At 46.9% G+C, this 102883-nt stretch carries 85 protein-coding genes, 1 tRNA gene, 3 rRNA genes and 2 pseudogenes (2 of these 91 cut by a window edge); 57 read left to right on the top strand and 34 right to left on the bottom strand.

Annotation, left to right across the window (positions count from 1 at the left end):
* The 6 genes from ACOCLE_RS16285 to ACOCLE_RS16260 form a co-directional block, all read left to right on the top strand.
* A 23S ribosomal RNA gene (locus ACOCLE_RS16285) occupies positions 1-1175 on the top strand; it begins 1716 nt to the left of the window's first position.
* A gap of 185 nt (positions 1176-1360) precedes the next feature.
* Positions 1361-1476: ribosomal RNA gene (gene rrf, locus ACOCLE_RS16280) — 5S ribosomal RNA — on the top strand.
* Positions 1477-1524: 48 nt separating this feature from the next.
* Positions 1525-1640, top strand: a 5S ribosomal RNA gene (gene rrf / locus ACOCLE_RS16275).
* A gap of 159 nt (positions 1641-1799) precedes the next feature.
* The gene (locus tag ACOCLE_RS16270; protein WP_419533363.1) at positions 1800-3200 is read left to right on the top strand and encodes a M20/M25/M40 family metallo-hydrolase; all 1401 of its coding nucleotides are present in this window, start codon (positions 1800-1802) and stop codon (positions 3198-3200) included.
* 555 nt (positions 3201-3755) lie between these two features.
* The gene (locus tag ACOCLE_RS16265; protein ID WP_419533362.1) at positions 3756-5093 is read left to right on the top strand and encodes an SLC13 family permease; all 1338 of its coding nucleotides are present in this window, start codon (positions 3756-3758) and stop codon (positions 5091-5093) included.
* 15 nt (positions 5094-5108) lie between these two features.
* Positions 5109-5417 carry an antibiotic biosynthesis monooxygenase family protein gene (locus tag ACOCLE_RS16260; protein ID WP_419533361.1) on the top strand — a complete coding sequence of 103 codons (309 nt, stop codon included), beginning with the start codon at positions 5109-5111 and terminating at the stop codon, positions 5415-5417.
* A gap of 29 nt (positions 5418-5446) precedes the next feature.
* Here ACOCLE_RS16260 and ACOCLE_RS16255 read toward each other — a convergent pair whose 3' ends face one another.
* The 4 genes from ACOCLE_RS16255 to ACOCLE_RS16240 form a co-directional block, all read right to left on the bottom strand.
* Positions 5447-6862 (bottom strand): SLC13 family permease, encoded by a 1416-nt coding sequence (locus tag ACOCLE_RS16255; RefSeq protein WP_419533360.1) that lies wholly within the window; start codon positions 6860-6862, stop codon positions 5447-5449.
* 117 nt (positions 6863-6979) lie between these two features.
* The gene (tnpC, locus tag ACOCLE_RS16250) at positions 6980-8485 is read right to left on the bottom strand and encodes an IS66 family transposase (RefSeq protein WP_419532963.1); all 1506 of its coding nucleotides are present in this window, start codon (positions 8483-8485) and stop codon (positions 6980-6982) included.
* 154 nt (positions 8486-8639) lie between these two features.
* The gene (locus ACOCLE_RS16245; RefSeq protein WP_419533359.1) at positions 8640-9875 is read right to left on the bottom strand and encodes an EAL domain-containing protein; all 1236 of its coding nucleotides are present in this window, start codon (positions 9873-9875) and stop codon (positions 8640-8642) included.
* Between the two features lie 144 nt (positions 9876-10019).
* Positions 10020-11114 (bottom strand): polyamine ABC transporter substrate-binding protein, encoded by a 1095-nt coding sequence (locus tag ACOCLE_RS16240; RefSeq protein ID WP_419533358.1) that lies wholly within the window; start codon positions 11112-11114, stop codon positions 10020-10022.
* 185 nt (positions 11115-11299) lie between these two features.
* On the opposite strand from ACOCLE_RS16240, the gene ACOCLE_RS16235 reads away from it, so the two are divergent.
* Positions 11300-12259 carry a universal stress protein gene (locus ACOCLE_RS16235; RefSeq protein ID WP_419533357.1) on the top strand — a complete coding sequence of 320 codons (960 nt, stop codon included), beginning with the start codon at positions 11300-11302 and terminating at the stop codon, positions 12257-12259.
* 22 nt (positions 12260-12281) lie between these two features.
* Here ACOCLE_RS16235 and ACOCLE_RS16230 read toward each other — a convergent pair whose 3' ends face one another.
* Positions 12282-12716, bottom strand: a complete 435-nt coding sequence (locus tag ACOCLE_RS16230) for a c-type cytochrome (protein ID WP_419533356.1) — start codon at positions 12714-12716, stop codon at positions 12282-12284.
* A 435-nt stretch (positions 12717-13151) separates the two neighbouring features.
* Here ACOCLE_RS16230 and ACOCLE_RS16225 point away from each other — a divergent pair.
* The 8 genes from ACOCLE_RS16225 to ACOCLE_RS16190 all read left to right on the top strand — a co-directional run bounded on the left by ACOCLE_RS16225 (position 13152) and on the right by ACOCLE_RS16190 (position 25193).
* A tRNA-Arg gene (locus ACOCLE_RS16225) sits at positions 13152-13228 on the top strand.
* A gap of 438 nt (positions 13229-13666) precedes the next feature.
* Positions 13667-15172 (top strand): IS66 family transposase, encoded by a 1506-nt coding sequence (gene tnpC, locus ACOCLE_RS16220; protein WP_419532963.1) that lies wholly within the window; start codon positions 13667-13669, stop codon positions 15170-15172.
* Positions 15173-15331: 159 nt separating this feature from the next.
* Complete coding sequence (locus tag ACOCLE_RS16215) at positions 15332-17575, top strand: type I restriction-modification system subunit M (RefSeq protein WP_419533355.1); 2244 nt, start codon at positions 15332-15334, stop codon at positions 17573-17575.
* The gene (locus ACOCLE_RS16210) at positions 17575-18975 is read left to right on the top strand and encodes a hypothetical protein (RefSeq protein WP_419533354.1); all 1401 of its coding nucleotides are present in this window, start codon (positions 17575-17577) and stop codon (positions 18973-18975) included. The genes ACOCLE_RS16215 and ACOCLE_RS16210 overlap by 1 nt, the downstream gene beginning before the upstream one ends.
* Positions 18972-22223 (top strand): type I restriction endonuclease subunit R, encoded by a 3252-nt coding sequence (locus ACOCLE_RS16205; protein ID WP_419533353.1) that lies wholly within the window; start codon positions 18972-18974, stop codon positions 22221-22223. Before ACOCLE_RS16210 ends, ACOCLE_RS16205 begins: the two co-directional genes overlap by 4 nt.
* Before the next feature lie 86 nt (positions 22224-22309).
* The gene (locus ACOCLE_RS16200; RefSeq protein WP_419533352.1) at positions 22310-22786 is read left to right on the top strand and encodes an excalibur calcium-binding domain-containing protein; all 477 of its coding nucleotides are present in this window, start codon (positions 22310-22312) and stop codon (positions 22784-22786) included.
* Between the two features lie 129 nt (positions 22787-22915).
* Entirely contained in the window at positions 22916-23830 is a 915-nt protein-coding gene (locus ACOCLE_RS16195; RefSeq protein WP_419533351.1) for a hypothetical protein, read from the top strand.
* A gap of 82 nt (positions 23831-23912) precedes the next feature.
* A complete protein-coding gene (locus ACOCLE_RS16190) occupies positions 23913-25193 on the top strand; it encodes an ISKra4 family transposase (protein WP_419532972.1) in 1281 nt (426 codons plus the stop codon).
* Positions 25194-25450: 257 nt separating this feature from the next.
* On the opposite strand, the gene ACOCLE_RS16185 is transcribed toward ACOCLE_RS16190, so the two are convergent.
* Positions 25451-25903, bottom strand: coding sequence for a terminase small subunit (locus ACOCLE_RS16185; protein WP_419533350.1), 453 nt, complete (start codon positions 25901-25903; stop codon positions 25451-25453).
* 248 nt (positions 25904-26151) lie between these two features.
* On the opposite strand from ACOCLE_RS16185, the gene ACOCLE_RS16180 reads away from it, so the two are divergent.
* Positions 26152-26709 carry a recombinase family protein gene (locus ACOCLE_RS16180; RefSeq protein WP_419533349.1) on the top strand — a complete coding sequence of 186 codons (558 nt, stop codon included), beginning with the start codon at positions 26152-26154 and terminating at the stop codon, positions 26707-26709.
* Between the two features lie 170 nt (positions 26710-26879).
* On the opposite strand, the pseudogene ACOCLE_RS16175 reads toward ACOCLE_RS16180, so the two are convergent.
* From ACOCLE_RS16175 to rpiA, 3 genes and pseudogenes are all read right to left on the bottom strand, one after another.
* Positions 26880-26993, bottom strand: a pseudogene (locus tag ACOCLE_RS16175) (branched-chain amino acid ABC transporter permease LivH); the annotation flags it as partial.
* A gap of 172 nt (positions 26994-27165) precedes the next feature.
* Positions 27166-28266 (bottom strand): branched-chain amino acid ABC transporter substrate-binding protein, encoded by a 1101-nt coding sequence (locus ACOCLE_RS16170; protein WP_419533348.1) that lies wholly within the window; start codon positions 28264-28266, stop codon positions 27166-27168.
* Positions 28267-28771: 505 nt separating this feature from the next.
* Positions 28772-29446 carry a ribose-5-phosphate isomerase RpiA gene (gene rpiA, locus ACOCLE_RS16165; RefSeq protein ID WP_419533347.1) on the bottom strand — a complete coding sequence of 225 codons (675 nt, stop codon included), beginning with the start codon at positions 29444-29446 and terminating at the stop codon, positions 28772-28774.
* 214 nt (positions 29447-29660) lie between these two features.
* Between rpiA and ilvA the strand changes: the two genes are divergently transcribed.
* Entirely contained in the window at positions 29661-31178 is a 1518-nt protein-coding gene (ilvA, locus tag ACOCLE_RS16160; RefSeq protein ID WP_419533346.1) for a threonine ammonia-lyase, biosynthetic, read from the top strand.
* Positions 31179-31262: 84 nt separating this feature from the next.
* On the opposite strand, the gene ACOCLE_RS16155 is transcribed toward ilvA, so the two are convergent.
* Positions 31263-31679 carry a LysE family translocator gene (locus ACOCLE_RS16155; protein WP_419537221.1) on the bottom strand — a complete coding sequence of 139 codons (417 nt, stop codon included), beginning with the start codon at positions 31677-31679 and terminating at the stop codon, positions 31263-31265.
* 120 nt (positions 31680-31799) lie between these two features.
* On the opposite strand from ACOCLE_RS16155, the gene tnpC (ACOCLE_RS16150) reads away from it, so the two are divergent.
* The 3 genes from tnpC (ACOCLE_RS16150) to ACOCLE_RS16140 all read left to right on the top strand — a co-directional run bounded on the left by tnpC (ACOCLE_RS16150) (position 31800) and on the right by ACOCLE_RS16140 (position 35592).
* Positions 31800-33305, top strand: coding sequence for an IS66 family transposase (gene tnpC / locus ACOCLE_RS16150; RefSeq protein ID WP_419532963.1), 1506 nt, complete (start codon positions 31800-31802; stop codon positions 33303-33305).
* 335 nt (positions 33306-33640) lie between these two features.
* Complete coding sequence (locus ACOCLE_RS16145) at positions 33641-35056, top strand: PLP-dependent aminotransferase family protein (RefSeq protein WP_419533345.1); 1416 nt, start codon at positions 33641-33643, stop codon at positions 35054-35056.
* Positions 35057-35058: 2 nt separating this feature from the next.
* A complete protein-coding gene (locus tag ACOCLE_RS16140) occupies positions 35059-35592 on the top strand; it encodes a DUF2878 domain-containing protein (protein ID WP_419533344.1) in 534 nt (177 codons plus the stop codon).
* 269 nt (positions 35593-35861) lie between these two features.
* Here ACOCLE_RS16140 and ACOCLE_RS16135 read toward each other — a convergent pair whose 3' ends face one another.
* Positions 35862-36038: a hypothetical protein gene (locus ACOCLE_RS16135; protein WP_419533343.1), complete on the bottom strand. Its 177-nt coding sequence runs from the start codon at positions 36036-36038 to the stop codon at positions 35862-35864.
* 100 nt (positions 36039-36138) lie between these two features.
* On the opposite strand from ACOCLE_RS16135, the gene tnpC (ACOCLE_RS16130) reads away from it, so the two are divergent.
* From tnpC (ACOCLE_RS16130) to ACOCLE_RS16115, 4 genes are all read left to right on the top strand, one after another.
* Complete coding sequence (gene tnpC / locus ACOCLE_RS16130) at positions 36139-37644, top strand: IS66 family transposase (RefSeq protein ID WP_419532963.1); 1506 nt, start codon at positions 36139-36141, stop codon at positions 37642-37644.
* A gap of 78 nt (positions 37645-37722) precedes the next feature.
* The gene (locus ACOCLE_RS16125; protein WP_419533342.1) at positions 37723-38679 is read left to right on the top strand and encodes a DUF6387 family protein; all 957 of its coding nucleotides are present in this window, start codon (positions 37723-37725) and stop codon (positions 38677-38679) included.
* A 228-nt stretch (positions 38680-38907) separates the two neighbouring features.
* Complete coding sequence (locus ACOCLE_RS16120; RefSeq protein WP_419533341.1) at positions 38908-39372, top strand: hypothetical protein; 465 nt, start codon at positions 38908-38910, stop codon at positions 39370-39372.
* A 51-nt stretch (positions 39373-39423) separates the two neighbouring features.
* Positions 39424-39747 carry a Bro-N domain-containing protein gene (locus ACOCLE_RS16115; RefSeq protein WP_419533340.1) on the top strand — a complete coding sequence of 108 codons (324 nt, stop codon included), beginning with the start codon at positions 39424-39426 and terminating at the stop codon, positions 39745-39747.
* A gap of 8 nt (positions 39748-39755) precedes the next feature.
* On the opposite strand, the gene ACOCLE_RS16110 is transcribed toward ACOCLE_RS16115, so the two are convergent.
* Positions 39756-41036 carry an ISKra4 family transposase gene (locus ACOCLE_RS16110; RefSeq protein ID WP_419533339.1) on the bottom strand — a complete coding sequence of 427 codons (1281 nt, stop codon included), beginning with the start codon at positions 41034-41036 and terminating at the stop codon, positions 39756-39758.
* A 374-nt stretch (positions 41037-41410) separates the two neighbouring features.
* Here ACOCLE_RS16110 and ACOCLE_RS16105 point away from each other — a divergent pair, with 374 nt between their 5' ends.
* Positions 41411-41665, top strand: coding sequence for a pyocin activator PrtN family protein (locus ACOCLE_RS16105; protein WP_419533338.1), 255 nt, complete (start codon positions 41411-41413; stop codon positions 41663-41665).
* Here ACOCLE_RS16105 and ACOCLE_RS16100 read toward each other — a convergent pair whose 3' ends face one another.
* On the bottom strand, positions 41666-42814 hold the full coding sequence (locus tag ACOCLE_RS16100; RefSeq protein WP_419533337.1) for a tyrosine-type recombinase/integrase: 1149 nt from the start codon (positions 42812-42814) through the stop codon (positions 41666-41668).
* A 217-nt stretch (positions 42815-43031) separates the two neighbouring features.
* Between ACOCLE_RS16100 and livH the strand changes: the two genes are divergently transcribed.
* The 6 genes and pseudogenes from livH (at position 43032) to ACOCLE_RS16070 (ending at position 47356) form a co-directional block, all read left to right on the top strand.
* Positions 43032-43958 (top strand): high-affinity branched-chain amino acid ABC transporter permease LivH, encoded by a 927-nt coding sequence (gene livH / locus ACOCLE_RS16095; RefSeq protein WP_419533336.1) that lies wholly within the window; start codon positions 43032-43034, stop codon positions 43956-43958.
* Positions 43955-45292, top strand: a complete 1338-nt coding sequence (locus ACOCLE_RS16090; RefSeq protein ID WP_419533335.1) for a high-affinity branched-chain amino acid ABC transporter permease LivM — start codon at positions 43955-43957, stop codon at positions 45290-45292. The genes livH and ACOCLE_RS16090 overlap by 4 nt, the downstream gene beginning before the upstream one ends.
* Positions 45293-45310: 18 nt before the next feature.
* A pseudogene (gene livG / locus ACOCLE_RS16085) lies at positions 45311-46012 on the top strand (high-affinity branched-chain amino acid ABC transporter ATP-binding protein LivG); the annotation flags it as partial.
* Positions 46013-46030: 18 nt separating this feature from the next.
* Positions 46031-46078, top strand: a complete 48-nt coding sequence (locus tag ACOCLE_RS16080) for a hypothetical protein (RefSeq protein WP_419537220.1) — start codon at positions 46031-46033, stop codon at positions 46076-46078.
* Positions 46079-46104: 26 nt separating this feature from the next.
* Positions 46105-46620 carry a GNAT family N-acetyltransferase gene (locus ACOCLE_RS16075; protein WP_419533334.1) on the top strand — a complete coding sequence of 172 codons (516 nt, stop codon included), beginning with the start codon at positions 46105-46107 and terminating at the stop codon, positions 46618-46620.
* A 34-nt stretch (positions 46621-46654) separates the two neighbouring features.
* The gene (locus ACOCLE_RS16070; protein WP_419537219.1) at positions 46655-47356 is read left to right on the top strand and encodes an ABC transporter ATP-binding protein; all 702 of its coding nucleotides are present in this window, start codon (positions 46655-46657) and stop codon (positions 47354-47356) included.
* A gap of 395 nt (positions 47357-47751) precedes the next feature.
* Here ACOCLE_RS16070 and ACOCLE_RS16065 read toward each other — a convergent pair whose 3' ends face one another.
* Positions 47752-48210: a DUF2165 family protein gene (locus ACOCLE_RS16065; protein ID WP_419533333.1), complete on the bottom strand. Its 459-nt coding sequence runs from the start codon at positions 48208-48210 to the stop codon at positions 47752-47754.
* Positions 48211-48402: 192 nt separating this feature from the next.
* Here ACOCLE_RS16065 and ACOCLE_RS16060 point away from each other — a divergent pair, with 192 nt between their 5' ends.
* The 4 genes from ACOCLE_RS16060 (at position 48403) to ACOCLE_RS16045 (ending at position 55423) form a co-directional block, all read left to right on the top strand.
* Positions 48403-52590 (top strand): response regulator, encoded by a 4188-nt coding sequence (locus tag ACOCLE_RS16060; RefSeq protein WP_419533332.1) that lies wholly within the window; start codon positions 48403-48405, stop codon positions 52588-52590.
* Positions 52587-53426 carry a CheR family methyltransferase gene (locus tag ACOCLE_RS16055; protein ID WP_419533331.1) on the top strand — a complete coding sequence of 280 codons (840 nt, stop codon included), beginning with the start codon at positions 52587-52589 and terminating at the stop codon, positions 53424-53426. Before ACOCLE_RS16060 ends, ACOCLE_RS16055 begins: the two co-directional genes overlap by 4 nt.
* Positions 53423-54010, top strand: a complete 588-nt coding sequence (locus ACOCLE_RS16050) for a chemotaxis protein CheB (RefSeq protein WP_419533330.1) — start codon at positions 53423-53425, stop codon at positions 54008-54010. The genes ACOCLE_RS16055 and ACOCLE_RS16050 overlap by 4 nt, the downstream gene beginning before the upstream one ends.
* A gap of 78 nt (positions 54011-54088) precedes the next feature.
* Positions 54089-55423 (top strand): diguanylate cyclase domain-containing protein, encoded by a 1335-nt coding sequence (locus ACOCLE_RS16045; protein ID WP_419533329.1) that lies wholly within the window; start codon positions 54089-54091, stop codon positions 55421-55423.
* Position 55424: 1 nt separating this feature from the next.
* Here the strand turns inward: ACOCLE_RS16045 and ACOCLE_RS16040 are convergent, their stop codons facing one another.
* A complete protein-coding gene (locus ACOCLE_RS16040) occupies positions 55425-56690 on the bottom strand; it encodes a 6-phosphofructokinase (protein WP_419533328.1) in 1266 nt (421 codons plus the stop codon).
* A gap of 261 nt (positions 56691-56951) precedes the next feature.
* Here ACOCLE_RS16040 and mpl point away from each other — a divergent pair, with 261 nt between their 5' ends.
* A complete protein-coding gene (gene mpl / locus ACOCLE_RS16035) occupies positions 56952-58334 on the top strand; it encodes a UDP-N-acetylmuramate:L-alanyl-gamma-D-glutamyl-meso-diaminopimelate ligase (protein ID WP_419533327.1) in 1383 nt (460 codons plus the stop codon).
* A 39-nt stretch (positions 58335-58373) separates the two neighbouring features.
* Complete coding sequence (locus tag ACOCLE_RS16030) at positions 58374-58997, top strand: flavin prenyltransferase UbiX (protein ID WP_419533326.1); 624 nt, start codon at positions 58374-58376, stop codon at positions 58995-58997.
* On the opposite strand, the gene ACOCLE_RS16025 is transcribed toward ACOCLE_RS16030, so the two are convergent.
* From ACOCLE_RS16025 to trmH, 7 genes are all read right to left on the bottom strand, one after another.
* On the bottom strand, positions 58965-59906 hold the full coding sequence (locus tag ACOCLE_RS16025; RefSeq protein WP_419533325.1) for a hypothetical protein: 942 nt from the start codon (positions 59904-59906) through the stop codon (positions 58965-58967). The genes ACOCLE_RS16030 and ACOCLE_RS16025 overlap by 33 nt on opposite strands.
* A 73-nt stretch (positions 59907-59979) precedes the next feature.
* A complete protein-coding gene (locus ACOCLE_RS16020) occupies positions 59980-60288 on the bottom strand; it encodes a hypothetical protein (RefSeq protein ID WP_419533324.1) in 309 nt (102 codons plus the stop codon).
* 203 nt (positions 60289-60491) lie between these two features.
* A complete protein-coding gene (locus tag ACOCLE_RS16015; protein ID WP_419533323.1) occupies positions 60492-61028 on the bottom strand; it encodes a hypothetical protein in 537 nt (178 codons plus the stop codon).
* Between the two features lie 319 nt (positions 61029-61347).
* Positions 61348-61701 carry a c-type cytochrome gene (locus ACOCLE_RS16010; RefSeq protein WP_419533322.1) on the bottom strand — a complete coding sequence of 118 codons (354 nt, stop codon included), beginning with the start codon at positions 61699-61701 and terminating at the stop codon, positions 61348-61350.
* A 112-nt stretch (positions 61702-61813) separates the two neighbouring features.
* Positions 61814-62818, bottom strand: a complete 1005-nt coding sequence (locus tag ACOCLE_RS16005) for a polysaccharide deacetylase family protein (RefSeq protein WP_419533321.1) — start codon at positions 62816-62818, stop codon at positions 61814-61816.
* Positions 62819-63200: 382 nt separating this feature from the next.
* Positions 63201-64076: an acyl-CoA thioesterase II gene (gene tesB / locus ACOCLE_RS16000; RefSeq protein WP_419533320.1), complete on the bottom strand. Its 876-nt coding sequence runs from the start codon at positions 64074-64076 to the stop codon at positions 63201-63203.
* 117 nt (positions 64077-64193) lie between these two features.
* Positions 64194-64880 carry a tRNA (guanosine(18)-2'-O)-methyltransferase TrmH gene (gene trmH, locus ACOCLE_RS15995; protein ID WP_419533319.1) on the bottom strand — a complete coding sequence of 229 codons (687 nt, stop codon included), beginning with the start codon at positions 64878-64880 and terminating at the stop codon, positions 64194-64196.
* A gap of 235 nt (positions 64881-65115) precedes the next feature.
* On the opposite strand from trmH, the gene ACOCLE_RS15990 reads away from it, so the two are divergent.
* The gene (locus tag ACOCLE_RS15990; RefSeq protein WP_419533318.1) at positions 65116-66192 is read left to right on the top strand and encodes a bifunctional DedA family/phosphatase PAP2 family protein; all 1077 of its coding nucleotides are present in this window, start codon (positions 65116-65118) and stop codon (positions 66190-66192) included.
* Positions 66193-66201: 9 nt separating this feature from the next.
* Here the strand turns inward: ACOCLE_RS15990 and ACOCLE_RS15985 are convergent, their stop codons facing one another.
* On the bottom strand, positions 66202-66939 hold the full coding sequence (locus tag ACOCLE_RS15985) for an FAD-binding oxidoreductase (protein WP_419533317.1): 738 nt from the start codon (positions 66937-66939) through the stop codon (positions 66202-66204).
* Between the two features lie 212 nt (positions 66940-67151).
* Between ACOCLE_RS15985 and ACOCLE_RS15980 the strand changes: the two genes are divergently transcribed.
* Complete coding sequence (locus ACOCLE_RS15980) at positions 67152-68147, top strand: hypothetical protein (protein ID WP_419533316.1); 996 nt, start codon at positions 67152-67154, stop codon at positions 68145-68147.
* Between the two features lie 84 nt (positions 68148-68231).
* Here the strand turns inward: ACOCLE_RS15980 and ACOCLE_RS15975 are convergent, their stop codons facing one another.
* A complete protein-coding gene (locus ACOCLE_RS15975; protein WP_419537218.1) occupies positions 68232-69110 on the bottom strand; it encodes an SDR family oxidoreductase in 879 nt (292 codons plus the stop codon).
* Between the two features lie 670 nt (positions 69111-69780).
* On the opposite strand from ACOCLE_RS15975, the gene ACOCLE_RS15970 reads away from it, so the two are divergent.
* The 8 genes from ACOCLE_RS15970 to ACOCLE_RS15935 all read left to right on the top strand — a co-directional run bounded on the left by ACOCLE_RS15970 (position 69781) and on the right by ACOCLE_RS15935 (position 79191).
* Complete coding sequence (locus tag ACOCLE_RS15970) at positions 69781-71346, top strand: response regulator (protein ID WP_419533315.1); 1566 nt, start codon at positions 69781-69783, stop codon at positions 71344-71346.
* 101 nt (positions 71347-71447) lie between these two features.
* Complete coding sequence (locus tag ACOCLE_RS15965; RefSeq protein ID WP_419537217.1) at positions 71448-72686, top strand: glutamate-5-semialdehyde dehydrogenase; 1239 nt, start codon at positions 71448-71450, stop codon at positions 72684-72686.
* 300 nt (positions 72687-72986) lie between these two features.
* Entirely contained in the window at positions 72987-73334 is a 348-nt protein-coding gene (rsfS, locus tag ACOCLE_RS15960; protein WP_419533314.1) for a ribosome silencing factor, read from the top strand.
* Positions 73334-73801, top strand: a complete 468-nt coding sequence (gene rlmH / locus ACOCLE_RS15955; protein WP_419533313.1) for a 23S rRNA (pseudouridine(1915)-N(3))-methyltransferase RlmH — start codon at positions 73334-73336, stop codon at positions 73799-73801. The genes rsfS and rlmH overlap by 1 nt, the downstream gene beginning before the upstream one ends.
* Positions 73802-74005: 204 nt before the next feature.
* On the top strand, positions 74006-75871 hold the full coding sequence (mrdA, locus tag ACOCLE_RS15950; protein WP_419533312.1) for a penicillin-binding protein 2: 1866 nt from the start codon (positions 74006-74008) through the stop codon (positions 75869-75871).
* Entirely contained in the window at positions 75871-77016 is a 1146-nt protein-coding gene (gene rodA / locus ACOCLE_RS15945) for a rod shape-determining protein RodA (protein ID WP_419533311.1), read from the top strand. The genes mrdA and rodA overlap by 1 nt, the downstream gene beginning before the upstream one ends.
* A gap of 133 nt (positions 77017-77149) precedes the next feature.
* Positions 77150-78220, top strand: a complete 1071-nt coding sequence (gene mltB / locus ACOCLE_RS15940; RefSeq protein WP_419533310.1) for a lytic murein transglycosylase B — start codon at positions 77150-77152, stop codon at positions 78218-78220.
* A gap of 125 nt (positions 78221-78345) precedes the next feature.
* Positions 78346-79191: a septal ring lytic transglycosylase RlpA family protein gene (locus tag ACOCLE_RS15935; protein WP_419533309.1), complete on the top strand. Its 846-nt coding sequence runs from the start codon at positions 78346-78348 to the stop codon at positions 79189-79191.
* A 55-nt stretch (positions 79192-79246) separates the two neighbouring features.
* On the opposite strand, the gene ACOCLE_RS15930 is transcribed toward ACOCLE_RS15935, so the two are convergent.
* On the bottom strand, positions 79247-79654 hold the full coding sequence (locus ACOCLE_RS15930; RefSeq protein WP_419533308.1) for a hypothetical protein: 408 nt from the start codon (positions 79652-79654) through the stop codon (positions 79247-79249).
* A 302-nt stretch (positions 79655-79956) separates the two neighbouring features.
* On the opposite strand from ACOCLE_RS15930, the gene ACOCLE_RS15925 reads away from it, so the two are divergent.
* The 7 genes from ACOCLE_RS15925 (at position 79957) to ilvD (ending at position 87336) form a co-directional block, all read left to right on the top strand.
* Positions 79957-80409: a GNAT family N-acetyltransferase gene (locus tag ACOCLE_RS15925; protein WP_419533307.1), complete on the top strand. Its 453-nt coding sequence runs from the start codon at positions 79957-79959 to the stop codon at positions 80407-80409.
* A gap of 202 nt (positions 80410-80611) precedes the next feature.
* The gene (locus ACOCLE_RS15920) at positions 80612-81757 is read left to right on the top strand and encodes a D-alanyl-D-alanine carboxypeptidase family protein (protein WP_419533306.1); all 1146 of its coding nucleotides are present in this window, start codon (positions 80612-80614) and stop codon (positions 81755-81757) included.
* Between the two features lie 111 nt (positions 81758-81868).
* Complete coding sequence (locus ACOCLE_RS15915) at positions 81869-82141, top strand: YbeD family protein (protein WP_419533305.1); 273 nt, start codon at positions 81869-81871, stop codon at positions 82139-82141.
* Positions 82142-82155: 14 nt separating this feature from the next.
* The gene (lipB, locus tag ACOCLE_RS15910) at positions 82156-82869 is read left to right on the top strand and encodes a lipoyl(octanoyl) transferase LipB (RefSeq protein WP_419533304.1); all 714 of its coding nucleotides are present in this window, start codon (positions 82156-82158) and stop codon (positions 82867-82869) included.
* 126 nt (positions 82870-82995) lie between these two features.
* Positions 82996-84006, top strand: a complete 1011-nt coding sequence (lipA, locus tag ACOCLE_RS15905) for a lipoyl synthase (RefSeq protein WP_419537216.1) — start codon at positions 82996-82998, stop codon at positions 84004-84006.
* A gap of 507 nt (positions 84007-84513) precedes the next feature.
* Positions 84514-85224 (top strand): DUF3581 family protein, encoded by a 711-nt coding sequence (locus ACOCLE_RS15900; RefSeq protein ID WP_419533303.1) that lies wholly within the window; start codon positions 84514-84516, stop codon positions 85222-85224.
* A gap of 270 nt (positions 85225-85494) precedes the next feature.
* Complete coding sequence (gene ilvD, locus ACOCLE_RS15895; protein WP_419533302.1) at positions 85495-87336, top strand: dihydroxy-acid dehydratase; 1842 nt, start codon at positions 85495-85497, stop codon at positions 87334-87336.
* Positions 87337-87383: 47 nt separating this feature from the next.
* Here ilvD and ACOCLE_RS15890 read toward each other — a convergent pair whose 3' ends face one another.
* The 6 genes from ACOCLE_RS15890 to ACOCLE_RS15865 form a co-directional block, all read right to left on the bottom strand.
* Complete coding sequence (locus ACOCLE_RS15890; protein ID WP_419533301.1) at positions 87384-87905, bottom strand: LysE family translocator; 522 nt, start codon at positions 87903-87905, stop codon at positions 87384-87386.
* 182 nt (positions 87906-88087) lie between these two features.
* Positions 88088-88909 carry a hypothetical protein gene (locus ACOCLE_RS15885; protein WP_419533300.1) on the bottom strand — a complete coding sequence of 274 codons (822 nt, stop codon included), beginning with the start codon at positions 88907-88909 and terminating at the stop codon, positions 88088-88090.
* A gap of 210 nt (positions 88910-89119) precedes the next feature.
* Positions 89120-90169: a DNA polymerase III subunit delta gene (holA, locus tag ACOCLE_RS15880; RefSeq protein ID WP_419533299.1), complete on the bottom strand. Its 1050-nt coding sequence runs from the start codon at positions 90167-90169 to the stop codon at positions 89120-89122.
* Entirely contained in the window at positions 90166-90744 is a 579-nt protein-coding gene (locus ACOCLE_RS15875; protein ID WP_419533298.1) for a hypothetical protein, read from the bottom strand. The genes holA and ACOCLE_RS15875 overlap by 4 nt, the downstream gene beginning before the upstream one ends.
* 240 nt (positions 90745-90984) lie before the next feature.
* Entirely contained in the window at positions 90985-93150 is a 2166-nt protein-coding gene (gene katG / locus ACOCLE_RS15870) for a catalase/peroxidase HPI (RefSeq protein WP_419533297.1), read from the bottom strand.
* Positions 93151-93439: 289 nt separating this feature from the next.
* Positions 93440-94327 (bottom strand): aspartoacylase, encoded by an 888-nt coding sequence (locus ACOCLE_RS15865; protein WP_419533296.1) that lies wholly within the window; start codon positions 94325-94327, stop codon positions 93440-93442.
* Between the two features lie 379 nt (positions 94328-94706).
* Between ACOCLE_RS15865 and ACOCLE_RS15860 the strand changes: the two genes are divergently transcribed.
* Complete coding sequence (locus ACOCLE_RS15860; protein ID WP_419532972.1) at positions 94707-95987, top strand: ISKra4 family transposase; 1281 nt, start codon at positions 94707-94709, stop codon at positions 95985-95987.
* A gap of 205 nt (positions 95988-96192) precedes the next feature.
* Here the strand turns inward: ACOCLE_RS15860 and ACOCLE_RS15855 are convergent, their stop codons facing one another.
* Both ACOCLE_RS15855 and trxC read right to left on the bottom strand, forming a co-directional pair.
* Positions 96193-97581: a hypothetical protein gene (locus ACOCLE_RS15855; protein ID WP_419533295.1), complete on the bottom strand. Its 1389-nt coding sequence runs from the start codon at positions 97579-97581 to the stop codon at positions 96193-96195.
* A gap of 88 nt (positions 97582-97669) precedes the next feature.
* The gene (gene trxC / locus ACOCLE_RS15850; RefSeq protein ID WP_419533294.1) at positions 97670-98107 is read right to left on the bottom strand and encodes a thioredoxin TrxC; all 438 of its coding nucleotides are present in this window, start codon (positions 98105-98107) and stop codon (positions 97670-97672) included.
* A 189-nt stretch (positions 98108-98296) separates the two neighbouring features.
* Here trxC and ACOCLE_RS15845 point away from each other — a divergent pair, with 189 nt between their 5' ends.
* Positions 98297-99532 (top strand): hypothetical protein, encoded by a 1236-nt coding sequence (locus ACOCLE_RS15845; protein WP_419533293.1) that lies wholly within the window; start codon positions 98297-98299, stop codon positions 99530-99532.
* A gap of 164 nt (positions 99533-99696) precedes the next feature.
* Here ACOCLE_RS15845 and leuS read toward each other — a convergent pair whose 3' ends face one another.
* Positions 99697-102294 carry a leucine--tRNA ligase gene (gene leuS, locus ACOCLE_RS15840; protein ID WP_419533292.1) on the bottom strand — a complete coding sequence of 866 codons (2598 nt, stop codon included), beginning with the start codon at positions 102292-102294 and terminating at the stop codon, positions 99697-99699.
* A gap of 276 nt (positions 102295-102570) precedes the next feature.
* Here leuS and ACOCLE_RS15835 point away from each other — a divergent pair, with 276 nt between their 5' ends.
* On the top strand, positions 102571-102883 hold the beginning of the coding sequence (locus ACOCLE_RS15835) for a putative transporter (protein WP_419533291.1). The gene runs 1349 nt beyond the window's last position; only the first 313 of its 1662 coding nucleotides appear in the window; it begins with the start codon at positions 102571-102573; the stop codon falls past the right edge of the window.

Here is a 102883-nt window from a genome sequence, read left to right as displayed (position 1 = left end):
TGCTCCGTAAGCTGAGGCTGGTCGAAGATACCAGGTGGCTGCGACTGTTTATTAAAAACACAGCACTGTGCAAACACGAAAGTGGACGTATACGGTGTGACGCCTGCCCGGTGCCGGAAGGTTAATTGATGGGGTTATCTTCGGAGAAGCTCTTGATCGAAGCCCCGGTAAACGGCGGCCGTAACTATAACGGTCCTAAGGTAGCGAAATTCCTTGTCGGGTAAGTTCCGACCTGCACGAATGGCGTAACGATGGCCACGCTGTCTCCACCCGAGACTCAGTGAAATTGAAATCGCTGTTAAGATGCAGCGTATCCGCGGCTAGACGGAAAGACCCCGTGAACCTTTACTACAGCTTCACAGTGGATCTTGATGTTGCTTGTGTAGGATAGGTGGGAGGCTTTGAAGCGTGAACGCCAGTTTGCGTGGAGCCATCCTTGAAATACCACCCTGGCAATATTGAGGTTCTAACCCAGGTCCTGAAACGGGATCGGGGACATTGTGTGGTGGGTAGTTTGACTGGGGCGGTCTCCTCCCAAAGAGTAACGGAGGAGCACGAAGGTTGGCTAAGTACGGTCGGACATCGTACGGTTAGTGTAATGGCACAAGCCAGCTTGACTGCGAGAGGTACATCTCGAGCAGGTACGAAAGTAGGTCATAGTGATCCGGTGGTTCTGAATGGAAGGGCCATCGCTCAACGGATAAAAGGTACTCCGGGGATAACAGGCTGATACCGCCCAAGAGTTCACATCGACGGCGGTGTTTGGCACCTCGATGTCGGCTCATCACATCCTGGGGCTGAAGCCGGTCCCAAGGGTATGGCTGTTCGCCATTTAAAGTGGTACGCGAGCTGGGTTTAGAACGTCGTGAGACAGTTCGGTCCCTATCTGCCGTGGACGTTGGAAGTTTGAGAAGAGCTGCTCCTAGTACGAGAGGACCGGAGTGGACGGACCACTGGTGTTCGGGTTGTGTCGCCAGACGCATTGCCCGGTAGCTATGTTCGGACGGGATAACCGCTGAAAGCATCTAAGCGGGAAGCCCCCTTCAAGATGAGACTTCCCTGGGTACTAGATACCCCTGAAGAGCCGTTAAAGACTATGACGTTGATAGGTTGGGTGTGTAAGCGCTGTGAGGCGTTGAGCTAACCAATACTAATGACTCGTGCGGCTTGACCATATAACGCCAAAGCGATCTGCAGACATGCAGAGCCATACGCAAGAGTGTGAAGCAAGAAACAGCTTATACTAAAAACGTTCCGAACTGTCGGACCACAGACGTTTTTGAGTACTTCCTCCATCCATGGAGGTCGAAACCGGATTCCAGAACTGAGAGCCTGAAGGCTTTGAGTTCAACCAGTTAAGCCTGGCGACCATAGAAGGTTAGAACCACCTGATCCCATCCCGAACTCAGCAGTGAAATGACCGATCGCCGATGGTAGTGTGGGGCATCCCCATGTGAGAGTAGGTCATCGCCAGGCACCAAATTCTATGATCTCTGAGCTTAAGGCTCGAAGATAACAGTTTCGTCTGAAGACCATAGAGCAATAGAACCACCTGATCCCATCCCGAACTCAGTAGTGAAATGGTGCATCGCCGATGGTAGTGTGGGGCTTCCCCATGTGAGAGTAGGTCATCTTCAGGCATAAAATACAAAACCCCGATAGCTATGCTGTCGGGGTTTTTTGTTTTTTAATCGTTCGTTCTGGAGAGAAAGGGTCAGCTCTGATCCCAATGCATTGAGCTCCTATTTCCACTGGCATATTATTCGTCGCACAATAATTAAATAAAAAAGGAATGCTCGATGTATTATCGTCGCATCTTATCCGGCCTGATACTGCTCATTTCACTGCAGGCCAGCAGTGAGTCCCGCATCGTAGATAATCTCTCCAAAGCCATTCGATATCAGACCATCAGCCACCAGAAGCTCAATGCTATTGATTATGGTGCCTTTCTCAACTTTCATCAGTTTCTGGAAACCACCTATCCACGAGTTCACAGTCAGCTGAAGAAAGAAGTAATAGCTGACTACAGTCTTGTATATATCTGGCAGGGCAATAACTCAGCCTTCTCACCCGTTCTGTTTGATTCCCATTATGATGTCGTTCCAATTGAGCCAGGAACTGAAGATGACTGGGAGTATGCACCGTTTGCTGGAATGGTAGCCGATGGATATTTATGGGGGCGTGGTGCACTGGATGACAAGGCTTCAGTGATCTCAACGCTTGAGGCGATGGAAGCTCTGTTGGCTGAAGGTTATACCCCTGAGCGAACCATGGTGTTTTCCTTTGGTCATGATGAAGAGATTGGCGGTAGTGATGGAGCTGCCAATATCGCTGCTTACCTCAAGAGTCAGGGTTTTAATTTTGAATATGTTGTTGGCGAAGGTGGTCTGGTTGTCCATGGTCATCCCATGTTGCCCGAAAGCCCATTGGCAATGATTGCTCTGGCTGAAAAAAATTATGTCACGCTGACGCTTAAAGCCTCTGGGGATGGAGGACACTCTTCCATGCCCGTGAAAAACAACGCCATTGTTAATTTAAGCAGGGCGCTGACAACGCTCCATGAAAACCCATTCAAGGCAGAGCTGGTTCAGCCAGTGGCAGATATGTTGCAAGTCATGGGAGAACATATTGGTGGCATTCAGGGCTTCATGATGAGAAACCAGTGGCTGAGCAAGCCTGTTCTCTTATCAGTCATGTCTGGAGATAAGACAAGCCAGTCGATGGTTCGAACGACGACAGCAGTTACCATGATCAATGCAGGGATCAAAGAAAATGTGATTTCGCAGAAAGCCGAGGCAAAGGTCAACTTTCGCCTATTACCCGGTACGTCGGTTGAGCAGTTGATTAACGATGTAAAAACGATGATTGACGACTCATCCATTGTCATTTCCGCAGAGGATTGGAAAACCAGTCCTCCCATTGCAGACATGAATGCTCCTGGCTATGGACAGGTTAAATCGGCCATCAATGCCGTTCTTCCGGAAACGGTCGTTGTGCCTGGCATGCTCACAGCAACCACCGACAGTCCTCATTACGCACCAGTTTCAGAGAATATTTACCGGTTTCACCCGTTCAGTGTGGATATGGAGCTCACGGGCTCCATTCATGGAACAAACGAGCGCATTTCCATAGAAAGTATCAATACAGCATTGGAACTCTCCAAGTCTCTTATCAAGACATCAGGTAGCCCTGAGAGTTGATAATAGACTGTGCTTGTCATCAGTTTCTGCTGACTGAGGCTGATGACAAAAACACAAACAACCTAATTATTGGATAATAGGTGATTGGCTAAACGTGTTTAAAATTGATATTTATAAAAATGAATATCGTATCTATTTAAAAAATAACACTGCTTTTCAAAATAACTAATTAACGTTCATGAATGTTGAATCGAAGAATCAATTCAATTGGGTTGTAAAGTAATATTTCTAGTGAGTCAGAGAAAAGTAAGCGGCTTTATGACTTGGCTCAGGGCAGTAAACAATAACATTGTGCAAGATTATTCAGTAACAACGGTGTGTTCTGGCTTCAGGCAGTGATAACCGGCATTTTGCCCTGAATAATTCAACCGTCTCATCCAGCCAGCTATTAAAAGAACGACAATGTCTGCTTTCTACTGATCAGCTTCAGCGTTCCAGCTATTTGAGTGCACCGCCCAGTTTTATTTGCTCATGTACGGTATGTTTTAAATGACTCCGCTTAAAAAGATTGTCCCTATAGCAATCATCTTTCTGGGACTGTTCTGTTTTCCAGAAATGGTATTTCCCGAAGGTGTCTTTTCCATTTTACAGCAGCGGGTGATGGCCATTTTTGTTCTGGCAACTCTGTTGTGGGTCAGTGATGCCGTACCCGCATTTGCGACCTCCCTTCTGATTATCATGCTGCTGATCTTGACCGCTTCAAACAGCGCACCTTTTCCGCTCAGGGAAGGTCTTGGTGAAGACATGCTGAGCTATGTGACAATTTTCAATAGTCTGGCATCCCCCGTCATTGTTCTTTTTCTGGGTGGATTCTTTATTGCCCTGGCATGCGCCAAGTACAAAGTTGATATCAACCTGGCCCGAGTTTTATTAAAGCCTTTTGGTCAGAAGTACGAAATTGTGATGCTTGGCGTGATGATCATCACGGCGATCTTCTCCATGTTCATGAGTAACACAGCGACCAGCGTCATGATGCTGACCATCATGACGCCACTGGTGGCTCGAATGGACAGCCAGGATCCAGGATGTCGTGCAATGGTATTGAGTATCCCTATCGCTGCAAACCTGGGAGGGATGGGAACACCGATTGGAACACCGCCCAATGCTATTGCTTTTCGATACTTCGTTGGTGAGCATGCGTTGTCGTTTGGTGGCTGGATGCTGTTCGCAGTACCGATTACCGTCATTATGATCGCTTTCAGTTGGTGGTTGCTGCAGAAGATGTACCCTTCTAATGGTGGTGATCTGGATGTTCAGATTGATGGTCGTTTTGAAAAGGGTCTGAAGCCGTACATTGTTTATATCACCATGGCATTGACCATCCTGTTGTGGATGTTCTCCAGTGTCCACGGCATTAATGCTTATGCAGTTGCCATTATCCCGGTAGCCGTATTCAGCCTGTTTGGCATTGTCGATAAGCATGACCTGAAACACATCAGCTGGGATGTGCTGTGGCTGCTTGCGGGCGGTATTGCCATCGGTACTGCACTGGCTTCTTCTGGCCTTGCAGAGTTGATTGTCGGTATGGTGCCATTTGAACAGTTTGGTGCGGTTGCCATCATTCTGGGAATCAGTGTGCTGTGTATGATTATGGCGACATTCATGTCTCATACGGCCACTGCTAACCTGCTCATGCCTATTGCCATCTCCATGTCCACTTCTGTAGCCAGTATTGAAGAGATGGGAGGACTGGTTGTGATTGGTACAGCCGTTGCCCTGGCGTCTTCTCTGGGTATGGGCCTGCCAATCAGTACTCCGCCCAATGCTCTGGCTCATGCGACAGGACTGGTTGATACCAGGGACTTTATCAAAACCGCCCAGATTCTGAGTCCATTAGGGGTTCTATTGATCTTTGCGGTATTGATGTTGATGACTTGGTTGGGCTTCTTTTAAGGGGTAATGTCATTCATGTATGCAGTGATCTTTGAAGTTGAAATAAAGCCCGGCCTTCAGGATAGCTACCTGGCACTGGGTGCAAAGATGCGTGAACAGCTTGCTGACTACCCGGGTTTTATATCGGCGGAACGTTTTGGCAGCCTGACTAAGGAAGGAAAAGTTTGCGGTCTTTCCTTCTGGGAGAGTGAGGAAGCGATATGTCATTGGAAACAGGACATGAGCCACATGCTTTGTCAGCAGAATGGCAGAGACCACTTATTCAGTGATTACCGGATTCGTGTTGCCAGGGTTGAAAGGGACTACAGAATGACAACCCCGTGATCGGGGTTGTCAAAAATAGCGGAGTTGGATTAGAAGTAACCCATTATTCCCAACAGGGTAATCACTGAAAAGATCAGGACCACACCAATGGTACTGATGAATTTGCCGGTTTTGATAAAGTCTTTGCTGGCAACCATGCCGGTGGCATGCGCCAAAGCGTTTGGTGGCGTACTGATTGGTAATGACATTCCCATTGATGCTGAGAGCGCGACGCAGATCACCATAAGGCTGATGCCACCATAATTTTCCAGCCCACTCAAAACAGTAGCCACTGAAACCGCAATTGGCATTAGCAGGTTTGCTGTGGCGGTGTTTGACATAAATGTTGCCATCACCATCGAGACGACGGCCATCAGGAACAGCACAACAAAGGTTCCCATGGTGTCGAAGGGAATGGTTTGAACAATAGCGCGCGCCAGGCCACTTTTTTCTAGGGCATAGCCCAGTGCAATACCACCGGCAATCAGCCAGAGTACATCCCAGTTAATCTTCTTGATATCGTTCGTATCGATAATCCCGGAAAGGGAGAAAACGATAACGGGTAACAAGGCGACAGTGTATGAGTTTACACCATGAATGCTGGAGGTGGTCCATAGAAGAACCGTTGCGGCGGTTGTTGCATAAACGAGATAAGCTTTTGGTGATCTTTCAAAGGAGCATTCGATTTTAACGGAAAGTTCTTTGATGTTTCCGGGGTATAGCTTACGCAACAGTACCCAGGCAATCATGATTAATCCCACGGCCATGGGAATGGCAAACAGCATCCATTCACCAAACGTAATGGCATGCTCGCCGGTTAAATAGCGAAAAGCAATGGCGTTGGGTGGTGTGCCAATGGGGGTGCCAATACCACCAATATTGGCGGCAATGGGCACAGCAAGAATGACCCCCTTCACGCCATTATCGGTGGTATCAACGTTTGCCAGCAATGGCGTCAGCAAGGTCAGCATCATCGCTGTTGTTGCGGTATTGCTCATAAACATGGAGAAGAAGGCGGTAATTCCCATCAGGCCGAGCATAACGTTCTTGTAATCGCTGCCAATGGGTTTTAACAAAACCCTGGCCAGGTTGATGTCCAGTTTGTACTTTGTGGCTGCAATCGCAATAAAAAAACCACCAAGAAAAAGCACGACAACCGGGGCCGCCAGGCTGCTGAGGATCTCTTTGTAGTTGAGCATATCCTCCGGGTTCAATGCTTCCCTCAGGAAGTATGGGCTGGTATTTGAAACCGTTATGGAAAGCAGGCCGAGAATAAGCAGTGACGTTGCATAGGCAGGTACTGCCTCAGAGACCCAGAGCAGTGTCGCCATCAGGAAGATAGCCAGAACCCGTTGTTGTTCGATAGTGATGTTGGCAATGGGAATGAGTTCAGCAGGAAGAAATAACAGAAAGAAAAAAGAGGCTGCAATCAGTGACAGCTTGAGAATACGCGACATAGACGTCATTGAACCTCAGAGATGCAAAGTCAGTTTAAAATTCTTAGTGGTGTTTATGATGCATCAACGGTGCTGCAAACATACTGAAGCAGGTCAATGAAAAATCATTTTCAAAAAATGAAGTAACTATTCAGCACCCAGCAAAGGCGTATTGTTGTAATTTCGAACCGCTTTAAGAAGCGCCTGAAATATGTTCAACCCCTGCTTTTTAGCAGATGATAAATAGCTTCGGATTCGGGTAAACATGGTACCTCCGTCTTCGCTTCTGAAGCAGCCTGAGATCTTCTGCTTAAGTTTGGCCATCCTGGCATCACGTTCACTGCCATTGTTATCGAAGGGAATTGAAAAGTCCGACATGAAGCGCAACGTTTCAACCTTAAACTCAATAAGCCTTTTGAACAGGTTGTAGGCCTTGGTATTCCTGACCTTCTTACGTCCAAGCACCTGTCGTTGTTTTTCCATATAAGCGGTTTCCTTCGTGAGAGCCCTTTGAAGGATTTGGTCGTATATCGTCTCAATGCGAAGCTGTATTGCACCAGGCATTTGAGTCAGACCGGCTGCTTTGTATTTCTTGCAGAAGTGCCAGGAGAGCGTAAGCAATTTCATCAGCCGCAGAGCCAGCTTATTCGCATCCCTATCGACAACTCCCTGAAGCTCTCTCAGATGATGGGCATTACAAAGCACATGCACTGCCGCATAGGCAAAGTAGGACTTCCAATGATCGTGAACCAGAATGCCTGCAAAAGTCAGCAGGATGCCCATTGCATCCATTGCTTCACAACCTCGCCTTTCTGAGAGGTAGTAAAGCGTCCATTGGTCATCTCGCATAATGTGTAACCACCACAGTGAACCGTCAACCCGCATGCCAGTTTCATCCGCTCCTGCAACCGGACTTTCTTGTAAAGCATCGCGGATACTCTGCTCAGTAGAGGCCAGGTTCTCATGGGTATAGGCAACAAAATTGGCAACAGAGCCTGCGCTGACACTCATGCAATAAATAGTATTGAAATACTCAGACACCCGGTGATATGGGATGAAGTGATACTGGTTTAAATGAACAGCCATTGCCTGAGTCACTTCTCCGTATTGAGCAGCGGCTTTCACTCCTTGGGGAAACTCAGCGGTGTTCCGTTTACCACAAGGACATACTTTAACGTCTGCCCAGTACGCGGTAACTTCAAATTCTCCGGGTCTACCTGGATCAAAAACCTGTCGCTCAATGTATTTGGTGGGTTTAATATCGATAAGCGAAGACTGGCAACAGCAACATTTTTCAACCTTCAGATGCCTGACATAATCGGGTAAGGCGACACGTCTCAAACAAGAGCCTTGATGACCTTTCTGGCCACCTGGTTTATTGCCTGAAGATGGTCTAAGGCTTTTGGGGTTCGGTGTTTCCTGTGAGGAGCAGGGGGCTTCTTTGGAAGATGTATCACCTTTATCACTCCCTTTTTTACTGGGCTTTTGATAACCATCTGACGATGGTGGCTTACTACTGTTTTGACTGTTTTTATTAACCCTTTCTTCCAGTTCGCTGCAACGTTCCCGTAAAAGCGCATTCTCGGTCCGAAGCTCTTCATTCTCTTTAAGGAGAGCTTCGGTAAACGGAGTAGCTGGGAAGTCTGGTTCCATACTGGAGATTTGTTAGAAAAATTGAGTATAAGATGATGGTCGAAAAATCAGAAAATTCCAGATTTATATGAAGGGTGCTGAATAGTTACAAAATGAATGTAAATTGAGCAGTAAGGTGGTGATGGGCAATAAAGAATTATGGGGTTAGAGTCGTTTAAAGGCTGGGTTTTGGTGGGGTAATCGGTTGTCTTGTCAGCCATTCCTGCTCCCATTGAGAGATATCATCAGCAGGCATGGGTTTGGCAATGAAATAGCCCTGCGCCAGGTCACAGTTCAGCTCATGAAGTAACTGCCAGTCTTCAATGTTCTCTACACCCTCGGCAACGGTTTTCATGTTCAGGTTGTGAGCCAGGCTGATGTTGGCTTCAACAATGGCCTTATGCGTTTTGTCATGGCAGGCATTGGAAACAAACGAGCGATCAATCTTCAGCTCACTGAACGGTATCCGGTTTAACTGCTGCATACTGGAATAGCCGGTACCAAAGTCGTCAATGGAGAGCGAAAAACCGTGCAGTTTAAATCGTGCCAGTGTTTCCAGAGAGAGAGCTGCATTTTGGATCAGGCTGCTTTCGGTTATTTCCAGAGTTAACAGTTCTGGTGGGATGTTCAGGTCCCGCGTTTTTTTAATCAGCATATCGGGCAGGTCGGTATTGCTCAGGATGGCGGCAGAGAGATTGACCCCTACAGCAATATTCCTTCCCTGCTCACGCCAGAGCCGGACCTGATCCAGTGCCAGATCGATCATTTTTGTTGTCATGGGAGCAATCAGGCCAGAGCTTTCCATCAAGGGAATAAAGTGGACTGGCTTGATAATGCCAGCCTCTGGATGATGCCAGCGAGCAAGGGCCTCGACAGAGACCATGCGACCACTTTTCAATAAAACTTTAGGCTGGTAGTAAAGAACGAACTGATTATCGTGGATGGCTTTTTCAAGCTCATCCTCATCAAATATCAGCTCTTTGGTTGCAGCAGGGTGGGCCTGATTCTCAGCCTGCTCTACAAAATAGAACTCCAGAAGCTCTCTAAGTCGAGTACGGGACATGGGTTTGGACATATGCCCCAAAACCATCAGCCCATGAGCCTGTGCCATGTCTTCAACAGTGCGGATAAGCGCCGCATCCATAGCACTGAGAACAATGACACCCTGGGCCAGTTTTTGTTCAGCCAGATGGCGTATAAACTGAATACCGTCCATACCTGGCATATCCAGGTCACAGATAACAATGTCTACTGCACCTCTATCTTTCAGGAACTTAAGCGCCTGCTCACTGCCTTCTGCCGTCAGCAATCTGCCCACATTCAGGCCAGACACGGTTTGTTCAGCCACCATGCGCTGAAAAGGGTGATCTTCCAAAATCAGGATACTGAGAGAGGTTATTCTGCTGTCCATGTCCCGGCCGAGTGAAAATAATTCCTATCTAGTAAAGTATGGCGTATTGGACAGTACGAAGTGACTTTTTTTGTGGTTATTGGATGAACGGAACTTCAGAGCAGTACCAGAAGGGCGTGCCTTCTGGTAACTGTTTGAAAAATATCAGTTTCCTGATTTGATTCTAGACCACTCACGGGTGATGTAGCGCTTCAGCTTGTTAGGCAGCTCCTTGAATACAAACAGCTTATCCATGGTTTCCTTGGAAGGGAAAACACCCGGGTCATTGGCGATTTCAGGCTCCACAAAGGCTTTTGATGCTGGATTAGGGTTGGTATAGGTGACGTAGTTGGTCACTTCAGCAATGACTTCCGGCTCCATCAGGTAGTTCAGCATCTTGTGCGCGGCGTCTTTATGCTTTGAGTCCTTGGGTATAGCCAGCATATCAAACCACATGGCAGCACCTTCCTTGGGAACAACATAGCGGATATCCAGACCATTTCCTGACTCTTTGGCACGATCACGGGCGATCATCATGTCGCCGGACCAGCCCAGGGCAACACAGATATCACCATTGGCCAGGTCAGAAAGCGAGCGGGATGAGTGATAGTAGCTGACATAAGGAGCTACGGTTTTGATCTTCTCTACCGCTTTTTTGTAATCCTGCATCTGCAGACTGTTGCCGGGGATGCCCAGGTAGGCCATAACTGAAGGCAGTACTTCACTTGGTGCATCCAGGAAGGCGACACCGCACTTCTGCAGCTTCTTCATGTTTTCGGGCTCAAAAATCAGTGCCCAGCTGTCCACAGGGGCATCTTTACCCAGTACCTTCTCTACCGCTGCCTTGTTATAGCCAATACCTGTGGTTCCCCAGAGGTAAGGGATACCGTAGGTATTGCCTTCATCAAAGTTGTCCGAGATCGCCTTCATAATGATGGGATCGAGGTTCTTCAAATTAGGCAACTTGGACTTATCCAGCGGCTCATAAACGCCAGCACGAATCTGCGTCTTGTAGAAATCGTGAGAAGGAGAGACCAGATCGAAGCCACTGCGACCGGAGAGCAGTTTACCTTCAAGCACCTCATTACTGTCATAAACGTCATAAACCACGTTGATGCCGGTTTTGCCGGTAAAGTTCTTGATGGTGTCTTCAGCGATGTAATCGCTCCAGTTGTAGAAATACAGTTTCTCAGCCTTGTTATCTGAGGCCTGGAGCTGGGCAGCACAGAGCAGTGCGGCGACGATGAACAACTTTTTCATAAGCGTGCCGTGAACCTTATACAAGGGAAATAATTGGGAGCGCGATTATATAGCAGTAACATTGTTCTACAAGTCTGTTCCTATGGGTTTCGTGGCAGAAAGTTGGGGTTAATAACAGAATATCGGGCAGGGTGACCAATTCCTGCGATACTGACTAGGGTTGTTATCGGTTTGAGACTAAGTTGATGCATGCTTTTCGTTCGATTCTTCTGGCAGTTACCCGGCAACACACCTCGGATATGGAGCTACAGCAGGCCTTTCGACTGGCTCTGGATAACCGGGCCACATTATTGATTGCTCTGTTTGATCAGAGCCTGGAAACTCTGAACCACCTGCAATTCATCCCGTTGGAAAAAAAGCTGGAAGAGCACCTCAGGCAGCAACTTGAAGATGAACTCGAACGACTGAAGGCCATGGCCTGGGAGCAGGGTATTGAAGCGGAGACATTGGTGGTTCCTGGCCGGCCCAGGCAGGCGATTCATAAGGTGATCAAGGATCATCATATTGACCTGGTCATCAAACTGGCGGATGCCAGTGGAGCCTTGACTCGTAAACAGCTGACCGGCAATGACCTGGCCCTGCTCAGAAAGTGCCCGGTTCCCATTTTGATGATGGCAGACCGGGATCAGCTCCCGGACTTCAGTGGCAAAATCATGGTGGCCATGGATGCTGGTGACCCGGATTCGGATGCCCACGATTTGAACCGAACGTTATTGCAATATGGTGTCTATCTGGCAAGCCAGGAAAGAGCCGCTCTGCATCTGGTCAGTGTCTGGAATGTTCCCCTGGGAAGGCGTTCCCTGAAAACATTGTCTGATGAAGAACTCTACGAATTGCAGGAAATCACCCAGCGGCGTTATCACAACAAGTTGCAGGAAGTAATGCAGGAAGTGGGTGTGACAGAAAATGATGAACAGCAGCCAGTAGCCATTCATCTACTCAGGGGCAACCCTGCAACTGAGATCCAGCAATTGGCCAACGAGCTGAACGTTGATGTGATTGTGATGGGAACGCTTGGGCGTCATAAGGAAGGTGTTCTGGTGGGGAATACGGCTGAAAACATCATGAACAGCATCTACTGCTCAATACTGGCGGTGAAGCCAGAAGGGTTTATCAGCCCGCTGGCAGAGGCTGCCAGCGGTTGATCATCAAAACTGAAGGAAGAGGTCAGGGCTTGAGGCCGCTCATGTATTCAATAGCAATACTGATCTCTTCATCAGAACAGTCCATACAGGTTCCTTTGGCAGGCATGCTGCGAATACCGTTGATGGCATTGGACAGCAGGCTGCTGAATCCGCCAGCGGTCTTCTCCGCAGCTTGCCATGCAGCGGCATCATCTTTTTTAGGTGCACCTAACAGACCAGAACCGTGGCAGGCCACACAAAACTGGTTGTAAATCGCATCACCACTTCTCGGACCACTGCTGGAGCTGGCGGCTATTCCGGCAGCACTGGCACACTCTTCACCGGCAAGACACACGGAGCCCACAGGAGCAAGACGCTCGCTTATCTCACCACGAGTAGTTGGATCAAGGTCTGCAGCCGGCTTGGCAAAGACCAGCGACGCGAATAGTCCCCCGACTAACAGAATCAAAGCACGCATATGAGTTCCCCGTGACACTCGCTTGTCCTCTTAAGGCGATTAATGGCTATCTTGTTGTAGGCGTTGCATGAGCTGATACTGCCAGAGCTAGTAAAAAAGTAGCTTAAGACTCGCTTATAAGCTTTCGCCTGTGTAGCCGAATTATTTTAGGCAATGGGATTATAGATCAATTGGCATTCCTAAAACAGCGGTTTATACGGTGCGAGTTTCGGTAATTCTTGTGATTTGTCTGTGTGAACTGCTCTGCCCATGGCATGAGGAGCCTTTATGCTGGCTCATATATTCTTCAACCCAGAGTGAGGGAAGTGGGTCATTAAAGGGAGGTTGGGATGGTTTTGTAATTGGTACCTGGCAGCGGTAAAAAATCATGGACAGCCCAAGGGTGGATCAGTATTATTGTCAACCGCTGGAGCCGCTGTCTGCTGCTCTGGAAGTGCACCCGTAGCTCAGCTGGATAGAGCGCTGCCCTCCGGAGGCAGAGGTCAGAGGTTCGAATCCTCTCGGGTGCGCCAATAGAATCAAACACTTACCTCTCTTTTCTCCCCCGTCAAAACTCGATTTTCTGATTTTAGCTACACCCTTGCTACACCCGTTTTCGCCCGATTCAATAGTCCGGGGACCCTAGGTTTATTTGGCGTATGCGGGGGTTATAGGGCGCGCTGTTTCGCTAGTGATAGCGCCGAAAACTGGGTTAACTTTTTGCTACTAAATCGTTTCATACAGGGAAAATATGAGGGCCGGAGAGCACATGTTTACTTGCTTTTAATTGCACGAAAGTGCCTATTTTTTCAGGGGCAATCGTGTTTTTTACGGTAGCCGGGAGACATCCGAAAAGACTGACAACCAGTCATTAAAATCAAGGTAACTATTCAGCACCCTTCATATAAATCTGGAATTTTCTGATTTTTCGACCATCATCTTATACTCAATTTTTCTAACAAATCTCCAGTATGGAACCAGACTTCCCAGCTACTCCGTTTACCGAAGCTCTCCTTAAAGAGAATGAAGAGCTTCGGACCGAGAATGCGCTTTTACGGGAACGTTGCAGCGAACTGGAAGAAAGGGTTAATAAAAACAGTCAAAACAGTAGTAAGCCACCATCGTCAGATGGTTATCAAAAGCCCAGTAAAAAAGGGAGTGATAAAGGTGATACATCTTCCAAAGAAGCCCCCTGCTCCTCACAGGAAACACCGAACCCCAAAAGCCTTAGACCATCTTCAGGCAATAAACCAGGTGGCCAGAAAGGTCATCAAGGCTCTTGTTTGAGACGTGTCGCCTTACCCGATTATGTCAGGCATCTGAAGGTTGAAAAATGTTGCTGTTGCCAGTCTTCGCTTATCGATATTAAACCCACCAAATACATTGAGCGACAGGTTTTTGATCCAGGTAGACCCGGAGAATTTGAAGTTACCGCGTACTGGGCAGACGTTAAAGTATGTCCTTGTGGTAAACGGAACACCGCTGAGTTTCCCCAAGGAGTGAAAGCCGCTGCTCAATACGGAGAAGTGACTCAGGCAATGGCTGTTCATTTAAACCAGTATCACTTCATCCCATATCACCGGGTGTCTGAGTATTTCAATACTATTTATTGCATGAGTGTCAGCGCAGGCTCTGTTGCCAATTTTGTTGCCTATACCCATGAGAACCTGGCCTCTACTGAGCAGAGTATCCGCGATGCTTTACAAGAAAGTCCGGTTGCAGGAGCGGATGAAACTGGCATGCGGGTTGACGGTTCACTGTGGTGGTTACACATTATGCGAGATGACCAATGGACGCTTTACTACCTCTCAGAAAGGCGAGGTTGTGAAGCAATGGATGCAATGGGCATCCTGCTGACTTTTGCAGGCATTCTGGTTCACGATCATTGGAAGTCCTACTTTGCCTATGCGGCAGTGCATGTGCTTTGTAATGCCCATCATCTGAGAGAGCTTCAGGGAGTTGTCGATAGGGATGCGAATAAGCTGGCTCTGCGGCTGATGAAATTGCTTACGCTCTCCTGGCACTTCTGCAAGAAATACAAAGCAGCCGGTCTGACTCAAATGCCTGGTGCAATACAGCTTCGCATTGAGACGATATACGACCAAATCCTTCAAAGGGCTCTCACGAAGGAAACCGCTTATATGGAAAAACAACGACAGGTGCTTGGACGTAAGAAGGTCAGGAATACCAAGGCCTACAACCTGTTCAAAAGGCTTATTGAGTTTAAGGTTGAAACGTTGCGCTTCATGTCGGACTTTTCAATTCCCTTCGATAACAATGGCAGTGAACGTGATGCCAGGATGGCCAAACTTAAGCAGAAGATCTCAGGCTGCTTCAGAAGCGAAGACGGAGGTACCATGTTTACCCGAATCCGAAGCTATTTATCATCTGCTAAAAAGCAGGGGTTGAACATATTTCAGGCGCTTCTTAAAGCGGTTCGAAATTACAACAATACGCCTTTGCTGGGTGCTGAATAGTTACATTAAAACTAAAGTGTTTATAATTCAGACTATCCCTCTATGATGAACAACCCAGTATTCATAAGGGTATAGCTTTGCTGTACCCTACCCGCATCAAAAACTTGGCTCTGGTAACCCCCACTCAAAGACTTGCCAAGCCCTGACCGGTTTCTTTCTATGTCAAACACCCATAACAACCTTGCTGCCTTCATCTGGTCCGTTGCAGACCTTCTGCGGGGTGACTTCAAACAATCCCAGTATGGTCGGATCATCTTGCCTTTTACCCTGCTGCGTCGTCTTGAGTGCGTGCTGGAGTCCAGCAAGAATGATGTGCTGGCCCAGTATGAAAAGGTCAAGGTGATGAACCTGCCGGAAGACGGTATGGAGAAAATGTTACTGCGGGCTACGGGTGGTTTATCGTTTTACAACACGTCCCCAATGAACCTGTCCAAGCTCGGCCAGGGTGAGATCAAAAATAACCTGGAACGTTACGTTCAGTGTTTTTCCAAAGATGCCCGTGAAATCTTCGAGCATTTCAAATTTGATGAATTTGTCGGTGCACTGAATGAGGCCAACCTGCTTTACAAAGTAGTACAGAAGTTTGCCACTACCGACCTGAGCCCGGACACCATCTCAAACCATGATATGGGTCTGGTGTTTGAAGAACTGATTCGTCGGTTTGCTGAGAGTTCCAACGAAACCGCCGGTGAACACTTTACCCCGAGAGATATCGTTCGCCTGACCACCTCACTGGTGTTTATGGAAGACGATGATGCCCTGACCAAGGAAGGGATTATCCGCACCATCTACGACCCGACGGCGGGTACCGGTGGCTTCCTGTCATCCGGCATGGAATACGTCTATGACCTAAACTCAAAGGCCGTGATGCGAGCCTTTGGTCAGGAGCTGAACCCGGAGTCCTACGCCATCTGTAAGGCAGATATGCTGATCAAGGGGCAGGATGTCAGCCGGATCAAACTGGGCAATACCCTGTCCAACGACCAACTGGCCACCGACAAGTTTGATTACATGCTGTCCAATCCCCCGTTCGGTGTGGACTGGAAGAAAATCGAAGGTGAGATCAAAGATGAGCACACCATCAAAGGCTTTGATGGTCGTTTTGGTCCCGGCCTGCCCAGGGTGTCTGACGGCTCTCTGCTATTCCTGATGCACCTGATCAGCAAATTCCGCTCAGACTCAGATAGTGGCAGTCGTATCGGTATTATCCTGAACGGCTCCCCTCTGTTTACCGGTGGTGCGGGCAGTGGTGAAAGCGAGATCCGCCGGTATATTCTGGAAGCCGATCTGCTGGAAGCCATCGTGGCCCTGCCGACCGATATGTTCTACAACACTGGCATTGCTACCTATGTCTGGGTGCTATCCAACAAAAAGGCGACTGACCGCAAGGGTAAAGTACAGCTTATCAATGGAGCTAAACTCTGCGGCAAAATGCGTAAGTCCCTTGGCTCCAAACGGAACCTGATGAGTGATGAACATATCAAGACCATCACCCGCTGCTTTGGTGAGTTCATTGCAACACAAGGTGACCAGTTCTCATCAAAGATTTTCGATACCCATGAATTCGGCTACCGTCGCATCACTGTTGAGCGCCCCCTGAGGCTTTCTGCACAGATTACCGATGAAGCCGTTGCCAGCCTGCGCTTTGCTCCTAAACCGTTTAACAGCGTGATGCAGTGGATTCATAGCGAGTATGGTGATGACTGCCACCTGCTGCTGAAGGAAAAGGAAGAGGCTATTCGCAGTAAAATCAAAAAAGACTTCACTGAACTGAAAGAGAAACAGATTAAGGAAGTACTCAGTGACAAGCTCTGGCTATTCCAACGGTCACTGACGGAGAAAGCTGAAACACTGCAGAAAAAGATCGGCAACGAACAAAGCAATGACTTCAACCAGTTTGAAAAAATGCTGAAGGGAGCCTTGAGCACCACCGGTATCAAACTGGATGCCAAAGAGAAAAAGCAGCTTCTGGATGCTATGACCTGGAAAAATCCTGAGGCTGAACCAGTAGTGAAAAAGGTGCTGAAAGAAGAGCTGCAGCCACTTTATGGTGCATGTGCCTACAGCGGCCCTTGTGAAGAGTACAAAGGCAAAGTTGTTGAATTCCAGACTGATGGAGACCTTCGTGATAATGAAAACGTGGCTCTCAATCCATCGGTGAGTACTACCCGCCTGATTGAAGACTATTTCAACCAGGAAGTAGAACCCCATGTACCCGATGCTTGGATCAATGCTGACAAATGTGATGAGAAAGATGGTGAGGTCGGCATTGTCAGTTACGAGATTCCCTTTAACCGCCATTTCTATCAGTACCAACCACCTCGGTCACTGGAAGCCATTGATGCGGATCTGGATACCGTCAGTAAGCGGATTATGGGGCTGCTAGCCGAGGTGCATTCCTGATGAGCAGCAAGTATAAGGCTTATCCAGAATATAAAAAATCTGGATCTGATCTAATTGTAGAGATTCCTGAATCATGGAAAATGCTACGAGGAAAGTATGTTTTCTCAGAATTTAATGAAAGGTCTGTTACAGGTACCGAGAAGCTACTGTCAGTCTCTGAGTATTACGGCGTAAAACCTCGGGAAGAAGTTGTTGGTGATGGAGACTTTCTTTCTCGTGCAGAGTCTTTGGAAGGATACAAAAAGTGTGAAAAAAATGATCTAGTCATGAATATCATGCTTGCATGGAAAAGAGGATTAGGTGTAACCCGCTTTGATGGAATAGTAAGTCCTGCATACTCGGTGTTTCGATTTAATGAAAATGCCAAGCCGAACTACATGCATTACCTCTTAAGAACTGACACCTATACAAACTATTTCAAAACAAGATCCACCGGTGTTATTGACTCTCGACTACGACTATACCCAGAAAATTTTGGTAACGTACCTTTTATTCTGCCGCCAATAGCGCAGCAAGAACATATTGTGAGTTTTCTTGACTACGAAACCGCCAAAATCGATACCCTGATCGAAGAGCAGCAAACCCTTATCCGGCTGCTGAAAGAAAAACGACAGGCTGTGATCAGTCATGCTGTCACCAAAGGCTTAAATCCTGATGCACCGATGAAGGACTCCGGTGTAGAGTGGCTGGGGGAAGTGCCGGAGAAGTGGGAGTCAATGCAACTTCGACGGGTCATCAAAACCATGGAGCAAGGAAAAAGTCCGGAGTGTGAAAATAGAGAAGCAGAGGTCGGTGAGTGGGGGGTATTGAAAACTAGTTGTGTTAACCGCGGTGTGTTTGATTTCAAAGCGAATAAAGCCCTCCCCCCGAAAATTTCCCCATTTACACAATATGAAGTGAAACCCGGTGACATCATGATGTCTCGAGCAAGTGGCTCTATAGATTTGATTGGCTCAGTTGCTCATGTGGTGGAGACACAACCACGCATATTATTGTCCGACAAAATTTTCCGATTGCATTTGAATCCATTGATTGAAAGTGCTTACTTTGCATTTCTTATGCAATCCTCATTCATGAGAAAGCAAGTAGAGCAAGCTATCAGTGGTGCAGAGGGTATGGCAAATAACATCACAAAGGGGGCCGTCATGGGATTTGTATTTGCCTTACCTCCACTGAATGAACAAGCTAAAATTATTAATTATCTAAATGGGCAACTGACTCTCATTGATAAATTGATAGAAGAAGCTAATACATTTGTAAAAATGTTGATTGAACGCCGCGCAGCCCTGATCTCCGACGCTGTTACCGGCAAAATAGACGTCCGTAGCTGGAAGCCTTCCGATACCTCTCAACTCACAACCCTCAACACAAAACACAAACACTCCGAGGTCACCCCATGAGCAAGGATGCCTCACTGGAAACGGTTTTCCAGAATGAGATGATCACTCAGATGCAGGTCAGTGGCTGGCTGCAGGGCTCCGGTAACCAGTACGACCGGGAAACCGCTCTGTATACCAGCGATGTACTGGCCTTTGTGCAGGAGACCCAGGCGAAGGAGTGGGAAAAGTTCTGCAAGGTATTCCCGACCGACTCAGAGCAGCACTTTATCAATCACCTGGTTACCCAGCTTAAAAAAGCTGACCCGAATGCCATTGATAAGGACCTGCGAAGCTATGGAACCCTTGGGGTACTGCGCCATGGTTTGAAAATTCGCAATGCCCGTTTCAGCCTCTGCCAGTTTATGCCAGAGCATAATCTGAACCCGGAAACGCTGACCCGTTACCAGCAGAACCGCTGTCGCCTGGTACCAGAACTGGTCTATTCGCCTTATGCCACCACAGAGCATCTGGCTGAAACCGGCAAGAAAGCCAAAGCCTGGCGCATTGACCTGGTGCTGTTTGTGAATGGCCTGCCGGTGGCCACACTGGAATTGAAATCTGAGTTTAAGCAGTCTGTTGAGAGGGCGATCACTCAGTACAAAACCACCCGCCTGCCGAAAGACCCGGAAACCAAAAAGCCGGAACCGCTGCTGACCTTTAAACGGGGTGCACTGGTTCATTTTGCGGTCAGTCAGTATGAAGTCTATATGGCGACCAAACTGGCCGGGGCTGATACGTTCTTCCTGCCCTTCAACAGAGGAACTCATGAAGGTGGTGCAGGTAATGATGTACCGGAAGACATTCATCGTTATGCCACTGAATACCTGTGGAATGAAGCTCTGCTACCAGACAATCTGCTGAATATTATTGGCCGGTTTGTCCACCTGGAAATTAAGGAAGACGAAGACTGGGAAGGCCGAAAGACTAAAAAGGAATCCCTGATCTTCCCCCGTTACCATCAGTGGGATGTGGTCCGTAAGCTGATCGCTGCGGCTCAAGTGGAAGGCACCGGTAATAAATACCTGATTCAGCACAGCGCCCGTTCGGGCAAGTCCAACTCCATTGCCTGGACGGCACACCAGCTTTCCACACTATACGATAGTGAAGGGAATAAGCAGTTCCATTCTGTGATCGTGGTAACGGATCGAACGGTACTGGATGACCAGCTACAGGACACCATCTATCAGTTTGAACATGCGGATGGCGTAGTAGGTCGGATCAACCGGAAGGAAGGCGATGGATCAAAATCCGAGAAGCTGGCCACTGCCCTGGAAAATGCCCAGCCTATTATCATTGTCACTATCCAGACCTTCCCTCATGTTCTGGCTGCCATTGAAAACAGCACCAGCCTGAAGCAACGACGCTATGCGGTCATTGCTGATGAGGCCCACTCTTCTCAAACCGGCTCGACTGCCCGGCAGTTGAAAGAAGTGTTAATGATTGATGCCTCTGAAGCTGAGAGTGAGGATGATCCTGTCTCATCGGAAGATATTCTGGATGCCACCATTGCTGCCAGGAGGGGAAGCAGTAACCTGAACTACTACGCCTTTACAGCGACTCCCAAGGCAAAGACCATGGAGCTGTTTGGGCGCTTGCCTGACCCGGCTCAGCCTGCCTCAAAGAAGAATCTGCCCGAAGCCTTTCATGTTTACTCAATGCGTCAGGCCATTGAGGAAGGCTTTATCCTTGATGTGCTGAAAAACTACACCAACTACCAGGTGGCGTATAAGCTGGCTCAGAAAATTGAGGCGGCTGATGAAGCCGTGGACAGCAAGAAGGCCAAAGTGAAGTTAGGCCGGTGGGTGAGGCTCCATGAGTACAACATTGCCCAGAAAGTGAAGGTCATTGTTGAGCATTACAAAACCCATGTGATGCACCTGCTGGGTGGTCAGGCCAAAGCGATGGTGGTCACCAGTTCCCGCAAAGAAGCTGTCCGTTACAAGCTGGCATTTGATAAGTACCTGGCAGAACAAAAGAGTAGTGTCTCTGTGATGGTGGCCTTTTCAGGTGAAGTAGAGTTCAACCAGAACGATCCGGATAGCACGGCACTACTGAATAACAAATACACCGAACGCTCAATGAACCCGGCCCTGAAAGGCCGTGATATGCGTAAGGCATTTGATACCGATGACTACCAGATCATGCTGGTGGCCAATAAGTTTCAGACTGGCTTTGACCAGCCAAAGCTGTGTGCCATGTATGTGGATAAGCCTCTGGGTGGTGTTGAATGCGTGCAGACCCTGTCACGCCTGAACCGTACCTACCCAGGCAAGGCTGAGAGCGGCACCTTTGTTCTGGACTTTGTGAATGAGCCAGAGGAGATTCTCGCGGCCTTCCAGCCCTATTACCAGGTGGCTGAACTTGAGGACGTTTCTGACCCTGACCGAATCTTTGAGCTTTATGAAAAGCTGCGTACTACCGGTATTTTCACCTGGAATGAGGTGGAACAGTTCTGTGATGCCTTCCTGACTCAAAGCAAAAGCAATGCAGCTATCAGCAATATCTGCAAACCTGCCGTTGAGCGCTGGCAAAAACGGTACAGCTCAGCCATCGAGGCCTATACCCTGGCCAAAGAGATGTTTGAACGCACCAAGAAAACCGGTGATGCGGTATTGATGGCCAATGCTGAGAATAGCTTCAAGGACTGCAAGCAGGAAAAAGACCGGCTCGAAATCTTCAAGAAAGACCTGGGCAGCTTTACCCGGTTCTATGAGTTTATGTCTCAGATTGTGGATTACGATGACAAGGACTTGGAAAAACTCAGCCTGTTTGCCCGATACCTGCGACCATTGCTGAGGGAAACGGTGGTTCAGGACGATGAGATTGATCTGTCTAATGTGGTAATGAGCCACTATCGTCTATCTAAAATCCGGGAACAGAATATCAAGCTGCAGGAAGAGTCTGGTGATTACAAACTCCACCCCAGCAGTGATGTGGGCAGCGCCAAACCCAAGGATAAAAAAGAAGAGTTTATTTCCCAGATTCTGACCCGCCTGAATGAGCTGTTCATCACTGACAACCTGTCGGATGGTGACCTGATCAATTACGCCTATGCCGTCAGGGATAAGCTGGCTGAAAATGACACGGTCATGAAGCAGATTGAAAATAACACGGCTGAACAGGCTTTGCTGGGGGACTTCCCAAAGGCCATTGATGATGCGGTAATGGACAGCAGTGCTGCTCAGCAGGAAATGATGATGCAGTACCTTTCCAACCCTGAACTGGCCAGAGGCTTTGCCAGAGTAGTGTTTGATATGTTGAAGGGGTAATTTGCCCCTTCACTCTTTAATCGCAAACCTGAGGGCTTTATAGCCTTTCAGGACGAATAAAATTTGGGGGAAGTGGTTAGCAGGCCATGAAGAAATTTATCGCTATGATCGTTCTTGCAGCCATAGGGTGGTACGGGTATCAGCATTACCAGCAGAGTGGTTTACCTTTTCTGGAAAATGCATCAGTCAGTAGTTCAGACAACAGCACCACTAGTGGCATAACCAAATGTATAACCAAAGAAGGTGAGGTCATTTACGGTATGGTGCCCGCAGGCACTGTATGTGAAATGGTTGAGCCTGTTAAAGGTTCTCTGACCATTGTTTCCAGTGATTATTTTGGTTCGACATCAGAACCCGAACCTGACCAGGGTTTGAGCCTGACAGAGACCACCAGAAGTGCAATCAGCACCTTATCATCCGGTTATAGCTGCACTGGGAAGCAATACTGTTCTCAAATGCGGTCATGTGAAGAAGCCCTTTTCTACCTGAACAACTGCCCAAATACCAAAATGGACAGTGATGGTGATGGGGTTCCTTGTGAACGGCAGTTTTGTGGTGGGTGAGCCCACCCCCCCCCCCTTAGCAATTTCAAACGCACTTTATGATCAGCTACATACCCAGCAATGAGGCTAACAGAGGCTTTATTTGGTTTGTTTTTTTACATGTTGAAGGGAGTATAGGGAGAAACCAACATGCCAATATATGACATTACACGAGACTCTCTGACTCCCATTCAGCCTACGTCATTTGCTCAGGAAAACCTGAGAGAACGTCAAGATATCCAGCGGTTACTGAAAGCGAATATCAAAGCCCTTAGCCCTGATATCGATATTCTGATCATTGCAGAGGAGTATGGGCATTTTGTTGACTCGAATCGCCGTATTGACCTGCTGGGCATAGATACAAATGCCAACCTGGTTGTCATTGAACTGAAACGAGACGACATTGGTGGACACATGGAGCTTCAAGCCATACGGTATGCTTCAATGGTAGCCAATTTGACTTGGGAACAAGCTGTCAGTGCCTATAAGCAATTCCTCAGTGAAAACGATCAGGGTATTGATGCTGAAAGCTCAATGCTCAGTTTTCTGGGCTGGGATTCCCCGTCTGATGATGATTTTGCACAAGAGACACGAATCATCCTTGCTGCTCAAAATTTTTCGAAGGAAATCACTACAGCCGTATTGTGGCTTAATGACCGTGATCTCGATATTACCTGCGTGAGAATTAACCCACTGAGGTTTGAGGATCATCTGCTTTTAAGTGTTGAGCAAATCATTCCTCTACCCGAAGCTGTCGATTATCAAATAGAAGTCAGACAAAAAAAGCGGGAAGAAAGAGCTTCACGTTCCAGCAACAAAGATCGCTCTCTCCTAAGCTTGTATGTTAATGGCGATATCTATGAGGAAAGGTTCAAAAAATCCGACATAGGTTTCTTTACAGTCAAAGCCTTGGAAAACGCCGAACTAATTGATGACGAGGCTTTTGGTTTCTTGAGGGGAAACACCTCATGCGCTTTCCGTCTGCTGAAAAGAAAGGACGAAATAACCCTTAATGAAGAAAAGTATCGGCGTTATAGAACCAGACAGAAAGCAGAGCTGTTTTAGGGTGCTCTCTCTGAATTATTGAAACAATAGTGCTCTATTTTCACAGCTACTATGGGAACACCACTCATAATAGTTAACTGTCATGCCCGCTTCTGTTATTTCCAGCTCTACCAAAAGCATCGTTTTGCAAATTGAAGTTTCTATAGATTCAGGCAACATGCTGAATCTTGAAGATAGTTTACAGCGTGCACTCAATGAAGCCGGGCAGCTTGGAACAAAAGAGTTATTGGGGCTATTTGAATCACCCAATAAAGAACCTATCGTCGTTAATCAGCAGAAGTGGAACTACAAAGGAAAGGTTCTTAAGCACTATGAAACCTTATACGGTCGTATACCTTTGGAGCGCTCCGTATATCAGGGTGTCAGAGGTGGCAGTACTCTGGCAGCACTTGATCTTCGTGCCGGTATTATTGGTTCAGCTACCCCCAAATTTGCCAAGTCTATCGCCTGGAAATACAGCCAGATGCCAGCGCCTGCGGTAAAAGAAGATTTTGAGACCAACCATCAAAGGACGCTTTCAAATTCTTATATCAAGCATTTATCGGACAGAGTAGGTGCATTAATTGAAGACCAGCAAGACACTCACTACCACCTTCCTCCACTAAAAGAGCCTGTTGAAACAATAGCCATTGGTCTGGATGGAACCTGCATGCTGCTTTGTGAAGAAGGCTGGAGGGAAGCCATGTGTGGGACATTGAGCCTATATTCTGCAGATGGAGACAGGCTCCACACGATATATACAGCCAGTTCGCCAGAGTATGGTAAACAAAGCTTTATGAGCAAGCTCGACGAGGAGATTGCAGATCTAAAACGACTCTACCCAAATGCCACATACATCGGGGTAGCTGACGGGGCTAGAGAAAACTGGAGTTATTTGAAACAACATACCTCTGGGCAGATACTCGATTTTTATCATGCATCTGAATATTTAGCTGGAGCAGCGGAAGCACTGTTTCCAACCAGTAAGGCGAAGCGACACCAGTGGCTTGAAGACAGGCTACATAGTTTGAAAAACAAGCGTGGAGCAGCCAAAAAAATCCTTCAGGAAATTGAATCAGCCGAGCTCCCGAAAAAGACAATCGCACTGACAGAGAAGCGCTACAAAGCTGTGAGCTATTTTACAAACAATCACCAGTTAATGAATTATCATCAGGCGCTTAAACGCCATTGGCCAATAGGTTCAGGAGTTACTGAAGCGGCTTGTAAGACTCTGGTAAAGCAACGATTATGTGGTTCTGGAATGAGGTGGAAAGCAACAGGAGCGGAAGTGCTTTTGACAACAAGAGCACTGATCCAGAGTAAGGGGCGCTGGGAACAACTTTGGTCTGAGTTCATGACTGGAAAGGTTGAAGCTAACCTATGAGTCAGTTATCAAATTGAGAGAGCACCCCTGTTTTATCAGGGTCAAGAATACTACGTTGCTCGTAACTGGGGGCTGAATAACATAACCAACTTTATCAAATTAATCGAAGCTCGCTTTCCAGAATTAAAAATCGTTTTTGTTTAATCCTACCCATCTGTTGTTCTGCCTCAGGACCGAGAGTGATCAACACCTACGACTGAAAAAACGGCAGGGGGAGTCCCAAGTCCAGCTATGGGGGTACTCCCCCCCCCTCACCTTTAATACTCGCTGTTCAGCCAATGACTTTCTTGAACTGCAGGTTTCTCGCCATCAGGTAAGTCATCAGAACCAAAGATTTGAATGAAGTTTACCTTGGTTTCATCAACCGGCTTCTGCAAGTAGTCACCGTCCATTTTGTTCAGTTCAGCAATAGCCGCAATCGCAGACCTTGGATTACGAACGAAGAACTCACCATTAACGCCCTCCACCAACTCACCACACCACTGTGCAAGCTGCCAAAGCTTTGCCCGCTTGTCCTGAGCAGTGATTTTTAGCTCATGACTGAGCTGGTGCTGACGAGCCTGAATTTCTTTTGAGATGTCAGCATTTGTCAACAGGCGACTTCCCTGACTCCTGGCGGTTTTAGGACTATAGCCAGCAGCTATAGCGGCTCGGGTAGCATTCTGGTCGATCAGGTATTCATCGATAAACCGTCTCTGTTTATCATTCATAGCTATCAATCCTTGATAATCAATAGCACCAATATATCACTAGTTATCTGGCGTCACTAACTCAGGCCTTCACCTCAAATTAGTCACCATTTTGCCCTGTAAAAGTAGGTGTACTTGTTAGACAGTGAACAACCAACTCTTAATCAATTGATCTTTAGTGTCCAAAAAACTCAATCATCAATTTTTGGACGCCATGTCAAACTGGGTCTAGGCTTTCCTTTCCACAATAAGAAGTAACGGAAAGATGCATGAAAGGTCAGGATGTTGGGTACACCAGAGTGAGCAGTGTTGACCAGAACACAGATCGCCAACTGGATGGTATTGAGCTTGATCTTACCTTTGAAGATCATTGCAGTGGTAAAGATGCCAACAGGCCGCAATTAAAGGCCTGTATGAGGCATTTACGTAAAGGTGACAGACTTCACGTCCATTCAATAGATCGGCTTGCAAGGAGCCTGAAAGACCTACAAATGCTGGTTGATGATTTTACTGGCCGAGGTATTACTGTCAGGTTCCATAAGGAAAACCTGACTTTCTCAGGTGACAGCAACCCAATACACAAATTGATGCTGCAAATGATGGGTGCTTTTGCTGAGTTCGAAAGAAGTATGATCAGGGAGCGCCAGCGAGAGGGAATTATTGCGGCTCGAAAGAAAGGTAAACAAATAGGCGCAAAGCCAAAGCTTAATAACCAGCAGGTGTCTGAAATAAAGAAAAGAATAGATTCTGGTGAACAGAAAAAAGCACTAGCATTCGAATATGGTATTAGTCGACAGACGCTGTATAACTCTTTGACTAAGACATAGGGTCAGTAGTCCAAGAAACGAATCATTCACATGGCTGGGTCAGATTAAGCAAAAGGGACGTTTTTCTTACCTTTTCCAGCCTTTTCTAACCATTTACAAAAACTACGATGCTTTACATGACCTACGAGACAATAAAAGCATTACAAACAATTGTTTTAAAAGGATTTTTTTAAGCCTGAAATTCCATACACCATTGTGTAGCCAATGGCGATGAGAGCGTAAGTACTCCCAACCGTAAGGCCGTTCAGCAATTGCTGGATAAAATAATAGGCTGACTCAGGCATGATCGAATCCATAAAAAAGGCCTGCATGTTGCAATAACGCTCTTGGCGTTCTGCGCTCCCTGCAGGCCTTCTACTGCTTTATTATTCTTAAACCTGCGTCAGGTAGTGGTTCTACAACACAGGTTCTTCCATTATTTGTACTCCACCCAATCCTGGTGGAGCATTCTTCCAATCACTTGGTCAAGGCAGTTTTATTACCATCAGCATGCCATTCATAAACAACGAAACTGAAGTCCTTCAGATCACCTTTGTTATCAAAACCCAGCTCTCCAGTTGGAGTCTTGAAGTTATTGGAACGTAAAGTACTGGCTACTTTTTCAGGGTCTTCACTGGACGCCAGTTTCATACCATCTGCCATAACCTGAACAGCAGAATAAGCCGGGAATACGAATGGGCCGGAAGGATCTTCACTCTTTGCCTGAAACGCTTCAACCAACTTGGCGTTTGCTGGATCCTGATCAAAACTCTTGGGCAGAGTTACCAGCAGGCCTTCTGATGCTTTGCCAGCAATGGCTGAAATGTCTTTATTACCCACGCCTTCTGGTCCCATAAACTTTACATCAAGTCCTTTTTCAGCACTTTGACGCAGGATCAAACCCAGCTCAGGGTGGTAACCACCGTAGTAAACAAAGTCGACATCTTCTTTCTTAAGCTTGGCGATCAGTGCCGAGAAGTCTTTATCACCAGCCGTCACACCTTCATACAGAGCAACTTTAATGCCGGCTTTCTGTACTTCATCACGCACACTGGAAGCCAAACCTTCGCCATATTGTTGTTTATCATGAATCACGGCCATGTTCTTTGGCTTGACCGTATTAATAATATATTTCGCTGCCGTAGGTCCCTGCATACTATCAAGACCAATGGTTCTGAAAATCAGTTGGTAACCACGGGTAGTAATATCTGGGCTGGTTGAGGCGGCAGTGATCATCAACACACCTTCATCTTCATAAATATCAGACGCTGGCTGGGTTGAAGAGGAACAGAGATGACCGACGACAAAACGAATATCATCGTTCACAATTTTGTTGGCAACGGCTACAGCTTGTTTCGGGTCACAGGCATCATCATAAACAACCGCTTCCAGCTCTTTGCCGTTAACACCACCGGCCTTATTAATCTGCTCAATCGCCATTTTGGCGCCAACAAACTGCATATCACCGTATTGGGCAACCGGTCCTGTTACCGGGCCGGCCAGTGCAATTTTGATGGTATCTGCTGCGGAAGCTACCGATGCACTGCCGAGAGCCACTGCGGCAGTTAAGACAGCCATTTTTTTATTAAATGATTTCAGCATGTCAGTCACTCTTTATTGTTGTTTTTCAATCCTGAGTTCACAGAACGTTCGCCTTGAAGGAGAAGTTCTCCCCCGAAACTCAAGCCTGAGCCACAGATTTCGCTCAGCGAAAGCACCAAGCTTTTTATTATTAGCAATGGCTATATTAAGGATTTTTTCTATTCAATCCAGTCCAATATTACGCTTTTTTTATGAAAATCACGGAATACACCTACCAACGTCTAAGGGCTGCTTATGGCTTTAACAGCTAGCTTTAACCTGTTGGAGATAAAAATCAGGCTGGATTAATGTGTGAGGCCGCTATGAAAAGGGAACATGATGACAAGGAAAGTACACTCACACTATCAGAACTGATCTTTCTTATTGCCCCATTGGGCCTGGTTCTGGTAGCCCTGCATTTTCTGTTGGGACACGCTTTATGAATAATTTGATGGAGACAAAAAAGCTGGGCAAACCCAGCTTTTTTCGTGCCGGATTTTGATTATTTGGCGGTGATGGTTTTTACGCCATCCTCTGTACCCAGCAGTAACACATCTGCTGGTCGACAGGCGAACAGGCCATTGGTCACAACACCAACAATACCATTGATCTTTTGCTCCAGTTCAACCGGATCCAGAATCTTCATATTCCAGACATCCAGAATGACGTTACCATTATCGGTCACAACACCTTCGCGGTAGGCCGGATCTCCTCCGAGCTTCACCAGCTCTCGGCCAACATGACTACGGGCCATGGGAATGACTTCCACTGGCAATGGAAATTCACCCAACACACCAACCGCCTTGCTTTCATCAGCGATGCAGATGAACTCTCTGGCTACCGCCGCAATGATCTTTTCCCGGGTCAGTGCTGCACCACCACCTTTAATCAGATGAAGGTGCTCATTGGTTTCATCAGCTCCATCAATGTAAAAGCGCAGGTCGGACACCGTATTCAGATCATATACAGGAATACCATGAGCCTTCAGCTGCTCGGTGGATGCCTCAGAGCTGGATACACAGCCATCAAAATCATCCTTATACTCAGCCAATGCATCAATAAAAAAGCGTGCAGTCGAGCCAGTGCCAATGCCAATCACCATATCTTTTTCAAGATGAGGCAGGATGTATTGCAGTGCGGCTTCAGCAGTGGCCTTCTTGAGCTGATCCTGATTCATGGGGTTTACCTGTGAATACTGTGTATTTAATTAGGGCTGGATATTTCAAAGCCACTTAATTCATGATGAGCCATTGGCCTGAAAACGCGCAGTATATTACACCATTTTCATCCAAATTGGATGAGTGCCATCCTGAAGCTTATTCCTATAGAATGGGGGCTTCGCAGCACTGCCTGAACTCAATAAAGCTAACCGTACACACCAGCAGGACAGCATGCCACACCGTTATATACGAAAAATACTGGAAGCCAGGGTCTATGATGTCGCCATAGAAACCCCGATTGATGAGGCTCGCTTCCTTAGCCAGCGCCTGGATAACCGGGTTCTCCTGAAGCGGGAAGACTTACAACCGGTATTCTCCTTCAAAATTCGAGGGGCTTATAACAAGCTGGCCCAGCTCACGACTGAAGAGAAAGAACGTGGCGTTATTGCTGCTTCTGCAGGAAACCATGCCCAGGGAGTTGCCCTGGCCTCCCGGGAGATGGGTATCAAGGCTACCATCGTCATGCCGGTCACTACTCCCGAGATCAAAGTGAAGTCTGTAAGAGCTTATGGAGCCAAGGTCGTATTGCATGGTGACGCTTTTGATCAGGCACTGGCTCACTCTTTTGAGCTGGTTCAAGAGCATGGCTACACCTTTATTCACCCTTATGATGATATTGATACGATCGCCGGTCAGGGCACTATTGGCATGGAAATCCTACGCCAGCATACCGGCGCCCTGGATGCGGTCTTCATTCCTGTCGGTGGTGGTGGTCTGGCTGCAGGTATCAGCGCCTACATCAAGTACCTGCGGCCCGACGTCAAAGTCATCGGTGTTGAGTTTGAAGAGTCTGCCTGTCTTAAGGCGGCTCTTGAAGCGGGTGAGCGGGTTATCCTGCCTCATGTTGGTATTTTTGCCGATGGTGTCGCTGTAGCACAGATTGGTGAAGAGACATTCAGGATCTGCCAGGAGTGCATTGACGAGGTCATCACCGTCACCGCTGACGAAATCTGTGCCGCGATCAAGGACATCTTTGATGATACCCGCTCCGTCTGTGAGCCTGCTGGCGCCCTCGGTATTGCAGGTATGAAAAAGTACGTGAGCCGGGAAAAGATTCAGGGCCAAACCCTGCTGGCAGTAGACAGCGGTGCTAACATCAACTTTGACCGTTTGCGCTACGTCTCAGAACGAACAGAACTGGGTGAAAAGCGTGAAGCGATTATAGCCGTTACGATTCCGGAAAAGCCCGGAAGCTTTAAACAGTTCTGCGAACTGCTGGGCCGAAGAAGCATTACTGAGTTTAACTACCGCTACCACAACCCGGACAAAGCAAGAATTTTTGTCGGTGTTCAGGTTCATCCAGATCAGATGCCCATCGACCGGCTGGTTAATGAACTCCAGCAGCATGGTTACCCCGTAGTTGACCTGACCGATAATGAAATGGCCAAACTCCACGTTCGACATATGGTGGGCGGGCACAGTGAAGCGGTTAGAAATGAGCAGGTTTACCGTTTTGAGTTTCCGGAGCGCCCGGGAGCCTTATTAAACTTCCTGAGCAAACTGGGCCAGCGCTGGAATATCACGATGTTCCACTATCGAAATCACGGCGCTGCCTATGGACGGGTTGCCGTAGGCCTGGATGTTCCTGAAGAGGAATATCAGCATATTCCGGAATACCTTGACGCCATTGGCTATCGCTACTGGTCTGAAAATGACAATGAAGCTTATAAAGCGTTTCTGGGGGACTAAGTAAAATAAAGCGGTTTGATCTGCCTGTAGCTGATGAATCAGCTTATCAGGCAGATCAACACCTTTTAGTTTTATGGTGACTGATTAAATATAAAACAACACAACCGATGCAGCAGTTAATGACGCCAGGGACCAGTTGAACGCCTTTAGACTCTGCTCATTTCTCAAAAAACGTTTCAGTCCAGAACCAAAGGCAACCCACACCGACACACAAGGCAGATTCACCAGCGTAAAGACAACACCAACCAGGAGAGCTGACATGATGTAATGCTCACCAGGCAGAGTAAATACTACTGCGCTGCTGATTGCCATCATCAAGGCCTTCACATTCACAAACTGGAAACTGGCTGCTTGAAAAAAAGTCATTGGCCTACTGCTGACTGATTGTTCTGTTGCCGCACTGGCTGTCGCAATTTTCCAGGCAAGCCATAACAGATAAACAGACCCAATATACTTCAAGGCCATTTGAAGCTGCGGATACCTTTCAAAAACATTCCCCAGCCCAAATGCAACGGCAAGAAATAAAATAAAGGTAACTATTCAGCACCCTTCATATAAATCTGGAATTTTCTGATTTTTCGACCATCATCTTATACTCAATTTTTCTAACAAATCTCCAGTATGGAACCAGACTTCCCAGCTACTCCGTTTACCGAAGCTCTCCTTAAAGAGAATGAAGAGCTTCGGACCGAGAATGCGCTTTTACGGGAACGTTGCAGCGAACTGGAAGAAAGGGTTAATAAAAACAGTCAAAACAGTAGTAAGCCACCATCGTCAGATGGTTATCAAAAGCCCAGTAAAAAAGGGAGTGATAAAGGTGATACATCTTCCAAAGAAGCCCCCTGCTCCTCACAGGAAACACCGAACCCCAAAAGCCTTAGACCATCTTCAGGCAATAAACCAGGTGGCCAGAAAGGTCATCAAGGCTCTTGTTTGAGACGTGTCGCCTTACCCGATTATGTCAGGCATCTGAAGGTTGAAAAATGTTGCTGTTGCCAGTCTTCGCTTATCGATATTAAACCCACCAAATACATTGAGCGACAGGTTTTTGATCCAGGTAGACCCGGAGAATTTGAAGTTACCGCGTACTGGGCAGACGTTAAAGTATGTCCTTGTGGTAAACGGAACACCGCTGAGTTTCCCCAAGGAGTGAAAGCCGCTGCTCAATACGGAGAAGTGACTCAGGCAATGGCTGTTCATTTAAACCAGTATCACTTCATCCCATATCACCGGGTGTCTGAGTATTTCAATACTATTTATTGCATGAGTGTCAGCGCAGGCTCTGTTGCCAATTTTGTTGCCTATACCCATGAGAACCTGGCCTCTACTGAGCAGAGTATCCGCGATGCTTTACAAGAAAGTCCGGTTGCAGGAGCGGATGAAACTGGCATGCGGGTTGACGGTTCACTGTGGTGGTTACACATTATGCGAGATGACCAATGGACGCTTTACTACCTCTCAGAAAGGCGAGGTTGTGAAGCAATGGATGCAATGGGCATCCTGCTGACTTTTGCAGGCATTCTGGTTCACGATCATTGGAAGTCCTACTTTGCCTATGCGGCAGTGCATGTGCTTTGTAATGCCCATCATCTGAGAGAGCTTCAGGGAGTTGTCGATAGGGATGCGAATAAGCTGGCTCTGCGGCTGATGAAATTGCTTACGCTCTCCTGGCACTTCTGCAAGAAATACAAAGCAGCCGGTCTGACTCAAATGCCTGGTGCAATACAGCTTCGCATTGAGACGATATACGACCAAATCCTTCAAAGGGCTCTCACGAAGGAAACCGCTTATATGGAAAAACAACGACAGGTGCTTGGACGTAAGAAGGTCAGGAATACCAAGGCCTACAACCTGTTCAAAAGGCTTATTGAGTTTAAGGTTGAAACGTTGCGCTTCATGTCGGACTTTTCAATTCCCTTCGATAACAATGGCAGTGAACGTGATGCCAGGATGGCCAAACTTAAGCAGAAGATCTCAGGCTGCTTCAGAAGCGAAGACGGAGGTACCATGTTTACCCGAATCCGAAGCTATTTATCATCTGCTAAAAAGCAGGGGTTGAACATATTTCAGGCGCTTCTTAAAGCGGTTCGAAATTACAACAATACGCCTTTGCTGGGTGCTGAATAGTTACAAATAAAGAACCCAATAGAAACACCCAGCATATGAGGGATACTTCTGGAGAACCCATAATTAACCCCACTGGCTGCCAGCATAATATTATTGGGTCCTGGTGTAATACTGGAACTTAAGGCAAAGGTTACCAATGGTAACCAGAGTATCTCCATCTCATTCATTCTTTTTTCTCAGTGATATTTTGAATATTTGCCCTTAACAATTGAACCCATACAATTAAACGAATAGGGAAATAAAGGCTCAAAAAAAGTATGATGCATGGACATAAAAGAGTTCAATTAATAAATTGTCACCATGACAAAGCATCATTTCGAAAAAACAGTAAGACAATGGATAAAAAAATAAGCCTTCCAGGTTGGCTGGAAAACTTTCCCTCCGGTTCCGGCCCCAAATATATGGCTATCGCCGACGCCATTGAGCAGGCTATTAAAAATGGATCATTAAATTCGGGAGATAAACTTCCTACTCATCGCTGGCTGGCCGATGTGCTTAACGTAACCATTGGTACAATCACCCGGGGCTATGCTGAAGCAGAAAGACGTCGCTTGATTACCGCCAGAGTAGGCAGTGGAACCTTCGTTACCGGCAAGATCTGGCAGCAGGCTCAATTCAATGTGCCTCAAGAGCCAGAGTCAGCGGTTATTGATATGAGCCTGACACTTCAGGTTCCTGCTCCAAGAGAAGACATACTGGCTGAGACGCTGCAAACGATTGCATCGGATTCTCAGCGTATGGCCTCCCTGCTGGATTACCTGCCTGAAATTGGGCTGGAAAGGCATCGCAACATCATTGCCCAGTGGCTTACCACACTGTCGATTGATGTAAGCCCAGACAACATCCTGATCACCAATGGTGGTCAGCATGGCAATATGATGGCACTTCAGGCTGCTACCCGACCTGGAGACACCATCGTTTCCGAGTCCCTGACCTACCCTGGGTTCATTAATGCCGCACGGCAATGGCAAACTCACCATATAGGCCTGCCAATGGATGAGCAGGGTCTGATTCCAGAAGCTCTGGAACAGTGCTGTCAGCAATACCGGCCAAAACTGCTGTATCTAATGCCATCTCTGCAAAACCCGACAGCAATCATTATGCCGCTTGAACGGCGAGAGCGAATCATTGAAATAGCTCGCAGGCATAAACTGTTGATCCTGGAAGATGATGTACAATTCGTCGATTCTAATAAACGACTGGCTTCGCTCTACAGCCTTGCTCCTGACCTGGTGATTTACAGCAGCAGCTTCTCAAAAACACTGTCGGGCGGACTGAGGATCGGTTACCTCTGCTACCCTTCTCACCTGAGAGAACGGCTGGTCATGGCAATGAGAAGTGACTGCTGGGTTCCACCACCATTGATGGCTGAAGTGGCCAGTGAGTGGATTGAGTCTGGTGTAGCTGAGCAGCTTATTCGCTGGCAGACCGAAGCCATTGCCAGACGTCAGGAGCTCATGAAACACTACCTGAAAGGTATGGATATACAGGCACAAACTTATAGTTTTCATGGCTGGCTTAAACTGCCTGAACCATGGCGGGCAGAGACCTTTGTACGACAGCTACAAAATAAGGGAGTGAAAGTGCTCCAGTCAGAACTGTTCGCAGTTGGCAGCTCTGCAGTACCACAAGCTGTCCGACTCTGTATCAGTAGCCCTGACAGTGATAATAAAGTTCAGTTCGCTTTGGAAACCATTCGGGACATGCTGGCCGTAGAACTGGAACCCATCTATCGACCACTGGTCTTCTAATAATGATGACAACCGACAAAATAAAACTGATTACTAATTATCTGCTATTCCAGATTGGCTGGTTTGCCTGTGTTCTTGGGGGCAATCACGTTGCTCTGATTGCAACCGTGATAATCCTGTTTATCCACCTGCTTTGGGTAGGTAGCTGGCATAAGGAAAAGCAGGTTCTGGCTATTACCTTTCTCTTGGGATGTGCTATCGATAGCTTCCTTGGGAATCTGGAAATCCTGAAGTTTCACTCTCAACTGGATGACGATGGACGTATTTTACCACTCTGGCTAGCCTGCCTCTGGCTGATATTCGGCACAACTCTACGACACAGCCTTGACTGGTCCCGAACCCACAAACTCTATGGGGCCATTCTCGGCTTCTTTGGGGGACCATTAAGCTATTTGGCAGGGTCAAAAATGAGTGATGTAACGCTTGCCCAGCCCCTATGGCAAACTCTGTTGGTCCTGGCTATTATCTGGGCACTTGTTATCCCAATGCTCCAGTCTTTTTCGCAGGCATGGCTCAATAAGCAGTTGACCAAATGAAATCATATTTTCTGAGTAAGTGGACAGCCACTCCCGGCAAATGCTCCATGCGTTGCTCTAACTCCTGCATCCATGCAGTTGTGCAGCGTTACAACTCTGGTCACATAGCTATGGCTATGCTCTCGCCGTTATGCCTTGCATAGTAACTATCCACTCACCCAGAAATATTCGATTCCATTTACACAACTACTTAAAGCCAAAAGCCTTTAACGCTGCATGTTACTTTGCAGCTTTTTGGTCATTCAAAAAGCTGCAGCTACGCCAAGAAATCAATCAATCTCTGCTTCGAACTCCTTATAAGCAAAAATTCGATTGATGTGATGACTCTTAGCCAGTTTCATAAACCAGTATGTACACCACTGTTCAGGCGTAATTGAGTCTGCTGAAGCGGGAATGCTCACTTCAAAATAATCAATCAGAACACTCTGGTCTTCATCATCCAGCACATTAAACAATAGTAACTATTCAGCACCCTTCATATAAATCTGGAATTTTCTGATTTTTCGACCATCATCTTATACTCAATTTTTCTAACAAATCTCCAGTATGGAACCAGACTTCCCAGCTACTCCGTTTACCGAAGCTCTCCTTAAAGAGAATGAAGAGCTTCGGACCGAGAATGCGCTTTTACGGGAACGTTGCAGCGAACTGGAAGAAAGGGTTAATAAAAACAGTCAAAACAGTAGTAAGCCACCATCGTCAGATGGTTATCAAAAGCCCAGTAAAAAAGGGAGTGATAAAGGTGATACATCTTCCAAAGAAGCCCCCTGCTCCTCACAGGAAACACCGAACCCCAAAAGCCTTAGACCATCTTCAGGCAATAAACCAGGTGGCCAGAAAGGTCATCAAGGCTCTTGTTTGAGACGTGTCGCCTTACCCGATTATGTCAGGCATCTGAAGGTTGAAAAATGTTGCTGTTGCCAGTCTTCGCTTATCGATATTAAACCCACCAAATACATTGAGCGACAGGTTTTTGATCCAGGTAGACCCGGAGAATTTGAAGTTACCGCGTACTGGGCAGACGTTAAAGTATGTCCTTGTGGTAAACGGAACACCGCTGAGTTTCCCCAAGGAGTGAAAGCCGCTGCTCAATACGGAGAAGTGACTCAGGCAATGGCTGTTCATTTAAACCAGTATCACTTCATCCCATATCACCGGGTGTCTGAGTATTTCAATACTATTTATTGCATGAGTGTCAGCGCAGGCTCTGTTGCCAATTTTGTTGCCTATACCCATGAGAACCTGGCCTCTACTGAGCAGAGTATCCGCGATGCTTTACAAGAAAGTCCGGTTGCAGGAGCGGATGAAACTGGCATGCGGGTTGACGGTTCACTGTGGTGGTTACACATTATGCGAGATGACCAATGGACGCTTTACTACCTCTCAGAAAGGCGAGGTTGTGAAGCAATGGATGCAATGGGCATCCTGCTGACTTTTGCAGGCATTCTGGTTCACGATCATTGGAAGTCCTACTTTGCCTATGCGGCAGTGCATGTGCTTTGTAATGCCCATCATCTGAGAGAGCTTCAGGGAGTTGTCGATAGGGATGCGAATAAGCTGGCTCTGCGGCTGATGAAATTGCTTACGCTCTCCTGGCACTTCTGCAAGAAATACAAAGCAGCCGGTCTGACTCAAATGCCTGGTGCAATACAGCTTCGCATTGAGACGATATACGACCAAATCCTTCAAAGGGCTCTCACGAAGGAAACCGCTTATATGGAAAAACAACGACAGGTGCTTGGACGTAAGAAGGTCAGGAATACCAAGGCCTACAACCTGTTCAAAAGGCTTATTGAGTTTAAGGTTGAAACGTTGCGCTTCATGTCGGACTTTTCAATTCCCTTCGATAACAATGGCAGTGAACGTGATGCCAGGATGGCCAAACTTAAGCAGAAGATCTCAGGCTGCTTCAGAAGCGAAGACGGAGGTACCATGTTTACCCGAATCCGAAGCTATTTATCATCTGCTAAAAAGCAGGGGTTGAACATATTTCAGGCGCTTCTTAAAGCGGTTCGAAATTACAACAATACGCCTTTGCTGGGTGCTGAATAGTTACGTTTTAATAAATGATTGTGGTTTTTTGATAGCCGTTTCATAGTGGAATCGTCGTTTGTAAATGGAGTTTGATCGATGACAAGAAAGATAAAAAGTGTCGATGACTTACCGGGTTGGTTTCACCTTAATAAATATATGGGCATACGAGACATGAGTAATGCCCAGCTTGCCGCAGAGCTTGACTACCGTTTGGAAATGTCTAGGATGGATGCTTCATTACGGCGGGCAGAATTTAGAAGGCTTGCTATTCTGAGCTTTCTGGTTACCAAACCTGGGGATCGGGCACGGGCTTATTCGGATGAGTTGGAGATCCCCGGACCAGAAGCTGGGTTAAAAAAGAGGCTGGGTAAGAATAGCTATGGGCTTTATGACTACGACTGTCAGAAAGTTGTTTGTGCTGAGAAGATGGCCAAGGTGGAGGCACAGGAAATAGGCTGTGATTCTACCTTGAAAGACTATCATAGCCTGATCGCTGAGCCTGCCCGATTTCATCATATCAAAGAGAAATTTGAAAAGAGTGGGGTTGAGGCTGAGTTCAGCTTGGATTACGGAATGAGTAAGCTTTGTATCGATGACCTGTTGAACGATGATGCTGATGATAACTATGGGGTGATAAAAATAAACTTTAGCTCGTCCGAGGGTGAAATATTAGACGCTATCAAGGAGTTAATTCCAGTTTATCGAGATCACTATCAGGTGACGTCTCCATCAATAAAATTTACTGATAAAAGTATTGCCAGAATTAAGTCTATGAAGGTGATTCCTTACCTGGATTTGTCTTTATGGGCTGAAATGGAAGGTGTCGAAATTGTCGGAAGAGTTTATGCCGATATTCTTTATCCGAATCTTGAAGATTGGGATAAAAAAAAGGTATATGGAACGCTAAAGCCTATGGCTGCTCGAGTAATGGAAAGGCAGTTTATAGATACCCTTTGGAATGTCGGTATGAAGGAAAGTGAAAAAGCAACGAGAGAGAAAATTCGGCGTATTCAACGGAAAATTTCCGACACTCAAGCAAGGGACCAATCTTAGGTCCCTTATTGCGCCCATATCAAAGTTTTTTTGAGACCGAAAAAAGTCTAATTTTTTTTCAAAAAAATTGGGATATATATAAACAAGCCCCCCTGTTTATGATGAATCCTGCGTGTTTGAAAACAATAAGGAGACATCATACATGCCTGAAGAAAATTATTACCGGTTTATCAATTTAGCCAGGAGGGCTCAATATGTGGCCTGTGATGGTGATCGTTGGAGGTCGGTATGGCAATGAATCGGGAAAAGGCTAAGGGACGCAAGGAAGGAGGACACTTTGTCGCCATTCCTCATGCCATTATCAATAGCTCTAATTTTCGAAAGATGGGGGGATATGCAGTTAAGCTACTGACTCAAATGATAGAGCAGCTAAGGTATGTGAAAGGAGGAGGAACAAAGAATAACGGTGATTTATGTGTCAGTTGGTCCTTGATGAAAGGTAAAGGCTGGAGGTCAAAAGGAACCTTGCAAAGAGCAAGAGATGAGCTTCTGCATTATGGCTTTATTCAGTTGACTCGACAGGGGATGGCTACGGTAAAAGGGAAGCCAAACCTTTATGCATTAACCTTTCTTGCTATTGACGAGTGTGATGGAAAGCTGGATGTTTCACCTACTCGGAGTCCTTCCGGGCTGTGGAAAAATGAAGCATCATTATTTAAAACTGAGAGAAAAAAAAACGCCTGTATCAGCTAATAAACCAGTCCCCACTGGATCAAACTAACTAATAACAGACGGATCTATATTATGGATGATTTGTTGACCTTTGAACATCCTGCCTTCGGGTTAATTTCCGGAGTGGCAGTAACCCATTTTAAAAAAGAACCATACTTTTTTGCTGAACAGGTTGCCTGTGCACTTGGCTTTCTTAATCCTCAAAAAGAGGTTTTTAAGCGCTGTACTGATAAAAAAATCTATTCTGGGTATCGGAATTTGTCGCCGGTGATACCGGTGGATGATGTTACCCGGCTAATTAACCAATCTCCGAGTGTTGAGGCTGAGCGTTTTCGTCGCTGGTTTCTGAGTGAAGTACTTCCTCAGGCTAATAAGATGGGTGCTCTCTCAATTTGATAACTGACTCATAGGTTAGCTTCAACCTTTCCAGTCATGAACTCAGACCAAAGTTGTTCCCAGCGCCCCTTACTCTGGATCAGTGCTCTTGTTGTCAAAAGCACTTCCGCTCCTGTTGCTTTCCACCTCATTCCAGAACCACATAATCGTTGCTTTACCAGAGTCTTACAAGCCGCTTCAGTAACTCCTGAACCTATTGGCCAATGGCGTTTAAGCGCCTGATGATAATTCATTAACTGGTGATTGTTTGTAAAATAGCTCACAGCTTTGTAGCGCTTCTCTGTCAGTGCGATTGTCTTTTTCGGGAGCTCGGCTGATTCAATTTCCTGAAGGATTTTTTTGGCTGCTCCACGCTTGTTTTTCAAACTATGTAGCCTGTCTTCAAGCCACTGGTGTCGCTTCGCCTTACTGGTTGGAAACAGTGCTTCCGCTGCTCCAGCTAAATATTCAGATGCATGATAAAAATCGAGTATCTGCCCAGAGGTATGTTGTTTCAAATAACTCCAGTTTTCTCTAGCCCCGTCAGCTACCCCGATGTATGTGGCATTTGGGTAGAGTCGTTTTAGATCTGCAATCTCCTCGTCGAGCTTGCTCATAAAGCTTTGTTTACCATACTCTGACGAACTGGCTGTATATATCGTGTGGAGCCTGTCTCCATCTGCAGAATATAGGCTCAATGTCCCACACATGGCTTCCCTCCAGCCTTCTTCACAAAGCAGCATGCAGGTTCCATCCAGACCAATGGCTATTGTTTCAACAGGCTCTTTTAGTGGAGGAAGGTGGTAGTGAGTGTCTTGCTGGTCTTCAATTAATGCACCTACTCTGTCCGATAAATGCTTGATATAAGAATTTGAAAGCGTCCTTTGATGGTTGGTCTCAAAATCTTCTTTTACCGCAGGCGCTGGCATCTGGCTGTATTTCCAGGCGATAGACTTGGCAAATTTGGGGGTAGCTGAACCAATAATACCGGCACGAAGATCAAGTGCTGCCAGAGTACTGCCACCTCTGACACCCTGATATACGGAGCGCTCCAAAGGTATACGACCGTATAAGGTTTCATAGTGCTTAAGAACCTTTCCTTTGTAGTTCCACTTCTGCTGATTAACGACGATAGGTTCTTTATTGGGTGATTCAAATAGCCCCAATAACTCTTTTGTTCCAAGCTGCCCGGCTTCATTGAGTGCACGCTGTAAACTATCTTCAAGATTCAGCATGTTGCCTGAATCTATAGAAACTTCAATTTGCAAAACGATGCTTTTGGTAGAGCTGGAAATAACAGAAGCGGGCATGACAGTTAACTATTATGAGTGGTGTTCCCATAGTAGCTGTGAAAATAGAGCACTATTGTTTCAATCATTCAGAGAGAGCACCCAATAAGATCACCTGAGAAGTGCTTGATTAAATTTAACACCCCCATAATCCGGGGCAGTATGGATACGGAATTCGGGCTCTATTCTGCAGTGAGCGATTTGTTTTTATGAAATAGAGACCGCATTCTGTTCTTGAAAATGGGGTTTATGGGGGGTTTAGGGTGCGGATTTCAGGCTACTTCTTATATCTACCATAGGTATTTTATAAATGTAGGGAATGTTAAAGGTATGAACCTTTGAAGGTAGCGTGAAATAAAAATTCGTCGTGGTCAGAATGGCGGTGTCAAAGAAAAATGAAAACAGAATTTGGATTGCTGGCGCAATATGAAAAAGTGTTTATCCCTTTGGAGGATGTGTGCAGGGACTATTTCAACATCGGTGCTCTTAAAGCCCGACAAATGGCAGCACGGGGTGAATTGCCGATCCCAGTGATGAGGGGGAGCGCCAGTCAGAAATCACCTTATCTTGTTAAGCTGGATGATCTGGCCAGTTACCTTGATGGGCAGTATGCCAGTCATCGGAGTGATTGGGAGAAAGTGAGGGAGTGATTAAGCCCCCTTCATACCTCGATTGGCAATACGGCTGAAGTATTCGGTCTCCATATTAATACAGGTTGTGAACAGATCAGGGGGTGTTTTTTCCAGCAGGTGGGTGTATCGACGAAGGTTGTTCCAGTTCTTATGGCCGCTGTAGAGTACTACCTGTGGAATGTTGTAACCCTTCTCAAACAGTCTGGATATTCCTTCATGACGAAGTGTGTGAAAACCAATTTCAGGCATGCCAAGCTGCTTGGTGATTCGGCTGAATTTGGTTGATATGCTGGTGGAGCTAAATGGAAATATCCGCTCTTTAGTCCGTGGCTGAATGTTGATCAGTTTTATACATTCATCGGGCATTGGAATCTTTTCATGGTTACCCCATTTGCTGTTTGGGTCTTTCCTGTCTTCCAGGATTAATTTTCCTGTATTGCTGTCAAAGTTTTCCCATTTCAATCTACAGATTTCACTGAGACGAAAAGTGCTGTAAATGGCAAAAAGCATCAGATGCCTGTAGGGGATTGAGGCTGCTGAATGATGGTCCGACTGAAGGAAGTGTCCATAGAGGGTGAGAATCTGCTCCTTCGACGGGCGGATGTCCTTATGACGGGACTTGCCTGTTAGCTTGAGATCCCATAGTTCCAGACGTAACTCTTCCGTAATGAAATTGTTAAACGGAATATTTAGCCGTTTATGCCACTTAAGGGCTTTCACCAGTACGCATAAATCGGAATGGTTTGTGGCAGGGGATATGCCTTTTTCACGGATACGCCATTCAAAAAAGTTAATTAAGTCCTGACCGTCCAGCTTTGATGATTGAATTTCTCCCAGTGGGGTCTTTTGCCACTTACGCAGGCAGGAAAGGTCTGCTTCACGAAATCTGTCACTTTCTGGTAAGTGCACCATGTAGTCCAAAACTTCTTGAAGGTATTCTGCAAGCGTCAGGCTGCACTCTTTTGGCTTAGGTGGTAGGCCACTCTGGATTTGTTCATATTCATTGAGAAATTCCAGTTCCTTGCGGGTGCCCCATGATAAACCAAGACGTTTGTCGTTGAATGTTTTGGTCTGGCTGCGGCGAAAGTCTCCTTTTCTGATTCGGACTCTTATTCGATAAGACTTTTTTCCTTTCGAGTCAGTCACTGACTCATCATATACCGACATATAACTACCATTTTTAGTTCTTCTTATGGGAGAATGGCGCTGGATTTAGATGCACGTAAGTCTCATACTGCGGGCTAAATCCAGTTTGTCCCAAATTGTCCCATGAATGTTTTTTTGAAAAAAATTGTGGGTCAATATTAGGACAAATATCAGATAGAATGGCTCGAAACGGTTAAAAATAACAAGCCATGAAGAAGAATAATAAAGAGGTTGTAGGATGGGTGAATCCGGATTTTACTTTATACAACAGCTACTTAATGGATTGACGGTAGGTAGTACGTACGCCCTGATAGCAATCGGTTATACGATGGTGTACGGCATCATTGGAATGATCAATTTTGCGCATGGCGAGATCTACATGATCGGCAGCTATGTTGCTTTTGCCGTGCTGGCTGGTCTTGCCCTGATGGGAATTGACAGCGTTGCCCTGATGTTAACTGCAGCGTTTGTCATCAGTATCATTATTACGAGTACCTACGGTTTTGCCGTTGAACGGGTCGCTTATCGACCGTTAAGAAACAGCAATCGACTGATTGCGCTTATCTCAGCGATCGGTATGTCAATTTTTCTTCAGAATTATGTGCGTATTGCCCAGGGATCCCGAGATATCGCAATGCCCAGTCTGATTACTGGTGGCTGGACCTTTGGCTCTGCGGATGAATTTAATGTTACTTTGTCGTACATGCAGGTGGTGATTTTCCTCATTACATTTATCACCATGACACTCCTTACACTCTTTATTTCCAAATCCCGGATGGGGAGGGCATGCAGGGCGTGTGCGGAAGATCTGGGCATGACCCGTCTTCTGGGTATCAATACTAACCAGGTCATCTCTATAACCTTTGTTATCGGTGCAGCATTGGCTGCAGTAGCGGGTGTTTTGCTCGGTCTCTATTATGGAGTTATTAACCCCTATATTGGCTTTCTGGCTGGTTTGAAAGCATTTACTGCAGCGGTTCTTGGGGGAATTGGCAGTATTCCGGGAGCGGTACTGGGGGGCTTGATTCTAGGTGTGACTGAAGCGTTTACAGCGGGATATTTCAGTACCGAGTATAAAGATGTTGTCGCCTTTAGTCTGTTGGTATTGATTCTGTTATTCCGCCCCTCGGGTATTCTTGGTAAGCCGGAGGTAGAAAAGGTATGAATAATAAATCATCTACTACACTCCGCTGGTTTCCAGCCGTTATGGCAGCAGGGGTATTGCTGTTGTTAGCGGTGTTAATGCTGGGTGTTCAGTTATCCACTGAGAATACGGAACTGGTCGTTCACTTTGCCGCCAGCGAACGCTGGAACCTGATCTTATCTGGGGCTGTTCTGGTTTTTCTGGTTCAGTTATTTCGAAACTCGATTTCTGCTTTCTGGCAGGGTGCAAAAAAACACAACCCATTACCTCAGGTTCCGCTGCCATCACTGGATAAGAATAAGCCTCTGAAGCGGCTGCTGATCAGTTTTGCTGTCGCTGGGCTGATGATCTGGCCTTTCTTTGTTTCCCGTGGCGCTGTGGATCTGGCAACACTGGCTCTTATTTACGTAATGCTTGGTTTGGGTCTTAACGTAGTGGTTGGTCTGGCTGGACTGCTGGATCTCGGCTATGTGGGGTTCTATGCCGTTGGTGCTTATAGCTATGCATTGCTAAACCAGTATTTTGGTCTCGATTTCTGGAGCTGCCTGTTGATCGGCGGTCTTATGGCTGCGTTCTTTGGTTTTATTCTGGGGTTTCCGGTGTTAAGGCTGCGTGGAGACTATCTGGCCATTGTTACCCTGGGATTTGGTGAAATCATTCGTATTCTGTTGAATAACTGGACCTCAATAACTGGTGGGCCGAACGGTATTAGTCAAATCCCTAAGCCAACCCTATTTGGTCTGGAGTTTTCCCGACGGGCTAAAGAAGAAGGCAATGTACCATTTCATGAGTTCTTTGGGATTGACTACAGCAGTGGCTATAAAGTGATTTTCCTTTATATCCTGGCGCTGCTTCTGGTGTTGTTGACGCTTTATATTATTAACCGCTTGCTGAGAATGCCCATAGGTCGAGCCTGGGAAGCGCTTCGAGAAGATGATATTGCCTGTCGCTCATTAGGGTTGAATCCAACAGCCATCAAATTATCTGCCTTTACCATCGGTGCAGCATTTGCTGGCTTTGCCGGAACTTTCTTTGCGGCCCGACAGGGTTTTATAAGCCCAGAGTCTTTTACCTTTATTGAGTCAGCCATCATCCTCGCCATAGTCGTTCTGGGAGGAATGGGGTCACAGATGGGTGTTATTCTTGCCGCCGTTATTATGACGGTACTTCCCGAGTTTGCCCGGGAGTTCCAGGAGTATCGGATGCTCATGTTTGGCCTGATGATGGTTTTGATGATGATGTGGCGCCCAGAAGGGTTGATGCCCATGAAGCGTCCAAACCTGAAGTTGAAGGATCATCAGTCAGACAAAGGTGATGCGTCTGTTAATCGTCAGCCCATTGCTGAAAGCGTGTAATCTTCAGGGAGTTATGAGATGAGTCAGTGTTTGCTGGAAGCATCGGATCTCAGTATGCGCTTTGGGGGGCTGCTGGCAGTGGATCAGATGGCGCTCAAAGTTCGTAAAGGTGAAATTGTTTCCATGATTGGCCCGAATGGCGCCGGAAAAACGACGGTATTTAACTGTTTGACCGGCTTCTATAAGCCAACAGGAGGGAAGATTCTTTTTAAGGAGCAGGCGGTAGAAAAGCTGCCTGGCTTTAAAATTGCCCGTTTAGGGGTTGTTAGGACCTTCCAGAATGTTCGTTTGTTTAAAGCCATGACGGTTCTGGAAAATCTGCTGGTGGCTCAACATCGTCATTTGAACACAGGGCTGTTGGCTGGACTTTTTAAAACGCCTTCATTTCGCAAGAGTGAGGCAGAAGCGATGGAACGGGCTGCTTACTGGTTGGATAAAGTTGGGTTAACTGAGTTTGCCAATCGTGAAGCCGGAAACCTGGCCTACGGTCAGCAGCGGCGGTTGGAAATTGCCCGCTGCATGGTGACCGATCCACAACTGCTAATGTTGGATGAGCCTGCTGCAGGGTTGAACCCCAATGAAACCCGAGAGCTGGATGATTTGATTTCAGATCTCAGAAAAAACCATGGTGTATCTGTACTGCTCATTGAACATGATATGAAACTGGTGATGGAAATCTCGGATCGGATCTATGTTATTAATCAGGGGAGGCCGCTGGCATCCGGAACACCGGAAGAGGTGCGCAATCATCCTGAGGTGATCAAGGCTTATTTAGGCGAGTCCTGAGTAAGCCAACAATCCGGGGCAGTTTGATGAAGTACAGGGTTCCACTGGAATTAGAAACCAAAAGGCTAGCTCTCCGGCAGTTTAAGGAAGAAGGCTGGAGGTGTCTGCATAAGTATTACTCTGATGAAGAGGCAACCCGCTATACCTCGGGAAGGGCTTCCTCGGAAGGGGAAACCTGGCGAACCATGTGCAGCATGGTTGGGCATTGGCAGATACGTGGTTATGGGCCGTATGCTCTGATTAAGAAAAGTTCTTCCTGCCTACTGGGGACAGCGGGCTTCTGGTATCCAAATGACTGGCCTGAGCCAGAAATCAAGCGGGCACTTGCTTCCGACCATTGGGGTATGGGGTATGCTTCTAAAGCGTTCATGGAAGTTCAGTTCATTGGACGGGAATATCTACCAGAGATACCTCTAATCAGTCTTATTCACCCGGATAACCATCCCTCCATGAAATTAGCAGAGCCTCTGGGGGCTGTTCTGGAAAACGAGATTCCATTTCGCGGCAGTGTCTGGAAAGTCTATCGACACCCAAAAGAATGAACAGGAATGCAGTCATATGAATAACGATAAACCACTGCTAAGTCTTGAGCATGTATCTACCTTTTATGGCCAGATTCAGGCGCTGGATGATGTGAGTGTCGAGATCCGGACTGGTGAAATTGTGACGCTCATTGGCGCCAACGGTGCGGGAAAAACCTCTCTGCTGATGACCTTGTGTGGTGATCCACGGGCAACCAGTGGGCAGATCTTTTATGGAGGTCAGGAAATTACCCAGGAAGATACTGCGGATATTATGCGCTCTGGCATTGCCCTGGTGCCCGAAGGTCGGCGTGTCTTCTCCCGACTCACCGTGGAAGAAAATCTCAGTATGGGTGGTTTTTTCACGGATGATCAGGATTATCATCAGCTGTATAGCCATGTGCTTGAGCTATTTCCACGTCTTGAGGAGCGCCTTCACCAGCGGGCAGGAACCATGTCTGGCGGTGAACAACAAATGCTGGCCATAGCTCGGGCCCTAATGAGTAAACCCAGGCTTTTACTTCTGGATGAACCTTCACTGGGTCTTGCTCCTATAGTGATTCAGCAGATTTTTGACATTATTGCCAAGCTCAGGGATGAAGGGATGACGATCTTTCTGGTAGAGCAAAATGCCAATCAGGCTCTAAAGCTTGCTGATAGAGGCTATGTGCTTGAAAATGGGAAGATTGTTCTCCATGACACCGGACAGGCTCTGTTAGTGAATGAATCTGTCCAGGAGGCTTACCTGGGAGGGTAAATACTGTATTTTTCTTTGATTTATAATGATTTATTAAATCATGATGAACGCGACTTTGATGGAATTCTATTGAGTCGCGTCTATATCAATAATTGAGTGGGTAAATCTTTAGTATTAGCTATTTTTTGTAATCAAAATATTAGGTTAAATCTTGAATAGTAATTAAAAGTATTGCTGTTTTGTATTTATTCATTCTAAATCAATAAATAACTGATATTTTCGTCCTGATTAGTAAGACATGCTCCCAGTACTATACTTTTTCTAAAGCTGAAGTAGCAGTACAGGAAATGCAGTATGAAGCCTGAATACGATAAGCTGACCACAATGGAAGTGTTGATGTTAGCCAGCTCGCTGAGTGTATTAGCAGGGGCACTGGTTACTCTTGGGATACTGGTTCAGTAGTCATCTGGCAAGTTAATAAATATTAGCGTTAAGCCAACAGCAATCATAATCCGGCTAGCACTGGCCAGTGCTCCCCATGGGGTTTGCCATGCTAAAAACCACTCTCCTCCAATGACGAAAAAACCTCCAAACCAAATTCCGAAGGCCAATACCAGGCCCAAATTGGATGTTTGCCTGGCAGATATAACACTTTCTCTATCCGTGTGACGAAGAAATTGTAGGAAGCCTTTCCAGCAAAGTGCTGATGAGAGTAGCTGTAGGATGATAATAAAAAGATAGGCGGTGTGGTGGAGCAGTGGAGTCTGGATGGATCGCCAATGATGGGGGGAATCCTGAGGCAATGCATCCATCGTCATTACATGTTGGATATAGTTCAGATTGGTTGAGTAATCCGTAACGTTGTTGAAAAAAACCATGGTAATGTAGCTGGCTACCAGAGCCACCATGATCATCTTGCACATCTTAAGTATACCCACTTGCTACCTCATCTTGATTGTATCGCTTGTTGCGAACTGCCATCCCCAACACTGGATTTATCTTTGGTTCTAATAAATTGAACCCTAATTTTTTTGTGCATATCAACGATGAATAAGAGATGGCAAAACTCCAATTTCCATCCTTTGGTAAAGCACAGAGGTTAGACCATGAGTCCAGAATCACCCAGTGAAAACAGTCAGCGAAAGACGGGTGGCTTGGCGCTCACGCTTTTTCTCTGGTTTATCGTTTTATCCATAGGTCCTGTTGTTATTGTTGGGCTGAATGAATACCAGACGGGTAAAGAGGGAATTATTAAAGAACACTATGATCAGCTTTCATCCGTCAATTTCCAGTTGACTCAACGGGTTAATGAATATTTTGATACGGTATTAACCAATCTATTTATTATGGCTGCGCCCTCTGAAGCGTTCATTTCTGAGCTTGTGAGCTCAGATGGGTTCAAGAAAAAGCCAATCACAGAATTTATCAATTCAAGGGAATATGGAGAAATATACGAACACTATTCCATGGAGTATGTAGATTTTCTTCGATTTTATGATTACTCCGATGTGATTCTGGGGGATGCGGAAGGGAACATTCTATACACTGTCAATGAATACAGTGATTTAGGGAAAAACCTGTTTTCTCCAGAGTTGTCCAACACTCTTTTTGCTAAGGCGGTCAAAGCCAGCCTTTATGATCAGAAGCCAAAGTATGCCGATCTTGCTGCTTACCCGCCAGTAGGCAATGAGAAGGTTGTTTTTTTGATATTGCCGCTTGCTGACTCCCTTCAGAAAGCATTGGGTTTTATTGCGGTTCAGATACACCCTAAGAATATTCAGGTTATGTTTGACAGTGGCAAGTCAAATGTAGCGGGGCTCTCCTCATTTATGGTTGGTAAAGATCGTAAAATTCGCTTTGGTACCCAGCTTGAAAGTGAACAACAGCTGACATTTGAGGATGATAATCCGCTTATTAATTTGTGGCTAAGCCATCTCGAGGACGACGGAAGTTACAAGGAAGATGACGGCCATTTCGGAGAACTCTCTTCAGATAATAGTCATGCTCATGAGCCTGCTGGAGCGCATGATCATGACCTGGATTCAATATCAGAGGATCTTGACTCCCTAAGCCTGGATGATCAGGACGTATTGAACCGGGCTGCCAAAGCGAGTCTAAGCCATATTCGAAGCTACATTCATGGTGAAGAAGTTCTGGGGATTTATCTGCCAATAAATATTGCTGGCACCCCTATGGTCATGCTTTCAGAGGTAACGCATCGGCATGCTTTTGCATCCGTTCAGGATTTTCGAAAACGTCTTTTTGTTCTTATCGCCATCACTTTTGCTCTGGTCGTCTTAATTGCTCTGTTTGTTACTCGACAACTGGTGAAACCCATACGTCTGATTACCAGGTGGGTCAATCGGGTCGCAGCGGGTGACTATGCCGAAGGAACTGCTCTAAGTGGAAATAATGAGATCAGCGAGCTGAGCCGCAGTTTTGCCCAGATGACAGATAGGCTGCGTACCATCAGTGATGAAAATACCCGGAAAAACTGGCTTCAGGAAGGTATGGCGGGATTGCATAACAGTGTACGTGGTGAGCAGGCCATGGCTGAGCTGTGCCACCACATCGTGACTTATATTGCCCGCTATCTGGATATGCATTCCGGCGCGATGTTTGTGAAAGATGATAAAAATCAGCTGCAGCTGATGGGAAGCTATGCCTGGCGTAAGCGCAATCAGCATGCAAATTGTTTTGAAATTGGTGAAGGGTTGATTGGTCAGGCGGCACTGGAAAGAGAACCGATAGAGATAACCAATGTACCTGAGGGTTATATTGACATTGAGTCCGGACTGGGCTCAGCCAGACCAGCCCATCTCATCATTGTTCCCCTTTGCTATGAAAATGAGCTTAAAGGAGTATTTGAGTTTGCACGCCTGGGGCCAATGACGGATGAGCAAAGTCTGTTCCTTGAGCATTCTGTTGAAAGTATTGCCATTGCGATTAACTCTGCTCAGTACCGAACCCGGGTAAATCAGCTTCTTGATACCACGACCCAGCAATCAGAGGCATTAAAGGAGCAAAAAGAAGAATTACGTTCGGTGAATGAAGAGCTGGAAAAGCGAGCCGGTATTCTGGAAGAATCTGAGGAAGAGCTTAAAGCCCAAAGTGAGGAGCTTCAGAAATCCAATGCAGAGCTGGAAGAGCTCAGTGAGCAGCTGATGCTCCAGAAAGAAGAGATAGAGAGAAAGAATAAAGATATTGAGTTATCCAGTAAAAAGGTAACGGAAAAGGCAGAGGAGCTTGCCAGAGCCAGTAAATATAAGTCCGAGTTTCTGGCCAACATGTCTCATGAGCTGCGAACGCCTTTGAATTCTCTCTTGCTTCTTTCACAAATGCTTGCAGAGAATGACGAAGGCAACCTGACAGAAGATCAGGTGGAATCAGCCCAGGTTATCTACAACGGTGGTAAAGAGTTACTGGAACTGATTAGCGACATCCTTGATCTGTCTAAGGTTGAAGCAGGCAAGATGTCCGTAAATCTTGATGACACGCCTTTGACAGAGATTAAAGGCAGTATCGAAACTATGTTTAATCCTCTGGCGGAAAGCCGGGGGCTTCAATTCCTGGTCAACATAGAAAGCGGTACGAGCAAGTCGGTTTTCACTGATAGCCAGCGCTTTATGCAGATCATAAAGAACTTCCTGTCCAACGCATTCAAGTTTACTGAGGAAGGAACTGTTCAGGTAAAAATATTTAATGAAGCTCGCTCCGGTCGCTTTTCAGAAGATATCTGGGTTGCTTTTGCCGTAAAAGACAGTGGCATTGGGATACCCAAAGAGAAGCAGGCATCCATTTTTGAATCATTCCAGCAGGCAGATGGATCGACCAGTCGAAAGTATGGAGGAACGGGCCTTGGGCTGGCGATATCCAGGGAGATGGCCGAGTTACTGGGCGGCTTTATTGAACTGGAAAGTAAAGAAGGTGAAGGAACAACGTTCACTCTGTTTTTGCCAAGTAATCCAGTTTGTTCTCTGGGGCCGGAGAAAGTTCTGGCAGATAACTATGTGTCCGATGTGTTCGACCAAGCCTTGGGGAGCGCTGGACCTGATATTACCGTTCAGAAACCTGAAAGTAGCAGTGAACCTGTGGATGAGGTCACTGAACCTGGGATTATGGAAACATTTGATTATCAGTTGCTGGCCATTGAAGATGATCCTCACTTTGTTGCCATTCTCACTCAATTAGCAGGTAAGCACCACTTTGGTTGCCTGCATGCTCCAACGGGGGAGCAGGGCATTGCTCTGGCCAGAAAGCATCAACCCTCTGCCATCATCCTGGATTTGGGCTTACCGGATATGGATGGTCAGGAGGTACTTGCCCAGCTAAAAGACAATGATATGACTAGGCATATACCCGTTCACATTGTTTCGGGACGTGATCCAGGCTCGGTTTCCAGCCTTGGTGCTGTTGGTTACTTGAGAAAGCCCGTGAGTGTTACAGAAATTGATAAAGCGTTTTCTACGCTTGAGCAGGCCATAAGTCAGGATATCCATGATGTGTTGATTCTCGATCTGGATGAAGAGCAGAGGTCATCAGTAGGAAGTATGTTAGAGCAAAAAGGGCTTCATGTAGGGTATGCCAATTCTGCTGTTGAAGCTGAGAAGGAGCTTGCCGCCCATCATTGGCACTGTCTGATTATGGACCTGGATCTGGGAGATATCGGAGGTCTGGAGTTTTTGGAAAGAATCAAAGGCAGGCTGGGCGCTGACATGCCTTCAGTGGTTATTCACACCGCTCACCCTGTTGATAAAAAAGAGCATTCCCAGTTGCAGGAGTTTACGAATGCCATGGTGATGAAGGGAGATAAGGCATTTGAAAGAATCACCGATGAAGTCAGCCTGTTTCTACATACTGTGAATAAGGATCAGGTGGAGGATGTACCCGATGAGCCCGTAACCAGTGCAGAGAAAAGCCTTGATGGACATAAGATTCTGCTGGTAGATGACGACCTGAGAAATACGTTTGCCCTCTCTAAAGCCCTGCAGGGAATGGGGCTGGAGGTTGTACTCGCTGATAATGGGAAGAATGCCATCAACAAGCTTGAGGAAGAAGACGGCATTGAACTGGTGTTAATGGATATTATGATGCCCATCATGGATGGCTATGAGGCAACAGCCACTATTCGGCAAATGAATGAATTTAAAGACCTCCCAATTATTGCCTTGACGGCTAAGGCCATGGCTGGTGATAAGGCTAAATGTCTTGAAGCGGGGACCAATGATTACATGAGCAAACCGCTGGATATGGACAAGTTGACAGCAATGCTGAAGGTGTGGCTGCTTCGATGATTGAGAATTACTCAGTAGCTGATCTGGAACAGCTGGAACTCGACTTATTGCTGGAGGCTGTCAAGACGCGCTACGGCTATGATTTTCATGACTATGCCAAAGCGTCGATGATTCGTCGTGTAAGAAAGTACATGGATCAGTCAGGTATTCATCGCGTCAGTGAGCTAATTCCACTATTTCTGCATGATAACCGTGCGTTTTACCGGTTTGTGAAAAGTCTCCCTGTCGTTGTGACTGAAATGTTTCGGGATCCAGACGTATTTAAAGCTTTGAGAGAGGAGGTCATTCCAGTACTCAAAACATACCCGTTTATCAAGATATGGCATGCGGGGTGTGCTTCGGGGCAGGAAGTGTATTCTATGGCGATCCTGCTGGAAGAAGAGGGGCTTCTGGATCGTTGCCAGATATACGCGACGGACTTCAATGATGATGCTCTTAAATTAGCAAAAAAGGGTATCTATCCGGCGGAAGATATTGAGCTTTATAAAAAAAACTACAGTCTTTCGGGAGGAAAGTCAGAGCTGAGTGATTATTGGGTCAGCCTTTACGACTCCATCAAGATCAACAGCCGATTGGCTGAACGAGTTACATTTGCCAATCACAATCTTGTTACTGACGGTGTTTTTGGTGAAATGAATCTGGTGATGTGTCGCAATGTGCTTATTTATTTTAACGAGCAATTGCAGGACAGGGCGTTAACTCTGATTAACGACAGTTTATGCCCGAGAGGGTTTCTCTGCATCGGACGAAGAGAGAACCTGAAGTTCAGCCAGATCAGAAACCACCTTGAAGATGTCAGTAATACGCTTCGAATCTACAGGAAGGTTGGTTCGTGAGCTGGATTTCAGTTGAGAATAAGCCCAAGGCTGTTGTGCTGGGAGCATCTGCAGGGGGAATAAATGCTCTTGGTTTTCTTTTCAGCGAACTGGGAGAGGACTTCTCATTGCCCATTCTGGTCACCAAGCATGTAGGGTTGAATGATGACCGAGGCATGCTCAGGGTACTTGCCCGGCAGAGTACGCTTCCAGTCAAGGTGGCGAAAGACAAACATCGAATACAGCCGGGTACCATTTATCTTGCACCGGCTGGCTACCATATGCTGGTTGAGGAGCAGGGGGTTATCAGCCTGAACCTTGAAGCCCCCGTTGCTCACTCTCGACCTTCTATTGATGTGCTGTTTCAGTCAGCGGCCAGAGTTTATGGGCAGGAGCTGGTTGCCGTTGTTTTGACTGGTGCTAATCGAGATGGTGCCGATGGTATTCGAACAGTAAAGGATTTTGGGGGAACCACTGTTGCCCAATGTCCTAGAAATGCTGAAATGGGGGTTATGCCCAAGGCATCACTGGATACAGGGTGTGTGGATTACCTGATGACGTTAGAGGAAATTCCAGCTTTTCTGGATCAGATTGGTGGTGCCTGATACCTCGAATTTACAAAGGTCAATACTGCCAGGTTGTTGGGCGATAGCCTTTCAGGGATGAGACAGGGATTGTCTGGTATGGAGACAAATAGCAAAGTCAAAATTCTGGTTGTGGATGACCGGCCGGAAAACCTGCTGGCTATGGATAAGTTATTAAAGCCATTGGGTGCAGAAGTCCACAAGGTGGACTCTGGTGAGAAGGCGCTGTCTGAAGTTTTGGCCCATCACTTTGCTGTTATCCTTCTGGATGTTCAAATGCCTGGTATGGATGGTTTCGAAACGGCGACATTACTGCACAGCAACAAGCAAACTGCCAATATTCCCATCATTTTTGTTACTGCGATTAATAAAGATCATAACTACGTTGCCAAAGGCTATCAGTCTGGTGCTGTAGATTATTTGCCTAAGCCAATTGTTCCAGAAATTCTTTTAGGCAAAGTGAAGGTATTTTTACAGCTGGAAGAGCAGCGGCTGGCGCTTGAGGACGTAACCAAGGAACTTCGTTGGATCAGTAGAAAAAATAAACTGTTACTGGATTGTGCAGGTGAAGGCATTGTTGGGTTGGATAAAGCGGGAAACATAACCTTTATCAATCCGACGGCATGTGAGCTATTGGGCGGTACTGAAGAGTCTTTCCTGAATACCCACATCAGCCAGTTTCTTTTTGATGCAACGGATGGTAAGCCTGCTATTGATCAGTGGCGGGAGTCAGATATTTATCGGGAGTGTCTGGAAAAGGGAGGAACTCTCAAGCAGTCTACTGATTTAATCAATATTAGGCAGGGAACTTTTCCAGCAGAGTTTAATATTGCCGCCATCGTGAATGGTCGAAACTCAGTTCAGGGTGCAGTGTTTGTTTTTCAGGACATAACTGAGCGAAAGCAAATGGAAGACCAATTATTGAGAATGGCTAAGTACGACAGCCTGACTGGTTTGGCTAACCGAACCCTGTTCAGGGAGTTTCTTCAGTCCTCAATGGATCGCAGTGATCGTTACCATAAAAATACGGCCGTCATGTTTCTGGATCTGGATCATTTTAAGGAGATCAATGACCAGCTGGGTCATGATGCTGGAGATCAACTGCTTTCCAGCGTCGCTAATCGACTTGAAAGCTGTATTCGGAAGGTTGACCTGATTGCCCGGCTGGGGGGGGATGAGTTCGCAGTGGTCCTGGATGATGTGAAGAACTCAGATGATGCCAGAACCGTTGCCAATAAAATTCTCTCGGTGCTTAAAGAGCCCCATGAGCTTGGGGACGCTTCCAAAAAAGTAGGCACCAGTATCGGCATTGCATTTTATCCTGATAATGGAAGAGATGCAGACGGATTGATCAAGGCGGCAGATGAGGCTATGTATGTAGCGAAGAATGAAGGTCGGAATGACTTTCGGTTTTACTCCGACCTTAAACACTGAATTACACGTCAAACGGTGTATTCAGCTGCTTTTCGACAAAGACTTTTTTCAGTCTTGCAAAACGAGGCAGGCCGTTCAGGTAAGCAGGATACTCCTCTCCTTCAATCAACGGTTCAAGATAACCTCGACAGGTTGGAGTAATGTTGAACCCGTCCTCATTGATAAAGTCCAGTGGCATTTTTCGCTCAAAATTGGCTACCTTCTCCAGAGGAACCGCTTTGATGGCCCAGCGATAAGGCAGGTCAGACTCTCGAACGATTGCTGGCATTACAGCATTGTGGCCCGTTACGGCAAGCTCTACCGCTGCTTTGCCAACAGCGTAAGCCTGTTCAACGTCAACGCGTGATGCAATATGGCGAGCTGAACGCTGAAGATAATCAGCAACAGCATAGTGATATTTGTATCCCAGCTCCTGTTTGATCATATTGCACAGGGCAGGAGCTACACCGCCAAGTTGCTGGTGACCAAAGGAGTCGATTACGGTGGTTGAGGCAGAGATAAAGCTGCCATCGTTATATTTAGCGCCCTCTGAAGCAACGATTACGCAATAACCTTCGTTATTAACGGTTTCATGGACTTTTTTAAGAAACTTTTTTTTGTCCAGAGGCAATTCTGGGAAAAGAATAATATGTGGTGGATCTCCATCCTGTCGGGCAGCCAGACCTGTGGCCGCTGCGAGCCATCCAGCATGACGACCCATGACTTCCATGACAAACACTTTGGTCGATGTATCACACATTGAGGCAATATCATGACTGGCCTCTTTGGTTGATACTGCAAGGTATTTGGCTGCAGAACCAAAACCCGGGCAGTTATCGGTTACAGCCAGGTCATTATCGATGGTTTTGGGCACCCCGATGCAGGTGATGGGGTACCCCATTTTTTCACTGAGCTGAGACACTTTCCAAGCCGTATCCATGGAGTCATTTCCACCGTTGTAGAAGAAGTAACCGATGTTATGAGCCTGAAATACTTGAATTAACCGGCGATATTCCGCTTCACTCTCTTCGAACGATTTAAGCTTGTAACGGCAGGAACCAAAGGCACCTCCCGGGGTTCTTAGTAATGCACCTATTGTTTCATCGGATTCGTAAGATGTGTCGATAAGCTCCTCACGCAAAGCTCCCAGGATGCCATTATGTCCTGCGTAGACTTTGTCGATTTTATCCGGGTAACGACGTGCTGTTTCAATAACCGCGCAGGCGCTGGCATTGATAACAGCGGTAACACCGCCAGACTGTGCGTAAAAAGCGTGTTTCTTTGTCATCGGTTAAATTCCGGGCGTTACTCTGTGTTATTTTGTGTTTTAAGTTGGGTGCTGATGATACCCGATCCCAAGCTTATTGGTAGACCTTATCGGGTTAGTTTTTTTATGCACACAGGGCTTTTATGAGCTGATGCCTATTCGATGTCAACGTCCTTTTGCGCTTAAGGCAAAAACAATGTCAAAATTCTGTTATCAGGGGGCTTAAGGGCACAACAGAGTGTCGTCCCTTTCAATTTGAGTGCCCTCTCGGAGAAACTTTGAATGCACGTACACATTCTGGGAATTTGTGGAACTTTTATGGGGAGCCTGGCTCTGCTGGCCAGAGAGCTTGGATTTAATGTATCCGGTTCGGATGAGAATGTTTACCCTCCTATGAGTACACAGCTGGAAGAGCAGGGTATTTCCCTGTTTCAGGGTTATGGTGTTGAAGCACTTAGTCCTGCACCTGACCTGGTTGTGATTGGTAATGCCATGAAGCGGGGAATTCCTGCTGTAGAGTATGTGCTTGAAAAGGGGATGCCTTATGTTTCAGGCCCTGAGTTTTTTTCCAGATTCATTGCGCCAGAGCGCTGGATTCTGGCAGCTTCAGGTACCCACGGTAAAACCAGTACGAGCAGTATGCTCGCCTGGATACTGGAGTATGCAGGAATGTCTCCAGGCTTTCTGATTGGTGGTATACCCAAGGATTTTGGTATTTCAGCAAGGCTTGGCAGTACCCCTTTTTTTGTCATTGAAGCGGACGAGTACGACACTGCTTTTTTTGATAAGCGTTCCAAGTTTGTTCATTACCACCCCAGAACATTAATTATTAATAACCTTGAATTTGATCATGCCGATATTTTTGATGATCTCGCTGCTATTCAGCGACAGTTCCATCATTTGGTAAGGACTATTCCTGGAAGTGGGAGAATCATTTTTCCAGCAAATACGCCTGAAATTGATGACGTTATTACCATGGGGTGCTGGTCTGAGCAGGAAGAGCTTGGAGGGAACAACAAACCCTGGCAAGTTGAACCTGTCAGTGAAGATGGAAGCCACTTTCAGGTTGTATATAAAGGTCATGTTGCTGGTACTGTAAACTGGAATCAGGAAGGCGATCACAATGTCGCTAATGCGTTGGCATCCATTGTTGCGGCTCACCATGTTGGTGTTTTGCCTGAAATAGCCTGTGAGGCATTATCCGTCTTCCAGGGAGTCAAGCGGCGAATGGAACTGGTTGAGGATATCGGCGGTGTTCGGATTTATGATGATTTTGCTCATCACCCGACAGCTATTGCGACCACGTTGGCGGGTCAGAGATCTAAATTGGGTGAACATGCGAATATTCGTGTAATTATTGAGCCCAGATCAAACACCATGAAAATGGGGATACATCAGGAAACGTTGATCGCTTCCACAGGGCTGGCTTCTGAAGTTATCTGGTTTAAACCTCAGGGGCTTGACTGGCCTCTGGAGAAGTTGATGGCAGATAGTCCCGTAAAAGCATCTGTCATGGACTCAACGGATGCAATTGTTCGTTATCTGGTTGATACCGCTAAAGAGGGGGATCATCTTCTGGTGATGAGTAATGGTGGTTTTGAAGGGATTCATGGGCGTATAGCCAATGGTCTGAAAGAGAAATCCAGGGTTGAGGTTGGAGTTTGATGACTCTGGCCTTCAGCTAAATAGGATAGGAAGTACAGTATGACCCCATCAAACCCTGAGAGAGTGACATTGGCACTCACTGGCGCATCTGGTGCACAGTATGGGCTTCGGTTGCTTGAGTGTCTCGTGGCAGCAGAGCGGCAAGTTTTCTTTCTGGTATCCAAGGCGGCAAAAGTAGTTCTGGCGACAGAAATGGATCTTGAACTTGGAGATACACCGGAAGCTATCGAGCAATACCTTACTGATCGTTATCAGGCAGTGCCTAAACAGATTCGTGTGTTTGGCGAAGATGACTGGATGTCACCTGTTGCTTCAGGCAGTGGTGCTCCCAGCTCAATGGTGATTTGCCCGTGCAGTACCGGCACTTTGTCAGCCATTGCCTGTGGTTTAAGTAATAACCTGGCTCAGAGGGCTGCAACGGTTGTATTAAAGGAGCGGCGTAAGTTGATCATAGTTCCCAGAGAAGCGCCTTATTCTGAGATTCATCTGGAAAATATGCTGAAACTGAGTCGCATGGGAAGCATCATCATTCCTGCATCACCAGGATTTTATAACCGGCCAGAGACAGTGAATGATATGGTGGATTTTATTGTGGCTAGAATACTGGACCAGCTGGGAGTTCCTCAGGAATTAATGCCTTCCTGGGGGAGTCAGCGTCTTTGATGGCGTTGTTAACTCTGTACTTGGGATAAAAGGCTTCAGGTTGTAAAGCCACAGGGCAAGGGCGTCCAGATAGATAGGCAGTGTTGTTGCAGGGTCTGCTGGGCCTGCTGCCAGATCAACCGAAAAGCCTACTGGCAGCTCCTGTCTTACGACCTCTTTCTGATAGGCTCCGTGGGGTTGGTCTGAGATAACCAGAGCAGTGCCCGGTAATGGCTCTACCTTTATCCACTGTTTCAGAGTGTCTCGGGTATTGGGTCTGTGCCAGAGTCTATTCCTCCAGTTTCTCGGTGTATCAATAAACTCAACCGGCATGTCTCTCATGGCTTCTGGCATTGGAGCCAGCTGATGCAGCATGATGGCCGCTTCTGTCTCGGTGAAAGGGAGTTGCCCTAGATTTTGGTCGTCGGGTTTTCTTGTCAGAATGTCCAGGTAATCAATTCCGGGGTTGAGAGGGCGCTGACCAACCAGAAAAATCAAGCGCTTGAATCGAATACCTTGGTTCCACCAATAAGCCAGATAGTCCAGTCTTCGCTTCATTCCGGGGGCTGTTGCTCCCAAAAGCAGAGCATAGTCATACTGTTTGTTTGGGGGGCGCGCGGGAGAGACGAGACCCAGTTGATCGAGTAGTTCAAACGCTCTGTCTTTCTGGGTTTTTGAGATGTTCAGCGTTGGTAGTTCCCACCGTTCCTGTCCTGGCTTTCTGCGCCATACCTGACTGGCGTTGATGATTGAGTCCAGAGTGGGGGCATGTGGAATATTCAGCTCAGTTAATAGTTCACTGAGCGTAAATGACAGTGCTTGGTAGTTTTGCTTTTGATCGACGGCATGGGCCTGGGAAAGCATGGAAAGATACATCAGTGTCCCTACCAGAAACCATTGGTAATTGAATTGATTAATCCTGACAGGCATTGTTTTTGTCCCTGATTGCACAGGGACAAGCATAGCCACTTTTATAATGACCCGATGGTCATTTATAGAGCGCTTAATGTTGTGTTGAGCCCGGTGTTGCAGTTTGCGGTGGCTGCTGGAGAATCAGTTGGCTCAACTCTGGCTGTTCCCAGCTGTCTGGGTAGTGCTTGGCCATTGCTTCCATCATGACCGTATATTCATCCGCAGGTTTCTGCAGCAGATACGTCAGGAAGGTATAGATTCGATCAGACATTTCCTTGTTAATCTGATTCAGTTGCTGGTCGTTGATCTGTCCTTTTTTCTGACACTCTTCAATAGTGGACTGACGAATGCAGTTGGCAGAGATAATCAGTGCCAGTTTTTTGATGTTTTGCTCTTCCATGAGAGGCTCCGTGGCGGTTTATATCCAGTAGTTACTTATATAAAGCTAGTTGTTGTTGGTAGGGATTCAAGCATGGATAAAGAAATTACAAATGAGAATGCCATAGAGAATATATAAACTCATTAAGTACGAATTAGATCACTTGGGGTAGGGGCATAGAATTTGGGAAATGAGGGGAGGAGGCATTCCTCCCCAAAAGTTAATTAAGCATTCTGTAATTGTAATAGGATCTTATCTTTCTCGGTTTCTTCCAGCAGGTTTGGATGTTCCTGTATGACCTTTATCAGTCTCTGGTGTAGTTCAGCCTGTTCCATTTTTTGAGGAACCGTCTGATTAACACCTTTATAGCCTCCATATGCCATACCCAGACCCAGTCCCATGCCAATAACAAAAGTATGAGGAATCAGGTAGGTCGTTACTAGAGCTGTGCCTAAACCCCACTTGGCGACGGTGCCCCAAAAGGTGTCAGCCATAGTGCAATAAGTACAACCTGTATCATATGCTTTGCAGGCTCTTTCTGAGAGGCCTTTATAAAGCTCAGTACCTGTAATGTATTTTTTTCCTTTGTTTAAATAGCCTGTAACATCATCCAATGTCACTGTAGGAAGACTGTTCCACACAGCTTCGGCTTTTGCTTTGACTTGTTTGGTTGCACAATCGTAAGCTTTTAGTGCTTCTGCACTCACTGCTGAAACAAACTGACTAGAAAGTAGAGCTACGTTTTCATATCCCATAGACATTTTTAATCTCCTTATATTTGAGAGCTCAATTTTTGTTTATTGGTTTGTAAAACCTTTAGTATTTAAATTGGAAAAATTTTATCACTGCTGTTACTGGAACAAACTAACTAATCAGTTAGTTATTTTGATAAACCATCGTACTTAAAAAGGTTTACTTGGTACTTAAGACCTAAAATGGGTGAGTTAGTTCGATAATTAATTGGAATTAGAAACGCACTGAGAGCTAATTTATCTTGAATTTATATGTTTTATTTTATTTTCAATGGTTTATGGTTTGTTTGGAGGTGTTAGAAAAACCGACAGTATGGTTATGAATCCACTATTGGCACCCGGTAATCGAATACCATTCGCTAATGAGCTCTACTTCTTCATCGGTTAATAGTTTGGCAATATTGCTCATTGGCCGGTGGGTGGTTCTTGAACCATCTCTATAGTAATTAAGCTGCTTAACCATATATTCTTTTTTCTGGCAGGCCAGATTAGGGTTGAAAGAGGCAGTACCAATACCGGTAGGGCCATGGCAGCCGGCACAGAGCTGTAAAGCCTTGCCCTGAGCGGCTTTAAGGTGGTCAGGAGTTACCTGAGAGTGAGTGTCAGAGAAGGGGTCTGTGCATCCTGTTAAGAAAAGGATGAAGAGAATAGCTATTTGTCTGATTTGAACAGTTATTTTCATTGGAACAGCTGATTTTGACGATGATAAAGAGTTAGTGAGAGCAGCCTGTGTAATAGAGGAGTGAAGTCACAGGCTGCACATAGTGTGCTAATCAATGTTAGCAGTCATTGTTTTAATTCAATGCATTACCTTCGTCAGTCAGTCTCAGCCATGCATGAGAATACCAGTAGTAATGCTTGCCGCTGTTGGACGGGGCTGTGCAGTTGTAGCGAGTACGACCTACTGGTAAGTCCCGGTTGGCTTGGGTTTTCAGACGAGTCATCTCTTTATCGAGCCAGGTTACCTTCAGCTCACCCTGACCTGAGGCGTAACACTTAAGTTGCTTTTTCTGGTAATCACCTTTTGCCAGAGTCAGCACGAGTTCTGGCTTGAGACTGTCTTTCGAAATCAATGAAGAGTCCGGGGTCTGATTGGTTACCGGTAGAGCCTTGCTTTTTACTTTGATGCCAAAATCATTCACACCATAAATACCAGCCATTGGGAAGCGAGGGAGACGGGTGAAGTCGGAGTATTCTCCAGCTGCTCCGGACTGTTGACCAAAGCCAATATAGCCCATCTCATCCAGTGCAGTCCTGAGCTCAGGGGTGGTTTCTCCAAAAGTCCAGGCAAACATTTTAACACTTTGGCCCGTTTTCTCTTTGATTCTGCTTTCAGTCGTTTCCAGGTCGGTACGGAAACGGGTAAGCCATTGTTCTTCAGTCTCGCCTGGTAGCCTTTCCACACTGTGATCGTGGTTCATGGTGTGATTGGCAAGTGTAGCCCCATGGAGGGCCATTTCCTGCAGCTGCTCCCAGCTGAGAAACTTCTGATACTTTTTATCCACGGGAGTTGGCGTGACAAAAATTGTGAATGGAAAACCATGGGTTTTCATTACTGGGAATGCATTGGTATAGATACTCAGATAGGCGTCGTCGAACGTAATGGTAACCGTTTTTTCTGGTAATTGTTGTTGATTGCGAAGAGCCTCAACGGCTTCAACTAATGGGATCACATTAAACTTATTCTCAGCGAGGTAGCTCATGTGCTTTTTGAAGGTGTCAGGGGTAACGCTGGTGATTCTGGGGGTGTCATCACTGACATGATGATACTGAAGGATAACCGCCGAGCTGGCAGCCAAAGCTGGTGTGGATGTTATGCTCAGTATTGAAAAAAGACACAGCAAGTGCAGTTGGAATCGGGGCATAGACCGCAGAATTCTAGAAAAGAAGCTCACAGTATTTCCTTATGATGAATGGCCTCCTGCTGAAGTCTTACCCTTTTTCGGTCTCAATGACTATATTGAGAGGGTGGTTTGAACATTCCGCATCAGGCTGTTTCAGTTTTTAAGAAGATTCTAACCTTTCACGGATACGATTTACTATCGTACTAAGTACGATTTCTGATTATTCAACTACTTAGATAAAAAACAGCCACCAGTCAGCAAGGGCAGGGGCTGATTTGGTGGCATAAGTTTCAATAGCGAACATTAACAGTTTACGAGTAGCTTGCCTGTTCTGCCTTTAGACCTTGGTCTGAGTTCTGATTGGCCTGACAAGCCCCTCCTGAGTCGTAGACGCCACCAGCTCTCCAGCCTGATTAAATACCTGGCCTCTTACCAGTGCCCTGGCGCCACTGGCAGTAGTACTTTCAACACAGTGCAGTAACCACTCGTCCATTCTGAATGGGCGGTGGAACCACATGGCGTGGTCCAGGCTGGCTATTTGAATGGGTTTCTGAAAAGTGGCTGCCCCGTGGGGGTAAAGGCAGGTGGATAAGAACTGAAAATCTGAGGCATAGGCCAGAAGGTACTTATGAAGTCCTGGATTGTCAGGTAGTTTTCCGTTGGCTCTTATCCATATTTTATGATTTGGAGCTCTGGTTTTTTCTGCCAGTGGATCAGCCGGGTCTGCAAAGCGAATCTTTATGGGAGTATCGCTGAGCAGTCGTTGCTGCAGAGGCTTGGGGATTAAGTCACTGTGCCTTTGAATCAGCGCTTTTTCACTCAGTGCTTCATCCGGAGATATTACGTTTGGCATCGGGTCCTGATGCTCAAAACCACCTTCGTTTAAATGAAAGGAAGCCGACAAATTGAAAATGGGGCGACCATTTTGAACGGCTACTACCCGGCGGGTATTGAAGCTTCTGCCATCACGAATACAGTCAACTGTGTAAACGATCGGCTTGCTGCTATCGCCCTCGCGAAGAAAATAACTATGAAAGGAGTGAACATGACGTTCAGGGTCTACTGTCTGCCTGGCCGCAGACAGTGCCTGCCCTAATACCTGTCCACCGAATACCCGGCCCCAACCAAGATCCTGACTCTGACCCCGGAATATATTGTTTTCAATAGGCTCCAGTTTCAGTAGGTTAATCAGTTCTTCCAGTACATCACTCATCCTGTAACTCCCTGATTGCATGCCGTTTATGTGATTGGCTGCAGATTGTGTTGGTGCTTTGGGTCATAGGATAACAACAGGCCCGCATTTACCCTATAAAAATGGTGTTGTTTGAACTCACAGGTCTGCTTTTCGAACCTGACTGTACCAATACGAAGGATTAACCAATTGCCCATTGTCGTCAATTTCAGGGTAATCCAGATCCCGCTCATCACAGTAACGGGTTAACTCAGGATAACCCCAGCGAAACAGGGTTTTTCGATACACGTCTTCATGGAGCCGACGACTGTTATACAAGCCTTTTTCTGCCCGTTGGCGCTGGGCTTCTACCAGGATGATGGCTGCAGCTACTGAAACATTGAATGACGCCACCTGGCCCACCATGGGGATGATGATGTGCTCATCTGCCAGCTTAGCCGCTTCCGGACTGATGCCATCCTTTTCAGCCCCAAGGATGATGGCACAGGGTTCAGTGAAGTCTGCCTGATAAAATGGAATGCTTTGGGGGGAAAAGTGAGCGGCAAGCAGTTTGAATCCCCTTTTTTGCAGATGGGATGCGCTATCTTCAATGGTGCCATGGTCATGTATGTCAACCCAGCGGTGGCTGCCCATAGACCGCCTGCGGTATTGCCTGTAGCCTCTTTTAGGCTGGGTCATATGCAGTTCGTGTATACCTACGGCGTCACAGGTTCTGATAATGGCGGATAAATTGTGGGTTTTATGAACCTGGTCGGTGAGAACAGTAAGGTCAGGCTGTCTTCGATCAAGAACCTCGCAAAATTTCTGGTAACGTTCCGGTGTCATGATTATTTCCGGTAATCTATTAAACTGAAACTTCAGTCTAACCTTGGTAACGCATCAGTCCAAATCGATAGGAAGCTATTTCCCACAAAGGCCCTGGTAATTCATGGATAACGCTTATTTTGATGCCATTCACATGTGGCTACAGCAGAATACTGGCTGGATTGGCCCTGCTATAGCAGTGGTTGCCTGTCTGGAATCACTGGTTGTGGTGGGTATTGTTCTGCCAGGTGTTGCCATGCTGTTTGCATTAGCGGCTATTGCCGGGGCGGCTTCCATTTCTATCTATCCAATCCTCTTGTGGGCTTTTCTGGGAGCCATTGTTGGGGATGGGATCAGTTACCTGCTTGGATATTATTACCACGAGCGAGTCAGGTGCTGGTGGCCTTTTAATCGTCACCCTCAGTGGTTGGATGGTGGTGAGGATTTTTTCAGAAAATATGGCATTTTAAGTGTTGTGATAGGACGCTTTGTTGGACCAGTTCGCCCCATCATACCTGCAGTTGCGGGCATGATGGGCATGGTTCCCAGGTGCTTTTTTACCGTTAATTTTCTCTCCGCCCTTGCCTGGTCTCCCGTTTACCTGCTTCCAGGTTACCTGACGGGAGCTGCACTGCAGTGGCATGATAAAGTACCCGATCAATTGATGGTTGTGTTGTTAGCCATCACTTGTGTTGCCATCCTGTTCCCTCCGTTGCTGATCAGTGTTCATCGTCATTTAAAACCGCGATTTATCTGGTATCTGGTGCTTGTATCAGGGCTTCTTGCCGTACTTGTTTTCTCTAACGGGACTGGCTTGTTGGAAAACGTCAATCAACGTGCCTATGAATGGCTGACAGCGGTTCAATTGCCCTGGCTGCAAAAGACGATGTACTGGGTGACTCAGATTGGCAGTATCCCTGTGTTGAGTATTTTTTCCGCTGGGGGCTTATTCTGGCTTTATCGTTCTAACCGGCTTACAGCCCTGTTCCGCCTGCTCTGTGGTGGTGTATCAATGGCTTGCTCTGTCTGGCTTATCAAATGGCTGGCAGACAATGAAAGGCCTCAAATAGTGACAGGGCTGGATCCTTACGCATTCCCTTCTGGTCATACAACAGCTACTGCGTATGTACTGTTTTCTTTTGCTGTCCTGTTGAGAGCAAGTCGTTCATTTAAGATCCAGTGGTTATGGGCAAGTGTGGCTTTGGGACTGGTTATGATTGAAGCTTTTTCCCGACTGGTTTTGCAGGTTCACTGGTTTGGCGATGTAGTGACGGGAATGTGCCTTGGCTTATTCTGGGCACTGGTTGCTCTTAAAGATGAAAAGCTGGGCTGAAAAGCGGAGTCAGTGCCCGGAGTAAACATATTTTTCCCGTTTGATTTGTCGGGGGGACAGTCCTCGATCTCTGAGAAGTGTCACGCAATCATCAATCATGCCGGGGTTTCCACAGAGGTACACCACATCTTCTTCAGGGTTCAGGTTGAGGGCATCAAACTGGTCTTGCACATGGCCAGCATACTCATTTTCAGCAGTATTTAAGCTGGGCTCGCGGCTTAAACAGTTGCGGTACTTTATGTTCAACAGTTGAGCAAAATCGGCACAGTAAATGCCTTCCTCTCGATATCTGAACCCCATTAAAACAGTGATAGGCGTCCCCTTAGCTGTCAGCGCTTTCAGTTGCGGAATCATGCTGCGATATGGCGCAATGCCCGTGCCGGTTCCTGCCAGAATTAACTGGCCTGGCAGGGTTTCTGGCAGAGTGAGGGCTCCAAAAGGCCCGGAAATATTGATTTTGACTCCTGGCTCGGCATGTTGGAAAAACGAAGATGCAACACCGTTCCTGACGAAGCTGATTGCCACATCTAAAAGGCCCGTTAACTTAAAATTTTCTGGTGAGTTAGCAATGCTGTAACTGCGTTTATAGGTTGTGCCATCTATTTCAAAAATGAACTGTATGAATTGACCTGCCGTGAATGAAAAAGCCCCATTGGATAGCTGTTCGGGCTGAAAGCTCAGCTGAAGAGTATTATTGCTGAGCTTTAATTTTCTTTTTAATACGGCAGCAAATGGAACTAATTGCATACTTCCCCTCCTAAAAGAGACCTCAATAAGTAGACTCCTGTTTTTAAATTAGCTGTTTTCGGAATTGATTTCAGGCTTTCAAGAGCTTTTATATTCATTAATTATGGTTTTCAGCAAAAAAAAACATTACATGGGCGAACTTTTGTGGAATTAACGTGTCAGACGAGTAGACAGGATTACTTATCGCAAGCTGGGTTTGAACGGAGCCTCTCATGACGCTAGCAATTACAGCTGGACCAACTCAATCAGTCCCAAATCAACAGGCAGCTTCAAATGCTTCAAGTGAAGCTGACAAAGTGGCTAGTCAGCAGGCATCGTCAGTAATAACCTCTGAGAAAGTTGCTGGGGCTATTGGTTATTGCGCAGGCAAAGCGGTAACACTGGTTGCAATGGAGGGCGGTAAGACTCTGGGTGCAGCAGTAGGTTATAATGTTGCGCCATGGTTATGTAAAACCTTTGCTAGTTACACCATTACCAGTGCAATTCCTGGTCTCCAGACAGTTGCTGCTTATCGTATGCTCTATTCGATGGGGCCTACAATCGTCAATGTAGCAACACTGGGTTGTACCGGTGCTGCAGCACTTATTAGTAACCAGGCTCTTGAGGCTCCGGTGGGTAAGATTTTCAAAAATGCCATTGGATATCTTAACCCCTTTTCTTATACAAAAAGCAGTTCAGCTGATACTCAAGAGATGCCTCCAATTGAAGAAGAACCCTCTGCCCAGTCAAGCTCTTCTGCTATACCGGTAGAAGATTCTTCGACTGGATTGCTAGCTATTGACGGTATTGATAACCCCGATTTTCCTCCATCCGACTTGGACTTTTTAGATCCTAACAAATCAATTTTTGAGAATTGTCAGCAGTATTTAGCTGATAAACCTCTGGCACCAAAGTCATTCGATGAGTTGATGAAATCTTTGTCGGAAGAAGCCAGCAACGAGGTTGAACAGTATCAAAATTATAAGGTATCTGTTCTGAATCCGTATCAGATAGAACTCTTGAAAGCTTTATTGTTGACTATCTCAAGTGGTAAGGATATTTCCATTAGGCAGCAAGCTCTGGCACTATTCCTGGAAACATTTCATCACTCTTCTGGTCCTTGCTCTCTTTCTAGCATGGAGTTTCCCAGTTCGGATTTTTCAAGCTTAAGCTCAAATTCCAGTTTGGATTCATTCAGCAGCTGGGTATTTCTGGAAGGTGAAACTTAATTGAACAATGAATTTCATCAATTAAGTTCCTTACCTTCTTATGCTTGATCATAAACTCCTTATATCTGCCTGTATTCCCTGGGGTTACAGACACTCGTAATATCTTTTAATCATTCGGGCAAGAGAGCTACGCCAAGGGCGATTATGTACCCCAAAGGTGCTTAATATTTTTCTACAAGTCAGGGTTGCATTTGTTGGCGCTTGAATACCATCCCGCTCGTTCAACTTATCCATTCGCAGTTTGCGAATTTTCAGAGCTTGATATTGCGATGCTTCAGAAATCACTGTCTCCGCAAAGCGATTTTCTGAGATTGGCTCTGCTCCAGCATAATGATAGGTACCCCAGGGTTCTGCCCCACAGCCGAGCTGTTGAATAATTGCAACGATGACCCTGGCCGCATCTTCACTGGGTGTTGGGCAACCCTGTTGATCGGAAACGACAGCAACTTCCTGTTCTTTGCTAATTTGATCGAGAAGGTATTTCAAGAGGTTGGTGCGCTTGTAACTGATGACCCAGGAAAGACGAAGAATAATATGCTTTGGGCAGCGCTCACTGATTTGCTGCTCAGCCTGCCAGCGGCTAGTGGCAAGAACCCCAGAAGGGTTGGGTATGTCTTTTTCGGTATAGGCCTCTTTTTTGGTGCCATCAAAAACCCGGTAGGTTGAAATATAAACCAGAGGGGCGTTTTGCCGATTGCAGCAATCTGCCAGCGTTGCCATGGCATCTCGATTGATTCGAAAGCACTTTGATGGTTCATTTTCTGCCTTAACCGGATCGTTATAACCGGCGCAGTTAATGACGAGATCTGGCTGGTGCTTTTTGAGACTTGCATCGATGGTCTCAGGGTGCTCAAGGTTTAACTCATTCCTGTCAGGAGCAATGCAGTTTACCTGTTTCTCTTGGAGCAGTTGTTGTACTTCCTGACCAATAAGCCCGGTGCCACCAACCAATAGTATTTTCATAAGCATTCGGCCGCTAAGAGTTAATGATCAATGGCAAACTCAAGCCAATAGATCAATACACGAAATGGTTCTATTGAAACATGAATAAGGCTACTCAGGAAAAAAATCTCAGCATCTAAGGCATTAGCCATAATAACCGATGGCAGTAAGGTCTCTGATAAAAGCCGAAGTTATAGTAAGATAAGCCACTTATTTCCGTCTATTTTTACATTGGCTGTATTTTTATCTTCTGCAGTCATAGGCTCTGTTGACATAAGTTTTCAGGCTCAGTGGCACTGATAGCTAGCTTCCACAAGACGGGCTGGTGCAGGTGTAGTGTGATCCTACATCAAGCCAGCTCAGAGCAGCTGGAAGACAGCGATACGAGCCGCTCTCTGGGTTCAAATCAGAGCACCTGTGCCGTCTGCAATGACTTGAAAAACGTGGGTATTCCTGCGTTCTTGTGTCTAGGCACAAGCGCTCTGGTTTGAGCTGAACCACCAAACTTATGCCAACAGAAGCTGAGTAAGTTTTTTTGATAATTGCCATGAACGGTAAGTGCAAGCGTGCTGTTTTCCTGGGGGCGTTGTATAGGTTAACGGGGCATGAAATATGGGGCCAAAATGGTTCCAGCATGGCGCTTTCACCCAAGGCACTTGAATGAACCTTCTGAAATCAGGGTCTGCTGACGATGTATCTGGCTGAAGCTCCTGTAGAGCAACATGAAGAAGAGCGTATTCTTCTTGTGGACGACAATCCGACAAATTTGCAGGTATTGCTGCAAACCCTCAGTGGCCGTGGCTATAAGCTTCTCATTGCCAAGAATGGTGAGAGTGCACTGAGAATTGCCGCCAAAGCAAAGCCTGCCTTGGTGTTGCTGGATATTATGATGCCAGGTATGGATGGTTATGAGGTTTGTCACCGTCTAAAGGAAAACCCTGAGACCCGTAATATCACGGTGATTTTTCTGTCGGCTCTGGATGATACCAAGGATAAGGTCAGGGGGCTTGAAACCGGAGCTGTAGACTTTATTTCCAAACCTTTTCAGGCCGAAGAGGTGATAGCCCGTGTTCAGACTCAATTGAAAATTCATAAGCTTGAGCAGGCCCTTTCAGCGAGAAATCGGCAGCTTGAAGCCGATAAAGCCCGTATTCTGGAAAGTATGAATGAGGGAATATTTGGCCTTGATCGTCTGGGATTAATCACTTTCGCCAATCCTGCTGCGTCCGCAATGACTGGTTGGTCCATCGAACAACTTACCGACCAGAATTTGATTCAGTTGATGCAGAGGGAAGGAAATGAATTATCTAATGTGTCCGGGCCACTGGCACCTATTGAGGTTTCGTTGAACAAGGGTGTCAGCAAAACCGTTGAGAATGCCACTTTCCTGCACAGTGATGGCACACCTTTTCCGGTTGATTACTCCTGCACTCCTATCATGGAAAATAGCTCTCCCAGTGGTGCAGTGGTTGTTTTTCGTGATATTTCCGAGAAGAAAAGACAGCAGGAAGCGTTGCAAAAGGCGCTGGATGAATTGGAAAGCCAGAAAGAGCAGCTGACTCATGTTTCTCGCTTGAGCACAATGGGGGAGATGGCAGCGGGCTTTGCTCATGAAGTAAATCAGCCCCTGACTGCCATTTCAAATTATGCTCAGGTGGCCAGAAGAATGTTGGCCAGGTTGGAGTTAGAAGATGACCTTGGTCTTTCAGAGGCTATGGAGAAGATAAATACTCAGGCCAGACGGGCAGGTGAAATCATTGCCCGTATCCGCTCTTTCGTGAAGAAACCAGATCATGTTCTGGGCAGTGTGGATCCGAATCGATTGATTCAGGATACCTACAAACTGGCTGAGGTGGATGCTCGGAACAACCATATGGAAATACACCTGGAGCAGGAAGCAGGGCTTCCTAATGTCAAGGTTGATCCGGTACAGATTCAACAGGTGGCTCTGAACCTGATTCGCAATGGTATGGAGGCAATGCGGGATATGGATACCCGCAGTATTGGAGTGTATGTTCGTACAGAACGTCAGGATGATAATTTTGTTAAAGTGTCAGTGATTGATCGTGGTCATGGCTTGGCAGACGATGCAGAAGAAAAGTTGTTCACCCCTTTTTATACGACCAAGGCTGATGGTATGGGCATTGGGCTGACAGTATGCCACTCCATTATTCAGTCGCATGGTGGCCGGCTGACATTCCAGCGCCACCCTGATGGCGGGACGATATTTGAATTTACCATGCCGATTGCAGACTGATAATATGTCTGCTTTAAATGCCTTACATAGCAGAGAATAAACGATAGTGGTGATGAAAGTTGCCGGGAGAAAAGACGTTGGCTGATCAAGTGACGGAGTACATGCATGGACTGGGTAAAAGAGCCCGGCAGGCCAGTAAGGAAATGGCTATTGCTGATACTGCGATTAAAAACAGGGCTCTACTGGCAATAGCAGACGCACTTGAAGCGGATCGTTCTCAGTTGAAGTTTGTGAATACCAGGGATTTGGATGCGGGCCGTGATCGGGGGCTTGATGCAGCGATGCTGGATCGTCTGGAGCTTACCGATGCTCGAATCGATACCATGATTGAGGGACTACGGCAGGTGGCAGCCCTGCCAGACCCCATTGGCACTATTGACGACATGAAATATGTGCCTAGTGGTATTCAGGTAGGAAAAATGCGGGTTCCTCTTGGGGTTATTGGCATTATCTACGAGTCGCGCCCAAACGTCACTGTCGAGGCTGCAAGTCTTTGCCTGAAGTCTGGCAATGCCGTTATTCTCCGCGGAGGCAGTGAATCTATTCACTCAAATCAAGCGATTGCGCAGTGTATTCAGCAGGGACTGGCTCAGGCCGGTTTACCAGAAGATGCTGTTCAGGTGGTTGGGACTGTAGATCGTGCTGCTGTTGGTGTGCTGATTACTATGCCTGAGTATGTGGATGTAATTGTGCCTCGGGGTGGTAAAAGCTTAATTGAACGGGTCAGTGCTGACGCCCGTGTACCGGTGATCAAACATCTGGATGGTGTCTGTCATGTCTATTTGGATGACCGGGCTGATCATGCTAAGTCAGTACGAATTGCCATGAATGCGAAAACTCATCGTTACGGTGTGTGCAATGCAATGGAAACACTGCTGGTGCATCAGGATGTAGCTCAGCCTCTGCTTCGTGAACTATCAGGGCTTTACTCTCAGAAAGGGGTTGAGCTGAGAGGCTGCCCGGTAACTTGTGAGATTTTACCCAATGCAGTAGCGGCAACAGAAGACGACTGGTCAGAAGAGTATCTTGGTCCTGTCCTGGCCATTAAAGTGGTTCTGGATATGGATGAGGCGATTGCCCATATTAATCGCTATGGCTCCCATCATACCGATGCCATCGTGACTGAAGACTTTTCTCGTTCTCGCCGTTTCATTCGAGAAGTGGATTCCAGTTCTGTTATGGTGAATGCATCAACCCGCTTTGCAGATGGTTTCGAGTATGGGTTAGGCGCTGAGATTGGAATCTCTACCGACAAAATCCATGCACGGGGCCCGGTTGGCCTTGAAGGGCTGACTTCACAGAAATACGTGGTTTTAGGCGATGGTCATGTCCGTCAATAATATTATTTTGCTATAACCGAAAATAATCTGAGGTGCACAGTAATATAAACAGGTTGCTTGATGTAAAAGGAGCAGGTGAAATGTCGCTGCTCCCAGACAGCCATCTTGGTTGAAAGGTAAAAACCGGAGTAAAAGTAGGTCTGTTACCATCCCGCTAGTGGATTTCCACCTCTGGCACGTATCGGGCATTGACATCTATGATTAATGCTGAGAGCCTGCCCGGTTTAAATGGCCTGATTGATCTACGGTGGGTAAGCCGTATTTTGCTGGGTCGTCAATACGAGGTTAATTTTGCAGTCTATGCATTCTGATGAACTTAAACAGCTTGTTGTAGAAGCTATCGAAGAAGTAAAAGGTAATGAGATCACCTGTTTGAACGTTGCTGGACAGACCAGTGTTACTGATTACATGGTGATTGCCTGTGGTACATCCAATCGCCATGTGAAGTCTCTGGCAGATAATGTCATTGAGCAGTGTAAAAAGAGTGGTGTTCGCCCATTGGGCGTTGAAGGTCAGGACAAGTCTGAATGGGTTCTGGTAGACCTTGGCGATGTTGTTGTACACCTGATGCTTCCTGCTACTCGCCAGTTCTATGATCTGGAAAGGCTTTGGGATAACGCTGATCTGGCTGCTGCTGAGCCATCCTGATGCGAATTCGGCTGATATCTGTTGGCTCAAAAATGCCAGGTTGGGTTGAAGAAGGCTATAAAGAATACAGCCGCCGGCTTGGTGCAGACGTGAAACTGGAGCTTGTTGAGATTGCTCTTGGTAAGCGCAGTAAAGGCTCTGACATTAACCGCCTTCAGGAGAAAGAGGCCGGTCAGATGCTCGCTGCTGTGGGTTCTGGCGATCTGATTGTCACCATGGAAATCATGGGAAAGGCTTGGAGTACTGAGAAACTGGCGGATAATATGAGTGAGTGGCTTCACAGTGGCCGGAATGTCAGCTTGCTGGTCGGTGGGCCGGAAGGCCTTCACTCTTCATGCCTGGCAAAGGCGGATCTCCGCTGGTCACTCTCTCCACTAACACTTCCTCACCCACTTGTCAGAGTTGTTGTGGCTGAGCAGGTCTACAGAGCCTGGAGCATTCTTCACAATCATCCTTACCACAAGTAAAACTGATGTAACCGTGATTGACGAAGTACTTTCGCTCAAGTAAAAGTGAAGGTCGAACGAGTGTTTTTATATGAAATGCAGTGGTTTTTCTCTTGGGAAACACTGCATTTTTTACGTTTAATCCTTGTATATTAACAGGCTAATGTATCAATTGATGCGTAGAGAACTGCCTTTTGACCATACGACTGATGACTGAGATATAACATGCCGCAGGATACCTTAAAGGACCATGGGGCAGAAAAAAGACTGGTAAATATCCGGATTTGGGTTGCCATTGGCTTTATGGCACTCCTTGGTGTGGGACTGATTTCCCGCCTCTTCTATCTTCAGGTTGTTCGCTACAATGAGCTGTCCACGCAATCGGATGAGAATCGTGTACTGGTTCAACCAATCCCCCCTACCCGTGGTTTGATTTACGACACGAATGGTAAGCTTCTTGCCGTTAACAAGCCCAGTCATATACTGTCGATTGTTCGAGAGCAGACAAGAGATCTTGATGGTTTGCTGGATGATATTGACAATATTTTACCTCTGACTGAGGGAGAACTGCAGCGTTTTCATCAACGAATTAAGCGACGTCGACCTTATGAAGCCGTTCCTCTTAAGTTTGATCTTACTTCAGAAGAGATAGCCCAGATTTCGGTGAACCTTTTCCGTTTGCCAGGGGTAGATATCAATGCTGAACTGATTCGGCAGTACCCCGAAGGAAAGAACTTTGCACACAGCATCGGTTATGTAGGCCGGATTAATGATCAGGACTTGAAACGTCTGGATCCTGCTCTTTACTCTGGAACTCATACCACTGGAAAGATTGGTGTAGAACGCTCTTATGAGTCTGTACTATTGGGGAAACCTGGTCACCAGGAAGTAGAAACCAATGCTCGTGGTCGAGTATTGAGAGTATTGAAAAAAGTCAGTCCGGAAGCCGGTCAGGATCTAAATCTTTATCTGGATAGTGATCTGCAGAAAGTGGCGATTGAAGCAATCAATGGCCGAAGAGGGGCTTTGGTTGCGATGGATCCAAAGACTGGTGGAGTGCTGGCAATGGCGAGCAATCCGTCATTTGACCCTAATCTTTTTGTCACCGGTATTGATAGTAAAACGTACAATGCTTTGAATACTGATATTGAGCGGCCACTCTACAATCGCGCATCATTAGGAGAGTACCCCCCCGCTTCTACAGTAAAGCCGGTAATGGGGCTTGCCCTACTGGCTAATGATGTGGTGAAACCAGAAGATAAAATTTTCGATAAAGGCTGGTTTCAACTGCCTGGCAGTGACCACCGCTTTCGAAACTGGAAGCGCTCTGGGCATGGATGGGTCGACTTACCGCGTGCGATAACGGTGTCGAATGATACCTATTTCTACATTCAGGCTGGGAAGCTGGGTATTGATAACCTTCATGATTTTGCTGATCAATTTGGGTTTGGCCACAGAACCGGTATTGATATAAGAGAAGAGCGTCCGGGGCTTTTGCCTTCCAGAGAGTGGAAGAGAGGGGCATATGGGCAGCCCTGGTATCCGGGGGAAACAGTGATTGCGATCATCGGGCAGGGCTATATGCTGGCAACGCCATTGCAGCTGGCAGAATCGACAGCGCTTATTGCAAATCGTGGTAAATATGTTCAGCCCAGATTGGTGAAAGAAAATATTCCTGATATACAGGGTGAGTTCTGGGGGGATGATATTAAAATTGGCCGGACTCCCGAAGCAGATGCCAAAAACTGGGAGTTGATTATCAAGGCAATGGAGGATGTTATTCATTCTCCAAGGGGAACCGCTAACTGGCGAATTGGGCGGGGACTCAAGTATCGTATGGCTGGTAAAACCGGAACAGCGCAAGTGGTTAGCATTGCTCAAGGTGAGGAGTATGATGCTGAGAAGTTAAAAGAGTTTGAGCGGGATCACAGCTTATTTGTAGCGTTTGCCCCAGTGGATGACCCTCAGATTGCTGTTGCTGTTATTCTTGAGAACAGTAATGGCGCTTCTAATGTGGCCAGAAAGGTGATGGACTCTTACCTGCTGCCACGATTAAGTGCCAACAGTGATCAGGCGAAAGGAGAGAAATAATGGCTAACCAGGATTTTGTTCGCCAGATTGACCTCCATGGGTTTGGTCGTAGCCCGGGACTTTCCATGCGGTGGCATATTGACTTTGTGCTGCTTGGTTTTCTACTTTTACTCTGTGGTGCGGGGCTCTTTATTCTTTACAGTGCGACCGGCAGGGATATGTCTGTTGTTATTCGGCAGTCTACCTACCTGGGCATCAGTCTGGCCGGGATGTTGATCGTTGCGCAAATCCCTCCAAGAATGCTGATGCAATGGGCTAAATGGTTTTATGTGGGAGGTGTTCTGCTATTGCTGGCTGTGCTTTTTATGGGGGTTCACTCCAAAGGTGCTCAGCGCTGGATTCAGCTTCCGGGTTTTCGGTTTCAGCCATCGGAAGTAATTAAGCTGATTATGCCGATTACCATGGCCGCTTTTCTGGCCCGACGCCCTCTACCGCCTTCTTTTAAAGATGTCATTTTGTCGCTAATAATTATTGCTGTTCCTGTGGTGCTTATTGCTAAGCAGCCAGATCTGGGGACATCAATTCTGATTGGCTCTTCCGGTATGTTTGTTTTGCTGCTTGCAGGGTTACGAAAGCGGATTATATTTTCTGCGATTTGCCTTGCTGTGCCTGCTATCTATGTGCTCTGGCAGTTCTTTATGTACGACTATCAGAAGCGTCGGGTGCTGACATTTCTCAATCCGGAAAGTGACCCCTGGGGAGCAGGTTGGAATATTATTCAGTCTACCATCGCAATTGGTTCCGGTGGACTTTATGGCAAGGGGTGGTTACAGGGGACGCAGTCTCACCTCGATTTTTTACCAGAGAGCCATACCGATTTTATCATTGCCGTTCTCGCAGAAGAGTTTGGCTTGATGGGGTGCCTCATTCTGCTTGCTCTGTATACATTGATTCTGGGCAGAGGAGTATTCATCACCTTGAATGCTCATACGCTGTTTGGTCGCTTATTGGCGGGTAGTATTACCCTGACATTCTTCGTGTATATCTTCGTAAATATTGGAATGGTTAGTGGGCTTTTGCCAGTGGTTGGAGTTCCTCTGCCCATGGTCAGTCGGGGGGGAACCTCTTTGCTGACATTGCTTGCTGGTTTTGGCCTGCTGATGTCGATACATACGCACCGCTCTTTTCTGGGAGTTTCCAGATAGATCTTTACCTTTCTACCATAGAATTCAAAACCACTGTCGATTAATGTAGATGTAGGGTTGGTTAAGTATTGTGGCAGCTTTATTAGGCTGTGGGAGCACCCTGAGCTTGTTATTTTTGAAAAGGTACGGATACATGAAAAATTTTCCTGGAGTATTCCGTCAAGTTGTAAGTGGAAGCCTGCTGATGGCTTCCGTCTTGGTCACGCCTGCTTCCTATGCACTAGCTCAGGAGAGTCATGACAGTGATTATCTGGGCAGGCAGGATGTTGATGCTTTCATCGATGAACTGGTAGCTGAGAATAGTTTTTCCCGGAAAGAACTTGAAGATATTCTGGCTAAGGCGGAGCGCTCTGAACGGGCTTTGGAGCTTATCAGTCGTCCTGCAGAAGGTACTCTGGAATGGAAAGACTACCGCAAGATATTTATCACGCCAGAAAGAATAGCTAAAGGGGTAAACTTCTGGGAAGAAAATGCAGAAACGCTTGCCCGGATTGAGAAAGAATTGGGGGTTCCTGCCAATATTATTGTGGCAATTATTGGTGTTGAAACCTACTACGGTCGTCAGACTGGTGGCTTTAAAGTTCTGGATGCGCTAACCACTCTTGGGTTTGACTTTCCTCGAAGAGGTGCATTCTTCCGCAAAGAGCTGAAAAATTTCCTGATACTGGCCCGAGAACAGAATCTGGACGTGGATGAGCTGACTGGATCCTATGCGGGCGCTATGGGCATTCCTCAATTTATGCCGTCTAGTTATCGTGCCTACGCGGTTGATTATACGGGTGATCAACAGGCAAATATCTGGCGAAGTGATGAAGATGCCATAGCCAGTGTTGCTAATTATCTGCAAAAACATGGCTGGAAGTACGGCAGTGGTATTGCCTTGCAGGCAAGAGTTTCGGGGATTAAACATGATCAGGTAGTTTCTTCAGGCTTAAAACCGGATAAAAAGCTGAGTCTTGTTCAAAAGGCAGGGTGGTCAGTACCTAAAATGCTGCCTCGTTCTTCAAAAGTTCTGGCGATGAGGCACGAAGGGAGTGCTGGCGCTGAGTACTGGGTTGGGCTTCATAATTTTTATGTAATTACCCGCTATAATCGTAGCCAGATGTATGCCCTTGCGGTTTATCAGTTAGCAAGAGAAGTTAAGGAAAACTATAACGACTCGCTGGTATTAAAAAATCAATCTGCCAGGAAAAAGCAGGGGTGATTGTTGCTCGTTGTGGATTGGTGGATTTCGGCTGGCCTTCTGGAGTGAAGGCCTTAAGCGTATGAATATTAATGGTTATGTTTAATCAATTGGAACTACCTGGTCTTTTTAAGAGCCTTGCGTACATGAATAATTTTGCTGGTAGCAAGGGTATCTGGTCGCTATCAAAGCCTTTCAGCGCAGCTTTAATGCTGATGGCTCTGGCTGGTTGTAGCAGCCAATCCGTTCAAGATGGACCGCCCTCTGAGCCTGTGGATGTGAGTGGTATTCCTGATGCAATCCCATCACCAATACAGGTTCCCCTTAAAAATACACCCTATACCTTGGGGGGGATTGACTATCAGCCAATGATTTCGGCAAATGGGTATTCAGAGAACGGCCTTGCTTCCTGGTATGGTACAAAGTTCCATGGCAAGCAAACAGCTAATGGCGAAATATACGATATGTTCAAAATGACAGCAGCCCATAAAACATTGCCTTTACCTTCTTATGTCAAGGTGACCAATGTTGAAAATGGGCAGTCTGTTGTTGTTCGTGTAAATGATCGTGGGCCTTTTCATGGTGACCGGCTGATTGACCTCTCTTATGTAGCGGCGAAGAAATTGGGGTTCGCTGACTCAGGGCTGGCTAATGTGACCATAGAAGGAATTGACCCTGAAACCTTTTCCCGTTCACCAGCCCATGAGCTGGATGGTGAACTGCTTTATTTACAACTGGCAGCACTGAAAAGTTATCACAACGCGCAATTGCTCCGCAGAGATGTTTTTTCCAAAGTTGGTATTCAGGCAATAGTAGTAAAAGGGGAAGAATCAGAACCGCTTTACCGGGTAAGGGTTGGGCCTGTTGAGAGCCCTGATCATCTGGAGTCACTCTTGGAAAGCTTGAATGATGCTGAATTTGAAGAGCCTTTTCTTATTTATGAAAAGCCTATATCAGCAAAAGAAGCTGAGCAGGTTGTAAAAGCGCCTTAACTTGTCGCTGTCTGCCATGGTATGAGAAGCATAGGATGGAGTGTTTACCTCTATCCTATTGCCTGTCTACCAGAACTTTAAGCATGCCTTTAATCTCTGCCAGCTCGTCTTCTACCCGGGTGAGGCGATCTTCAACCACCGTCAATTTACCAGCAACATTGGCAATTTTGCCTTCAACACCTGTTAACCTTCCTTCAAGGTCTGTCATGTGTTCGTCGGTTTGGCTTTGCCACTGTTCCATGCTGTTAATGCGTTGTATAAGCGCCTTCATAAGCTCTTCGACATTGATGAGCCGCTCATTCATGCCACTGCTTTGACGAGTTAGCTCAAAGACAGTCTGACGAATGGTAACAATATCTTCTCCTATCTCTGTCAGTTTGGCATTTTCCTGTGCTGCAGCCCTTGCCTTGGGCTCGTTAATGCCAAGCTCAATCAGACACTCATAGAGATCTTCATTTAACATTTTTTTCACTCCTGATTTTTGTCAGAACATCAGCCGAAATGCTTTGGAATAAATAATTATTAATAACTAATACGTTCGAATGGACATCTCTGGCTCAATCTTGTAGTGGGGTGGTTTGTAGAAGATAGTCGTGTATTGATAAGCTAAAAGTAGAGTGGGATTTCACGCGTTGCCAAGTTAATTTCTTCTGAGTGAAAGCCCTTGGGATTTCAGGGATGTAGAAAAAACATCATGGTTTGTCTCTCTGCAAAGTCAGGTTTTTCGGTACAATGCCGGCATAGATTTCTTTGCTATTAAACTCTATGAAAATCGTTAACCTCAAAGATCTGCCTTCATGCGTTGATAAAATTGCTTCCTGGCACTTTTCTGAATGGGGGGGCTTATATCCGGGTAGTGGTCTAGAGGACTTTAAGGCAGATATGGAAGCTTCTTTAGTTTCCTGCAGGATTCCTCAAACCTGGGTGTTAATGGAAAATGGTGTGGCATGGGGAACGGTAAGCATTCTTGCAACAGATCTACCAACCTGCCCGGAACTTTCGCCGTGGTTAGCTAACGTCTATGTTGAGCCTTCGAAGAGAGGGTGTGGATATGGTCAGCAGCTGGTAAAGGTGGCAATGGGATATGCAGAGCAGCAGAACTTGAGTCCGCTATTCCTGTATACTCCAGACCAGGTCAGTTTTTATGAGAAGTTGGGGTGGAATACCTTTAAAGACGATATTTATCAAGGGGAAAAAATTTTTTTCATGAGCATATAGTCTTGCTCAATACATACTCGCTTCTGGCTTGATGGAAGATCTGCTGTGCTAACATGCCTGATAAAATGTTATCAGTCGTTGTAAGTCGCAGTTAACCTCTTAAGACTTGAACATTATAATGATGGAAATCCATATACTCAGAGCATTTACCTGCATGAGCAAAAGAATTTTATCTCCCCGCCGCTGGCTGGGAGCATTGACCATGGCTGGTCTTGTTATCGCAGGCCAGGCCAGTGCTTATGGACAGATCCCTTCGCCACCGGAAGTGTCGCTAAAGAGCTACATTCTGATGGACGCGGCCAGTGGTGAAGTCCTGGCCTCACAGAACCCAGATGAAACAATGCATCCTGCCAGCCTGACTAAGATGATGACGGCTTATCTGGCTGAAATGGAAATGGCTGCAGGCAACATTAGTCGCGATGACAAAGTGTTAGTCAGTGAAAAGGCATGGAGCCTGGGTGGTTCCACCATGTTTATCGAAGTTGGGGAGAGAGTACCGGTAGAAGAGCTGCTGAAAGGTATCATTATTGTTTCCGGTAATGATGCCAGTGTTGCCATCGCAGAGCATATTGCTGGAAGCGAAGGCGCTTTTGCCCAGTTGATGACCAGTACAGCTCAGCGTCTTGGTATGAAAAATACCCTTTTCCAGAATGCATCTGGCTGGCCTGTAGATGATCATTACTCCACCGCTCGTGACTTGGCCATTCTTGGCAAGCATATCGTTCAGGATTATCCGGAATACTATGGCTGGTACGCTGAAAAATATTACCAGTACGGTGTGGATAAGAAGAGTGGTAAGCCTCTGCGTCGTCAGGCCAATCGCAACCGCCTGCTTTGGACCAACCCCTATGTGGATGGTTTGAAAACTGGTCACATCGAAGATACTGGATATCATCTGGCAGTAACTTCCGAGCGTGATGATCGCCGGCTGATCGCTGTGCTGTTAGGCTCCAGAAGTGAGAAACAGCGTGCCGATGATGCTCAGAAGCTGCTTACCTATGGGTTCCGCTTCTTCGAAAATGTAGATGTGAAAAAAGGTGGCGAGCCTCTGCAAAGCGTTAAAGTCTGGAAGGGGAATATCAGTGAAATTACCGCAGGTATTACTGAGGACCTTATCGTCACTGTGCCAAGAGGTACGGGTAAGAACCTGACCGCTTCTCTGGCTATCGATCCAAAGCTTGAAGCGCCTATAGAGAAAGGTCAAACCATTGGTTCAGTAAAAGTGATGCTGGAGGATGAACTGGTACGTGAAGTGCCACTGGTTGCCCAGCAGGCTGTTGAGCCAGGAGGCTTCTTCAAGCGTATCTGGGATAGTATTGTCTTGTTCTTTACCGGGCTGTTTGCATAACCTTTCTGCTTTTGCAGAAGGCGAAGCGTAGAGATAAGCGTGAAAAGCGCTGTATTCCCAGAAAGGGTGCAGCGCTTTTTACTATTTACAGCCCGACAATGATGTAGGTAGATGGTTATGAAAGAGCCACAAGCCCCAAAAATTGAATTTCCATGTGATTACCCTATCCGTATCGTAGGGCACTCAGCTCCCGATTATAAAGATTTTGTTCTGAGAGTGGTGGCAAAACACGCACCGGATTTCGATGGTCATGCAAAGATGAAAACTAGCCGAAATGGTAAGTACATGTCAGCTACGGTCGTTATTCATGCAACGGGTGAACCTCAGTTGCAGGCACTCTTTGAAGATTTGAAAGCCAGTGGCCGTATTCAGATGGTTTTGTAATGGACAGGGCTTTGATGGTTGAAAGCACTAAACAGTCTGACAGTATTGGAAGTGATCTCATCGTTCGTTATCTTGGGCGGAGAAACTATGAGCCTGTCTGGCTGGCGATGAAAGACTTTACAGCCAACAGGGATGATCAGACACAGGATGAATTCTGGGTGGTAGAGCACCTCCCGGTTTTCACTCAGGGACAGGCCGGTAAGCCGGAACATGTTCTTTTTCCTGGAGATATTCCCGTTATTCAGGTAGATCGTGGTGGTCAGGTTACTTATCATGGCCCGGGACAGCTGGTCTTTTATTTCCTGATGGATGTGCGGCGAAAGAAGAGTGGTCCAAGGGCCGTGGTTTCTGCATTAGAAGCGGCTGTCATTGAGATGCTTGCCAGTTATGGGATCGAGGCACAGAACAAATCGGATGCGCCTGGTGTTTATGTCAATGGTGCAAAAATTGCGTCTCTAGGCCTTCGGTTCCGTAAAATGTGCTCCTATCATGGGCTTAGCCTGAATGTAGATATGGATCTGGAACCCTTTAATCGCATTAATCCCTGTGGCTACCCGGGGCTCCATGTGGTGGATATGGCATCACTTCTGGGAAATGTCGATATAGAGGAAGTGAGTCGACGTTTGCTGGTATGCTTTCAGGAAGCACTAAACTACATCAATATTGATGAGAGAACGGCCAGTGATGAGTTGCCTGCAGATAGCGGGCATAATGGGTCGGTAGCGTAACGACTCAGTTAGCAGTACACAAAGATAACAGGGGGGGGCATGTCTACTCATTCTGAAAACAACGGTCATGAGCCGTTAGACAGCCGTGAGCTATTAGATAGCGGCCCCGCCGGAGAAAGCCAGCGGATGAAGCCGGAACAGATTATTCCTACCGTGCAGATCGACGGTAGCATCAAGATAGAAAGTGGTACCAAGTTTGTAAATGACAAAGGTATCACCGCGATTAAAAATGGCATTAAAGCAAGCGCCGGGGGACAGCATGCCCCGATTCAGCGAAAACCATCCTGGCTCAGAATAAAAGCAAGTCACGGTACGAAGTACAAAGAAGTCAAAAGCACTGTTCATGAGCATAAGCTCAGTACAGTCTGTGAAGAGGCCATGTGCCCGAATATCAACGAATGCTGGAGCTCTGGTACTGCGACCATCATGTTGATGGGCGATACCTGCACCAGAGCCTGCCGGTTCTGTGCCGTGAATACCGGTAACCCCAAGGGGTGGCTGGATCATGATGAACCGGAGCATACCGCTAACTCAGTTAAGCTGATGAATCTGAAGTATCTGGTGCTGACTTCGGTGAACCGGGATGATCTGCCGGACGGTGGTGCTGGGCATTATGCCGCTGTGGTTCGCAAGGTTAAGGAAGAAAACCCGGATACTGATGTAGAGGTTCTGACTCCTGATTTTCTCGGTGTCATGTCCCATGTTGAAACGGTTGTTGACAGCCCTATAGCGGTCTTTGCTCAGAATGTAGAAACCGTTCGCCGACTGACTCACCCGGTGCGAGATCCCAGGGCCAGTTATGAACAAACACTGGCTGTGCTGGAGCATGCCAAGAAATATCGTCCTGATGTACTGACGAAAACCAGCCTGATGCTGGGCCTTGGTGAAACCGATGATGAGATTCTGGAAGCCCTGGATGATTTAAGAGCCATTAATGTGGATATTGTAACGTTTGGCCAGTACCTGCAGCCAACCGTCAATCATCTCCCCATTGAGCGTTATGTGACACCGGAAGAGTTTGAAAAATACCGGCAGTGGGGACTTGAAAAAGGTTTTCTGGAGGTGGTTTCCGGTGCTCTGGTACGATCCAGCTATCGTGCGGAGCAGGTGTTGCAGAAAAATAACGTGGGTCTTTAAAAGGCTTTCTGTAGTATATGGCTGCTATGCTCTTTGCCATACACTCAGCAAATTCTGTTCATACTGGGCGTTAACCGTTCACTCGGCGTATAAAAAAGCATAAATATCCGCTTAATAGCTCCAGCTAGTGTTATCGCTAACTATCCCATCCCTTTCAAAAAGGGCCAATTCTAAGAATAGTGGCTAATAATCGTGCTGAATTTATATAACAATCGGTAAACAAAAAACTACGATTTACTGGTAGGTTTACGGTTGTCGGCTAACTTATGATATCTACCTTGAAATTACGGCTCCCACAGGGTGTACTCTGGTCTGCCGTTTTTCTCGCCCACTAGCGTTTACTGGGTAGATAACTATAGCGATCCGCTATAAGTGGCGAGAGCAGGGTAGAATGTTTGCTGTTTTACCATGGGCATTTGTCACTAATGACTGAACATCCGTTAGCCAGAAGCACTCAATGCCGTCTGGCTGAGGGGATGACTGCGGCAGGAATCCAGCCTTAACACTATGTTTATTGATCAATACTGTACCTCTCTGGCAGATAACCGTTTTTCGTTTACCCGTGAACAGGCCAGCCAGTTTGCGAAGCGCATTGCCAATGATTTTAATCCACTCCACGATGTGGATAACTCCCGGTTCTGCGTTCCGGGTGATCTGTTGTTTGCCAAGATCCTGCTGAGTGAAGGGCTTTACAGTGATATGCGTGTCACTTTCAACGGTATGGTCACCGATGGTGTTGAGCTTGAAATCTGTACCAACGATAAAGGGCATAAGAGCATTTATGACCTTTCCGGCAAGATGTATCTGGATATTGAGCGCCACGGAGCCTGCAGCCATGATACATCGATGATTGAACGGCTGGTGCGCAGCTATGTCGCTTTTTCTGGTGAGAACTTTCCCAATGTCTTTGTGCCCCTGATGAAGTCTCATGGTGTAATGATCAATACGATCAAACCGCTGGTCATCTACGACAGTATGACATTGAAAATGGAACGTGTTGACCTGGTAAATCCCCATCTGGAAGCCGCAGGAGCCACTTTGGAGGTGAACGGTAAGCGGGGTAAGGTTACGCTGAACTTTATCTACCGTGAAAATGGAGATGTGGTAGGTATGGGGGAGAAAACCATGATTCTCTCCGGCTTGAGGCCCTACGACCAGGAGGCCATTGATATCATGATTGAAAAACACATCGCCCGGCAGCATCAATTTGCCAGCTAAACGTCTTTTTTGACTATCTTTTTAATGGCTGCTTTTCAATGATTATGTCTTTTTTCCTGTAAAGACGTTGAAGAGTGGCTTCTATTCCAGTTGTTGATCCATAGAGTCAGACAAACCGGCTGAATTTTGATATTCTAACCGGCCGCCAATGGATGGCGATGAAAACCCCGTCAGCAATGGAGTGTGGTGACTCGCATAATAAGTCACCGTTTACAGACAGAAACCAGAACAAAACCATTTGCGATCGAACGTCAGTAGAGGGACTGTTTCATGCCAGCCTATCGCTCCAGAACATCAACCCATGGCCGTAATATGGCCGGAGCCCGTGCACTATGGCGGGCAACTGGAATGAACGATGGGGATTTCAACAAGCCCATTATTGCTGTGGCTAACTCATTTACCCAGTTCGTGCCTGGCCATGTTCATTTGAAAGACATGGGGCAGCTGGTTTGCCGTGAAATTGAGAAACATGGTGGTGTTGCGAAAGAGTTCAACACCATTGCCGTGGATGATGGTATCGCAATGGGGCATGATGGCATGCTCTATTCGTTACCCAGCCGGGATATCATTGCTGACTCTGTTGAGTATATGGTCAATGCCCATACTGCTGATGCACTGGTGTGTATTTCCAACTGTGACAAAATCACCCCGGGAATGTTGATGGCGGCCATGCGCCTGAACATCCCGGTAGTTTTCGTTTCCGGTGGCCCAATGGAAGCGGGTAAAACCAAGCTGGCTCAGCACGGCCTTGATCTTGTGGATGCCATGGTTATTGCGGCTTCAGATGCGGATGATGAAACCGTTGCAGAGTATGAACGTTCAGCCTGTCCAACCTGTGGTTCCTGCTCGGGGATGTTCACCGCCAACTCCATGAACTGTCTGACAGAAGCGCTTGGTCTCTCCCTGCCGGGTAATGGCTCCATGCTGGCTACTCACGCTGACCGTGAACAGCTTTTCCTGGAAGCAGCTCGCCGTATTGTTGATGTCACCCGGCGTTATTATGAAAACGATGACGATAGTGTTTTGCCAAGATCGATCGCCAGTTTCAAGGCGTTTGAAAATGCCATGAGTCTGGACATCGCCATGGGGGGGTCGACCAATACCATCCTTCACCTGCTGGCTGCTGCTCAGGAAGGTGGCATACCCTTCGATATGCGCAATATTGACGAGCTGTCCCGTCGGATTCCCCAGCTATGCAAGGTAGCCCCAAATACCCAGAAATACCATATGGAAGATGTCCACCGGGCAGGTGGTGTGATGGGGATCCTTGGTGAGCTGGATCGTGCCGGGTTATTGCACAATGATATTCCCATGGTACACAGCACCACAGTCAGTGAAGCACTGTCCCATTGGGATATTATCCAGACCAGTGATGAGTCCGTAAAAACGTTCTTTAAGGCAGGTCCTGCCGGTATTCGTACTACAGAAGCATTCAGTCAGGATTATCGCTGGGAAACACTGGATGATGACCGGGCTGATGGCTGCATTCGTTCTCTTGAGCATGCTTTCAGTACTGAAGGTGGCCTTGCTGTCCTTTATGGCAACATTGCAGTCGATGGTTGTGTCGTCAAAACCTCGGGAGTTGATGATGATAACCTGGTCTTCGAAGGCCCTGCGCATGTCTGTGAAAGTCAGGAAGGCGCGGTCAGCGATATTCTAGAAGACCGGGTCAAACCAGGTGAAGTGGTTATTATTCGCTACGAAGGGCCAAAAGGTGGTCCTGGTATGCAGGAAATGCTCTATCCAACCAGCTATCTGAAGTCAAAAGGATTGGGTAAGGCCTGCGCTCTGCTGACGGATGGACGTTTCTCGGGCGGCACTTCAGGTCTATCCATCGGACATGCTTCTCCAGAGGCTGCTTCTGGTGGCGCCATTGGCCTGGTAGAGAGTGGAGATATTATCCGGATTGATATCCCTAATCGCAGTATTGATGTCAGGTTATCTGATGAAGAGTTGGCAGTGCGACGTGCCGCTATGGAAGCAAAAGGAAAAGATGCCTGGAAGCCGGTTAAACCTCGTCCACGAAAGGTATCTACCGCTCTTAAAGCGTATGCGCGCATGGTAACCAGTGCGGATAAAGGGGCCGTTCGGGACTTGAGCCTTTTCGACTGAGCCTGTTAAGGAAAAAATAGCTGACTCCAATAGAAGCCAGCTGACTATTACATACACAAGATACGAAGAGCCACCAGAATCAACAGGATGCCACACAGCCGGTTGATCAGCGTGGCTCTTTTTCGTAGAGCTGGCAGCACTTTTCCATGACCTGCTACTGATGCAATCATGCAATACCAGACACCATCGCAGAGGGTTGCAATGGATGCCATTAAAATCTGAGTCATTACCGTCGACTCAGGTGTTACAAACTGGCTGAACAGCGCCAGGAAGAATACGGCAATCTTGGGATTCAGGAATGAGACCAGAAAGCCATCAATTGCTGCCTGTTTCAGACTTAGCTGCTGTTGTAACTGATGGCTGTCTTTAATTAATGAGGATGAGGAAGTGATTGCCCTATATCCCATCCAGGCCAGATAGGCAGATCCAGCATAGGTAATGAACTTGTAGAGCCAGGGCGTTTCAGTGATCACAACGCCGATACCTGCTGCCACCAGAAAAGCATAAATACCAATGCCCAGGGCATGGGAAATGGATGTGACCAGTCCGTGGGCTCTGGAACCCTGCACGGTACTTTTCATTACGGCGGCCAGACTTGGACCTGGTGATATGGCGCCAAGCACGCAAATGGCTAAGAGGGATAACCATGAAGACGCTGTCATTGCACTACTACTTTATGTGTTGTTGTAAGGGATGTTAAGTATAACGTTTTACTTCACGTTGCAAACGGGGGGCTCATTCGCTTTTTATTCTATTGGCTTACAGGGCGGATAAATAGCAGAGGTTTGCCTTTTTCCAAAACATAGGGGTAGGGAATGGTGCGATTATTTTCACCCGTACCTGCTTCGTTCGGAGCGATATAAAAATATGCCCATCCTGGCAGACGTGCACTGAGTTTTTGGTAGAACATGCTGGCACTGATACTTTTGGTTCCTTCTCCTTCTGCGAGAATCAAGCGGGGGAAAGCAGAGTCGTCTTTAGCTGGGAAAAACCAGGATGCTTCTCCGGCAATATTATGAAAGGCAAAGCGAGGAGCGCGGTAGGGACCTTTGGGTTCAGTCACGTAGAGGCTTAATACGCAGTTCATTTTTTGCAGTGAACAATTGCCGTCAGAATGACCAAGGTACCATTGTTTGAATTTTCTACCTTCATGAATGAAAGGCTTTTTTACAGCTTGATAGTTGTAATCCATTTCATGAAGAATAGCGAGGGAAGCCCTGCTTAACATGGTTTCCATTATATGCTTGGCACTTGCACTATCCGGTGCCATGTGATGAGGCATCCATGCGAATACTCTGTGTTCACTGTGATGGCTCACACCCGGAATAGTCCATCCCCAGTAGAACCTCTCAAAGGGACCATAGGGGTTAATATTAATGCCTGCAATACCACTCGAGCTGCCATATGCTGGATGGAATATGCCACCTAATTTGTAATCCAGCAGTTTGCCATCTTTATCATAAGCGGTATCCGGTAGCTCCTGATCATAGAGCTTCTCTTCCATTCCCGCTGCATTGGCAAGATTTTTAGCCTTTGACCATTGGTTTTTGTATGGCTCGTTATAACCGGCCATACAACCAGCAAGTAGAAGGGTAGAAACTAGTGACAGTACCCGGAAGCCCATGAGCCATCCCCATTTTTAGTCAAATGAATGCTCCTCCCAGTGCTTCTGGTTTGTTGATCCTAGAAGTTGCAGGAAGGCTTGTTGGAAATATATCGGCGGGGTAAAAGTGGCCTTTATTGAATGGGGCTTCCCACGCTTTGAAAGGCCAATTGGTTGGATTCAGGCAATAACCTGTATAGGAGGGAGGCCGGCCAGATTCAGGGTCAGGGTAAGCAGTTCATCCCAGGCGTTTCCTTTATCTAACCCTTTGATGCAGCGATCAATCTTTCCCGAGGTAAGCAGCATTTGACGCAGGTTTCGTTCACTGCTTCGACGAATGGCCTTTTCCAGAAGTGATTTTCTGCGTTTCAGCATGAATGGAGCAAAACCCAGAGCTTTTGCCGACTGGTCAATGGCGAGATCAGTGGAAAGACCACGGGATATCTGGCGACTGAGGTGGCTGAGCAGGCGGATCTCCCTGGCCAGAGCCCATAGAACGATTGGAGGCTCGATGCCTTCACCTTTCAGAATGCCAAGGATGCGTACACACTGTTTGATATTGCCTTCGAGAGCAGTGTCCAGTAATTGGAACACATCATATCGAGCATTGTCCGACACTGCTTCTCGCACGCTCGCTTCATCAATGGTTTTGTCTTTTGTCAGAAGCTTGAGTTTTTCCAGTTCCTGGGATGCTGCCAGAAGATTACCTTCCACCCGCTCGGCAATCAGGTTCAGGGCATCCGGCGTTGCTTTGTAGCCATCCATTTTAAGCTGTTGATTGAGCCAGTTCGGTAACTGTCCAGACTCAATGGGCCAGATGGGAATAAATACACCAGCATGTTCCAGGGCCTTGAACCATTTTGATTTCTGCAGGGTGTTATCCAGCCGATCCGTTATCATCAGCAGCAGGTTGTCTGGTGAGGGGTGGCTGATGTATTCCAGAAGCGCTTTACTGCCTGCATCCCCAGGCTTGCCATTGGGTATCCGAAGCTCAAGTATCTGCTTCTGGGCAAACAGGGACAGGCTGTTTGCCGTGCTGAGAAAATCCCCCCAGTCAAACCCGCTTTCAACATGATAAACATGGCGCTCAGAAAAACCGGTGTCTCTGGCATGTTTTCGGATCTGATCACAGCACTGAGCAACCTGAAGCGGCTCATCACCACTGACAATGTAGACAGGAGCCAGCTGTTTATTGAGCTGTGCTTTCAGTTGGTCAATACGAAGCTTCAAGGTTGGGTGGTCCGGTCCGATTCACTGTTTTCCAGCTGTTGGGCTTTCGCTGCATCTCTGGCCTTTTTAGCTGCTTCTGAAAGCTCCGCCTCAGAAAGGTTGTGAATCCGGCGCAGGGTTGTTGCGATCAGCTCCTGTTGTAGCTCAGAAAGGATAATTGATTGTTCTGATTCGGCCGCATTTGGGGCGTCCTGATTCTGGGTAATGTAGCGCTCACGTGTTAACTGAACTGGAGAGGACAGAGGAAGGCCTGAGGAGGTCTGTAACTGGTAGGCCACGTTCATGGCAATTCTCTGCTCAAAATAGCCTGCGCTGGCAACGGTCTGCTGATCAACATCACGCTCGACCTTGACGACGTTAATTCGCCAGGGAGCCTGGTCATTGATGTTGATTCCACTGCGTTCAATGGCTCTGGAGAGGTGGCGAATATAGACAGGGTCATTGCCAGCGATTGACAACTGTTTGATCTCACCGCCAGTGCTCATTTCTCCTCTCAGGTGGAAGCCACAGGCAGTTAACAGGCTGGTTAACAGCAGCAGAGCCAGCATGCTCACTGAACGAAAGGTGTAGGTCATGATCTCTCCGTGGTCCACCAATAATGCTTCAGGTCGTCAAATTCATTAGCCCCAACAGCTTTGCAGATTGCATGCGTATATCTGAACTTATATGGGGAGGATAATCTATTCGACCTGTAACTCTATCATGAGGAAGGTGATCAGAAAAAAGAAAATTAGGGGGCGTTCTCAATTAGCCATGACAAACAAACACGCCGCAATCAATGCGGCGTGTGTATTGGCTTTAGTGGTTAGCTGGGCTCAAGACAGGTCAAAGCGGTCAGCATTCATCACTTTGGTCCAGGCTGCTACAAAGTCACGAACAAACTTTTCCTGATTATCGTCCTGGGCATACACTTCTGCGTAAGCTCTCAGAATCGAGTTGGAACCAAATACCAGATCAACACGGGTAGCGGTCCACTTCACGGTATCGGTCTGGCGGTCCCTAATCTCATAGAGTCCATCAGAGGCCGGTTTCCATGTGTAGTTCATATCCACCAGATTCACGAAGAAATCGGTCGTCAACTGACCTTCGCGATCGGTGAAGACGCCGTGTTTGGTGCCACCATAGTTAGTGCCCAGGACACGCATGCCGCCAATCAGAGCTGTCATTTCGTGGGCAGAGAGTCCCATTAATTGAGTTCGATCGAGCAGCATCTCTTCAGCAGCGACCACGTAATCTTTCTTGAGCCAATTGCGGAAGCCATCGTGCAGAGGTTCAAGCACTTCGAAAGACTTAACGTCCGTCTGCTCCAGCGCCGCATCGCCACGGCCGGGAGCGAATGGCACCTTAACGTCAAAACCAGTGGCTTTAATAGAGGCTTCCAGACCAACATTACCGGCCAGAACAATCACATCTGCCACGCTGACGCCGGTCTCTGCAGCAATAGGTTCCAGTACGGCGAGAACTTTTTCCAGGCGCTTGGGCTCGTTACCAGTCCAATCCTTCTGGAAATCGAAACGGATACGGGCACCGTTGGCTCCACCCCGTTTGTCTGAGCCCCGGAAGGTACGGGCGCTGTCCCAGGCCGTAGCGATCATTTCGCTGTTACTCAGACCACTGGCAGCAATCCGGGCCTTAACGGCATCCACATCGTAATCAGTCCTGCCTGCAGGTACCGGGTCTTGCCAGATCAACGCTTCCTGTGGTGCATCCGGGCCAATGTAGCGGGATTTTGGTCCCATATCCCGGTGGGTCAGCTTGAACCAGGCCCGCGCAAACACTTCAGAGAAGTACGCATGGTCGTCACGGAAGCGTTCGGAAATCTTGCGATATTCCGGATCCACCTTAAGGGCCATATCCGCATCGGTCATGATCGGGTTGTAACGGATCGATGGGTCTTCCACATCGACAGGTTTGTCTTCCTCGGCAATATCGACGGGCTCATATTGCCAGGCACCGGCAGGGCTCTTCTTCAGTTCCCAGTCGTATTTGAACAGCAGGTGGAAATAGCCGTTATCCCATTGCGTCGGATTGGTGGTCCAGGCGCCTTCAATACCGGAAGTCACAGTATTGCGGCCAATGCCCCGGCTGGTTTTGTTCAGCCAGCCAAGGCCCTGGTCTTCCAGTTCAGCACCTTCTGGCGCCTCACCCAGTAACTCTGCCTTGCCGTTACCATGACATTTACCCACGGTATGACCACCAGCTGCGAGGGCAACAGTTTCCTCGTCGTTCATCGCCATACGTTCAAAGGTGACGCGCATGTCGTGGGCGGTTTTCAGAGGGTCCGGGTTACCATCTACGCCTTCCGGGTTGACGTAAATCAGGCCCATCATAACCGCTGCCAATGGGTTTTCCAGATCGCGGGTGCCGGAGTAACGGCCGCCTTCTTCAGTACTTGGCTTCAGCCACTCTTTTTCAGAGCCCCAATAGGTATCTTTTTCAGGGTGCCAGATATCTTCGCGACCAAAAGCGAAGCCAAACGTTTTCAGTCCCATGGATTCATAAGCGACAGTACCTGCATAAGCGAGCAGGTCAGCCCAGCTCAGCTTGTTGCCGTACTTTTTCTTGATAGGCCACAATAGACGACGGGCTTTGTCCAGATTGGCGTTATCGGGCCAGGAATTCAATGGTGCAAAGCGCAGGTTACCGGTACCGGCACCGCCACGGCCGTCGGCAATACGGTAAGTACCGGCGGCGTGCCAGGACATACGCACCATCAGACCACCGTAGTGCCCCCAGTCGGCAGGCCACCATTCCTGGGAGTTGGTCATCAGGTCTTTGAGATCTTGTTTCAGGCCGGCAAAATCGAGGGTTTTCACCGCTTCCCGATAGTTAAACTCCGGCTCCATCGGGTCAGTTTTTTGATCATGCTGATGCAGAATGTCTAGGTTCAGTGTTTTTGGCCACCAGTCAACATTCGACTTGCCGCTCTCTGTTACCGCTCCGTGCATAACAGGGCATTTTCCAGAGTGGGGTTTATTCATTGTCCAGTTCTTCTTGCGGATTAAATCAGAATCATTATCACTTGTCAGATTTCTTTTGGTTTTGACTTAAGTCAATAATTTCTTAAATTTATCAGTAATTTACGAATGTTTTCGTGGGTTGTCGAAGTGTGGTTGTTTTTTTGCGCGGTTGTTACTTGGTGTTCTGTTGTTTTCCGAGGGTTTCTCCTTGGGGAGGCCAAGTGGTTGGCTCGTTAAGGCGCTATACCTGTTTTGATATCCTCAATAGAGGACCAAACTCATTAACAGAGTTGAAGAGTAAAAAAAACACTTACTTAAGTGAGACCCCGACTCTATCGGTTATGATAAAGGCTGTATCTTCAAGATAATAAGCCGCTTCATTAATAAATACCGGATGACCTGGTTCGCCGGAATATCTGATTTCATCACCCTGAAATGTCATAAATATTGGGTGGCTGGCTTCCAGCAGACGATAGTCACGATCCTGAAGATCCTTATGAACCACTGCTGTTGGCTCTCCCTCACGACCTCTGGGATAAGGTACCTTTTCCCTGAACTTAAACACGGTCACTTCTTCAGGAAGTTTGGGCTCCTCACGGGTCTTGCTGAGTGTCAGGAACTTAACGACCAGCTCTACGACTTTTTCCGTGGCTTCAAAGAGGTCATGACGAAGTACAGCATTGGGTAAGGGGCCGACCTCAATGACAATACCAAAACGGGAAATGCTGTTTAACGACTGATGTTGAACACGGTCCATATCGCTGAGAAGGATATGGGCTTCGGGCATATTTTTCTGAACATAAGCCGCAGCGCGAAGGTTTAATGGCTCATTATTTCTGACGATCAGAGTAATGCCCATATTGGCGGTTGTACTGTGGAGATCAATAATGAAATGCTGGCTTAGCTTGTCCTGTGAAAAGTGTCTGGATATTTCTCTCGCCCGCTGATACTCATGCTGGTCTTGAGTACCGGATAGAATGTCGGAAGAAAATGAACGATTCAGGTCTTGATCAATAAAACGTCTTGCCTGAGCAAAGGCTTCAGGGTTTGCCAGCAGCGTTGATACTTCGATGGCATTGTCTTGGAACGTACCAGCTTGTTCTGCCTTACGGATGAAGTAAGGGCCGATGTACTCATTACCGTGAGTTCCACCAACAATGGTTACTTTTTCAATGATTTGATTCTTGTCACCTTTCATCATCAATCTCTCTGGCAGTTCAGCTGTAGATTTCTAACTTTTTATTACTGCCTCAATTTATTTATCATCAATGGATAGCGAATAAGCGGTGTAACCTTGCTTACAATTTACTGTTAGATTCAGCCTTTCTTGTGGGAAAAAATCTTGCTGAGACTAGTTATAATCTGATGATTTCGCCAGTTTTTCTCCAGGCTTTATAGTTAATAATGTTTGTTGTGATATTTCTTGGATGAATAAACTGGAGAGCACTGCCGGCACCTGCCTGTTTCAGAAAATCCAAGTAAACTGCTCTCAACGGGTGCTCTCTCTGAATGATTGAAACAATAGTGCTCTATTTTCACAGCTACTATGGGAACACCACTCATAATAGTTAACTGTCATGCCCGCTTCTGTTATTTCCAGCTCTACCAAAAGCATCGTTTTGCAAATTGAAGTTTCTATAGATTCAGGCAACATGCTGAATCTTGAAGATAGTTTACAGCGTGCACTCAATGAAGCCGGGCAGCTTGGAACAAAAGAGTTATTGGGGCTATTTGAATCACCCAATAAAGAACCTATCGTCGTTAATCAGCAGAAGTGGAACTACAAAGGAAAGGTTCTTAAGCACTATGAAACCTTATACGGTCGTATACCTTTGGAGCGCTCCGTATATCAGGGTGTCAGAGGTGGCAGTACTCTGGCAGCACTTGATCTTCGTGCCGGTATTATTGGTTCAGCTACCCCCAAATTTGCCAAGTCTATCGCCTGGAAATACAGCCAGATGCCAGCGCCTGCGGTAAAAGAAGATTTTGAGACCAACCATCAAAGGACGCTTTCAAATTCTTATATCAAGCATTTATCGGACAGAGTAGGTGCATTAATTGAAGACCAGCAAGACACTCACTACCACCTTCCTCCACTAAAAGAGCCTGTTGAAACAATAGCCATTGGTCTGGATGGAACCTGCATGCTGCTTTGTGAAGAAGGCTGGAGGGAAGCCATGTGTGGGACATTGAGCCTATATTCTGCAGATGGAGACAGGCTCCACACGATATATACAGCCAGTTCGCCAGAGTATGGTAAACAAAGCTTTATGAGCAAGCTCGACGAGGAGATTGCAGATCTAAAACGACTCTACCCAAATGCCACATACATCGGGGTAGCTGACGGGGCTAGAGAAAACTGGAGTTATTTGAAACAACATACCTCTGGGCAGATACTCGATTTTTATCATGCATCTGAATATTTAGCTGGAGCAGCGGAAGCACTGTTTCCAACCAGTAAGGCGAAGCGACACCAGTGGCTTGAAGACAGGCTACATAGTTTGAAAAACAAGCGTGGAGCAGCCAAAAAAATCCTTCAGGAAATTGAATCAGCCGAGCTCCCGAAAAAGACAATCGCACTGACAGAGAAGCGCTACAAAGCTGTGAGCTATTTTACAAACAATCACCAGTTAATGAATTATCATCAGGCGCTTAAACGCCATTGGCCAATAGGTTCAGGAGTTACTGAAGCGGCTTGTAAGACTCTGGTAAAGCAACGATTATGTGGTTCTGGAATGAGGTGGAAAGCAACAGGAGCGGAAGTGCTTTTGACAACAAGAGCACTGATCCAGAGTAAGGGGCGCTGGGAACAACTTTGGTCTGAGTTCATGACTGGAAAGGTTGAAGCTAACCTATGAGTCAGTTATCAAATTGAGAGAGCACCCCTCTCAACGTTAATTTCCAAATGATCAATGAAAGGCTTATCGGTCTACTTACCTATTCTCGTACTATAACATGCACAGTATAAGTGCCTGCTCTGATAGGTGGTGGCTTTTGGAGGCTCTGGAAAGTTGACTGGTTGGAGATCGCCAATAAAAGTAAGTCGGTAAAAATTCCCAATGCTTACATTTTTATTTCAAGCTGGGCAATTCTCTCAAGTTGTACAGGGAGGACTATCTCTCCTCCAGCCTGCGGGCTCTGAAGCTGTAGTTCATTTTCATTGAGGCTGTCAATAAAGCCTTCATACTGCCGTCCATTATCCAGTGTGACCCTGATCTGCCGCCGTTCACCTTCAGACAAGCTGTTCAGTTCAACAGACTGGTACTGGATATGTTTGCCAACATACACTGCTCTCTGGTCGATTTCCTCTTCAGGCAGAGAGATAGATTGGTCATGTTGGAGGGTGCTGTTTGCACCGTGGGTGTCCGTTAACGCCTGTTCAGCGTTGCTAAATAGGATTGCCTGCAAATCACCAACTTTTTTACTCATCTCTCCCGGAACAATAGTGAGCTCCGGAGCAATGATTTCTCTATTATTAATCGATACATAGCGTTGACTGACAACTGGAACAGCCTCTCCCCAGTAATTGTGGTCCAAAATAAATGGTGATTGGAACTCCAGACTAATGGATACGGTTTCTGGTTTATTTAGAAAGTTCTGATACGCATCTCGAACAGAAACTCCAGGAATAACCCCCCACAGTGCAGCATAGTATCGATCCTCCCGTGAGGCTTCCCGGGCAATATACTCAGCGGTGGAAACACCCGTACCTTGTGTGCAGTACCGAACTTTTCGATTTATATAACCATCATCCTGATACAAAAAAGAAAGCTGTTTTAGCCCAAACCTTCCTCTTGTGACCGTTTCCCAGTCAAGGTGGCTTACATTGTCGATGGACATCCCCAGCGTGGTGAACCCAAGAGCTTGAATTTCGGTATCAATGGAAAGATCCAGAGTTTGGTTGAAGTCATGGAATCGATATCGAAGTCCTAAATTGACTAAGTTGGAGGGGGTATATCCCATGGATTTCAGCTGTACAGGACCAAAGAGAAGATTGTTTCTACATGTTCCAGTAAGGTTCGTGCTTAACTGCTCATTCCTCTTGGAAAAATGCGCTTCAAGGAGAGGGGTGTCCAGAAAAAATAAGTTCATGCCCTGCAGCTCTACAGCAAGGGATTCCGGGACTAAGGAGTAATCACCTTTTAAAGAAAGCTGGTACAGATCATAAAGTTCTGGAAAGCGAAGGGATATTCGTTGTATTTCCAGTTTGGGCTGTTGGCCGAACTGAAGGTCTACCGTTGCATTGCGTAAATTGATGGTGCCCCTCAGGCCGATATCAATGTTCTCGTAGCTGACGCGGGCGTAAGGGGATATATTGGCAATCCATTGATTAACCATTAATGTGATTTTACTGGATAAAAAGTATTGCATTCCCGGCAAAATTACGGCTGCCAGAATTGCGACCAGCGTAAGTCCTTTTAAGAAACGGAGCACTTCATTACCCTGCATCATCCATAAAATCTGTACATGGCTGAGAATTTTGCCAGCAATTCACAGGGGAAGCCAGTTCCCTTTCTGCTCTTTGCGACACTCGTCAGCATTAATGAGTCGATTTTTTAATCCATTGCCTGAGTTGAGGCTCAGGTAAGGCCCCTGAAACCCTGTCTACTTCCTTTCCACCCTTAAAGCAGATCAATGTAGGAATGCTTCGGATATTAAATTGTTGAGCTGGCAGGGGATGCTGCTGGGTATCCAGCTTGGCGAGCCTTAAATCAGGCTCCATTTCCTGTGCCAGTTTGCTGAAAGCCGGTGCCATGGCTTTGCAGGGGCCGCACCAGGGAGCCCAGAAATCAACAATGACAGGAATATCTGTCTGGCTGATAAAACGCTGAAATGTTCCGGCACTCAATTCTGCCGGTTGACCTGAAAAGAGTGGGGATCTGCATTTACCGCAGCGAGGGGTATCACTAAGCCTTTCCACTGGAACCCGGTTAGCAGTGATACATTTGGGACAGGCGATTTGAATTAGCTTTGACATTGTAAACTCTTAAATTGCATTCCGAGTACTGTATAAGCCTCCGTATTTTACATGTCTGTCTATCACTATTGATAGGAACTAATTGAGACTGCCGGTGTCTGATATATTCAAAATGTTGTTCAGAATCGGCTTTAAGATGGGGTGTTGGGCACTCTCGCTGTGTTGCCAGTCAATTGAAAAGGTGAGCTCATGCGGGCAAGTGAAAATACGGTAGTTCAACATACTACATTTTCGACAACGCAGCAGTCTGTTCAGTTTCTGTCAGCTTCGGGTGAGGATTCTGCTTCTTTTACTGGACGCAGAGTTGCTGGACGCAGAGTTATCACAACCACAGTCAACGGTTCTGTGACCGTCTATATTAATCAGAATAATAACACTGCCAAGCAAGTATGGTCAGTGCAAACCGTTCATGTTAAGGAAGATTTTACAGTGGTTTTTAATCAAGGCCATTTGGCTATCTGTCAGGACGCCAGGCCTTGTCATAATACATGGGGAGTAGCCCCAAACCCACAGCCTGGCTTGGTGACACCTCGTGTACAAATTTCTTCTCGAAAACCTGATGATGCTGAGGGTTCTACAAATGTAAAGATGATAATAAGACAAGTGCAAATCGTTCTGGTTATGGACAATTCTGAAGATCTTCTCCCTTCCATTAAAAGTGCGAAAGCTGGAGAGGCAAATAAAAATCTTCGTTTATTAAAGTTGGTTTCTGATCGCAGTGGAGAGCTGGCCGGTAGTGTATTCGAAAGAGAGTCAGAGCAAACAGCTCGTACCGAAACTTCAGGTAAAATTGACTTGACTGATGCACTTTCATCAATGGATTCCGAGCGCACTGACAGGTTTTCAGAGTACGATGATCGGGTTTTGAGCAAGGTGCCTTATTCCCAGGAAAGTAATGATCATTCAAATTCTCAGTACCTGAAGCAAAAAGTGTTCACGCTTCTTACTCATGCTGAACATGATGGTTTTATCAATGTAAGACTAAATGTATACCCTGAGAATAAAGTTGATCAATCCACTCATCGGAATGAGCAGATTTTAGAGCTACCTCTTTTTAGAATAGATAATAGGAATAATGAAAATAGGTCTAACTTGTTCATCAGTCATAGGTTTATTAGCAGCTTGGCTCCTATTATAGAGTTATCTCTGCCTGCTGCGACTTTGAATCAACCGTCATCATATGCGCCATCGGGTGGCTCTACAGTAACAAGTTCAACTTCGGTAGTCCCTGAAGTGGCGTTAAAGCAAGCTCAACTGCCTCCTTATAATATTTTACCGGCCGGAAACCCTGCTGGGGGCAATAATGATCGACCAGGTAATGGTAGAAAAAGAGGGCGTAAGTGGTGGGAAGAAGCTAAAAAAGGGGATGAAGGCGATAGTTCATTTTTTGGCGACGACTATTTGGAGCCTTTGGATAATGAGTAATGTCTTCATATCTTAATAAATATTGTTTCTCTCCATTATGTTGATATTCATCTTATCTAAACTCCTTACTTTATGGTGTGATATGTGTAACTGCGTAATTTTTATTTTTTGCAGAATAAAAAGGGAGCTGAAGCTCCCTTAACATCATCAAAAGTACTTGTTGCTTAGTTAGCAACAATATTCACAAGTTTGCCTGGAATCACAATCACTTTGCGGACTGTCAGACCGTCGGTAAACTTGCTGACGTTATCGTGTTCCAGAGCCAGCTTCTCAATGGCATCTTTATCCAGACCTGCTGGAACTTCCAGTTTCGCACGAACCTTACCATTGACCTGAACCACCAGGGTGATGGCATCTTTCTTCAGAGCTTCTTCATCAGCTGCTGGCCATGAAGCGTCCAGTACGGACTCAGAGTGACCCAAAGACTGCCAGATGCTGTGCATGGCGTGAGGTGCGATAGGTGCCAACATCAGTGTGGTTGCCTCAATGGCTTCACGCATCACTGCGCGGTCCTGATCGGTATTCACCTGGAACTTGTTGATTGCGTTGTTCAGCTCCATGATTGCAGCAATTGCCGTATTGAAGGTCAGGCGGCGCTCACAGTCATCTGAAACCTTATTGATGGTTTCATGCACTTTGCGACGAAGATCCTTTTGCTCTTTTGTCAGAGCATTCAGATCAAGAGCAGTTACATCACCACAGGCAATATGTTCTGCTGCCTGCTTCCAGAAGCGACGCAGGAATCGGTTGGCACCTTCTACTGCACTTTCGGACCACTCCAGTGTTTGCTCGGGTGGCGCTGCGAACATGGTGTACAGACGGATGGTGTCGGCACCGTACTGATCAATCAGGTCCTGAGGATCGATACCGTTGTTTTTGGATTTGGACATCTTGCTCATGCCCGCATGCTCAACAATGTCACCAGTCTCTTTCAGGGTGGCCTTAACCAAGCGCCCTTTGTCGTCAAATTCGCTGTCGACATCGGTCGGGGCGATCCACTGCTTGACGCCTTTCTCGTCTACCTTGAAGAAAGTGTCAGCCAATACCATGCCCTGGCAGAGCAGGCGCTTGAATGGTTCATCGCTTTCGACCAGGCCTGCATCACGAAGCAGCTTGTGATAGAAACGGGAGTAAAGCAGGTGCATAACCGCATGCTCGATACCACCGATGTACTGATCCACAGGCAGCCAGTAGTTAGCCTGCTCAGGGTTCAGCATCTGGTCGTCAGACTTTGGCGAGCAGTAGCGGGCGTAGTACCAGCTGGACTCCATGAACGTGTCAAAGGTATCGGTTTCACGGGTGGCAGGCTGGCCGTTGTGGGTGGTTTTTGCCCACTCTGGATCCGCTTTGATCGGGGACTGAACACCGTCCATTTCGACGTCTTCTGGCAGCAGCACCGGCAGGTCTTCCAGTGGAACAGGAACTTCAGTGCCGTCTTCCAGGTAGCGCATCGGGATTGGCGCACCCCAGTAACGCTGACGACTGACGCCCCAGTCACGAAGACGGTAGTTCACCTGGCGCTCACCTTTACCTTCAGCAATCAGCCGGTCGGCAATGGCATTGAAGGCATCTTCTGAAGTCAGGCCGTCAAACTCACCAGAGTTAACCAGCTTACCTTTTTCGGTAAATGCCGCTTCGCTGAGATCAATTGCTTCGCCATTGGCTGGTTCGATAACCTGTTCAATTGGCAGACCAAAACGAGTGGCAAATTCATAATCACGCTGGTCATGACCAGGAACCGCCATTACCGCACCCGTACCGTAATCCATCAGTACAAAGTTGGCCGCCCATACGGGCACTTCACGACCCGTAATTGGGTGAATGGCGCGGATGCCAGTATCGACACCCACTTTCTCCATGGTCGCCATCTCTGCTTCAGTCACCGCATTGGATTTGCAGTCCTGAATAAATGTGTCAAGCGCAGGGTTATTGACCGCTGCGGCTTTGGCTAATGGGTGCTCTGAGGCAATACCTACGTAGGTCACTCCCATCAGAGTGTCAGGACGTGTGGTGTAAACCTTGAACGCTTCAGGCGCACCTTCAGGCGTGTTGGCAACCTTAAAGGTCATCTGAACACCTTCGGAACGGCCGATCCAGTTGCGCTGCATGGCCTTAACCTGCTCTGGCCAGTGCTCCAACTTGTCGAGGTCAGACAGCAGTTCATCCGCGTAGGCTGTGATTTTGACAAACCACTGTGGCAGCTCTTTGCGCTCAACCACGGTGTCACAACGCCAGCAGCGACCATCTTCAACCTGCTCGTTGGCCAGTACGGTCGCATCGTTTGGACACCAGTTAACGGTGGCCATTTTTTTGTAGACCAGACCTTTTTCGTAGAGCTGAGTGAAGAACCACTGTTCCCACTTGTAGTAGTCCGGCTTACAGGTCGCCAGCTCACGGTTCCAGTCATAGCCAAAGCCCAAACGCTTTAGCTGGCCTTTCATGTAATCGATGTTTTCGTAGGTCCAGGGTGCGGGTGCGGTCTTGTTTTTGATGGCAGCATTTTCTGCAGGCAGACCAAACGCATCCCAGCCCATGGGCTGCAGGACATTTTTGCCCCGCATGCGCTGGTAGCGTGAAATCACATCACCAATGGTGTAGTTACGAACGTGCCCCATGTGCAGCCGGCCACTGGGGTACGGGAACATGGAGAGGCAGTAATACTTCTCTTTACTGTTATCTTCGGTGACAGCAAAGCTGTCATTGTCTTCCCAGAATTTCTGGGCTTCGCTCTCAATCTGATGCGGTTGGTAATGCTCTTCCATCATCGCTCAACAGGCTTAATGTAAAGGATCGCTTTGATGCTTTCTTGAAAGCAGTCTGGTGAGAAAAGCTTTATGAAAACCAATCAAAGAGTCAGGGAAACTAATAACCCGCTAGGATACAACACTGCCTGCTCAACTGCACTTTTCCTGTTGATTTATCCGCATAGGTTGTCCGGCATTGATCCATATCATCCGGCCTGATTGTCAGTATTTGGTAAGGTGATGATGCTTTTTTGGTCTTCATCATCAATTCATACTCACTTTCTGGAAAACACAATGAGCGATATAGCGATATCCATATCGATCTTGTCGCTGGTGGCTGTGCTGGGCCTGTGGATAGGCAACTGGCGCATCCGCGGCATCGGTATGGGCATAGGCGGTGTTCTGTTTGGAGGCATCCTGGTAGGGCATTTTGTCTACCAGATGGATATCCACCTGGACAGTCACACTCTGGAGTACATCAAAGAGTTTGGCCTGATTCTGTTTGTTTACACCATTGGTATTCAGGTGGGGCCTGGCTTCTTTTCATCGTTGAAAAGCAGTGGTCTGAAGTTGAATGCCTTTGCTGCAGGGCTGGTACTGCTGGGTG

Source organism: Endozoicomonas sp. (genome assembly GCF_965196975.1).
GTDB lineage: Bacteria > Pseudomonadota > Gammaproteobacteria > Pseudomonadales > Endozoicomonadaceae > Endozoicomonas.
Note: the sequence above shows the minus strand (reverse complement) of the source record. Positions and strands in the feature narration are given on the sequence as shown.

What these genes read in the sequence shown, in the direction of transcription:
- ACOCLE_RS16270 (WP_419533363.1), top strand. Translation starts at nt 1,800, where the DNA reads ATGTATTATCGTCGCATCTTATCCGGCCTGATACTGCTCATTTCACTG.
- ACOCLE_RS16265 (WP_419533362.1), top strand. Translation starts at nt 3,756, where the DNA reads ATGGTATTTCCCGAAGGTGTCTTTTCCATTTTACAGCAGCGGGTGATG.
- ACOCLE_RS16260 (WP_419533361.1), top strand. Translation starts at nt 5,109, where the DNA reads ATGTATGCAGTGATCTTTGAAGTTGAAATAAAGCCCGGCCTTCAGGAT.
- ACOCLE_RS16255 (WP_419533360.1), bottom strand. Translation starts at nt 6,862, where the DNA reads ATGACGTCTATGTCGCGTATTCTCAAGCTGTCACTGATTGCAGCCTCT.
- tnpC (WP_419532963.1), bottom strand. Translation starts at nt 8,485, where the DNA reads ATGGAACCAGACTTCCCAGCTACTCCGTTTACCGAAGCTCTCCTTAAA.
- ACOCLE_RS16245 (WP_419533359.1), bottom strand. Translation starts at nt 9,875, where the DNA reads ATGGACAGCAGAATAACCTCTCTCAGTATCCTGATTTTGGAAGATCAC.
- ACOCLE_RS16240 (WP_419533358.1), bottom strand. Translation starts at nt 11,114, where the DNA reads ATGAAAAAGTTGTTCATCGTCGCCGCACTGCTCTGTGCTGCCCAGCTC.
- ACOCLE_RS16235 (WP_419533357.1), top strand. Translation starts at nt 11,300, where the DNA reads ATGCATGCTTTTCGTTCGATTCTTCTGGCAGTTACCCGGCAACACACC.
- ACOCLE_RS16230 (WP_419533356.1), bottom strand. Translation starts at nt 12,716, where the DNA reads ATGCGTGCTTTGATTCTGTTAGTCGGGGGACTATTCGCGTCGCTGGTC.
- tnpC (WP_419532963.1), top strand. Translation starts at nt 13,667, where the DNA reads ATGGAACCAGACTTCCCAGCTACTCCGTTTACCGAAGCTCTCCTTAAA.
- ACOCLE_RS16215 (WP_419533355.1), top strand. Translation starts at nt 15,332, where the DNA reads ATGTCAAACACCCATAACAACCTTGCTGCCTTCATCTGGTCCGTTGCA.
- ACOCLE_RS16210 (WP_419533354.1), top strand. Translation starts at nt 17,575, where the DNA reads ATGAGCAGCAAGTATAAGGCTTATCCAGAATATAAAAAATCTGGATCT.
- ACOCLE_RS16205 (WP_419533353.1), top strand. Translation starts at nt 18,972, where the DNA reads ATGAGCAAGGATGCCTCACTGGAAACGGTTTTCCAGAATGAGATGATC.
- ACOCLE_RS16200 (WP_419533352.1), top strand. Translation starts at nt 22,310, where the DNA reads ATGAAGAAATTTATCGCTATGATCGTTCTTGCAGCCATAGGGTGGTAC.
- ACOCLE_RS16195 (WP_419533351.1), top strand. Translation starts at nt 22,916, where the DNA reads ATGCCAATATATGACATTACACGAGACTCTCTGACTCCCATTCAGCCT.
- ACOCLE_RS16190 (WP_419532972.1), top strand. Translation starts at nt 23,913, where the DNA reads ATGCCCGCTTCTGTTATTTCCAGCTCTACCAAAAGCATCGTTTTGCAA.
- ACOCLE_RS16185 (WP_419533350.1), bottom strand. Translation starts at nt 25,903, where the DNA reads ATGAATGATAAACAGAGACGGTTTATCGATGAATACCTGATCGACCAG.
- ACOCLE_RS16180 (WP_419533349.1), top strand. Translation starts at nt 26,152, where the DNA reads ATGAAAGGTCAGGATGTTGGGTACACCAGAGTGAGCAGTGTTGACCAG.
- ACOCLE_RS16170 (WP_419533348.1), bottom strand. Translation starts at nt 28,266, where the DNA reads ATGGCTGTCTTAACTGCCGCAGTGGCTCTCGGCAGTGCATCGGTAGCT.
- rpiA (WP_419533347.1), bottom strand. Translation starts at nt 29,446, where the DNA reads ATGAATCAGGATCAGCTCAAGAAGGCCACTGCTGAAGCCGCACTGCAA.
- ilvA (WP_419533346.1), top strand. Translation starts at nt 29,661, where the DNA reads ATGCCACACCGTTATATACGAAAAATACTGGAAGCCAGGGTCTATGAT.
- tnpC (WP_419532963.1), top strand. Translation starts at nt 31,800, where the DNA reads ATGGAACCAGACTTCCCAGCTACTCCGTTTACCGAAGCTCTCCTTAAA.
- ACOCLE_RS16145 (WP_419533345.1), top strand. Translation starts at nt 33,641, where the DNA reads ATGGATAAAAAAATAAGCCTTCCAGGTTGGCTGGAAAACTTTCCCTCC.
- ACOCLE_RS16140 (WP_419533344.1), top strand. Translation starts at nt 35,059, where the DNA reads ATGATGACAACCGACAAAATAAAACTGATTACTAATTATCTGCTATTC.
- tnpC (WP_419532963.1), top strand. Translation starts at nt 36,139, where the DNA reads ATGGAACCAGACTTCCCAGCTACTCCGTTTACCGAAGCTCTCCTTAAA.
- ACOCLE_RS16125 (WP_419533342.1), top strand. Translation starts at nt 37,723, where the DNA reads ATGACAAGAAAGATAAAAAGTGTCGATGACTTACCGGGTTGGTTTCAC.
- ACOCLE_RS16120 (WP_419533341.1), top strand. Translation starts at nt 38,908, where the DNA reads ATGGCAATGAATCGGGAAAAGGCTAAGGGACGCAAGGAAGGAGGACAC.
- ACOCLE_RS16115 (WP_419533340.1), top strand. Translation starts at nt 39,424, where the DNA reads ATGGATGATTTGTTGACCTTTGAACATCCTGCCTTCGGGTTAATTTCC.
- ACOCLE_RS16110 (WP_419533339.1), bottom strand. Translation starts at nt 41,036, where the DNA reads ATGCCCGCTTCTGTTATTTCCAGCTCTACCAAAAGCATCGTTTTGCAA.
- ACOCLE_RS16105 (WP_419533338.1), top strand. Translation starts at nt 41,411, where the DNA reads ATGAAAACAGAATTTGGATTGCTGGCGCAATATGAAAAAGTGTTTATC.
- ACOCLE_RS16100 (WP_419533337.1), bottom strand. Translation starts at nt 42,814, where the DNA reads ATGTCGGTATATGATGAGTCAGTGACTGACTCGAAAGGAAAAAAGTCT.
- livH (WP_419533336.1), top strand. Translation starts at nt 43,032, where the DNA reads ATGGGTGAATCCGGATTTTACTTTATACAACAGCTACTTAATGGATTG.
- ACOCLE_RS16090 (WP_419533335.1), top strand. Translation starts at nt 43,955, where the DNA reads ATGAATAATAAATCATCTACTACACTCCGCTGGTTTCCAGCCGTTATG.
- ACOCLE_RS16075 (WP_419533334.1), top strand. Translation starts at nt 46,105, where the DNA reads ATGAAGTACAGGGTTCCACTGGAATTAGAAACCAAAAGGCTAGCTCTC.
- ACOCLE_RS16065 (WP_419533333.1), bottom strand. Translation starts at nt 48,210, where the DNA reads ATGATCATGGTGGCTCTGGTAGCCAGCTACATTACCATGGTTTTTTTC.
- ACOCLE_RS16060 (WP_419533332.1), top strand. Translation starts at nt 48,403, where the DNA reads ATGAGTCCAGAATCACCCAGTGAAAACAGTCAGCGAAAGACGGGTGGC.
- ACOCLE_RS16055 (WP_419533331.1), top strand. Translation starts at nt 52,587, where the DNA reads ATGATTGAGAATTACTCAGTAGCTGATCTGGAACAGCTGGAACTCGAC.
- ACOCLE_RS16045 (WP_419533329.1), top strand. Translation starts at nt 54,089, where the DNA reads ATGGAGACAAATAGCAAAGTCAAAATTCTGGTTGTGGATGACCGGCCG.
- ACOCLE_RS16040 (WP_419533328.1), bottom strand. Translation starts at nt 56,690, where the DNA reads ATGACAAAGAAACACGCTTTTTACGCACAGTCTGGCGGTGTTACCGCT.
- mpl (WP_419533327.1), top strand. Translation starts at nt 56,952, where the DNA reads ATGCACGTACACATTCTGGGAATTTGTGGAACTTTTATGGGGAGCCTG.
- ACOCLE_RS16030 (WP_419533326.1), top strand. Translation starts at nt 58,374, where the DNA reads ATGACCCCATCAAACCCTGAGAGAGTGACATTGGCACTCACTGGCGCA.
- ACOCLE_RS16025 (WP_419533325.1), bottom strand. Translation starts at nt 59,906, where the DNA reads ATGCCTGTCAGGATTAATCAATTCAATTACCAATGGTTTCTGGTAGGG.
- ACOCLE_RS16020 (WP_419533324.1), bottom strand. Translation starts at nt 60,288, where the DNA reads ATGGAAGAGCAAAACATCAAAAAACTGGCACTGATTATCTCTGCCAAC.
- ACOCLE_RS16015 (WP_419533323.1), bottom strand. Translation starts at nt 61,028, where the DNA reads ATGTCTATGGGATATGAAAACGTAGCTCTACTTTCTAGTCAGTTTGTT.
- ACOCLE_RS16010 (WP_419533322.1), bottom strand. Translation starts at nt 61,701, where the DNA reads ATGAAAATAACTGTTCAAATCAGACAAATAGCTATTCTCTTCATCCTT.
- tesB (WP_419533320.1), bottom strand. Translation starts at nt 64,076, where the DNA reads ATGAGTGATGTACTGGAAGAACTGATTAACCTACTGAAACTGGAGCCT.
- trmH (WP_419533319.1), bottom strand. Translation starts at nt 64,880, where the DNA reads ATGACACCGGAACGTTACCAGAAATTTTGCGAGGTTCTTGATCGAAGA.
- ACOCLE_RS15990 (WP_419533318.1), top strand. Translation starts at nt 65,116, where the DNA reads ATGCTGTTTGCATTAGCGGCTATTGCCGGGGCGGCTTCCATTTCTATC.
- ACOCLE_RS15985 (WP_419533317.1), bottom strand. Translation starts at nt 66,939, where the DNA reads ATGCAATTAGTTCCATTTGCTGCCGTATTAAAAAGAAAATTAAAGCTC.
- ACOCLE_RS15980 (WP_419533316.1), top strand. Translation starts at nt 67,152, where the DNA reads ATGACGCTAGCAATTACAGCTGGACCAACTCAATCAGTCCCAAATCAA.
- ACOCLE_RS15975 (WP_419537218.1), bottom strand. Translation starts at nt 69,110, where the DNA reads ATGAAAATACTATTGGTTGGTGGCACCGGGCTTATTGGTCAGGAAGTA.
- ACOCLE_RS15970 (WP_419533315.1), top strand. Translation starts at nt 69,781, where the DNA reads ATGTATCTGGCTGAAGCTCCTGTAGAGCAACATGAAGAAGAGCGTATT.
- ACOCLE_RS15965 (WP_419537217.1), top strand. Translation starts at nt 71,448, where the DNA reads ATGCATGGACTGGGTAAAAGAGCCCGGCAGGCCAGTAAGGAAATGGCT.
- rsfS (WP_419533314.1), top strand. Translation starts at nt 72,987, where the DNA reads ATGCATTCTGATGAACTTAAACAGCTTGTTGTAGAAGCTATCGAAGAA.
- rlmH (WP_419533313.1), top strand. Translation starts at nt 73,334, where the DNA reads ATGCGAATTCGGCTGATATCTGTTGGCTCAAAAATGCCAGGTTGGGTT.
- mrdA (WP_419533312.1), top strand. Translation starts at nt 74,006, where the DNA reads ATGCCGCAGGATACCTTAAAGGACCATGGGGCAGAAAAAAGACTGGTA.
- rodA (WP_419533311.1), top strand. Translation starts at nt 75,871, where the DNA reads ATGGCTAACCAGGATTTTGTTCGCCAGATTGACCTCCATGGGTTTGGT.
- mltB (WP_419533310.1), top strand. Translation starts at nt 77,150, where the DNA reads ATGAAAAATTTTCCTGGAGTATTCCGTCAAGTTGTAAGTGGAAGCCTG.
- ACOCLE_RS15935 (WP_419533309.1), top strand. Translation starts at nt 78,346, where the DNA reads ATGAATAATTTTGCTGGTAGCAAGGGTATCTGGTCGCTATCAAAGCCT.
- ACOCLE_RS15930 (WP_419533308.1), bottom strand. Translation starts at nt 79,654, where the DNA reads ATGTTAAATGAAGATCTCTATGAGTGTCTGATTGAGCTTGGCATTAAC.
- ACOCLE_RS15925 (WP_419533307.1), top strand. Translation starts at nt 79,957, where the DNA reads ATGAAAATCGTTAACCTCAAAGATCTGCCTTCATGCGTTGATAAAATT.
- ACOCLE_RS15920 (WP_419533306.1), top strand. Translation starts at nt 80,612, where the DNA reads ATGGCTGGTCTTGTTATCGCAGGCCAGGCCAGTGCTTATGGACAGATC.
- ACOCLE_RS15915 (WP_419533305.1), top strand. Translation starts at nt 81,869, where the DNA reads ATGGTTATGAAAGAGCCACAAGCCCCAAAAATTGAATTTCCATGTGAT.
- lipB (WP_419533304.1), top strand. Translation starts at nt 82,156, where the DNA reads ATGGTTGAAAGCACTAAACAGTCTGACAGTATTGGAAGTGATCTCATC.
- lipA (WP_419537216.1), top strand. Translation starts at nt 82,996, where the DNA reads ATGAAGCCGGAACAGATTATTCCTACCGTGCAGATCGACGGTAGCATC.
- ACOCLE_RS15900 (WP_419533303.1), top strand. Translation starts at nt 84,514, where the DNA reads ATGTTTATTGATCAATACTGTACCTCTCTGGCAGATAACCGTTTTTCG.
- ilvD (WP_419533302.1), top strand. Translation starts at nt 85,495, where the DNA reads ATGCCAGCCTATCGCTCCAGAACATCAACCCATGGCCGTAATATGGCC.
- ACOCLE_RS15885 (WP_419533300.1), bottom strand. Translation starts at nt 88,909, where the DNA reads ATGGCCGGTTATAACGAGCCATACAAAAACCAATGGTCAAAGGCTAAA.
- ACOCLE_RS15875 (WP_419533298.1), bottom strand. Translation starts at nt 90,744, where the DNA reads ATGACCTACACCTTTCGTTCAGTGAGCATGCTGGCTCTGCTGCTGTTA.
- katG (WP_419533297.1), bottom strand. Translation starts at nt 93,150, where the DNA reads ATGAATAAACCCCACTCTGGAAAATGCCCTGTTATGCACGGAGCGGTA.
- ACOCLE_RS15865 (WP_419533296.1), bottom strand. Translation starts at nt 94,327, where the DNA reads ATGAAAGGTGACAAGAATCAAATCATTGAAAAAGTAACCATTGTTGGT.
- ACOCLE_RS15860 (WP_419532972.1), top strand. Translation starts at nt 94,707, where the DNA reads ATGCCCGCTTCTGTTATTTCCAGCTCTACCAAAAGCATCGTTTTGCAA.
- ACOCLE_RS15855 (WP_419533295.1), bottom strand. Translation starts at nt 97,581, where the DNA reads ATGATGCAGGGTAATGAAGTGCTCCGTTTCTTAAAAGGACTTACGCTG.
- trxC (WP_419533294.1), bottom strand. Translation starts at nt 98,107, where the DNA reads ATGTCAAAGCTAATTCAAATCGCCTGTCCCAAATGTATCACTGCTAAC.
- ACOCLE_RS15845 (WP_419533293.1), top strand. Translation starts at nt 98,297, where the DNA reads ATGCGGGCAAGTGAAAATACGGTAGTTCAACATACTACATTTTCGACA.
- leuS (WP_419533292.1), bottom strand. Translation starts at nt 102,294, where the DNA reads ATGGAAGAGCATTACCAACCGCATCAGATTGAGAGCGAAGCCCAGAAA.